This window comes from Streptomyces siamensis (assembly GCF_039543605.1).
In the GTDB taxonomy this organism is placed as follows: domain Bacteria; phylum Actinomycetota; class Actinomycetes; order Streptomycetales; family Streptomycetaceae; genus Streptomyces; species Streptomyces siamensis.
The window spans coordinates 1-110,366 of record NZ_BAABKB010000030.1 but is presented as its reverse complement, the minus strand read 5'-3'; the positions used below and the strand labels follow the sequence as shown (position 1 = coordinate 110,366).

At 70.0% G+C, this 110,366-nt stretch carries 116 protein-coding genes, 4 tRNA genes and 1 pseudogene (1 of these 121 running past the window's edge); 20 read left to right on the top strand and 101 right to left on the bottom strand.

Annotated features, from left to right (window positions below; all coding sequences use genetic code 11):
- From ABEB03_RS31360 to tsaB, 6 genes are all read right to left on the bottom strand, one after another.
- Positions 1–484 carry the 5' portion of an extracellular solute-binding protein gene (locus ABEB03_RS31360; RefSeq protein WP_345656451.1) on the bottom strand. Its footprint begins 812 nt before the window's first position, so only the first 484 of its 1,296 coding nucleotides appear in the window; its start codon is at positions 482–484; its stop codon lies off the left edge, out of view.
- Between the two features lie 228 nt (positions 485–712).
- The gene (locus ABEB03_RS31355) at positions 713–1,735 is read right to left on the bottom strand and encodes a LacI family DNA-binding transcriptional regulator (protein ID WP_345656224.1); all 1,023 of its coding nucleotides are present in this window, start codon (positions 1,733–1,735) and stop codon (positions 713–715) included.
- A gap of 166 nt (positions 1,736–1,901) precedes the next feature.
- A complete protein-coding gene (locus tag ABEB03_RS31350; protein ID WP_345656223.1) occupies positions 1,902–2,153 on the bottom strand; it encodes a hypothetical protein in 252 nt (83 codons plus the stop codon).
- On the bottom strand, positions 2,150–3,253 hold the full coding sequence (gene tsaD, locus ABEB03_RS31345; protein WP_345656222.1) for a tRNA (adenosine(37)-N6)-threonylcarbamoyltransferase complex transferase subunit TsaD: 1,104 nt from the start codon (positions 3,251–3,253) through the stop codon (positions 2,150–2,152). The genes ABEB03_RS31350 and tsaD overlap by 4 nt, the downstream gene beginning before the upstream one ends.
- Complete coding sequence (gene rimI / locus ABEB03_RS31340; protein ID WP_345656450.1) at positions 3,246–3,752, bottom strand: ribosomal protein S18-alanine N-acetyltransferase; 507 nt, start codon at positions 3,750–3,752, stop codon at positions 3,246–3,248. The genes tsaD and rimI overlap by 8 nt, the downstream gene beginning before the upstream one ends.
- 65 nt (positions 3,753–3,817) lie before the next feature.
- Entirely contained in the window at positions 3,818–4,465 is a 648-nt protein-coding gene (gene tsaB / locus ABEB03_RS31335) for a tRNA (adenosine(37)-N6)-threonylcarbamoyltransferase complex dimerization subunit type 1 TsaB (RefSeq protein ID WP_345656221.1), read from the bottom strand.
- A gap of 110 nt (positions 4,466–4,575) precedes the next feature.
- Here tsaB and ABEB03_RS31330 point away from each other — a divergent pair, with 110 nt between their 5' ends.
- Complete coding sequence (locus ABEB03_RS31330) at positions 4,576–5,130, top strand: hypothetical protein (protein WP_345656220.1); 555 nt, start codon at positions 4,576–4,578, stop codon at positions 5,128–5,130.
- A gap of 304 nt (positions 5,131–5,434) precedes the next feature.
- Here ABEB03_RS31330 and ABEB03_RS31325 read toward each other — a convergent pair whose 3' ends face one another.
- From ABEB03_RS31325 to glmS, 8 genes are all read right to left on the bottom strand, one after another.
- Positions 5,435–5,605 carry a hypothetical protein gene (locus tag ABEB03_RS31325; protein ID WP_345656219.1) on the bottom strand — a complete coding sequence of 57 codons (171 nt, stop codon included), beginning with the start codon at positions 5,603–5,605 and terminating at the stop codon, positions 5,435–5,437.
- A gap of 174 nt (positions 5,606–5,779) precedes the next feature.
- The gene (gene tsaE, locus ABEB03_RS31320; RefSeq protein WP_345656218.1) at positions 5,780–6,313 is read right to left on the bottom strand and encodes a tRNA (adenosine(37)-N6)-threonylcarbamoyltransferase complex ATPase subunit type 1 TsaE; all 534 of its coding nucleotides are present in this window, start codon (positions 6,311–6,313) and stop codon (positions 5,780–5,782) included.
- Positions 6,279–7,511 (bottom strand): alpha/beta fold hydrolase, encoded by a 1,233-nt coding sequence (locus ABEB03_RS31315; RefSeq protein WP_345656217.1) that lies wholly within the window; start codon positions 7,509–7,511, stop codon positions 6,279–6,281. Before ABEB03_RS31315 ends, tsaE begins: the two co-directional genes overlap by 35 nt.
- 154 nt (positions 7,512–7,665) lie before the next feature.
- On the bottom strand, positions 7,666–8,823 hold the full coding sequence (alr, locus tag ABEB03_RS31310) for an alanine racemase (protein ID WP_345656216.1): 1,158 nt from the start codon (positions 8,821–8,823) through the stop codon (positions 7,666–7,668).
- 76 nt (positions 8,824–8,899) lie between these two features.
- Positions 8,900–9,628, bottom strand: a complete 729-nt coding sequence (locus ABEB03_RS31305; RefSeq protein ID WP_345656215.1) for a L,D-transpeptidase family protein — start codon at positions 9,626–9,628, stop codon at positions 8,900–8,902.
- Positions 9,629–10,097: 469 nt separating this feature from the next.
- A complete protein-coding gene (locus ABEB03_RS31300) occupies positions 10,098–11,558 on the bottom strand; it encodes an NAD(P)H-hydrate dehydratase (protein WP_345656214.1) in 1,461 nt (486 codons plus the stop codon).
- A 75-nt stretch (positions 11,559–11,633) separates the two neighbouring features.
- The gene (locus tag ABEB03_RS31295) at positions 11,634–12,005 is read right to left on the bottom strand and encodes a holo-ACP synthase (RefSeq protein WP_345656213.1); all 372 of its coding nucleotides are present in this window, start codon (positions 12,003–12,005) and stop codon (positions 11,634–11,636) included.
- 40 nt (positions 12,006–12,045) lie between these two features.
- Positions 12,046–13,893, bottom strand: coding sequence for a glutamine--fructose-6-phosphate transaminase (isomerizing) (glmS, locus tag ABEB03_RS31290; protein WP_345656212.1), 1,848 nt, complete (start codon positions 13,891–13,893; stop codon positions 12,046–12,048).
- 167 nt (positions 13,894–14,060) lie between these two features.
- Here glmS and coaA point away from each other — a divergent pair, with 167 nt between their 5' ends.
- Positions 14,061–15,050 (top strand): type I pantothenate kinase, encoded by a 990-nt coding sequence (gene coaA, locus ABEB03_RS31285; RefSeq protein WP_345656211.1) that lies wholly within the window; start codon positions 14,061–14,063, stop codon positions 15,048–15,050.
- 16 nt (positions 15,051–15,066) lie between these two features.
- Positions 15,067–16,017 (top strand): DUF389 domain-containing protein, encoded by a 951-nt coding sequence (locus tag ABEB03_RS31280; RefSeq protein WP_345656210.1) that lies wholly within the window; start codon positions 15,067–15,069, stop codon positions 16,015–16,017.
- Here ABEB03_RS31280 and glmM read toward each other — a convergent pair.
- The 4 genes from glmM to ABEB03_RS31260 form a co-directional block, all read right to left on the bottom strand.
- Positions 16,014–17,372 carry a phosphoglucosamine mutase gene (gene glmM, locus ABEB03_RS31275; protein ID WP_345656209.1) on the bottom strand — a complete coding sequence of 453 codons (1,359 nt, stop codon included), beginning with the start codon at positions 17,370–17,372 and terminating at the stop codon, positions 16,014–16,016. The genes ABEB03_RS31280 and glmM overlap by 4 nt on opposite strands.
- Before the next feature lie 178 nt (positions 17,373–17,550).
- Positions 17,551–18,072, bottom strand: coding sequence for a 30S ribosomal protein S9 (rpsI, locus tag ABEB03_RS31270; RefSeq protein WP_028805612.1), 522 nt, complete (start codon positions 18,070–18,072; stop codon positions 17,551–17,553).
- 42 nt (positions 18,073–18,114) lie between these two features.
- Entirely contained in the window at positions 18,115–18,558 is a 444-nt protein-coding gene (gene rplM, locus ABEB03_RS31265; protein ID WP_345656208.1) for a 50S ribosomal protein L13, read from the bottom strand.
- Positions 18,559–18,744: 186 nt separating this feature from the next.
- The gene (locus ABEB03_RS31260; protein ID WP_345656207.1) at positions 18,745–19,956 is read right to left on the bottom strand and encodes a glycosyltransferase family 87 protein; all 1,212 of its coding nucleotides are present in this window, start codon (positions 19,954–19,956) and stop codon (positions 18,745–18,747) included.
- 74 nt (positions 19,957–20,030) lie between these two features.
- On the opposite strand from ABEB03_RS31260, the gene ABEB03_RS31255 reads away from it, so the two are divergent.
- Positions 20,031–20,918 carry a hypothetical protein gene (locus ABEB03_RS31255; protein WP_345656206.1) on the top strand — a complete coding sequence of 296 codons (888 nt, stop codon included), beginning with the start codon at positions 20,031–20,033 and terminating at the stop codon, positions 20,916–20,918.
- A 188-nt stretch (positions 20,919–21,106) separates the two neighbouring features.
- Here the strand turns inward: ABEB03_RS31255 and ABEB03_RS31250 are convergent, their stop codons facing one another.
- The 38 genes from ABEB03_RS31250 to ABEB03_RS31065 form a co-directional block, all read right to left on the bottom strand.
- Positions 21,107–22,639, bottom strand: a complete 1,533-nt coding sequence (locus ABEB03_RS31250) for a glycosyltransferase family 39 protein (RefSeq protein ID WP_345656205.1) — start codon at positions 22,637–22,639, stop codon at positions 21,107–21,109.
- Positions 22,636–24,288: a glycosyltransferase family 39 protein gene (locus ABEB03_RS31245; protein ID WP_345656204.1), complete on the bottom strand. Its 1,653-nt coding sequence runs from the start codon at positions 24,286–24,288 to the stop codon at positions 22,636–22,638. The genes ABEB03_RS31250 and ABEB03_RS31245 overlap by 4 nt, the downstream gene beginning before the upstream one ends.
- Positions 24,285–25,268 (bottom strand): glycoside hydrolase family 26 protein, encoded by a 984-nt coding sequence (locus ABEB03_RS31240; RefSeq protein ID WP_345656203.1) that lies wholly within the window; start codon positions 25,266–25,268, stop codon positions 24,285–24,287. The genes ABEB03_RS31245 and ABEB03_RS31240 overlap by 4 nt, the downstream gene beginning before the upstream one ends.
- Positions 25,268–26,875, bottom strand: a complete 1,608-nt coding sequence (locus ABEB03_RS31235) for a glycosyltransferase family 2 protein (protein ID WP_425589326.1) — start codon at positions 26,873–26,875, stop codon at positions 25,268–25,270. The genes ABEB03_RS31240 and ABEB03_RS31235 overlap by 1 nt, the downstream gene beginning before the upstream one ends.
- Positions 26,876–27,192: 317 nt before the next feature.
- Positions 27,193–28,059, bottom strand: a complete 867-nt coding sequence (gene truA, locus ABEB03_RS31230) for a tRNA pseudouridine(38-40) synthase TruA (protein ID WP_345656202.1) — start codon at positions 28,057–28,059, stop codon at positions 27,193–27,195.
- A gap of 92 nt (positions 28,060–28,151) precedes the next feature.
- The gene (rplQ, locus tag ABEB03_RS31225) at positions 28,152–28,655 is read right to left on the bottom strand and encodes a 50S ribosomal protein L17 (protein WP_028805609.1); all 504 of its coding nucleotides are present in this window, start codon (positions 28,653–28,655) and stop codon (positions 28,152–28,154) included.
- A 213-nt stretch (positions 28,656–28,868) separates the two neighbouring features.
- Positions 28,869–29,891: a DNA-directed RNA polymerase subunit alpha gene (locus tag ABEB03_RS31220; protein WP_003966937.1), complete on the bottom strand. Its 1,023-nt coding sequence runs from the start codon at positions 29,889–29,891 to the stop codon at positions 28,869–28,871.
- Positions 29,892–30,033: 142 nt separating this feature from the next.
- A complete protein-coding gene (gene rpsK / locus ABEB03_RS31215; RefSeq protein WP_003956432.1) occupies positions 30,034–30,438 on the bottom strand; it encodes a 30S ribosomal protein S11 in 405 nt (134 codons plus the stop codon).
- 64 nt (positions 30,439–30,502) lie between these two features.
- Positions 30,503–30,883, bottom strand: coding sequence for a 30S ribosomal protein S13 (gene rpsM, locus ABEB03_RS31210; RefSeq protein WP_028805755.1), 381 nt, complete (start codon positions 30,881–30,883; stop codon positions 30,503–30,505).
- 212 nt (positions 30,884–31,095) lie between these two features.
- A complete protein-coding gene (gene rpmJ / locus ABEB03_RS31205; protein ID WP_003974245.1) occupies positions 31,096–31,209 on the bottom strand; it encodes a 50S ribosomal protein L36 in 114 nt (37 codons plus the stop codon).
- A gap of 69 nt (positions 31,210–31,278) precedes the next feature.
- Positions 31,279–31,500, bottom strand: a complete 222-nt coding sequence (infA, locus tag ABEB03_RS31200) for a translation initiation factor IF-1 (protein ID WP_003948620.1) — start codon at positions 31,498–31,500, stop codon at positions 31,279–31,281.
- A gap of 211 nt (positions 31,501–31,711) precedes the next feature.
- Entirely contained in the window at positions 31,712–32,548 is an 837-nt protein-coding gene (map, locus tag ABEB03_RS31195; RefSeq protein WP_345656201.1) for a type I methionyl aminopeptidase, read from the bottom strand.
- 275 nt (positions 32,549–32,823) lie between these two features.
- Positions 32,824–33,480 carry an adenylate kinase gene (locus tag ABEB03_RS31190; RefSeq protein WP_028805753.1) on the bottom strand — a complete coding sequence of 219 codons (657 nt, stop codon included), beginning with the start codon at positions 33,478–33,480 and terminating at the stop codon, positions 32,824–32,826.
- The gene (secY, locus tag ABEB03_RS31185; protein WP_345656200.1) at positions 33,480–34,793 is read right to left on the bottom strand and encodes a preprotein translocase subunit SecY; all 1,314 of its coding nucleotides are present in this window, start codon (positions 34,791–34,793) and stop codon (positions 33,480–33,482) included. Before secY ends, ABEB03_RS31190 begins: the two co-directional genes overlap by 1 nt.
- A 245-nt stretch (positions 34,794–35,038) precedes the next feature.
- Entirely contained in the window at positions 35,039–35,494 is a 456-nt protein-coding gene (gene rplO, locus ABEB03_RS31180) for a 50S ribosomal protein L15 (protein ID WP_003974249.1), read from the bottom strand.
- A 2-nt stretch (positions 35,495–35,496) separates the two neighbouring features.
- Complete coding sequence (rpmD, locus tag ABEB03_RS31175) at positions 35,497–35,679, bottom strand: 50S ribosomal protein L30 (protein ID WP_003974250.1); 183 nt, start codon at positions 35,677–35,679, stop codon at positions 35,497–35,499.
- Positions 35,679–36,284 (bottom strand): 30S ribosomal protein S5, encoded by a 606-nt coding sequence (gene rpsE / locus ABEB03_RS31170; protein WP_005313527.1) that lies wholly within the window; start codon positions 36,282–36,284, stop codon positions 35,679–35,681. Before rpsE ends, rpmD begins: the two co-directional genes overlap by 1 nt.
- A gap of 38 nt (positions 36,285–36,322) precedes the next feature.
- Positions 36,323–36,706 (bottom strand): 50S ribosomal protein L18, encoded by a 384-nt coding sequence (gene rplR, locus ABEB03_RS31165; protein ID WP_095936049.1) that lies wholly within the window; start codon positions 36,704–36,706, stop codon positions 36,323–36,325.
- 3 nt (positions 36,707–36,709) lie between these two features.
- Positions 36,710–37,249, bottom strand: a complete 540-nt coding sequence (rplF, locus tag ABEB03_RS31160) for a 50S ribosomal protein L6 (RefSeq protein ID WP_345656199.1) — start codon at positions 37,247–37,249, stop codon at positions 36,710–36,712.
- Positions 37,250–37,273: 24 nt separating this feature from the next.
- Complete coding sequence (rpsH, locus tag ABEB03_RS31155; protein ID WP_014674378.1) at positions 37,274–37,672, bottom strand: 30S ribosomal protein S8; 399 nt, start codon at positions 37,670–37,672, stop codon at positions 37,274–37,276.
- A 210-nt stretch (positions 37,673–37,882) separates the two neighbouring features.
- The gene (locus ABEB03_RS31150; protein WP_003948630.1) at positions 37,883–38,068 is read right to left on the bottom strand and encodes a type Z 30S ribosomal protein S14; all 186 of its coding nucleotides are present in this window, start codon (positions 38,066–38,068) and stop codon (positions 37,883–37,885) included.
- Positions 38,069–38,073: 5 nt separating this feature from the next.
- Positions 38,074–38,631: a 50S ribosomal protein L5 gene (gene rplE / locus ABEB03_RS31145; protein ID WP_005481216.1), complete on the bottom strand. Its 558-nt coding sequence runs from the start codon at positions 38,629–38,631 to the stop codon at positions 38,074–38,076.
- Positions 38,631–38,954: a 50S ribosomal protein L24 gene (rplX, locus tag ABEB03_RS31140; RefSeq protein ID WP_053674523.1), complete on the bottom strand. Its 324-nt coding sequence runs from the start codon at positions 38,952–38,954 to the stop codon at positions 38,631–38,633. The genes rplE and rplX overlap by 1 nt, the downstream gene beginning before the upstream one ends.
- Before the next feature lie 2 nt (positions 38,955–38,956).
- Positions 38,957–39,325, bottom strand: a complete 369-nt coding sequence (gene rplN / locus ABEB03_RS31135; protein ID WP_003998823.1) for a 50S ribosomal protein L14 — start codon at positions 39,323–39,325, stop codon at positions 38,957–38,959.
- 103 nt (positions 39,326–39,428) lie between these two features.
- Positions 39,429–39,713 carry a 30S ribosomal protein S17 gene (rpsQ, locus tag ABEB03_RS31130; protein ID WP_095936046.1) on the bottom strand — a complete coding sequence of 95 codons (285 nt, stop codon included), beginning with the start codon at positions 39,711–39,713 and terminating at the stop codon, positions 39,429–39,431.
- Positions 39,713–39,937, bottom strand: coding sequence for a 50S ribosomal protein L29 (gene rpmC, locus ABEB03_RS31125; protein WP_003998824.1), 225 nt, complete (start codon positions 39,935–39,937; stop codon positions 39,713–39,715). The genes rpsQ and rpmC overlap by 1 nt, the downstream gene beginning before the upstream one ends.
- Positions 39,937–40,356, bottom strand: coding sequence for a 50S ribosomal protein L16 (rplP, locus tag ABEB03_RS31120; protein WP_028805743.1), 420 nt, complete (start codon positions 40,354–40,356; stop codon positions 39,937–39,939). Before rplP ends, rpmC begins: the two co-directional genes overlap by 1 nt.
- Positions 40,357–40,361: 5 nt before the next feature.
- Complete coding sequence (rpsC, locus tag ABEB03_RS31115; protein WP_028805742.1) at positions 40,362–41,195, bottom strand: 30S ribosomal protein S3; 834 nt, start codon at positions 41,193–41,195, stop codon at positions 40,362–40,364.
- Positions 41,195–41,542, bottom strand: coding sequence for a 50S ribosomal protein L22 (rplV, locus tag ABEB03_RS31110; protein ID WP_003974262.1), 348 nt, complete (start codon positions 41,540–41,542; stop codon positions 41,195–41,197). The genes rpsC and rplV overlap by 1 nt, the downstream gene beginning before the upstream one ends.
- 42 nt (positions 41,543–41,584) lie before the next feature.
- Complete coding sequence (rpsS, locus tag ABEB03_RS31105) at positions 41,585–41,866, bottom strand: 30S ribosomal protein S19 (RefSeq protein WP_005481224.1); 282 nt, start codon at positions 41,864–41,866, stop codon at positions 41,585–41,587.
- A 12-nt stretch (positions 41,867–41,878) separates the two neighbouring features.
- Complete coding sequence (rplB, locus tag ABEB03_RS31100) at positions 41,879–42,715, bottom strand: 50S ribosomal protein L2 (RefSeq protein ID WP_028805741.1); 837 nt, start codon at positions 42,713–42,715, stop codon at positions 41,879–41,881.
- A gap of 39 nt (positions 42,716–42,754) precedes the next feature.
- The gene (rplW, locus tag ABEB03_RS31095) at positions 42,755–43,171 is read right to left on the bottom strand and encodes a 50S ribosomal protein L23 (RefSeq protein WP_095936045.1); all 417 of its coding nucleotides are present in this window, start codon (positions 43,169–43,171) and stop codon (positions 42,755–42,757) included.
- Positions 43,171–43,824 (bottom strand): 50S ribosomal protein L4, encoded by a 654-nt coding sequence (gene rplD, locus ABEB03_RS31090; RefSeq protein WP_345656198.1) that lies wholly within the window; start codon positions 43,822–43,824, stop codon positions 43,171–43,173. Before rplD ends, rplW begins: the two co-directional genes overlap by 1 nt.
- Before the next feature lie 5 nt (positions 43,825–43,829).
- Positions 43,830–44,474 (bottom strand): 50S ribosomal protein L3, encoded by a 645-nt coding sequence (rplC, locus tag ABEB03_RS31085; RefSeq protein ID WP_095936043.1) that lies wholly within the window; start codon positions 44,472–44,474, stop codon positions 43,830–43,832.
- Positions 44,475–44,491: 17 nt separating this feature from the next.
- A complete protein-coding gene (rpsJ, locus tag ABEB03_RS31080) occupies positions 44,492–44,800 on the bottom strand; it encodes a 30S ribosomal protein S10 (RefSeq protein WP_003948644.1) in 309 nt (102 codons plus the stop codon).
- A 446-nt stretch (positions 44,801–45,246) separates the two neighbouring features.
- On the bottom strand, positions 45,247–45,492 hold the full coding sequence (locus ABEB03_RS31075; protein ID WP_345656197.1) for an SUKH-3 domain-containing protein: 246 nt from the start codon (positions 45,490–45,492) through the stop codon (positions 45,247–45,249).
- Positions 45,483–46,136, bottom strand: a complete 654-nt coding sequence (locus tag ABEB03_RS31070; RefSeq protein ID WP_345656196.1) for a hypothetical protein — start codon at positions 46,134–46,136, stop codon at positions 45,483–45,485. The genes ABEB03_RS31075 and ABEB03_RS31070 overlap by 10 nt, the downstream gene beginning before the upstream one ends.
- Positions 46,137–46,498: 362 nt before the next feature.
- Complete coding sequence (locus ABEB03_RS31065; protein WP_345656195.1) at positions 46,499–47,119, bottom strand: hypothetical protein; 621 nt, start codon at positions 47,117–47,119, stop codon at positions 46,499–46,501.
- A 251-nt stretch (positions 47,120–47,370) separates the two neighbouring features.
- On the opposite strand from ABEB03_RS31065, the gene ABEB03_RS31060 reads away from it, so the two are divergent.
- Both ABEB03_RS31060 and ABEB03_RS31055 read left to right on the top strand, forming a co-directional pair.
- Complete coding sequence (locus tag ABEB03_RS31060; protein ID WP_345656194.1) at positions 47,371–48,414, top strand: hypothetical protein; 1,044 nt, start codon at positions 47,371–47,373, stop codon at positions 48,412–48,414.
- A 124-nt stretch (positions 48,415–48,538) separates the two neighbouring features.
- On the top strand, positions 48,539–49,777 hold the full coding sequence (locus ABEB03_RS31055; RefSeq protein WP_345656193.1) for a cytochrome P450: 1,239 nt from the start codon (positions 48,539–48,541) through the stop codon (positions 49,775–49,777).
- A gap of 115 nt (positions 49,778–49,892) precedes the next feature.
- Here the strand turns inward: ABEB03_RS31055 and tuf are convergent, their stop codons facing one another.
- The 4 genes from tuf to rpsL form a co-directional block, all read right to left on the bottom strand.
- Positions 49,893–51,086 (bottom strand): elongation factor Tu, encoded by a 1,194-nt coding sequence (tuf, locus tag ABEB03_RS31050; protein WP_093905285.1) that lies wholly within the window; start codon positions 51,084–51,086, stop codon positions 49,893–49,895.
- Between the two features lie 144 nt (positions 51,087–51,230).
- Positions 51,231–53,357 (bottom strand): elongation factor G, encoded by a 2,127-nt coding sequence (gene fusA, locus ABEB03_RS31045; RefSeq protein ID WP_028805103.1) that lies wholly within the window; start codon positions 53,355–53,357, stop codon positions 51,231–51,233.
- Positions 53,358–53,396: 39 nt separating this feature from the next.
- A complete protein-coding gene (gene rpsG, locus ABEB03_RS31040) occupies positions 53,397–53,867 on the bottom strand; it encodes a 30S ribosomal protein S7 (RefSeq protein WP_003998848.1) in 471 nt (156 codons plus the stop codon).
- 2 nt (positions 53,868–53,869) lie between these two features.
- A complete protein-coding gene (gene rpsL, locus ABEB03_RS31035; RefSeq protein WP_003948652.1) occupies positions 53,870–54,241 on the bottom strand; it encodes a 30S ribosomal protein S12 in 372 nt (123 codons plus the stop codon).
- 454 nt (positions 54,242–54,695) lie between these two features.
- On the opposite strand from rpsL, the gene ABEB03_RS31030 reads away from it, so the two are divergent.
- The gene (locus ABEB03_RS31030; protein WP_345656192.1) at positions 54,696–55,067 is read left to right on the top strand and encodes a hypothetical protein; all 372 of its coding nucleotides are present in this window, start codon (positions 54,696–54,698) and stop codon (positions 55,065–55,067) included.
- 303 nt (positions 55,068–55,370) lie between these two features.
- Here the strand turns inward: ABEB03_RS31030 and ABEB03_RS31025 are convergent, their stop codons facing one another.
- The 11 genes from ABEB03_RS31025 to ABEB03_RS30975 all read right to left on the bottom strand — a co-directional run bounded on the left by ABEB03_RS31025 (position 55,371) and on the right by ABEB03_RS30975 (position 69,933).
- Positions 55,371–59,270 carry a DNA-directed RNA polymerase subunit beta' gene (locus tag ABEB03_RS31025; RefSeq protein WP_345656191.1) on the bottom strand — a complete coding sequence of 1,300 codons (3,900 nt, stop codon included), beginning with the start codon at positions 59,268–59,270 and terminating at the stop codon, positions 55,371–55,373.
- A 94-nt stretch (positions 59,271–59,364) separates the two neighbouring features.
- Positions 59,365–62,850: a DNA-directed RNA polymerase subunit beta gene (rpoB, locus tag ABEB03_RS31020; protein ID WP_345656190.1), complete on the bottom strand. Its 3,486-nt coding sequence runs from the start codon at positions 62,848–62,850 to the stop codon at positions 59,365–59,367.
- 662 nt (positions 62,851–63,512) lie between these two features.
- Positions 63,513–63,896: a 50S ribosomal protein L7/L12 gene (gene rplL / locus ABEB03_RS31015; protein WP_095936033.1), complete on the bottom strand. Its 384-nt coding sequence runs from the start codon at positions 63,894–63,896 to the stop codon at positions 63,513–63,515.
- Between the two features lie 113 nt (positions 63,897–64,009).
- A complete protein-coding gene (rplJ, locus tag ABEB03_RS31010; protein WP_028805112.1) occupies positions 64,010–64,540 on the bottom strand; it encodes a 50S ribosomal protein L10 in 531 nt (176 codons plus the stop codon).
- A gap of 394 nt (positions 64,541–64,934) precedes the next feature.
- The gene (locus tag ABEB03_RS31005; RefSeq protein ID WP_345656189.1) at positions 64,935–65,798 is read right to left on the bottom strand and encodes a LolA-like protein; all 864 of its coding nucleotides are present in this window, start codon (positions 65,796–65,798) and stop codon (positions 64,935–64,937) included.
- 203 nt (positions 65,799–66,001) lie between these two features.
- Positions 66,002–66,916, bottom strand: coding sequence for a hypothetical protein (locus ABEB03_RS31000; protein WP_345656188.1), 915 nt, complete (start codon positions 66,914–66,916; stop codon positions 66,002–66,004).
- Positions 66,917–67,083: 167 nt separating this feature from the next.
- On the bottom strand, positions 67,084–67,809 hold the full coding sequence (gene rplA / locus ABEB03_RS30995; RefSeq protein WP_028805115.1) for a 50S ribosomal protein L1: 726 nt from the start codon (positions 67,807–67,809) through the stop codon (positions 67,084–67,086).
- Between the two features lie 76 nt (positions 67,810–67,885).
- Complete coding sequence (gene rplK / locus ABEB03_RS30990; RefSeq protein ID WP_028805116.1) at positions 67,886–68,320, bottom strand: 50S ribosomal protein L11; 435 nt, start codon at positions 68,318–68,320, stop codon at positions 67,886–67,888.
- A gap of 192 nt (positions 68,321–68,512) precedes the next feature.
- The gene (nusG, locus tag ABEB03_RS30985; RefSeq protein WP_345656187.1) at positions 68,513–69,394 is read right to left on the bottom strand and encodes a transcription termination/antitermination protein NusG; all 882 of its coding nucleotides are present in this window, start codon (positions 69,392–69,394) and stop codon (positions 68,513–68,515) included.
- A gap of 77 nt (positions 69,395–69,471) precedes the next feature.
- A complete protein-coding gene (gene secE, locus ABEB03_RS30980) occupies positions 69,472–69,753 on the bottom strand; it encodes a preprotein translocase subunit SecE (protein WP_028805118.1) in 282 nt (93 codons plus the stop codon).
- A 107-nt stretch (positions 69,754–69,860) separates the two neighbouring features.
- Positions 69,861–69,933: transfer RNA gene (locus tag ABEB03_RS30975), tRNA-Trp, on the bottom strand.
- Between the two features lie 248 nt (positions 69,934–70,181).
- Here ABEB03_RS30975 and ABEB03_RS30970 point away from each other — a divergent pair.
- Together ABEB03_RS30970 and ABEB03_RS30965 are read left to right on the top strand one after the other, a co-directional pair.
- Positions 70,182–71,408, top strand: a complete 1,227-nt coding sequence (locus tag ABEB03_RS30970) for a pyridoxal phosphate-dependent aminotransferase (RefSeq protein WP_179332533.1) — start codon at positions 70,182–70,184, stop codon at positions 71,406–71,408.
- 225 nt (positions 71,409–71,633) lie between these two features.
- On the top strand, positions 71,634–72,665 hold the full coding sequence (locus ABEB03_RS30965) for an adenosine deaminase (RefSeq protein WP_345656186.1): 1,032 nt from the start codon (positions 71,634–71,636) through the stop codon (positions 72,663–72,665).
- A 131-nt stretch (positions 72,666–72,796) separates the two neighbouring features.
- Here the strand turns inward: ABEB03_RS30965 and ABEB03_RS30960 are convergent, their stop codons facing one another.
- The 9 genes from ABEB03_RS30960 to ABEB03_RS30920 form a co-directional block, all read right to left on the bottom strand.
- Entirely contained in the window at positions 72,797–73,852 is a 1,056-nt protein-coding gene (locus tag ABEB03_RS30960; protein WP_345656185.1) for a UDP-N-acetylmuramate dehydrogenase, read from the bottom strand.
- Positions 73,853–73,989: 137 nt separating this feature from the next.
- Positions 73,990–74,370, bottom strand: coding sequence for a DUF3291 domain-containing protein (locus ABEB03_RS30955; RefSeq protein WP_345656184.1), 381 nt, complete (start codon positions 74,368–74,370; stop codon positions 73,990–73,992).
- 20 nt (positions 74,371–74,390) lie between these two features.
- Entirely contained in the window at positions 74,391–75,866 is a 1,476-nt protein-coding gene (locus ABEB03_RS30950; RefSeq protein ID WP_345656183.1) for a DHA2 family efflux MFS transporter permease subunit, read from the bottom strand.
- A 217-nt stretch (positions 75,867–76,083) separates the two neighbouring features.
- Positions 76,084–76,653 carry a TetR/AcrR family transcriptional regulator gene (locus tag ABEB03_RS30945; protein WP_345656182.1) on the bottom strand — a complete coding sequence of 190 codons (570 nt, stop codon included), beginning with the start codon at positions 76,651–76,653 and terminating at the stop codon, positions 76,084–76,086.
- A 371-nt stretch (positions 76,654–77,024) separates the two neighbouring features.
- Complete coding sequence (locus ABEB03_RS30940) at positions 77,025–77,453, bottom strand: MaoC family dehydratase (protein WP_345656181.1); 429 nt, start codon at positions 77,451–77,453, stop codon at positions 77,025–77,027.
- A gap of 1 nt (position 77,454) precedes the next feature.
- On the bottom strand, positions 77,455–77,907 hold the full coding sequence (locus ABEB03_RS30935; RefSeq protein ID WP_028805125.1) for a MaoC family dehydratase N-terminal domain-containing protein: 453 nt from the start codon (positions 77,905–77,907) through the stop codon (positions 77,455–77,457).
- A gap of 273 nt (positions 77,908–78,180) precedes the next feature.
- On the bottom strand, positions 78,181–78,345 hold the full coding sequence (gene rpmG, locus ABEB03_RS30930; protein ID WP_003948671.1) for a 50S ribosomal protein L33: 165 nt from the start codon (positions 78,343–78,345) through the stop codon (positions 78,181–78,183).
- An 88-nt stretch (positions 78,346–78,433) separates the two neighbouring features.
- Positions 78,434–78,506 (bottom strand) — tRNA-Met (locus tag ABEB03_RS30925).
- Positions 78,507–78,552: 46 nt separating this feature from the next.
- A tRNA-Thr gene (locus tag ABEB03_RS30920) sits at positions 78,553–78,625 on the bottom strand.
- 304 nt (positions 78,626–78,929) lie between these two features.
- On the opposite strand from ABEB03_RS30920, the gene ABEB03_RS30915 reads away from it, so the two are divergent.
- A complete protein-coding gene (locus ABEB03_RS30915; RefSeq protein ID WP_345656180.1) occupies positions 78,930–80,180 on the top strand; it encodes an amidohydrolase family protein in 1,251 nt (416 codons plus the stop codon).
- Between the two features lie 453 nt (positions 80,181–80,633).
- Here the strand turns inward: ABEB03_RS30915 and ABEB03_RS30910 are convergent, their stop codons facing one another.
- Positions 80,634–81,746: a hypothetical protein gene (locus ABEB03_RS30910; RefSeq protein WP_345656179.1), complete on the bottom strand. Its 1,113-nt coding sequence runs from the start codon at positions 81,744–81,746 to the stop codon at positions 80,634–80,636.
- Positions 81,747–81,815: 69 nt separating this feature from the next.
- On the opposite strand from ABEB03_RS30910, the gene ABEB03_RS30905 reads away from it, so the two are divergent.
- Positions 81,816–82,472, top strand: coding sequence for an SDR family oxidoreductase (locus ABEB03_RS30905; RefSeq protein WP_345656178.1), 657 nt, complete (start codon positions 81,816–81,818; stop codon positions 82,470–82,472).
- 89 nt (positions 82,473–82,561) lie between these two features.
- On the opposite strand, the gene ABEB03_RS30900 is transcribed toward ABEB03_RS30905, so the two are convergent.
- The 4 genes from ABEB03_RS30900 to ABEB03_RS30885 form a co-directional block, all read right to left on the bottom strand.
- On the bottom strand, positions 82,562–82,774 hold the full coding sequence (locus ABEB03_RS30900) for a hypothetical protein (protein WP_345656177.1): 213 nt from the start codon (positions 82,772–82,774) through the stop codon (positions 82,562–82,564).
- A 134-nt stretch (positions 82,775–82,908) separates the two neighbouring features.
- Positions 82,909–84,114, bottom strand: coding sequence for a cytochrome P450 (locus ABEB03_RS30895; RefSeq protein WP_345656176.1), 1,206 nt, complete (start codon positions 84,112–84,114; stop codon positions 82,909–82,911).
- The gene (locus tag ABEB03_RS30890; RefSeq protein ID WP_345656175.1) at positions 84,114–85,109 is read right to left on the bottom strand and encodes a DUF1259 domain-containing protein; all 996 of its coding nucleotides are present in this window, start codon (positions 85,107–85,109) and stop codon (positions 84,114–84,116) included. The genes ABEB03_RS30895 and ABEB03_RS30890 overlap by 1 nt, the downstream gene beginning before the upstream one ends.
- 442 nt (positions 85,110–85,551) lie before the next feature.
- Positions 85,552–86,163 carry a TetR/AcrR family transcriptional regulator gene (locus ABEB03_RS30885; RefSeq protein ID WP_345656174.1) on the bottom strand — a complete coding sequence of 204 codons (612 nt, stop codon included), beginning with the start codon at positions 86,161–86,163 and terminating at the stop codon, positions 85,552–85,554.
- 129 nt (positions 86,164–86,292) lie between these two features.
- Here ABEB03_RS30885 and ABEB03_RS30880 point away from each other — a divergent pair, with 129 nt between their 5' ends.
- The 3 genes and pseudogenes from ABEB03_RS30880 to ABEB03_RS45455 all read left to right on the top strand — a co-directional run.
- Positions 86,293–87,039 (top strand): SDR family NAD(P)-dependent oxidoreductase, encoded by a 747-nt coding sequence (locus ABEB03_RS30880; protein WP_345656173.1) that lies wholly within the window; start codon positions 86,293–86,295, stop codon positions 87,037–87,039.
- A gap of 102 nt (positions 87,040–87,141) precedes the next feature.
- Entirely contained in the window at positions 87,142–87,495 is a 354-nt protein-coding gene (locus tag ABEB03_RS30875) for a nuclear transport factor 2 family protein (protein WP_345656172.1), read from the top strand.
- A gap of 34 nt (positions 87,496–87,529) precedes the next feature.
- Positions 87,530–87,825 (top strand): annotated as a pseudogene (locus ABEB03_RS45455) (site-specific integrase); the annotation flags it as partial.
- A gap of 199 nt (positions 87,826–88,024) precedes the next feature.
- On the opposite strand, the gene ABEB03_RS30870 reads toward ABEB03_RS45455, so the two are convergent.
- Positions 88,025–88,106 (bottom strand) — tRNA-Tyr (locus tag ABEB03_RS30870).
- Positions 88,107–88,308: 202 nt separating this feature from the next.
- Between ABEB03_RS30870 and ABEB03_RS30865 the strand changes: the two genes are divergently transcribed.
- The gene (locus ABEB03_RS30865; protein ID WP_028805132.1) at positions 88,309–88,797 is read left to right on the top strand and encodes a YajQ family cyclic di-GMP-binding protein; all 489 of its coding nucleotides are present in this window, start codon (positions 88,309–88,311) and stop codon (positions 88,795–88,797) included.
- A 166-nt stretch (positions 88,798–88,963) separates the two neighbouring features.
- Here ABEB03_RS30865 and ABEB03_RS30860 read toward each other — a convergent pair whose 3' ends face one another.
- Positions 88,964–89,230, bottom strand: a complete 267-nt coding sequence (locus ABEB03_RS30860) for a GlsB/YeaQ/YmgE family stress response membrane protein (protein WP_345656171.1) — start codon at positions 89,228–89,230, stop codon at positions 88,964–88,966.
- Positions 89,231–89,435: 205 nt separating this feature from the next.
- Here ABEB03_RS30860 and ABEB03_RS30855 point away from each other — a divergent pair, with 205 nt between their 5' ends.
- Entirely contained in the window at positions 89,436–90,686 is a 1,251-nt protein-coding gene (locus ABEB03_RS30855; RefSeq protein ID WP_345656170.1) for an APC family permease, read from the top strand.
- A gap of 121 nt (positions 90,687–90,807) precedes the next feature.
- On the opposite strand, the gene ABEB03_RS30850 is transcribed toward ABEB03_RS30855, so the two are convergent.
- The 14 genes from ABEB03_RS30850 to ABEB03_RS30785 form a co-directional block, all read right to left on the bottom strand.
- Positions 90,808–91,374 (bottom strand): SMI1/KNR4 family protein, encoded by a 567-nt coding sequence (locus ABEB03_RS30850; protein ID WP_345656169.1) that lies wholly within the window; start codon positions 91,372–91,374, stop codon positions 90,808–90,810.
- A gap of 51 nt (positions 91,375–91,425) precedes the next feature.
- Positions 91,426–92,319 carry a barstar family protein gene (locus tag ABEB03_RS30845; RefSeq protein WP_345656168.1) on the bottom strand — a complete coding sequence of 298 codons (894 nt, stop codon included), beginning with the start codon at positions 92,317–92,319 and terminating at the stop codon, positions 91,426–91,428.
- Between the two features lie 3 nt (positions 92,320–92,322).
- Positions 92,323–92,715 carry a YccF domain-containing protein gene (locus tag ABEB03_RS30840; RefSeq protein ID WP_028805136.1) on the bottom strand — a complete coding sequence of 131 codons (393 nt, stop codon included), beginning with the start codon at positions 92,713–92,715 and terminating at the stop codon, positions 92,323–92,325.
- Positions 92,712–93,575 (bottom strand): zinc metalloprotease HtpX, encoded by an 864-nt coding sequence (gene htpX, locus ABEB03_RS30835; RefSeq protein ID WP_028805137.1) that lies wholly within the window; start codon positions 93,573–93,575, stop codon positions 92,712–92,714. The genes ABEB03_RS30840 and htpX overlap by 4 nt, the downstream gene beginning before the upstream one ends.
- Before the next feature lie 219 nt (positions 93,576–93,794).
- Complete coding sequence (locus ABEB03_RS30830; protein WP_345656167.1) at positions 93,795–95,294, bottom strand: NADH-quinone oxidoreductase subunit N; 1,500 nt, start codon at positions 95,292–95,294, stop codon at positions 93,795–93,797.
- Positions 95,291–96,868: an NADH-quinone oxidoreductase subunit M gene (locus ABEB03_RS30825; RefSeq protein ID WP_345656166.1), complete on the bottom strand. Its 1,578-nt coding sequence runs from the start codon at positions 96,866–96,868 to the stop codon at positions 95,291–95,293. Before ABEB03_RS30825 ends, ABEB03_RS30830 begins: the two co-directional genes overlap by 4 nt.
- A gap of 6 nt (positions 96,869–96,874) precedes the next feature.
- Positions 96,875–98,866 (bottom strand): NADH-quinone oxidoreductase subunit 5 family protein, encoded by a 1,992-nt coding sequence (locus ABEB03_RS30820; protein ID WP_345656165.1) that lies wholly within the window; start codon positions 98,864–98,866, stop codon positions 96,875–96,877.
- Positions 98,863–99,237, bottom strand: a complete 375-nt coding sequence (nuoK, locus tag ABEB03_RS30815; RefSeq protein ID WP_095936011.1) for an NADH-quinone oxidoreductase subunit NuoK — start codon at positions 99,235–99,237, stop codon at positions 98,863–98,865. The genes ABEB03_RS30820 and nuoK overlap by 4 nt, the downstream gene beginning before the upstream one ends.
- On the bottom strand, positions 99,237–99,899 hold the full coding sequence (locus ABEB03_RS30810; protein ID WP_345656164.1) for an NADH-quinone oxidoreductase subunit J family protein: 663 nt from the start codon (positions 99,897–99,899) through the stop codon (positions 99,237–99,239). The genes nuoK and ABEB03_RS30810 overlap by 1 nt, the downstream gene beginning before the upstream one ends.
- On the bottom strand, positions 99,896–100,522 hold the full coding sequence (locus ABEB03_RS30805) for a NuoI/complex I 23 kDa subunit family protein (RefSeq protein WP_345656163.1): 627 nt from the start codon (positions 100,520–100,522) through the stop codon (positions 99,896–99,898). The genes ABEB03_RS30810 and ABEB03_RS30805 overlap by 4 nt, the downstream gene beginning before the upstream one ends.
- Before the next feature lie 2 nt (positions 100,523–100,524).
- On the bottom strand, positions 100,525–101,493 hold the full coding sequence (locus ABEB03_RS30800; RefSeq protein ID WP_345656162.1) for a complex I subunit 1/NuoH family protein: 969 nt from the start codon (positions 101,491–101,493) through the stop codon (positions 100,525–100,527).
- Entirely contained in the window at positions 101,490–103,118 is a 1,629-nt protein-coding gene (locus ABEB03_RS30795) for an NADH-quinone oxidoreductase subunit C (protein WP_345656161.1), read from the bottom strand. Before ABEB03_RS30795 ends, ABEB03_RS30800 begins: the two co-directional genes overlap by 4 nt.
- Positions 103,115–103,726, bottom strand: coding sequence for an NADH-quinone oxidoreductase subunit B (locus ABEB03_RS30790; protein WP_345656160.1), 612 nt, complete (start codon positions 103,724–103,726; stop codon positions 103,115–103,117). The genes ABEB03_RS30795 and ABEB03_RS30790 overlap by 4 nt, the downstream gene beginning before the upstream one ends.
- Positions 103,717–104,130 carry an NADH-quinone oxidoreductase subunit A gene (locus ABEB03_RS30785; RefSeq protein ID WP_028805147.1) on the bottom strand — a complete coding sequence of 138 codons (414 nt, stop codon included), beginning with the start codon at positions 104,128–104,130 and terminating at the stop codon, positions 103,717–103,719. Before ABEB03_RS30785 ends, ABEB03_RS30790 begins: the two co-directional genes overlap by 10 nt.
- Before the next feature lie 562 nt (positions 104,131–104,692).
- On the opposite strand from ABEB03_RS30785, the gene ABEB03_RS30780 reads away from it, so the two are divergent.
- The 4 genes from ABEB03_RS30780 to ABEB03_RS30765 form a co-directional block, all read left to right on the top strand.
- Complete coding sequence (locus tag ABEB03_RS30780) at positions 104,693–105,955, top strand: sensor histidine kinase (RefSeq protein ID WP_345656159.1); 1,263 nt, start codon at positions 104,693–104,695, stop codon at positions 105,953–105,955.
- Between the two features lie 319 nt (positions 105,956–106,274).
- On the top strand, positions 106,275–107,639 hold the full coding sequence (locus tag ABEB03_RS30775) for a sensor histidine kinase (RefSeq protein WP_345656448.1): 1,365 nt from the start codon (positions 106,275–106,277) through the stop codon (positions 107,637–107,639).
- A 652-nt stretch (positions 107,640–108,291) separates the two neighbouring features.
- Positions 108,292–108,951 carry a response regulator transcription factor gene (locus tag ABEB03_RS30770; RefSeq protein ID WP_306453571.1) on the top strand — a complete coding sequence of 220 codons (660 nt, stop codon included), beginning with the start codon at positions 108,292–108,294 and terminating at the stop codon, positions 108,949–108,951.
- 287 nt (positions 108,952–109,238) lie between these two features.
- The coding region (locus tag ABEB03_RS30765) for a 2-oxoacid:acceptor oxidoreductase family protein (RefSeq protein ID WP_345656158.1) at positions 109,239–110,366 on the top strand (1,128 nt) is incomplete at its 3' end.

The window sequence follows — 110,366 nt, the reverse complement described above, 5'->3', positions numbered from 1 at the left end:
CCTTGTTGTACCAGAAGCCGACCATGCCGATGTCGAACGGGACGGCGTACGTCTTGTCGTCGAAGCGGTAGGCCGCCAGGGCGGCCGGCACGTACTGCTTCGTCCAGGGGGCCACCTTGTCCGTCAGGTCCTCGACCAGGCCGGCGTCGATCTGCTGCTGGAGGACGCCGCCGCCCCAGGTGTGGAAGATGTCCGGCAGCTTCCCCGAGGTGGTCAGCGCGGTCATCTTCGACTTGTACGCCTCGTTCTCCAGCGTGACGACCTTGACCTTCACGTCGGGGTGCGCCGCCTCGAACTCCCTGGCGCGCTGGGCCCACAGCTTCTTCGCGGGCTGGGTGGTGGTGATGTTCCACCACTCGATGGTGGTCTTGCCCGAGCTGTTCCCGCTGTCGGAGGAGCCGCACGCGCTCAGCGCGGCCGCACCCAGTCCGGTCGCCGCTGAGGCCGCCATGAACCCGCGGCGGGAGAGAGAGGTGTTGCCCAACGCTCGCATCGCACACCTTCCGGAAGAGAGCCGAAAATTATCGGTCGAGTGCGCACGGAAGTTACGGGCGCGCGACAGGTATGTCAACGCTCCTGACAAATATGGGAGTCGGCGGGCCACGGACCCCTCGCCGACCTCGGGGAACGGCCCGCCGGCGCGGGACGGCACGCGGCGGCGGAGACCAGGGCGGGCGGGCGCGAACCGTCCGAACGGCGACGGGCGACCGCCTCAGACGGCCGGCGCCGCCGTGCTCGCCCGCACGACCAGCTCGGTCGCGAGCTCCACCCGGGGCGACGCCGGCTCCTCGCCGAGCGCGAGCCGCAGCACCGTGCGCGTGGCCAGCTTGCCCATGTCGGCCAGCGGCTGGCGCACGGTCGTCAGCGGCGGCGCCGACCAGCGGACCTCGGGCAGGTCGTCGAACCCGACGACGCTCATGTCCTCGGGCACCCGCAGCCCGCGGCGGCGCAGCGCCTCGATCGCGCCGAGCGCCATCTGGTCGCTGGCGGCGAACAGCGCGGTCGGCGGTTCGGCCAGGTCGAGCAGGGTGTTGCAGCCGTCGAAACCGGCCTGGTGGTAGAAGTCGCCCGGCACGATCAGGGCGTCGTCGACCTCGACGCCCGCGCCCTCCAGCGCGGCCCGGTAGCCGTCGAGGCGGGCCCGTGAGCAGAGCAGCCGCGGGGGCCCGGCGACGAAGCCGATCCTGCGGTGGCCGAGGCCGAGCAGATGCTCCGTGGCGGCCATGCCGCCGGCCCAGTTGGTGGCGCCGACGGTGGGCGCGTCCAGGGACGGCGACCCCGCGGGGTCGATGACGACGAGCGGCACACCGAGGCGCCGCAGCTCCTCGTGCAGCCGCGGTTCGAGGACGGAGGTCACCAGGATCACGCCGTCCGAGGCTCGGGCGCGCAGATTGGTCATCCACTGCCGGGCGGAGCCCGAGGCTCCGTGGATCGCGGAGACCACCGTGCCCACGCCCGCGGCATGCGCGACGTCCTCGACCCCTCGGATGATCTCCACCGCCCAGGGGCTGTCGAGGTCGTTGAAGACGAGGTCGATGAGGGCGGCCCGGTCCCCCGGCGCGGACGGCTTGCGCCGGTAGCCGTGGTGTCGCAGCAGGTCCTCGATCCGGGCCCGGGTCTCCGGGGACACGTCCGAGCGGCCGTTGACGACACGCGACACGGTGGGCACCGAGACCCCGGCCTGCCGGGCGATCTCGGTGATCGTCACCTTGTTCCTGATGCTCTCCCGGGCCACTGCGCCCACCTCCGTCGACGTGTCAGGTCGCCCCCTACGGTTCCATACGCGCAGGCGAAACTTTGCAGGAGTCTTCCGGAAAACAGCGGTCCACGGGAAGCCCGGACCGGCCGACCCCGCGGCACTCGTGCCGGACACCGTCCGGGGCTCCCCCCGCGGGACGCGCTCAGGACACCGCCTCGAACCTCCACCTGTGCACCGCCCGGGTCACCAACTCGCCGTCCGGCTCGGGCAGTTCCGGCAGCTCCGCGTCGTACGCGGCGTCCCACCAGGTGATGACGAGCACCCGGTCCTGGGGAGCCCGCAGGGTCTCCCGGCGCAGCGGCGCGCCGGACAGTTCCTGCGCCCGCACCCAGGCGAGCAGGTCCTCCCCGCGCCCCGCCACGGCCCGCGCCTCCCACATCAGGGCGACGGTCACGAGTACAGGTTCTCCTTGCTGACCTCGTGCACGTGGTCGTGGGAGTGGGAGTGGCCCTGGCCGGGCACGTGCGGGTCCGTCACCGGGAGGGACGAGTCGGCGGACAAGTCCCAGTCGGAGGCGGCCCGGTTGCGTGCCACCATCTCCGCGCCGAGGGCGGCCACCATGGCGCCGTTGTCCGTGCACAGCTTGGGCCGCGGCACCCGCAGCCGGATCCCGGCCGCCTCGCAGCGCTCCGCGGCGAGCGCGCGCAGCCGGGAGTTGGCGGCCACACCGCCGCCGATCATGAGGTGGTCGACGCCTTCGTCCTTGCAGGCCCGTACGGCCTTGCGGGTGAGCACGTCCACGACCGCCTCCTGGAAGGACGCCGCCACGTCACGCACCGGCACCTCCTCCCCCGCCGCCCGCCGCGCCTCGATCCAGCGCGCCACGGCGGTCTTCAGACCGGAGAACGAGAAGTCGTACGCGGGATCGCGCGGCCCGGTGAGCCCGCGCGGGAACGTGATCGCCTGGGGGTCGCCCTCCTTGGCGTACCGGTCGATGACCGGGCCGCCCGGGAAGCCGAGGTTCAGCACGCGCGCGATCTTGTCGAACGCCTCCCCCGCAGCGTCGTCGATGGTCGCGCCCATCGGCCGCACGTCGGACGTGATGTCCGAGGACAGCAGCAGCGAGGAGTGCCCGCCCGAGACGAGGAGCGCCATGGTCGGCTCCGGCAGCGCACCGTGCTCCAGCTGGTCCACGCAGATGTGGGAGGCGAGGTGGTTGACGCCGTACAGCGGCTTGCCGAGCGCGTACGCGTACGCCTTCGCCGCGGAGACGCCGACGAGCAGCGCACCGGCGAGGCCGGGGCCCGCGGTCACCGCGATGCCGTCGAGGTCACGGGCGCTGACGCCCGCCTCCTTCAGGGCGCGGTCGATGGTCGGCACCATCGCCTCCAGGTGGGCCCGGGAGGCGACCTCGGGCACGACCCCGCCGAACCGGGCGTGCTCGTCGACGCTGGACGCGATCGCGTCCGCGAGCAGGGTCGTGCCGCGGACGATGCCGACGCCGGTCTCGTCGCAGGAGGTCTCGATACCGAGGACGAGTGGTTCGTCAGCCATTGCTCTCTGTTCCTTGTCCGCCGTTTGCTGAGGGGGAGCCTGCTCCCGGGCCGCTGTCCGCAGCCGTGTTGAGGCGCATGACCAGGGCGTCGACGTTCCCCGGCTGGTAGTAGCCGCGCCGGACGCCGATGGCTTCGAAGCCGAAGCGCTCGTAGAGCTTCTGCGCGCGGACGTTGTCCACGCGGCATTCGAGCATCACCTGGGCGCACTCGAACGCGGTCGCGGCACGCAGCAGCTCGGTGAGCAGCCGGGCGCCGAGCCCGGTGCCCCACTGGTCGCGGGCGACGGCGATGGTCTGCACGTCGCCCAAGTCGCCCGCGGCGGCGAGTCCGGCGTACCCGACGAGCCGCTCCCCGTCGAGGGCCACGACGTACCGACGCGTCGCCTCGGGCCCGCGCGCGTGGGCCAGCTCGGACCAGAACATGCCCCGGGACCAGGCGTCCTCGGGGAACAGGTCCTTCTCCAGTTCCAGTACGGGATCGATGTCCCACCAGCGCATCTCGCGCACGTCGGCCCCGCCGGGCGGCGGCGTGGTCGGAAGGCTTCCAGGAGACGGGTGGTCGGTCACTTGGGGGTGACCACCTTGTAGTTCTTCGGCACCTGGGCGTCCGGCCGACGCAGGTAGAGCGGCCGGGGCGCCTCCAGTTCGACGCCCGCGGCGAGCCGTTCCGCGGCCAGCGAGGCCATCGCCGCCGCCGAGACGTGCTCGGGCGCGTGCGCGTCCGGGAAGGTGTCGGGATAGAGCAGCGCGCCCGCTCCGACGGCGGGCAGCCCGCCGACGTCCAGGTCGCCGGGGCGGTCCACGGCGGGGTCGGTGAGGCGCGTGCGCCGGTCGGCGTAGCGCGCCCAGTAGACCTCCTTGCGGCGGGCGTCCGTCGCCGCGACGAAGGGGCCGTCGATGTCGGCCGCGTACGCGAGCGCGTCGAGGGTGCACACGCCGTGCACGGGCACGCCGAGGGCGAGTCCGAAGGTGTCGGCGGTCATGAGACCGACGCGCAGGCCGGTGTAAGGGCCGGGGCCCACGCCGACGACGATGCCGGTGACGGCGTCGAGCCGGTGGCCCGCCTCGGCGAGCACGCGGTCCACGGCCGGGAGGAGCAGCTCCCCGTGGCGGCGCGCGTCGACCTGGCTCGACGAGGCGATGACGGACGTGCCGTCGTGCAGCGCGACGGTCACGGCGGGGGTGGCGGTATCCAGAGCGAGCAAGAGCACGCAAACAGCCTACGGCGCCCGAGCCGGACGTACGGCCGCCCCGGTCTCCCGCTTCCCTGCTGCTACCGTCACAGCAAGGACGTACGAAGTACGAGAGGTGGGCACACAAGGTGGCTAGGAGCAGCTCGGGATTCGTGGCCGGGCTCACCGTGGCGGCGGTCGCCGCAGTCGGCTTCCTCGCCTACCAGGCGTCCGCCAGCGTGCCGGACACCCTGGGCAGGCCGCAGGCCGACGCCTCCCCCAAGTCCGCCACCTCGAAGGCTCCCCGCGACAAGAAGAACCCGGCGGCCCTGCCCGCGCAGTCCGGCCGGGGCGAGCGGGTCGTGTACTCGACCGACGACGACCGGGTGTGGCTGGTCGGCGCCGACAACAAGGTCCGGCGCACCTTCAAGGTGACGCCCGGGACGCTGGACCCGGCCGCGGGCACCTACGCCGTCACCTCACGGGCGCGGGCGGTCTCCGGATCGGACGGCGCGCAGATCGAGCACGTCGTGCGGTTCCACCTGGTCGACGGCATCGCCATCGGCTTCAGCGCGGCGGTGAACGGCTCGACGGAAGCCCCGGACCCCACCAAGAAGCTCGGCGGCATCCGCGAGACCCGCGCGGACGGTGACGCCATGTGGTCGTTCGCGACGATCGGCGTGAAGGTCGTCGTCATCCGCTGACCCGGGAGGCGGACCGCCGCCGGACCGGTTCGCGGACCACCTGCCCGGCCACCGCCTGCCGTCCACGGGCCCGGTCGCGGGCCCGGTCGCGGGCCGCTCAACGGTCCACGAACACCGTCGCGGGCCACTCGACCGTCCACGGAGACAGCCGCCCGCCACCCGACCGTCCACCGGCCCGGTCACTCGCTGCCCGCGCCACCGGCCCACCCGAGGGCCGTCACGGTCGCGCCTCGCCGCCCGCCGTGGGGCGTCGGCGCGCCCCCCGGCGAAGGGCGCCCGCGCAGAACAACCCTTTCGTGGGACGTCAAGCGGCCTTGCGGGGCTGTCCGGTCACCGGAACCTCGGGGACCGGCTCCGGATCCCTCGGCGGACGGGACACCGCCTCGGCCGCGGCGCACGACGCCAGCAGGTCCCGCATCGACACCCCGGCCACCACGCGCGGCTGAGCCGGCACGTCACGTTCTGAAGCCGACATGGACGCCTCCTGGGGCTTCGGCGGCAAGCGTGGTTAGGTAGCCCTAACTACGGTCTTGCTCCATGTCACCATGCCCGGGACACCGAACGCAATATTGCCGACGTCTTGTCGGAACGTTCACCGGGACCGATGCCGTCGAGGGGCGGACCGGGCACAGCCGCAGGGGCGCAACCGTCAGGACGCGAGCACGCTCAGGTCCACCGGCGCCCAGCGGTCGCCCAGGCCCGTCACCGTCACGTGCCGGACCTCGTCGGTGGTGTCGCCGACGGCGCGGTGGATGACGACGTGCAGACGGTCGTCCGTCAGCTCCTCGACCTTGCCCTCGCCCCACTCCACGACGATCACCGAGTCGGACAGCGAGACGTCGAGGTCCAGGTCCTCCATCTCGTCGAGCCCGCCGCCGAGGCGGTACGCGTCCACATGCACGAGCGGGGGTCCGTCGCCCAGCGACGGGTGGACGCGGGCGATGACGAAGGTCGGGGAGGTGACCGCGCCCCGGACGCCGAGCCCCTCGCCGAGCCCGCGGGTCAGCGTGGTCTTGCCCGCGCCGAGTTCGCCGTTGAGCATCACGAGGTCACCCGGGCGCAGCAGCTTGGCGAGCCGGCGGCCCAGCTCCTGCATCTGTTCGGGGGAGCTGACGGTGATCTGCACGCTGACTCCGTGCTGCGCGGGCTCAGCCGGGTTGTGCGGTGCTGCTGGTGCTTCCATAGCCACCCACGGTAGCCCCTGCCGGGACGGCACCCGCGCGCATCAGCAGGTCGGCAAGGCGGTCTATGACGACCTCGGGGTGCTCCAGCATCACCAGGTGCCCCGCGTCGGGCACGAGGACCAGCTCGGCGTCCGGCAGCAGATCGGCGATGGCCTCGCTGTGCTCGCTCGGCGTCACCAGGTCCTTGACCCCGGCGAGGACGAGGACGGGCAGGTCGGCGAAGCGGGCGAGCGCCTCGGTCTTGTCGTGGTCGGTGAACGCCGGGTAGAACTCGGCGACCACGTCGATCGGGGTGCCCTCGATCATCCGCTCCGCGAAGCGCTCCACGGCGGGATCGACGTCCCGGCCCGCGAACGAGTACCGCTTGATGACCCCGGCGAACAGGTCGGCCGTCGCCCGCCGCCCCCGCTCCACCAGCGCGGCCTGCTGCCCGAGCGCGCGCAGCACACCCGGCAGCACCCGCCGTACGGCGTTGACGCCGGCGAGCGGCAGCCCGAAGTTGACCTCTCCGAGCCGTCCCGAAGACGTGCCCACCAGGGCCACCGCGACGACCCGGTCACGGACCAGCTCGGGGTACTGGTCGGCGAGGGCCATGACGGTCATGCCGCCCATGGAGTGCCCGACGAGCACGATCGGGCCCTCGGGGACGGCCGCGTCGATGACGGCCTTCAGGTCGCGGCCGAGCTGGTCGATGGTGACCGGGGTGCGCTCCTCCAGCTGGGCGGTACCCCGCCCGGACCGTCCGTGGCTGCGCTGGTCCCAGTGCACGGTCCGTACGACACCTCGCAGGGCGGCGCGCTGGAAGTGCCAGGAGTCCTGGTTGAGGCAGTAGCCGTGGCTGAAGACGACGGTGACGGGCGCCGGGGCCTTGCGGCCGAAGAGCCTGCGGCGGCGCGGGGCGAGCGGGGCCTCCGGCTCGGGGTCGTCGACCTCGTAGTAGAGCTCGGTGCCGTCGTCGGCGTACGCCTTGCCCGGGGTGCCGCGCAGCGCGCCGTACGGACCCGCCGAGTCGAGCGCGAGGCGGGCCTTCCTGCGCATGTTGCGGCCGACCGTGAGCCGCTCTATGGCGACTCCGGCGGCTGCGCCCGCGGCCACGACACCTATCGCGGCACCGGCGACACCGGCCTTGCGCCAGTTCCCGGCGGAGGCGGCGGCCGAGGCCGCACTCGCGACGGCCCCCGCGCTGCTCTCGCTCACGTCCAGCTCCTCTTCGCTCTGGGCTCTCGGCCTTGTGCCACGTGCTGTTCGCTCAGGGCTCCCGGGCCTGCGCTCCCGGCCGTCCGCCCGCCGCCGCGCCGCTCATGGCCGCCGGGGTCCGGCGCGTGTCCGGCCGCCCGTGTCACCCGTCCTGCTACCCGTCTCGTTCCTCGTTCACATTCACGTAGACGCGGGGAACGCGGGTTCCGATCCGGGTGACGATTTCGTAGCCGATCGTGCCCGCCGCGCGGGCCCAGTCCTCGGCGGTCGGCTCGCCGCGGTCGCCGGGGCCGAACAGGACCGCCTCCGCGCCGGGCTCGGGCTCGTCCCCGCCGAGGTCGACGACGAACTGGTCCATGGCGACCCGGCCCGCCACCGTGCGCCACTTGCCGCCGACCAGGACCGGTCCGGTGCCGGAGGCGTGCCGCGGGATGCCGTCCGCGTAACCCACGGGCACCAGGCCGAGGGTGGTGTCGCCCGGTGTCGTGTAGTGGTGTCCGTAGCTCACGCCGTGCCCCGCCGGGACGTGCTTGACCAGCGCGAGCGACGCGCTCAGCGTCATCACCGGGCGCAGCCCGAAGTCGGCCGGTGTGCCGAGTTCCGGGCTCGGCGAGACGCCGTACACCGCGATCCCGGTGCGGACCAGGTCGAAGTGGCTGTCGGGAATCGTCAGCGTGGCGGGCGAGTTGGCGATGTGCCGCACCTCGGGGCGGGCGCCCCGCTGCTCGGCGTACGCCACCATCTCGCGGAACAGGGTGAGTTGGGCCTCGATGGACGGGTGACCCGGCTCGTCCGCGCAGGCGAAGTGCGACCAGAGGCCGGTGACCTCGACGAGTCCCCGGGCCTGCGCGTCCAGGGCGTGGGCGACCAGCTCCGGCCAGTCGGCGGGCTGGCAGCCGTTGCGCCCGAGGCCGGTGTCGGCCTTGAGCTGGACGCGGGCCGGTCTGCCGACGCGTCCGGCCGCCTCCACGACCTCCCGCAGGGCCCACATGCCGCTGACGGAGACGTCGAGGTCGGCCTCCACGGCGCGCTCCCAGGGGCCGCCCGGTGTCCAGAGCCAGCACATGATGCGCCCGGGCAGTCCGGCCTCCCGCAGGGCGAGAGCCTCCTCGGGCGTGGCGGTGCCCAGCCAGGTGGCGCCCGCCTCGCGCGCCGCGCGGGCACAGGGCACCGCCCCGTGGCCGTACGCGTCGGACTTGACCACGGCCATCAGGGCCGCGGACGGCGCGTGGGCACGCAGGGTCCGTACGTTGGCACGCAGGGCGGCCAGGTCGATCTCGGCACGGGCGCGCAGGGGTGCTGTCTCGTTCATCGCGCCCCCAGTGTCTCAGAGGGGTCGGACAGCACTTCGGCGCCGGTACCGCCGGCGCCCGTCCGGCCGCTCCTCATCAGGTCCCCGGCCTGCGGCCCCACACGTACACACGGTCGCCCTTCTTCAGGACGTCCCACAGCTTGCGGGCGTCCGCGAGCCGGAGATTGACGCAGCCCCACGAACCGTCCGGGTTGTGGACGCTGCCCCGGATGGCGTGGAATGCCTGTCCCCCGCTGAAGAACTGGCTGTACGGCATGGGGGTGTTGTACAGCGTCGACCAGTGCTTCTCGTGCTTCCAGTAGACCGTGAACCAGCCGGTGCGGGTCCGGTGGCCGGCCCGCCCGCTGCGCATCGGCGCCGGGCCCCACAGCACCTTCGTCCCCTTCTGCACCCAGGAGAGCTGGCGGGTCAGGTCCACGCAGGCGACGCGGTACGTGCGCACCGGGCACTTGCCCGCCGCGTTCGGGTTCTTCATGCCCGCGAGTTGTTGGATCCGGGTCCAGGTGACGGGTCCCGCGAAGCCGACGTCCGGTTCGATCGCGTACCGCTTCTGGAACGCGCGGATGGCCCGGCAGTCGGCGGGCGACTGCCTTCCGTCCGCCTTCAGGCCGAGCCCGCGCTCCACCTGCCGCTGGTAGGGGCCCGTCTGCTTGGTGCACGCCGCGGCGGAACCCGCGACAGTGTGGTCGGACCTCGGGTCGGGGACCACGGGTCCCGGCTCCGCCGCCGCCCGGCCCGCGGGCAGGGCGACCAGTGCGGCCAGCAGCACCGCGGCGCCGCGGCGCGTCATTCGTCCGCTCATCATGCGATCAGCGAACGCAACGGGTCCGCGCGGGCGGGCGCGCCGCGCGGACCGGGTCCCCCGATCCGGTCAACACCGCTCCACGAACGCCGGAAGGCCCGTGCCGGCCCGCGGCACTCCCGGCCGCGGACACCGAGGACCGGAAAGGCCCCCCACGGGCCACGCGGACGCGACCTGCTCCCAGCACCGGACACCGAAGCCGCAGAGACCCCCACAGGCCTCGCGGACGCGGCCTGCTCCCGGCTCCGGACGCCGAAGCCGGAGAGACCCCGCACGGGCCACGCGGGCGCGCCGCCCTCGTGGCCCCGGAGAAGGGAGGAGGAAGCGCACACGGAACCTCGGCCGCGACGCCCTCTCGGCGCGGGCCCGAAGACCGGAAGGACCCCGCACGGGACCCCGGAGCGCGGCGCGTTCCCAGCACGGACCCCGAGGACCGGAGAGCCCCCGCAAGGGCCCCGGCCGCGACGCCCTCTCAGACGCGGACGTCGCGCCACGCCTCCGGGAGGGCCTCGGCCACGTCGTGGGCGCCGGCGGGCGCGCCGTCCGCGGCGAAGCGTCCCGCGAGCCCGTGGAGGTAGGCGGCGACACTGCCCGCGTCCAGCGGGGATAGCCCGGCCGCGAGCAGCGACCCGGCCAGGCCCGACAGCACGTCACCGCTCCCCGCGGTGGCGAGCCACGCCGTCCCGGTCGGGTTCACCCGCACCGGCCCGCCGTCCGCGTCGGCGACCAGCGTGGTCGCCCCCTTGAGCAGCACCGTCGCCCCGTACCGCCGGGCGAGCTCCCGCGCGGAGGACAGCCGGGAGGCCTCGACCGTCTCGCGCGGGACACCGAGCAGCGCGGCGGCCTCCCCGGCGTGCGGGGTCATCAGGGTGGGCGCGGTGCGGGCGCGGACGGCGGCCCGGTCGGCGAGCCGCAGTCCGTCCGCGTCCACCAGTACCGGCACGTCCGCGGCGAGCACCTCGGCGACCGCCGACGCGTCGTCCCCCGCCCCGGGCCCCACGACCCACGCCTGGACCCGCCCGGCCCGCGCGGGGCCTCCGTCGGACACGAGCGTCTCGGGGAAGCGGGCGATGACGGCGTCCCCGGCGGGCCCGACGTACCGCACGGCGCCCGCTCCGCCGCGCAGCGCGCCGGAGACGGCGAGGACGGCCGCTCCGGGGTAGCGCGCGGACCCGGCGGCGATTCCGACGACACCGCGCCGGTACTTGTCGCTCGCCGCCCCCGGCAGCGGCAGCCGCGCCGCGACGTCGGCGTGCTGGAGCGCCTCCAGTCCGGCCTCGGCGGGCAGCGTGAGCCCGATGTCGACGAGGCGTACGGAACCGGCGTACTCGCGTGCCGGATCGATGAGCAGCCCCGGCTTGTGCGTCCCGAAGGTCACCGTGAGATCGGCGCGGACGGCCTCGCCGAGGACCTCTCCGGTGTCGGCCTCGACACCGCTCGGCAGGTCGACGGCGACGACGACCGCACGGGAGTCGCGCAGGAGTGCGGCCAGCGGTGCGGCGTCGGGACGCAGTCCGCCCTTGCCGCCGATGCCCACGATGCCGTCGACGACGAGGTCGGCCCGGCCGATCAGCTCCTCGACGGCCCGCGGCGCGGCCCCGGCGCCGTCGGCCGGGACGCCCGATGTCACGGCACCGCCGGCGCGGCGCAGCGCGGCCAGTCCCCCGGGGTGCGTCCGGTCGGGGGCGAGCAGCACCGCCGTGACGCCCGCTCCGCGGCGGGCGAGGCGCGCTCCCGCGTACAGGGCGTCGCCGCCGTTGTCGCCGCTGCCGATCAGCAGCACCACCCGGCTGCCGTACACCCGCCCCAGCAACTCCGCGCACGTCGCGGCCAGTCCGGCGGCGGCGCGTTGCATCAACGCTCCCTCGGGCAGCCGTGCCATCAGCTCCCGCTCGGCGGTTCTCACGGTCTCCACGCTGTACGCAGTACGCATACGCCGAGTCTCCCGCACCGGCGCCCGCCGCGCGGCCCGCGCGTGACCCGCGCCCGCCCCGCGCGCCGGGCCGGGCTACCCCTCGGCCACCACCACCGCCGAGGCCACCCCGGCGTCGTGGCTCAGCGACACGTGCCACGAGCTCACGCCGAGTTCGGCCGCCCGGGCGGCCACCGTGCCCTTCACCCGCAGACGCGGCCGGCCGCTGGACTCGACATAGACCTCGGCGTCGGTCCAGTGCAGTCCGGCCGGGGCGCCCAGCGCCTTGGCGAGCGCCTCCTTGGCGGCGAAGCGGGCGGCCAGCGAGGCGATGCCCCTGCGTTCGCCGCTCGACAGGTACAACTCCTCTTCCACGAAGACCCGTTCGGCCAGTCCGGGCGTGCGTTCCAGCGCCGCCCGGAACCGGTCGATCTCGGCCACGTCGATACCGACCCCGATGATGCTCATGCTCCGCACCCTAAAGGGGCGGGCCGTGCCACGGGTCCGCTCACTCCACCGTCACCGACTTGGCGAGGTTCCGCGGCTGGTCCACCTCGTTCCCGCGGGCCGTCGCCAGCTCGCAGGCGAACATCTGGAGGGGAACCGTGGACACCAGCGGCTGGAGCAGGGTCGGGGTGGCCGGGATGCGGATCAGATGGTCGGCGTACGGGACCACCGCCTCGTCGCCCTCCTCCGCGATGACGATGGTGCGGGCGCCGCGGGCCCGGATCTCCTGGATGTTGGACACGATCTTGTCGTGCAGGACCGAGCGCCCGCGCGGGGACGGCACCACGACCACGACCGGCATGTCCTCCTCGATGAGCGCGATCGGCCCGTGCTTGAGCTCGCCCGCCGCGAAGCCCTCGGCGTGCATGTACGCCAGTTCCTTCAGCTTGAGGGCGCCTTCGAGGGCGACGGGGTAGCCCACGTGGCGGCCCAGGAAGAGGACGGTGTCCTTGTCGGCCAGGGAGCGCGCGAGTTCCCGTACCGGCTCCATGGTCTCCAGGACCCGCTCGACCTCGCGGGAGATCCGGGACAGCTCGCGGATGACGGCCTGGATCTCGTCGCCCCACTTGGTGCCCCGCACCTGGCCCAGGTACAGCGCCACCAGGTAGCAGGCGACGAGCTGCGTCAGGAACGCCTTGGTGGACGCGACGGCGACCTCGGGGCCGGCGTGCGTGTACAGCACGGCGTCCGACTCGCGGGGGATCGTCGAGCCGTTGGTGTTGCAGATCGCCAGCACCTTGGAGCCCTGCTCGCGGGCGTGCCGCAGCGCCATCAGGGTGTCCATGGTCTCGCCGGACTGCGAGATGGCGATGACGAGGGTGCGCGGGGCGAGGATCGGGTCGCGGTAGCGGAACTCGCTGGCCAGCTCGACCTCGCAGGGGATGCGCGTCCAGTGCTCGATGGCGTACTTCGCGATCATCCCGGCGTGGAAGGCGGTGCCGCACGCGACGATGACGACCTTGTCGACCTCGCGCAGCACCCCCGCGGGAATGCGCACCTCGTCCAGGGTCAGCGAACCGGCCGTGTCGATGCGCCCGAGCAGGGTGTCGGCGACCGCCTTGGGCTGTTCGGCGATCTCCTTGAGCATGAAGTAGTCGTAGCCGCCCTTCTCGGCGGCCGAGGCGTCCCAGTCCACGTGGTACGAGCGCACTTCGGCGGGCCGGCCGTCGAAGCCGGTGACGGTGACGCCGTCGCGGCGCAGCTCCACGACCTGGTCCTGGCCGAGTTCGACGGCGGAGCGGGTGTGGGCGATGAACGCGGCGACGTCCGAGGCGAGGAAGGCCTCGCCCTCGCCCACACCGACGACGAGGGGCGAGTTCCGGCGCGCCCCGACGACCACGTCCGGCTCGTCGGCGTGCACCGCGACGAGGGTGAACGCGCCCTCCAGGCGCAGGCACACCAGCCGCATGGCCTCCGCGAGGTCGGCGCAGGAGGAGAACTCCTCGGCGAGCAGGTGGGCGACGACCTCCGTGTCGGTCTCGGAGGCCAGTTCGTGCCCGCGCTCGGCAAGTTCGGCGCGCAGCGCGGCGAAGTTCTCGATGATGCCGTTGTGGACGACGGCGACGCGGCCCGCGTTGTCGAGGTGCGGGTGCGCGTTGGCGTCGGTGGGACCGCCGTGCGTGGCCCAGCGGGTGTGCCCGATGCCCGTCGTGCCGGTCGGCAGCGGTCGGTCGACCAGCTCCTTCTCCAGGTTGACGAGCTTGCCCGCCTTCTTCGCGGCGGCGAGCCCGCCGTCCGACGTCACGGCGACGCCCGCCGAGTCGTATCCCCGGTACTCCAGCCGCTTCAGTCCGGCCATCACCACGTCAAGCGCCGACTGCGACCCCACGTATCCCACGATTCCGCACATGGCGGCAGCGTACGGGTCCACGCCCGCGCGTTCGCGGCATCCCGTGCCCGATATCGGAAATTGCGGCGGCCTTTCGCACGACCGCAGGGCGCCGTTCCGGGCGGCCGGGTCACCCCGCGTGACGGACCCCACCCTCCATCGCGTCCATACTCCCGTAACAATGGACTGTGATCTCTCCGGTCTCCTCGTCGCCGCGGAGCGCCCACCGGTCCAAGCCGGAGGCGACTCCCTACGTCGACCTCACCCGTGCCGAGTGGAGCGCGCTGCGCGACAAGACGCCGCTCCCGCTGACCGCCGAGGAGGTCGAGAAGCTGCGCGGCCTGGGCGATGTCATCGACCTCGACGAAGTGCGGGACATCTATCTGCCGCTGTCCAGACTGCTCAATCTGTACGTCGGCGCCACGGACGGGCTCAGAGGCGCCCTGAACACGTTCCTCGGCGAGACGGGCTCCCAGGCGGGCACCCCGTTCGTCATAGGCGTCGCCGGTTCGGTCGCCGTCGGCAAGTCCACCGTCGCCCGTCTGCTCCAGGCCCTGCTCTCCCGCTGGCCCGAGCACCCGCGCGTCGAACTGGTCACCACGGACGGCTTCCTGCTCCCCACCAAGGAGCTGGAGGCCCGCGGGCTGATGTCGCGGAAAGGTTTCCCCGAGTCCTACGACCGCCGGGCCCTGACCCGGTTCGTCGCGGACATCAAGGCGGGCAAGGACGAGGTGACGGCGCCCGTCTACTCGCACCTGATCTACGACATCGTGCCCGGCCGCAAACTCACGGTCCGGCGCCCCGACATCCTCATCGTCGAGGGCCTGAACGTGCTCCAGCCCGCGCTGCCCGGCAAGGACGGCCGCACCCGCGTCGGCCTCGCCGACTACTTCGACTTCAGCGTGTACGTCGACGCCCGCACCGAGGACATCGAGCACTGGTACCTCAGCCGCTTCAAGAAGCTGCGCGCCACCGCCTTCCAGAACCCGTCGTCGTACTTCCGCAAGTACACGCAGGTCTCCGAGGAGGAGGCGCTGGACTACGCCCGCACGACCTGGCGGACCATCAACAAGCCCAACCTGGTGGAGAACGTGGCCCCCACCCGCGGCCGGGCGACCCTCGTCGTGCGCAAGGGCGCGGACCACAAGGTGCAGCGGCTCAGCCTGCGCAAGCTGTGACCACTACGCTGCGGCCATGCTGCATCTGCGTCTGATCACTCCCGCCGACCGCACCGACGACGTGGTGCGCCTGATCGAGGGCACGGTCGGCACCGCCCATGTCGTGGTGCTGCCGGGCGCCGCCCGCAACCCGGCGGGCGACGTGGTGATGTGCGACGTCGCGCGCGAGGCGGGCGACGCGCTCATCGGCGGCCTGCGGGGACTGGGGCTCGACAGCACCGGCTCGATCGCGGTCGAGGACATCGACCTGTCCCTGTCGAGGCGCGCCGACAAGGCGGAGGAGGAGGCACCCGGCGAGGGCGCCGACGCGGTGCTGTGGGAGCACCTCGAGGACGCCACGCACGAGGAGTCGACGCTGTCGGTGACGTACGTCGCCTTCATCACGATCGCCACGATGATCGCGGCCTGCGGTGTGGTCCTCGACAACGCGGTCCTGATCGTGGGCGCGATGGCGGTGGGCCCGGAGTTCGGGCCGCTGGCAGGTTTCTGCACCGCGCTCGTGCAGCGGCACGCGCGGCTCGCCCTGCGGTCGCTGACGGCGCTGCTCGCCGGCTTCGCGATGGCCATGGCGGCGACGGTGCTGTTCAGCCTGTTCATGGACGCGGTGGACCTGTTCAGCGAGGCGCAGCTGGAGGCGGACCGGCCCAACACGGGCTTCATCTACGCACCCGACTGGTTCTCGTTCGTCGTCGCGGTGCTCGCGGGCGCCGCCGGCATGCTGTCGCTGACGTCCGCGAAATCCGGGGCCCTGGTCGGCGTCGCGATCTCCGTGACCACGGTGCCGGCCGCCGCGAACGCCGCCGTGGCCCTGAGCTACGGGGACATGGGCCAGACCTGGGGATCGGCCAAGCAGCTCCTGCTGAACCTGCTGGGCATCGTGCTGGCCGGTGCCCTCACCCTGCTCGCCCAGAAGTGGTTCTGGGCGAGGCAGCGCGAGGGCCGGGAGTCCCCGGTGGCGGCTTCCTAGCCGAGCGCTGACTTCACCGCGTCGGCGAGCCGGCCGGCCACCGACCGGGCGTGGTCGATGTCGGCGGCCTCGACCATGACCCGCACCAGCGGCTCGGTGCCGGAGGGGCGCAGCAGCACCCGCCCGGTGGAGCCGAGTTCGCGTTCGGCGTCGGCGACCGCGGCGGACAGCTCGGCCGAGGTCTTCACCCGCGACTTGTCGACGTCGGGCACGTTGATGAGCACCTGCGGCAGCCGCTCCATGACGGAGGCGAGGTCCTGGAGCGTGCGGCCCGTCTGGGCGACCCGGGCCGCGAGGAGCAGGCCGGTCAGCGTGCCGTCGCCGGTGGTGGCGTGGTCGAGGATGATGACGTGCCCGGACTGCTCGCCGCCGAGGGCGTATCCGTGCCGCTTCATCTCCTCCAGGACGTAGCGGTCGCCGACCGCGGTCTGCAGGAGGGTGAGGCCCTCGCGCTCCATGGCGAGCTTGAAGCCCAGGTTGGACATGACCGTGGCGACGACGGTGTCCGAGCGCAGCGCGGACCGCTCGCGCATCGCCAGCGCGAGGACGGCGAGGATCTGGTCGCCGTCGATCTCGGCGCCGGTGTGGTCCACGGCGAGGCAGCGGTCGGCGTCGCCGTCGTGCGCGATGCCGAGGTCGGCGCCGTGCTCGACGACGGCGGCCTGGAGCTTGCCCAGGTGGGTGGAGCCGCAGCCGTCGTTGATGTTCAGGCCGTCCGGCTCCGCGCCGATGGTGACGATCTCGGCGCCCGCGCGGGCGAAGGCCTCGGGCGACACCCGGGCGGCGGCGCCGTGGGCCTCGTCGAGGACGACCTTCAGGCCGTCGAGACGGTTCGGGAGGACGCCGATCAGGTGGGCGACGTACTGGTCGAAGCCCTGGTCGTAGGAGTTCACCCGGCCGACGCCGGCACCGGTGGGCCGGTCCCAGGGGGCGCCGGTGCGGTGCTCCTCGTAGACGGTCTCGATCTTGTCCTCCAGCTCGTCGGCGAGCTTGTGGCCGCCGCGGGCGAAGAACTTGATCCCGTTGTCGGGCATGGCGTTGTGGCTGGCGGAGAGCATGACGCCGAGGTCGGCGCCGAGCACTCCGGTGAGGTACGCCACCGCGGGGGTGGGCAGCACTCCTACACGCAGGACGTCCACGCCGGCGCTGGCCAGGCCCGCGACCACGGCGGCCTCCAGGAACTCCCCGGACGCGCGCGGGTCCCGCCCGACCACCGCCACCGGCCGGTGGCCCTCAAAGGTGCCCGCCTCGGCCAGTACGTGCGCCGCAGCCACGGAGAGCCCGAGCGCGAGCTCGGCCGTCAGATCCGCGTTGGCGACACCGCGCACGCCGTCCGTGCCGAAGAGTCGTCCCACTTGTCCTCCTGAGGAAGCTTCAGAATTCGGAAGTCATCCGATCACATGAGCCTTTGAGCGCCTTGTGCCGTTATACGCCCAAGGCCGGTGATAAACGAACGCCCCGGCGGCACTGTGGCGTGCCGCCGGGGCGTTCGGACGTACTACGCGTACTACGAGTACGAGCAGGCAGCGAAGATTAGCGCTTGCTGTACTGCGGGGCCTTGCGGGCCTTCTTGAGACCGGCCTTCTTGCGCTCGACCGCACGGTCGTCGCGCTTGAGGAAGCCGGCCTTCTTCAGGGCGCCGCGGTTGTTGTCGACGTCGGCCTCGTTCAGCGCACGGGCGACACCGAGGCGCAGGGCGCCGGCCTGGCCGGAGACGCCGCCGCCGGAGATGCGGGCGATGACGTCGTAACGGCCCTCGAGCTCGAGCACCTTGAAGGGCTCGTTGACTTCCTGCTGGTGCACCTTGTTGGGGAAGTAGTCCTCAAGGGTGCGGCCGTTGATCTTCCACTTGCCGGTGCCCGGGACGATCCGGACGCGGGCGATGGCGTTCTTGCGACGGCCCAGGCCGGCGGCCGGCTGCGGGTCGCCGAAGCGGGAGGCCAGGGACTCCGAGGTGTACTCGCCCTCGACGGGAACCTCGGACTCGGTGGTGTACTGGTCGATGTCGACGAGCTCAGTCTCTTCGACCGGCTGCTCAACGGTGGTCTCGGCCACGATTCTCCTCAGATTTCTTTTCGTCTTAGGGGGTGGCCGGAACTACTGCGCGACCTGGGTGATCTCGAACGGCACCGGCTGCTGGGCAGCGTGCGGGTGCTGGTCGCCCGAGTAGACCTTCAGCTTCGAGAGCATCTGACGGCCCAGGGAGTTCTTGGGGAGCATGCCCTTGACGGCCTTCTCGATGGCCTTCTCGGGGTTCTTGTCCAGCAGCTCGTCGTAGCGGACGGAGCGCAGACCACCCGGGTAGCCGGAGTGGCGGTACGCCATCTTCTGGGTCCGCTTGTTGCCGGACAGGTGCACCTTGTCGGCGTTGATGACGATGACGAAGTCACCGGCGTCGACGTGCGGGGCAAAGATCGGCTTGTGCTTGCCCCGCAGGAGGCTGGCGGCAGTGGTCGCCAGACGGCCGAGGACGACGTCCTGGGCGTCGATGACGTGCCACTGGCGAGTGATGTCGCCGGGCTTGGGGCTGTACGTACGCACGGTTCGTAGCCTTCGCTTCTTCAGTGAGTGGGTCCTGACAAGGCCACCACGGACGATCACGACAGCCCTGACCGCACTGCGGTGACGCATACCGCGTGCTGGTCGCTGGTCATCGGCCCCGGTGGACCGGTGTAAGGGCCCCTCACGTGAGAATGAGAAAGCCAATACACATAACGAACCGCAAGCCTACCCGCGACGGCCCGGACGGGTCAAAACGCGCGTGGGCAGGTTCGTCCCCGGCCGCGGCACCGGCGGAGATCCGCCCGGCGCGGGACGCCGGGCCGTCGCCACGGCGGCAGCCAGTACACAAAGAGTAAGGCAGTCCCGGAAGGCCCGCCGCGTCACCGGCTCCAGCCAGGGCCAGGCGAGACCGGGCACCTGCGGCACCAGGGCCAGCCAGAACCAGGGGCCGCGGGCCGCCGAGCCGGGCAGCGGCAGCCCCGCGAGCAGCAGCGGCAGCACGACCAGCAGGTAGTGGTCGTACGACGGGCGGGACACCAGGAACGCGGACAGCATCAGCAGGGCCGCGGTCTCGACGAGCCGCAGCGGCCCCGGATCGCCGCGCCGCCAGCGCCGGTGGGCGCACCAGCACCCCGCGAGCGCCGCCGCCGCGGCCAGCGCGACGGCCACCGGCCGGGGCACCCCGGCCCGCGGCAGCACCGCCGCCGGCGACGCCTCGTACAGGCGTACGAACGCATCGTGTCCCCGCAGCAGGAAGGGCAGCGTCCGCGTGACGAAGCCCGCGGGGTCGGGCATCAGCAGGGCCGCCGCGCCGGAGACCGCGCCCGGCAGCACCACGAGAGCGGCCAGCCCCCGCCACTGCCGGGCGAAGAGGAACAGGAGCGCGACCGGCGCGAGAAGCGGCTTCAGGGCGATCGCGATCCCGATCACCACCCCGGCCGCCACCCAGCGCCCCCGCACCGCGCACAGCAGCCCCAGCGGAAGGGCGGCCGCCGCCGTCACGGTCCAGTTGCCGAGCGCCACCAGGTGCCCGAAAGGCGCGAAGCCCAGCGCGAGCGCGGTGAGGCCGAGCGCGGCGAAGCGGCTGCGCGGCGACGTCCCGTGGATGCGCAGCGCGCAGACCCAGCCCGCCACCAGCAGACAGGTCACCGTCAGCGGGACCAGCACACGCAGCGCGGCCTGCGGCAGGAGTGCCTGCGGTGCCGCGGCGACGACGGCGCCGGGCAGATAGAGGAAGTGCGGGTCGGCGTAGGGCGAACCGCCGTGCAGCCAACTCCGGGCCGCCCGCACGACGATCGCGTTGTCCATCCCGCCGTCCGAGCTCGCCCGCGCGACATTTACGACGGGGACGCACAGCGCGAACGCCAGCACTGTCCACATATGCCAGGTCGCGGGCCGCACCAACCACCCGCAGATGTCACTTTTGCCCGTATTCATGCAGGTCACGCTAGGGGCTCAAGTGCGCCGTGACGCGGAACGGCACCCCCCGGCGCACGTCTAAGATGCGGCGCATGAGTTATGGGCAGGGTGGGCAGGGACAGGCCCCGTGGGATCCCTGGAAGCCGGGTTCTCAGCAGCCTCAGTGGAGCGGTCAGAACGCGGGCGGGACTCCTGACTGGGCGGCACTCGCCGAGGCGTCGGAAACGCGGAACAAGCGCCGCAGGCTGCTCTTCATCGCCGGTGGAGCGCTCGCGACCGTCGCGGTCGGCGCGGCCGTCGCCGTGGCCGTCGTCTCCGCGAACGGCAACGACCAGGCCTCCAACCAGCCTTCCAACCTGCCGGCCACCGCGGACATCCCCAACTCCACTACCGCGCCCGCCCCGTCCTTCGAGCCGACCTCGGCCCCGCCGCCGCTGAACCCGAAGGACTTCATATCCAGCGCGAAGAAGGACACGGCGCCGCTCAGCCCGGACATCCTCTTCCCGGGCACGCAGCTCACGATGGGCGACCGCGTCTACCGCAAGGGTCCGACGGCGGATACCAAGAAGTGCGCCTCGGCCGCGAAGGTCACCCTCCCGGCGGTCCTCACCAAGAACGACTGCACCCGCATGCTGCGCGTCACCTACGTCAAGGACGGCGTCGCGGTGACGGTCGGCGTGGCCGTGTTCAACACCGAGGCGGAGGCGACCAAGGCCCGGCACGAGGCGGACAAGAAGAGCATCGTCGCCTCGCTGTCCGGAAACGGCGTCAAGTCCTTCTGCGACTCCGCCGTCTGCCGCTCGACCACCAACTTCTACGGCCGCTACGTCTACTTCACGCTCGCCGGGTTCACCGACGGCAAGAACGTGACGGCCAAGGACACCAAGGTCTTCACGGCCGGTGACGACCTCGGCGAGTTCGCCTTCCGGCAGATCCGCCGTCGCGGCGAGGCCCAGGCCTCCGCCGCGGCCAACGAGTGAGGCACGCCGGCCCGCCGCACGAGCGACGCACCGAAGACTGACCGAGGGCCCGCGCGGCGTCGACGCGGCACCCGGACGGCGTCCCAGGGCCAGCCCGCTCCCGTGCGGCGCCCCGGCACGCCCCGCGCCCGACTCCGACAGCCGGCCGCGAGGCGGCACGGCGAGCGGCGCAGCGGGCCGCTGCCGCGTCAGCGACGGCGTTCCAGCAGCTGCACCGTGACATGGCGCAGCCGCTCGGTGCGCACCACCCTGTACCGCTCGTCCAGCACCGCGGCCGTGCTCGCCCGCAAGGGGGTGCGGGTGGCGCCCAGCCCCGTCGACACCAGCCACAGCCGTCGGCGGCCCGACAGGCAGTCGGCGGGCACGTCGCACTCGACGGCCGCGTACGAACCGGTCTGCCGGGCCGTCCGCCGCGCCAGGACGTCGTCGGGCCCGGTGCCCCCGCGCAGCTCGTACGCCATGGCCTTGCGCTCCCCGAACACCCCGCTGTAGAGGATGCCGTCGCCCGGACGCTGGGCGGCCCGCACCACGCGCCCGGCGCCCGCGAAGTCCGGCTCGCCCGGCAGGTCCTGACGTGCCGCCAGCACCGCGGGCCACACCTGGACGGCGAACCCCGCGACGGCCCCGGTCAGCAGCAGCGCGCCCGTCACCCGCCCCCGGCGGCCCGTCCGTGCCGCGCCGGTCACCACGTCCGCGCACCGGACGGCACCGGCCGCGGCGAGCAGCAGCCAGGCAGGGACGGTGAACAGCAGGTAGCGGGGCAGGAACAGATGCAGCCGGTCGGAGGTGACGAAGGTCAGGACGGGCGGCAGCAGTGCCCACACGCCGGGCACGGCTCCCCGGCGGCCGGCGGTCAGCAGCCCCACGGCGCCGAGGCCCAGCACCGCGACGGCGGCGGACCACGAGCCGAGGAGCTCCACCGGGTACTCGGCCAGATCGCTCAGGACCGGATTGTTCCAGGCGATCTGGCCGACCTGGCCGGCTCCCTCGGTCGCCATCGGAACCACCGCGGACGTCCCTAGCACCGTCGCGCACCCGAACGCCCAGTGCGCGATCGGATCGCCGGCGCGCCTGGCCCGTACGACCGCGACGGCGTGGGCGGGCAGCACGCTCAGCGCGACCAGGTGGCTGAAACCGGTCAGGGCGACCGCCAGGGCGTAGAGCGTCCACCGCCCGAGACTCGGCCGGTCCAGAGCACGCAGCAGGACCAGGGTGGCGAGCAGGGCGAAGAGCACCGCGAAGGCGTAGGGGCGCGCTTCCTGCCCGTACCGCGTCACCGTCGGCAGCACGGCGAACAGCAGGCCGGCCACCAGCCCCGTGCGCGCGTCGGACAACTGCCGCCCGAGCAGCGCGAGCAGTCCGGCGGACACGGCCATGGCCAGTGCCCCGGGCAACCGCAGGGCGGCGGGCGAGGTGCCGGCGAGAGCGGTCCACAGGTGCATGACGACGTAGAACGGCGTGAGGACGACGTCGATGTGCCCGGTCAGCCGGCCGAGGTCGGGGTAGCTGAGCGTCGACGCCCACCAGGTCGCGTGTTCGTCGCGCCACAACTGGCGGTGGCCGATGCCGGGCAGGACGACGGCCAGCGCGAGCACGGTGGGCGGGCCGGACACCAGCAGGGGAACCCGCCGGTCCCCCCGCACGGCGCCGCGGGTCGCGCCGGCGGTGCCGGCCGCGGCGTCCCGGGGCAGGCCGCCGAGTGCGACGCTCGGGGAGGTCATCGCTTCACCCAGATCCGGTAGTGCCCCCGGCCCTCGCCGGACGGCGCGGTGCGCGAGGGGCGGTACGCCGCGGAGTGGTCCCCGCCGCGGAAGGGCACGTGGGCGAGCAGCCGGTAGTGCGGATTCCCGCGCACCGCGTCCGTGACGACAGCGTCCACCCTCGGGTTCGTGGATCCGTCGAGCACGATCAGGTCGAACTCGCCGTCGCGCAGCGCCGCCCGGTAGGCGTCGTCGCCGGTGTGCCGGGTGTGGTTCCGGTCCGTGTACTCCATGCCGAACACGCTCTGCCACTGCCGCCGCGTGGTCCTGTCGCGCAGGTAGTAGGCGGGCACCTCCGGCGTCGAACAGAGGTAGTGGCCCGTGCCGTTCACGTCGGCGGAGATGGTCCGGATCATCAGGGAGGAGTCGGGCCAGTTGCCGAAGCGCCAGTCCGCCTGCGAGATGCCCAGGCACAGCGTCGCCGTCCACAGTGCGATGCCGAGATGCGGGTGCCGCACGTGCGCGCCCATCAGCCGGGTGAGGCCGACGCCGGCCATCGGAGCCGCGAAGAGCAGACCGAAGCCGATGTGCTTGAACAGCGACACCACGGTTCCCAGGTGCATCTGGTAGGCGGGGGCGAGCAGCGCCGTGACGCACAGCAGCAGCCCCAGCATCGCCCGCCGTCGACGGCTCGGCCCACCGAGGCGCAGCGCGAGCGGCGACTCGTGCATGCGGCCTCGCCGGGCGTACGCGATCGCGCCGCCGACGGCGGTGAGGAACAGCAGGCCGCCCCACTCGGCCGACCGCCGCAGCAGATACCCGGCGCCGTCCGTGCCGTGCGCGCGGGCGGTGGTGGTGTGTCGGACGCCGGCCAGCACGTCGCTGCCGTACGCGCCGGCCGCGAGCAGGACACCGGTGCCGAGCAGCAGGAGCAGCGGCCGCACGAGCGCCTTGCGGCCCCGGTGCGGGTGTGCGGTGAGCAGTGCCAGACCGAGAAGAGTCGGCAGGTACAGGCCGGCCGCGTACTTCACGCCGACCGCGAGCGCCGCGACGGGCGCGGCGAGCAGCACGGCGTGGGCGGGCGCCCGGTCGGTGCGCACCACGATCCAGGTGGCCAGTGCGAGAAGGAACAGCGCGGGCGCGTCGTAGGTGGCGAAGTACCCCATGACGACGGTCGACTGGAGCACCGCGAACAGCGCGGCGGCGGCCAGCGCGGCCCGCTCGTTGAACAGCCGCCGGGTGAAGGAGTGCAGCAGCCCGGTGGTGCCCAGCATGAGGAGCAGGCTCAGCGTCCGCGCGCCGGGCAGTCCGAACCACCCGTCCACGACGGCGGCCGGCACCGGGTACAACTGCGGCGATCCGGAGAAGTAGGCGGCGTAGTCCATCGGCAGCGGGGTGCCGTGCAGCAGATGCCGCAGTTCGGCGTGACCGGCCGTCAGGTACAGGGCCTCGTCCTGGAACGCCGTGTTCTCCAGTCGCAGCGACAGCGCCGCCTGGAGCGCCAGGACGCACAGCAGGACCGCCCGGCCGACCCAGGTGCGCCGTGCGCCGCCCGCCATGCTCCAGGCCGTCTCCGGCACCTTCGGGAGGTGGTAGCCCGACGGCTGTTGCTCGCCGGGCTGGGCCGGGACCGGGGAGACGACACGCGGCCCGCGCTCCGTCGACGTCATCTCGCCTTCCGCACGTCGAAGCCGTAGAGGTCGTTCGCGGCGAGGCGCCGGAACTCGGCGACGCCCTCCGGGTCCGTGGCGAGCCGCCAGTCGGCACGCGCCTTGTGGTCGAACCAGGCGAACCCGATGATGTCGCGGGAGGCGCTGACGCCGTCGAAGAGGGCCCGTACGTGCTCCTTGCGGTGCTGCCCGGGCATGGCGCCGGTCTCCAGCAGGAGCCGCGGCTTCTGGCTGAACCGGTCGATCTCGGCCAGGGTCGATCCGAACAGGCCGTCGAAGGAGTGCGGGTCCCAGTCGGTGAAGTATCCGACCAGGCCGACCCAGTCGACGTAGTTGTCGCCCGGGTAGTAGGGGCTCAGGTCCTTGTGGGTGCCCGGTTCGACGATGTTCGGCGACCAGGTCCAGATCACATTGGTGGCGCCGGCGTCCTCGAAGACGTCGTGGAGGTGCCGCCAGGCCCTGACGTACTCCCGGGGCGTGGTCTCGGTGGACCCCCACTCCTCCCAGTCGCCGTTCATCTCGTCCGCGAAGCTGATCGCGACCGGGATGTTCAGGATGCGGACCGCCTTGGCGTACTCCTTGACGTAGTCGTCGGAGACCCCGTCGGCGATCCGCGTGAGGGAGATGTCCTTCGGCTCCCAGGACACGACGGTGAGCGCGCCGGAGTTCCAGGCGTTGCGCACGCCCGTCGCGTCGAACCCGTCGTCCCAGGCGGCGTAGTACGCGATGAGGTTCGGCTGCTTGCCGACCATCCGCGTCCAGTCGTGCACCGGATCCATGGAGGTCGGTGCCTTGGGCCGGGACACCCCGATGTACTTCTTCGGGGGCTGGAGCAGCGGGCGTACGTCGTAGGGCAGCCCCTCGGGGGCCGCGGCGGCACCGGCACGGTGGGCGGTCGAGCCCGGGGCGCAGGCGGTCACCGCGAGCACGAGGGCGGCGAGCGGCACGAGCAGGGCGGCGGTGGCGCGCGAGACGCGCATCAGGTGGCTCCCATCGCACGGGGCGGCAGCAGGACCCTTCCGACGATCAGCGCGTAGAAGAGTCCGGAGGACAAGAGGAGGGCGAAGTCGGCGGGGTCGAGGGTGAGCGTGCGCCACGCGGCGGCACCGACCCAGAGCAGCGCGGTGCCGCCGCCCCACAGCCGGACACCGGCCCTGCGCCGTCCGGTCCCGGTCCGCTTCGCCGCGGCGGAGCCGGTCGCCTGCCAGCCCATGCGCCGGCCGCGCAGGATGTCCCAGATCGCGAAGGCGTGCGCCCAGCCGTACATCATGCGGACCGCCCAGGCCTCCAAGCGGTAGGGAACGCGGTGCCAGAGCGGGAACACGACCGTGGTGTAGAGGACGCCGGGCAGGACCAGCCAGAGGTTCGCGACGACGGGTTTGTCCGGGAACGCCAGCAGCAGCAGGATCGGCACGACGGGCGCCACGAAGGTGAACAGGGCCGTGTGGATGTAGTAGAAGAAGCCCGACAGGTAGCAGAGCCGGCTGACGGTCCGCAGCCTGGCCTGCCAGAACTTCGCGCTGCCGAGCAGGCTCATCGAGCCGGCGCACCAGCGGTACTGCTGGTTGAGGAAGGCCTCGGGGTCGTCGGGGCAGACGCCCGACGACAGCGCGACCGGCACATAGCGCAGGTCCCAGCCCAGCCGCCGCAGGTCGAATCCGGTGTGCACGTCCTCGGAGTGCTCGATGAGGGTGGTGCCGCCGTTCTCCTCCAGTGCGGCGCGCCGGTAGACGGCGCAGCTGCCGACGCAGATCGCCCCGTCCCGGCTCTGCCGGGAGACCTGGACGGCCCGGTAGAACAGCTCCTGGACGGCCCCCGCCCCGCGCTCGATCCAGTTCTGCGCGTCGAGGACGCGGAAGTACTGCGGGGACTGGACGATGGCGAGCCGTTCGTCCGCCGCCAGGTACGGGAGCAGTTCGTCGAGCAGGTCGGCGCGGGGGGCGAAGTCGGCGTCGAGAACGAGGATGTACGTGCCCTCGGTGCGTTCGAAGCCGAAGTGCAGGTTGCCGGCCTTCTTGAACCAGCCGCGGTTGCTGCGGGTTGCGTAGCGAAAGCCGAAATCAGCGGCCATCGCACGCAGTTCGGGACTGGCCGAGTCGTCGAGGACGAACGGCTCGCAGACGCCCGGGTAGTGGTCGGCGAGCGCGCGCACGTGGGTCCAGGTGTTGTGCAGCACCTCGATGGGCTCGCCGCACACCGGCAGGAAGACATCGACCGTGGGAGGGGTGTCGGGGCGCCAGCCGCCCACGAGTCTTCGGTGCCGTGCGAGGTCGAAGTCGCGGCTGAACAGGTTCACCCGCAGCGAGATCAGGTAGGAGAGCAGAGTGAACGCCAGGAACGGAGCGAACAGCCACAACAACGGTGTGGAGGACGCCAGTCGGTACTGGCTCACCACCAGGCAGCAGACGCTGATCAGCGAGGTGCCGGTCAGCACCCACAGGCGGCGCCCGGCGTAGGCGTACTTCTCGGTGTCCGACGGCGGGACCGGCAGCAGGCCGGAGGCCGCCGGTGCGCCCGGCCGATCCCTGAGGGTCTGCCGGCTTCGCTCGCCCGGCCGCACCACACGGGCGGCCTCCACTGAACTCATACGGGTCTCCCGGACCGCCCGCCCCGTACGGATCGAGGCGATGTGCCGGGAAATCTAGGACGGGCCCCCCGGAGCTCCGGGGCGACGCGATCGAACACGCCCGCACTTGACCCGAAATAATGGAACGCTTACCCGAAACGCCCCAAAGTGCTGCTCATATGACAAGTCGGGCTTACCGTGGCGGGCGGGAGCGACGGCCCGTCACATCGGCCAACCACCGCTCCCGCACGTCCACTTGGGATCCGCCCGCGCTCCGCCCCTGCGGATGCCGCAGGACCGTCACCCGCAGGGAGCACTCCGCGTGACGGCGCAGACGGTCAGCAGGCTTCGCACTCCGGGGCCCCGGACAGTGTGCGCCTGTTCCGGGCCTCCTTGTTCCGCGCGGCCAGCAACGCGTCGGCGGGGTAGCCCACTTCTTCGAGTGTCAGTCCGTGCGGCCGTACGACGTGCACGGCCGAGTCCCGTACGCCCGCGGCGAGCACCTTGCCGGGCCAGTCGGCACCGCGGTGCCCGTCCCCCACGAACAGCAGCGCCCCGATCAGCGACCGCACCATGTTGTGGCAGAAGGCGTCGGCGCGGACGGTGGCCGTGATGATCCCGTCGTGACCGCGGACCAGGCTCAGTTCCTGGAGCGTGCGGATCGTCGTGGCGCCCTCGCGCTTCTTGCAGTAGGCGGCGAAGTCGTGCTCGCCGAGGAGCCGCCCGGCCGCCTCGTTCATGGCGTCGACGTCCAACGGCCAGTCGTGCCAGAGGACATGGTTGCGCAGCAGCGGGTCCACACCGCCGGGATTGTCGGTGACCCGGTAGGCGTAGCGCCGCCAGATCGCGGAGAAGCGGGCGTTGAACCCGGCGGGCGCCTCCGCCAGCCGCCAGATGCGCACATCCTTGGGCAGCCGTCCGGCCAGCCGCTTCAGCAGCTTCTCCTGGTGCTCGGCCCACAGCGCCTCGGGCAGATCGACGTGGGCCACCTGGCCGCGGGCGTGCACCCCCGCGTCCGTGCGCCCGGCCACGGTCAGCTCGTACGTGGTGTCCTTCGACCGGGTCACCGTCCGCAGGGCGTCCTCGATCTCCGCCTGCACGGTCCTGCGGCCCCCGGCCTGCTTGGCCCAGCCGGAGAACTCGGTGCCGTCGTACGACAGATCCATCCGCACCCGCACGAACCCGGGCGCCGCCTCATCACTCACAAACAGATCCTCTCAAGGCTCGGTCCCCTGCCGGGGAACGCGAAAGCGGGCCCGCCCCGCAGGGGCGGACCCGCTCAACGCAAGGCGATGCCTCAGGCGTCCTTGGACTCCTCGGCGGCCTCCTCGGCCGGCTTGGCGTCCTCGACGACCTCGGCCGGAGCCTCGGCCTTGACCTCGGCGTCCTTGGCGGCACGCTTGGTGGCCGCCTCGGCCTCACCGGTGGCCTGCTGGGCCACGGTCAGGGCCTCCACCAGCTCGATGACAGCCATGGGCGCGTTGTCGCCACGGCGGTTACCGATCTTGGTGATACGGGTGTAACCACCCGGGCGGTTCTCGTAGCGCGGGCCGATCTCGGTGAAGAGCGTGTGCACGACGCTCTTGTCCGTGATCACCGAGAGCACCTGGCGGCGGTTGTGAAGGTCACCCTTCTTCGCCTTGGTGACCAGACGCTCGGCGTACGGGCGCAGGCGGCGGGCCTTCGCCTCGGTGGTGGTGATGCGGCCGTGCTCGAAGAGCGACTTCGCGAGGTTCGCGAGGAGCAGCTTCTCGTGCGCGGCGCTGCCGCCCAGACGGGCACCCTTGGTGGGCTTCGGCATTGTTCTTCTCCTGTGTGTCTGCCCCGGCCGTATCAGGTACCGAGGTCAGTGTCCGAGCGGGCGATTGCCCGTCGAAGATCCGGCACTTTTCAGTACCGGAGGGACCGGCCCCCTTGGGGGCCGGTCAACTGCGCGACCAGCCACGGCCGGCCGGCAGCCGAGATCGAACCCGGCGGGACCACCGCCCGAAGACGGCTGCCCCGCCGGAGGCGATCAGTACTGCTCGGTCTCCACGAAGCCCGCGTCCGCGTCGTCGTCGGCACCGAAGGCGTCGGCGGCGGCGGTCGGGTCGAATCCGGGCGGGCTGTCCTTCAGGGCCAGGCCCATGCCGGCCAGCTTCGCCTTGACCTCGTCGATGGACTTCGCACCGAAGTTGCGGATGTCCAGGAGGTCGGCCTCGGAGCGGGCGACGAGCTCACCCACGGAGTGGATGCCCTCACGCTTGAGGCAGTTGTAGGAGCGGACCGTGAGCTCCAGCTCCTCGATCGGCAGCGCGAGGTCGGCGGCAAGGGCGGCGTCCGTGGGGGACGGGCCCATGTCGATGCCCTCGGCGTCGATGTTGAGCTCGCGGGCCAGACCGAACAGCTCGACCAGGGTCTTACCAGCCGACGCCATGGCGTCACGGGGACGCATGGCCTGCTTGGTCTCGACGTCGACGATCAGCTTGTCGAAGTCGGTGCGCTGCTCGACACGGGTCGCCTCGACCTTGTACGTGACCTTCAGCACGGGGCTGTAGATGGAGTCGACCGGGATACGGCCGATCTCCTGGCCCACCTGCTTGTTCTGCACGGCGGAGACGTAGCCGCGACCGCGCTCGACGGTCAGCTCCATCTCCAGCTTGCCCTTGCCGTTGAGCGTGGCGAGGACCAGGTCGGGGTTGTGCACCTCGACACCGGCCGGGGGCGCGATGTCGGCGGCGGTGACGAGACCCGGGCCCTGCTTGCGCAGGTACATCACGACGGGCTCGTCGTGCTCCGAGGAGACGACCAGCTGCTTGATGTTGAGGATCAGGTCGGTGACGTCCTCCTTGACGCCCGGCACGGTGGTGAACTCGTGCAGAACGCCGTCGATGCGGATGGACGTGACCGCCGCACCCGGGATCGAGGAGAGGAGCGTACGACGCAGGGAGTTGCCGAGGGTGTAACCGAAGCCCGGCTCCAGCGGCTCGATCACGAACCGGGAGCGGAACTCGTCGACGACCTCTTCGGTCAACGAGGGACGCTGAGCGATCAGCATGTGTGGATCAGATCCTTCTTTCGTGGACGCCCGCTATTTGACGCCCGACGGAACCGCACGTTTCACAGTGCGGGTATTGCAAGGGTACGGGCGGTACCGCTCCGAAGAGCCGTACCGCCCGAAACCTCAAGACAACCGAGCCTCAGACGCGGCGGCGCTTGGGCGGACGGCAGCCGTTGTGCGGGGTGGGGGTGACGTCCTGGATGGAGCCGACCTCGAGGCCCGTGGCCTGGAGGGAGCGGATCGCGGTCTCGCGACCGGAGCCCGGGCCCTTCACGAAGACGTCGACCTTGCGCATGCCGTGCTCCTGCGCGCGGCGGGCGGCCGACTCGGCGGCCATCTGCGCGGCGAAGGGGGTGGACTTGCGCGAGCCCTTGAAGCCGACGTGGCCGGCGGAGGCCCAGGAGATCACGTTGCCCGAGGGGTCCGTGATCGAGACGATCGTGTTGTTGAACGTGCTCTTGATGTGCGCGTGGCCGTGAGCGACGTTCTTCTTTTCCTTGCGGCGCACCTTCTTGGCAGCGCCCTGACGACCCTTGGGGGGCATCTATTACTCCTACGGGAGGTGGTCGGTCCTACAGCGAAGACCGCTGATGAGCGTCCGCTGAGGACTACTTCTTGCCCGGCTTCTTCTTACCGGCGATGGCGCGACGCGGGCCCTTGCGGGTACGAGCGTTCGTGCTGGTGCGCTGACCGTGGACGGGCAGGCCACGGCGGTGGCGCAGACCCTGGTAACAGCCGATCTCGACCTTGCGGCGGATGTCGGCCTGAATCTCACGACGGAGGTCACCCTCGGTCTTCAGATTGGCGTCCACGTACTCGCGGATCTTGACCAGCTCCTCCTCGGAGAGGTCACGAACGCGGGTGTTCGGGTTCACGCCGGTCTCGGCCAGCGTCTGCTGGGAAAGGGTCCGGCCGATGCCGAACACGTAGGTGAGGGCGACCTCCACACGCTTGTCGCGCGGGATGTCAACACCGGAAACGCGTGCCATTCAATGGCTCCAGTTGTCGTTCGGAGGTCTTCCGCAGAACCGGCTCCCAGCCGCCGTACCAGGTACGAACTGGGTCCCCGGCCTCCGCCCGGGGGTGTCGGAACCGAAATGGACTGATCTGCGATCTGAACGTTCGGGACCGGGTTCTGCGTATGAACATGTACTGCTATGCGTCGCGCGAGATCTGCGGGTGCAGAAGGTGCGGTCGTGCGTCAGCCCTGGCGCTGCTTGTGGCGCGGGTTGTCGCAGATGACCATGACCCGGCCGTGACGGCGGATCACCCTGCACTTGTCGCAGATCTTCTTGACGCTCGGCTTGACCTTCATTGGGTGAGGTTCTCCGGGTCAGTGCCACCACCCGTGCCCCGGAACGGGAGCACGGAGTAAAGGCAAGATCTACTTGTACCGGTAGACGATCCGGCCACGCGTCAGGTCGTACGGAGACAGCTCCACCACGACCCGGTCGTCAGGGAGGATGCGGATGTAGTGCATACGCATCTTGCCGCTGATGTGTGCCAGGACCTGGTGGCCGTTCTGGAGCTCGACCTTGAACATGGCGTTCGGAAGAGACTCGACGACAGTGCCCTCGATCTCGATGGCACCTTGCTTCTTGGCCACGCTTCGCCCTTCGAATCGACTACCTTGATCGGCTCCCCACGGGTGCATGCAGGCATGCGGGTGCACGGGAGCCGACGAGTCAGTCTACGTCAGTGGTCTCGGAAAGACGAATCGAGAAAGAATGCCCAGCTGGGGAGATCTTTAAGCCAGCGGGTGAAAGCGACGGCGCGACCGGCGGGGCCGCGCGCCGTCGGAACGGGTCCCGCGCCGATCAGGCGAGCGGGTCCGGGGCGGCGGTGACGCCGTACTCGGCCAGCTTGGCCTTGCCGCAGTCCGGGGCGGTGAGGACCAGCGGCCCCTGCTCCGTCAGCGCGACGGAGTGCTCCCAGTGCGAGGACCAGGTGCCGTCCGTCGTGATGACGGTCCATTCGTCCTCGAGGACCTCGGTCTTCGGCGTGCCGAGCGACACCATCGGCTCGATGGCGAGGCAGAGACCGGGGATCAGCTTGGGACCCTTGCCGCGCCTGCGCTCGACGTAGTTCAGCAGGTGCGGGTCCATGTGCATCTCGGTGCCGATGCCGTGGCCGCCGTAGTCCTCGATGATCCCGTAGCGGCCGCCGCCGGGCTTGGGCTGACGACGGATGTACGTCTCGATGGCGCGGGAGACGTCCACGAGGCGGTTGCCCTGCTTCATCGCCGCGATGCCCGCCCACATCGACTCCTCGGTCACCCGGGAGAGCTCGACCAGCTCCGGAGCGTGACCGCTGCCGACGAACGCCGTGAACGCGGCGTCGCCGTGCCAGCCGTCCACGATCGCGCCGGCGTCGATGGAGATGATGTCGCCGTCCTTCAGGACGGTCTTCTCGTCCGGGATGCCGTGGACGACGACCTCGTTGGCCGAGGTGCAGATCGTCGCCGGGAAGCCGCCGTACCCGAGGAAGTTCGACTTCGCCCCGTGCTCGGCGAGCACCTTGCGGGCCACCTCGTCGAGGTCCCTGGTGGTGGCGCCGGGCACGGCCGCCTCGCGGGTGGCCGCATGAATGGCGGCGACGACCAGCCCCGCCTCGCGCATCTTGGCGATCTGCTCGGGGGTCTTGATCTGCACCATGGCGGCTGCGGCCTTTCTGACCGGAGAGTACGGACGCTTCAGCTTCAACGATACGGGGGGTTGCGGCGCGGCCGGCGCCGGAGGGCCGGGACCGTCCGCCGACGCGGGAGTGTCTGCGCCGACGCGGAACTCGGGCTTCCGCCCGGTCGGGGCCGGTCCGCCGGCACGGGACTCCCGCCGACGCGGGGGCCGCTTCCACGCCTCGGCCGCGACACCCTCTCAGGATGCCGCGGCCGAAGTGACGTGCCGGCTGTGCGTTCCCGCGTTCCGCGGGACTACGCGGCCTCGCGGGCCAGGGCCTCCATCGCGCGGCCCGTGACCTCTTCCACCTTGCCGAGCGCGGAGATCGTGACGACCAGGCCCTGGGCCTTGTAGTAGTCGATGATCGGCTCGGTCTGCGTGTGGTAGACCTCGAGGCGCTTGCGGACGGTCTCCTCGGAGTCGTCGTCCCGCTGGTACAGCTCGCCGCCGCAGACGTCGCAGACGCCTTCCTTCTTCGGCTGCTTGTACGTGACGTGGAAGACGTGCGCCGAGTCGTTGCGGCAGATGCGGCGGCCGGCGATGCGCTTGACCACCTCGTCCTCGGGGACCTCCAGGTCCAGAACCGCGTCCAGCTTCATGCCCTCGGACTGCAGCATCTCGTCCAGCGCCTCGGCCTGCGAGACGTTGCGCGGGAAGCCGTCCAGGAGGAAGCCGTTCTCCGCGTCGGGCTGCTCCATGCGGTCCTTGGCCATCGCGATGGTGACCTCGTCGGGTACCAGCTCGCCCTTGTCCATGTAGGACTTCGCCAGTTTGCCCAGTTCCGTCTGCCTGCTGATGTTGGCGCGGAACAGGTCGCCCGTGGAGATGTGCGGGATCGACAGGTTCTTGGCGAGGAACGCGGCCTGCGTTCCCTTGCCGGCACCGGGCGGCCCGACGAGGACGATTCGCATCAGCGGAGGAACCCTTCGTAATTGCGCTGCTGAAGCTGGCTCTCGATCTGCTTCACCGTCTCGAGGCCGACACCCACGATGATCAGGATGCTGGTACCACCGAACGGGAAGTTCTGGCTTGCCCCGAAGCCAACCAACGCCATCGTCGGTACGAGAGCGATCAGACCCAGATACAGCGAACCCGGCCAGGTGATCCGGTTGAGCACGTAGCTGAGGTACTCAGCGGTCGGTCGGCCAGCCCGGATGCCCGGGATGAAGCCACCATACTTCTTCATGTTGTCCGCGACTTCCTCGGGGTTGAACGAGATCGCCACGTAGAAGAACGCGAAGAAAACGATCAGAAGGAAGTACATACTGATGTAAATCGGGTGGTCACCCTTGGTCAGATTCTGGGTTACCCAGGTCTTCCAGCCGGAATTGCCCTTCGAGAACTGGGCGACCAGTGCCGGAATATAGAGCAGCGACGAGGCGAAGATGACAGGAATCACACCCGCCTGATTCACCTTCAACGGGATGTAGGTGGACGTACCACCGTAGGACCGGCGGCCGATCATGCGCTTCGCGTACTGGACCGGAATGCGGCGCTGAGCCTGCTCGACGAAGACGACCAGGCCGACCATGACGAGACCGACCAGGATCACGGTGCCGAACTCGATCCAGCCGTCGGCCAGCGAGCCCTGCTCCTTGATGGCCCACAGCGCGGACGGGAACGTCGCGGCGATCGAGATGAACATCAGGATCGACATGCCGTTGCCGATACCGCGGTCGGTGACGAGCTCACCGAGCCACATGACGACGGCCGTACCGGCGGTCATGGTGACGACCATGGTGATGGTCGTGAAGATCGACTGGTCCGGCACGATCTGGTTGGCCACCGGGCAGCCACTGAACAGGGCGCCGCTGCGCGCGGTCGCGACCAGGCCGGTGCCCTGGAGGATGGCGAGGGCCACCGTCAGGTAACGGGTGTACTGCGTGATCTTCGCAGTGCCGGCCTGACCCTCCTTCTTGAGGGCTTCGAGGCGGGGGATCACCACCGTCAGCAGCTGCAGAATGATGCTCGCCGTGATGTACGGCATGATGCCGAGCGCGAAGATCGTGATCTGCAGCAGCGCGCCACCACTGAACATGTTGACCAGGCCGAACAGACCCTGGTTGCCCTTGGCCACGTCGATACAGGTCTGGACGTTCTTGTAGTCGACGCCCGGGATCGGGATGTGGGTACCGACGCGGTAGACCACGATGATGCCGAGCGTGAAGAGCAGCTTCTTGCGCAGGTCGGGCGTCCTGAACGCCCGGGCGAACGCGGTGAGCACGGTGCCTCCTGCGACCCCCGCGCTACTGCGTCAGAGGTGACGGTCTTGAGGTTCGACGGATTACTGACAGCTAACCAACAGTCAAAGGCCGTCCGGAGTTCCCCAAGGGCCACGCCGGACGAAAATCAACAGTGCAGGCCACCTTACCGGCGACACTGCCCCCCTTGGAACGACCAACCGGGGATGCCCCTTTTGTGGGGCATCCCCGGTCGGGATCGCTCAAGTCATCGAGACGCCTGATGAATTCAGACGAGCTCGGTGACGGTACCGCCGGCGGCGGTGATCTTCTCCTTGGCGGAGCCGGAGACGGCGTCGACCGTCACCTGCAGCGCCACGGAGATCTCGCCCTGGCCGAGGACCTTGACGAGGCTGTTCTTGCGAACGGCACCCTTGGCGACGAGACCCTCGACGGTGACCTCGCCACCCTCCGGGTACAGCGCGGCCAGCTTGTCGAGGTTCACGACCTGGAACTCGGTCTTGAACGGGTTCTTGAAGCCCTTCAGCTTCGGGAGGCGCATGTGGAGGGGCATCTGCCCACCCTCGAAGCGCTCCGGAACCTGGTAGCGGGCCTTCGTGCCCTTGGTACCACGACCGGCCGTCTTACCCTTCGACGCCTCACCACGACCGACACGGGTCTTGGCGGTCTTGGCGCCGGGGGCGGGACGGAGGTTGTGGATCTTGAGCGGGTTGTTCTCCGCCATGATCAGTCGACCTCCTCGACCGTCACGAGGTGGCGGACGGTGTGCACCATGCCGCGGAACTCGGGGCGGTCCTCCTTGACGACCTGCGTGTTGATGCCCTTGAGACCAAGGGAGCGCAGGGTGTCACGGTGGTTCTGCTTGCTGCCGATGTACGACTTCACCTGCGTGATCTTGAGCTGCGCCATTACGCACCAGCCCCGGCACGCGCACGGAGAAGAGCCGCGGGGGCGACGTCCTCGAGGGGCAGACCACGGCGAGCCGCGATCTCCTCGGGACGCTGCAGGCCCTTGAGGGCCGCCACGGTCGCGTGCACGATGTTGATCGCGTTGTCGGAGCCCAGGGACTTCGACAGGATGTCGTGAACGCCGGCGCACTCGAGCACGGCACGCACCGGGCCACCGGCGATAACACCGGTACCGGGGGAAGCCGGCTTGAGCAGGACGACGCCCGCGGCCTTCTCACCCTGGATGGGGTGAGGGATGGTGCCCTGGATACGGGGGACCTTGAAGAAGTGCTTCTTGGCCTCTTCAACACCCTTGGCGATCGCGGCCGGCACCTCCTTGGCCTTGCCGTAACCGACACCGACGGTGCCGTCACCATCGCCCACCACGACCAGCGCGGTGAAGCTGAAGCGACGACCACCCTTCACAACCTTGGCGACGCGGTTGATCGCGACAACGCGCTCAACGTACGCGGTCTTCTCGGCGGCAGCAGCGCCGCCGTCACGGCCCTTCCGGTCCCGCCGCTCGCCGCCACCGGCACCGCTTCCACGGCGCTGGGGTCCAGCCATTGGATTACCTCTCTCTTTCCGCTAGCTACGGAAGCGGCTCAGAACTTGAGCCCGGCTTCGCGGGCGGCGTCCGCCAGGGCGGCGATGCGCCCGGCGTACTGGTTTCCACCACGGTCGAATACGACAGTCTCGACACCGGCGGCCTTGGCACGCTCGGCGACCAGGGCGCCGACCGACTTGGCCTGCGCCGACTTGTCGCCCTCGCCACCGCGGATCGTGGTGTCCAGGGTCGACGCCGACGCGAGGGTGTGACCCTGCACGTCGTCGATGACCTGGGCCACGATGTGGCGGTTGGAGCGCGTCACGACGAGGCGCGGACGCTCAGCCGTACCCGAGATGTGCTTACGGATCCGGATGTGACGACGCTTGATGGCAGCACGCTTGTAAGCGTCGCCCTTAGCAATCTTGACACCGTATGCCATGGCTTACTTACCCGCCTTTCCGACCTTGCGGCGGATGACTTCGCCTTCGTACTTGACGCCCTTGGCCTTGTACGGGTCGGGCTTGCGCAGCTTGCGGATGTTGGCCGCAACCTCGCCGACCTTCTGCTTGTCGATGCCCTCGACCGAGAAACGGGTGGGGGCCTCCACCTTGAAGGTGATGCCCTCAGGGGCCTCGACGGTGATCGGGTGGCTGTAGCCCAGCGAGAACTCCAGGTTGGAGCCCTTGGCGACAACGCGGTAACCGACACCGCTGATCTCGAGCTTCTTCACGTAACCCTGGGTCACGCCGGTGATCATGTTCGCCACCAGCGTGCGGGACAGGCCGTGGAGGGCCTTGTTCTGACGCTCGTCGTTCGGGCGGGTGACGTTCAGAACGCCGTCCTCACCCTTAGCGATCTCGATCGGCGACGCGACGGTGTGGGTGAGCGAGCCCTTGGGGCCCTTCACCGAGACCGTGCGGCCGTCGACGGTGACGTCCACGCCGGCGGGAACCGTGATGGGGAGCTTGCCAATACGCGACATAGCTGTTTCCTCCGTTCCCTTCCGCTACCAGACGTAGGCGAGGACTTCCCCACCCACGCCCTTCTTGCCGGCCTGCTTGTCGGTGAGGAGCCCGTGGGACGTGGAGATGATCGCCACGCCGAGGCCGCCGAGCACCTTCGGCAGGTTGGTGGACTTCGCGTAAACCCGGAGACCGGGCTTGGAGATCCGCTTGATGCCCGCGATGGAGCGCTCACGGTTGGGGCCGAACTTCAGCTCCAGGACGAGGTTCTTGCCGACCTCGGCGTCCTCGACCTTCCAGCCCGTGATGAAGCCCTCCTGCTGGAGGATCTCCGCGATGTGCGACTTGATCTTGCTGTGCGGCATCGACACGGAGTCGTGGTATGCCGAGTTCGCGTTACGCAGACGCGTAAGCATGTCTGCGATCGGATCAGTCATGGTCATGAATTGGCCTTCGGCCTCTCTCGCCGGGGTTTCCTGTATGCGCCATCCCTCTCCCCACTCATGGGCGGGACGGGTGCGGCGCGGGGACCTACGGCGTAGTAAGTCGTACGGGCGTCAGGCGCCCAACCCTCCTAGCCTAAGCCATGGAGGGGTGGGCCCCTGACAGTGCCCTTTGCTTACCGAGAGCCTCTGGAATCCCGAATTGCGGGATTACCAGGAGCTCTTGGTCACGCCCGGCAGCTCGCCACGGTGAGCCATCTCACGAAGGCACACGCGGCACAGGCCGAACTTGCGGTACACGGAGTGCGGGCGGCCGCAGCGCTGGCAGCGGGTGTAGCCACGCACACCGAACTTGGGCTTACGAGCAGCCTTGGCAATCAGAGCCTTCTTCGCCATCTCGCTTACGCCTCCTTGAAGGGGAAGCCGAGGTGACGGAGAAGGGCACGGCCCTCAGCGTCGTTGGTCGCCGTGGTCACCACGGTGATGTCCATGCCCCGGGTACGGTCGATCTTGTCCTGGTCGATCTCGTGGAACATGACCTGCTCCGTGAGACCGAAGGTGTAGTTGCCGCGGCCGTCGAACTGCTTGGGGGACAGACCACGGAAGTCGCGGATGCGCGGGAGCGCGAGCGACAGGGTGCGGTCCAGGAACTCCCACATGCGGTCGCCACGGAGCGTGACGTGGGCACCGATCGGCTGACCCTCACGCAGCTTGAACTGCGCGATGGACTTGCGGGCCTTGGTGACGGCCGGCTTCTGACCGGTGATCGTGGTGAGGTCGCGGATGGCGCCCTCGATCAGCTTCGAGTCGCGGGCGGCGTCGCCCACACCCATGTTGACCACGATCTTGACGAGGCCCGGGGTCTGCATGACGTTCTCGTAGGAGAACTCTTCCTGCAGCTTGCCCGCGATCTCCTCGCGGTACTTCGTCTTGAGACGCGGAGTGGTGGTGGTAGCCATCAGATGTCCTCACCCGTCCGCTTGGCAACGCGGATCTTGTTGCCCTCGTCGTCGAAGCGGTAACCGACGCGCGTGACGACCTTGTTGCCGTCCTTCTCCACGACCAGCTGAACGTTGGACACGTGGATGGGGGCCTCGGTGGTCACGATGCCGCCGGCCTGCGAACCGCGAGCGGTGGGGCCGGCCTTGGTGTGCTTCTTGACCCGGTTGACACCCTCGACCAGGACGCGCTCGTCGCGCGGGTAAGCGGCAATGACCTTGCCCTGCTTGCCCTTGTCCTTGCCGGTGATGACCTGGACCAGGTCGCCCTTCTTGATCTTCATGCTTACAGCACCTCCGGCGCGAGCGAGATGATCTTCATGAACTTCTTCTCGCGCAGCTCACGGCCGACCGGGCCGAAGATGCGGGTGCCGCGAGGGTCGCCGTCGTTCTTCAGAATGACAGCGGCGTTCTCGTCGAAGCGGATGTACGAGCCGTCCGGACGGCGGCGCTCCTTGACGGTGCGAACGATGACCGCCTTGACGACGTCACCCTTCTTCACGTTGCCACCGGGGATCGCGTCCTTGACGGTGGCGACGATGACGTCACCGATGCCCGCGTAGCGGCGACCGGAGCCACCGAGCACACGGATGCAAAGGATCTCCTTCGCACCAGTGTTGTCGGCGACACGCAGTCGCGACTCCTGCTGGATCACGTCTATCTCCTGATTGTCTGCCGGTTCCCGGCAGGGGCCGCCGCATGGACGGGCCCCTGCCGAGCCTGGCGGAACTGTTCCTAGGGGGTCCCCCTAGGAGGGATTACTTGGCCTTCTCGAGAATCTCGACGACGCGCCAGCGCTTCGTCGCGGACAGCGGCCGGGTCTCCATGAGGAGGACGCGGTCGCCGACGCCCGCAGCGTTCTGCTCGTCGTGGGCCTTGAGCTTGTTCGTACGGCGGATGACCTTGCCGTACAGCGCGTGCTTGACGCGGTCCTCGACGGCGACGACGACGGTCTTGTCCATCTTGTCGCTGACGACCAGACCCTCACGGGTCTTGCGGAAACCGCGCTCGGTCTTCTGCTCAGTCACGTTGCTCTCGCTCATCAGGCGCTCTCCACCGTCTCGATGCCCAGCTCGCGCTCACGCATCAGGGTGTAGATCCGCGCGATGTCCTTACGGACGGCCTTCAGCCGACCGTGGTTCTCGAGCTGACCGGTCGCCGCCTGGAAGCGGAGGTTGAACAGCTCTTCCTTGGCTTCGCGAAGCTTCGCAAGAAGCTCCTCGTCACCCAGTTCGCGCAGCTCGGACGCCTTGGTACCGGCCGACATCACGCTTCACCTGCCTCGCGCTTGACGATCCGGCACTTCATCGGCAGCTTGTGGGCTGCGCGAGTCAGGGCCTCACGGGCGATCTTCTCGTTGGGGTAGGACAGCTCGAACATGACCCGGCCCGGGTGCACGTTCGCGACCCACCACTCGGGGGAACCCTTACCGGAACCCATGCGGGTCTCGGCGGGCTTCTTCGTCAGCGGGCGGTCCGGGTAGATGTTGATCCAGACCTTGCCGCCACGCTTGATGTGGCGGGTCATCGCGATACGAGCCGCCTCGATCTGGCGGTTCGTCACGTACGCCGGCGTGAGGGCCTGAATGCCGTACTCGCCGAACGCGACCTGCGTACCGCCCTTGGCCTGACCACGGCGCTTCGGGTGGTGCTGCTTGCGGTGCTTGACCCTACGGGGGATCAGCATGTCGGTCAGGCCTCCGTTCCGGTGCTCTCAGCCGGAGCAGCGGCGGTCGCCTCGGCCTTGGGGGCCTCGGCGGCGGGAGCCTGCTGCTGCGGCTTGCGGCCGCGACCGCCACGCTCGCCACCACGGCCACCACGGCCGGCCGGGCGGTCGTTGCCACCACGGGCCGGGCGGTTGCCGGCGCGGGCAGCGGCGTTCTCGGCGCGGACCTCGGCGATGTTCTTGACGTCGCCCTTGTAGATCCAGACCTTCACGCCGATGCGGCCGAAGGTCGTCTTGGCCTCGAAGAAGCCGTAGTCGACGTTCGCGCGGAGCGTGTGCAGGGGCACGCGGCCCTCGCGGTAGAACTCCGAGCGGGACATCTCGGCGCCACCGAGGCGGCCACCGCACTGGATCTTGATGCCCTTGGCGCCCGCCTTCATCGCCGACTGCATGCTCTTACGCATGGCGCGGCGGAAGGAGACGCGGGAGGAGAGCTGCTCGGCAACGGCCTGGGCAACCAGCTGCGCATCGGTCTCGGGGTTCTTGACCTCGAGGATGTTCAGCTGGACCTGCTTGCCCGTGAGCTTCTCGAGGTCGCCGCGGATGCGGTCGGCCTCGGCGCCACGGCGGCCGATGACGATGCCCGGACGAGCGGTGTGGATGTCCACACGCACGCGGTCACGGGTGCGCTCGATCTCAACCTTCGAGATACCGGCGCGCTCCATGCCGGACGTCATCATCCGACGGATGGCGACGTCTTCCTTGACGTAGTCCTTGTACAGCTTGTCGGCGTACCAACGCGACTTGAAGTCGGTCGTGACACCGAGCCGGAACCCATGCGGGTTAACCTTCTGGCCCATTACCGGGTTCCTTCCTTGCTGCTGACGACCACGGTGATGTGGCTGGTCCGCTTGCGGATCCGGTAGGCGCGGCCCTGGGCGCGCGGACGGAACCGCTTCAGGGTCGGGCCCTCGTCGACGTACGCCTCGGAGATGAAGAGGCTGTCGGCGTCGGTGTGGTCGTAGTTGTGCGCGGCGTTGGCGATGGCGCTGTCAAGCACCTTGCCGACCGGCACGCTCGCGGCCTGCGGGGCGAAACGCAGGACCGCCTGAGCCTCCGTGGCATCCATGCCACGGATAAGGTCCACCACGCGGCGGGCCTTCATGGGCGTGACGCGGATGTACCGCGCCTGGGCCCTGGCTTCCATGGTTGTCCTTCCAGTGTCTGTCATGGTCATTCCACCCCGCTGTTAGCGGCGCTTCGACTTCCGGTCGTCCTTGACGTGACCCCGGAAGGTGCGCGTCGGCGAGAACTCGCCGAGCTTGTGGCCGACCATCGACTCGGTGACAAACACCGGAATGTGGGTCTTGCCGTTGTGCACCGCGATCGTGTGGCCGAGCATGGCCGGGATGATCATCGAGCGACGGGACCAGGTCTTGATGACGTTCTTGGTGCCGGCTTCGTTCTGTACGTCCACCTTCTTGATCAGGTGGTCGTCGACGAAGGGCCCCTTCTTGAGACTGCGCGGCATCTAAACCCGCTCCTAGCGCTTCTTGTTCGTCTTGCGGCGGCGGACGATGTACTTGTTCGAAGCCTTCTTCGGCGAACGAGTACGACCCTCCTTCTGACCCCACGGGGAGACCGGGTGGCGACCACCGGAGGTCTTGCCCTCACCACCACCGTGCGGGTGGTCAACCGGGTTCATCGCCACACCGCGGACGGTCGGGCGAACGCCCAGCCAGCGCTTGCGGCCGGCCTTACCCCAGTTGATGTTGCTCTGCTCGGCGTTGCCGACCTCGCCGACGGTGGCGCGGCAGCGCACGTCGACCAGGCGGATCTCACCGGAGGGCATGCGGAGGTGAGCCATCTGGCCCTCCTTCGCGAGCAGCTGCACGGAGGCACCGGCCGAGCGGGCGAACTTGGCACCGCCACCGGGACGGAGCTCGATCGCGTGGATCGTGGTACCGACCGGGATGTTGCGGAGAGCCAGGTTGTTGCCCGGCTTGATGTCGGCCCCGGGACCGTTCTCGACGCGGTCACCCTGCGACAGGTTGCGGGGGGCGAGGATGTAGCGCTTCTCGCCGTCCGCGTAGTGAAGCAGCGCGATGCGCGCGGTGCGGTTGGGGTCGTACTCGATGTGCGCGACCTTCGCCGGCACGCCGTCCTTGTCGTGACGACGGAAGTCGATCACGCGGTAGGCGCGCTTGTGTCCGCCACCCTGGTGGCGAACGGTCACACGACCGGCGTTGTTACGGCCGCCCTTGCTGTGCAGCGGGCGGACCAGCGACTTCTCCGGCGTGGACCGCGTGACCTCGACGAAGTCGGCGACGCTGGAGCCACGACGGCCCGGCGTAGTCGGCTTGTACTTGCGGATTCCCATTTCTCAGTCCTCGTCCGATATTCGGACCAGGGCGCTCCGTTAGGAGGCCTGGCCGAAGATGTCGATACGGTCGCCCTCAGCGAGGGTCACGATCGCGCGCTTGCTGTCCGCACGCTTGCCGAAGCCGGTGCGGGTGCGCTTGCGCTTGCCCTGACGGTTGATCGTGTTGACCCCGGTGACCTTGACCGAGAAGACCGCCTGGACGGCCTCCTTGATCTGGGTCTTGTTGGCCCGCGGGTCGACGATGAAGGTGTACTTGCCCTCGTCGAGCAGCGCGTAGCTCTTCTCCGAGACGACCGGCTTGAGGAGCACGTCACGGGGGTCCGTGAAGGACTTGCTCAGCGGGGTCTCGACGGTGTTCTTGCCCTCGGTGGCGTGGCGCTTCGCCTTGGCGACGCGCGCAGCCTTCGCGGCCTTGGCGGCCTTCGAGGCGATGCTCGGGTGACGCGTAGCCATCAGGCTTCGCTCCCTTCGGTGTCAGCGGCCTGGGGGCCAGACACGAAGGACTCGAAAGCGGCCTGGGTGAAGACCACGTCGTCCGAGACGAGAACGTCGTACGTGTTCAGCTGGCCCGGCTCCAGGATGTGGACCTGGGGCAGGTTGCGCGCGGAAAGCAGCGCGGCCTCGTCGGAGCGCTCGATGACCAGGAGCACGTTCTTGCGCTCCGAGATCTTGCCGAGCAGGCCCTTCGCGGCCTTGGTGGAGATCTCGCCGTCGACCACGCCGGTGACGACGTGGATGCGGTTGTTGCGGGCCCGGTCGGTGAGGGCGTGGCGCAGGGCCGCGGCCTTCATCTTCTTCGGGGTCCGCTGCGAGTAGTCACGCGGCACGGGACCGTGCACGACACCACCGCCGGCGAACTGCGGCGCACGAGTCGAACCCTGACGGGCGCGGCCGGTGCCCTTCTGGCGGTAAGGCTTCTTGCCACCACCGCGGACCTCGCCACGACGCTTGACCTTGTGCGTGCCCTGACGGGCAGCGGCCAGCTGCGCAACGACGACCTGGTGAAGCAGCGGGATGCTGATCTTCTCTACGTCGAAGATCTCGGCCGGGAGCTCAACGGTCCCGGCGGTGTCGCCGGAGGGCGACAGAATGTCAATGGTGCTCATAGTCCTCAGGCCCCCTTGGCCGCGGTGCGGACCAGGACGAGGCCGCCGTTCGGACCAGGAACCGCGCCCTTGATAAGGAGCAGGCCCTTCTCCGCGTCAACGGCGTGAACGGTCAGGTTCTGGGTGGTGACCCGCTCGTTGCCCATGCGACCCGCCATGCGGAGGCCCTTGAACACACGGCCCGGGGTGGCACAGCCACCGATGGAACCGGGAGAGCGGTGCTTGCGCTGGGTGCCGTGACCGGCGCCGAGGCCCTTGAAGTTGTGACGCTTCATGACACCGGCGAAGCCCTTGCCCTTGCTCTTGCCGGTCACGTCCACCTTGACGCCGGCCTCGAAGACCTCAGCGGAGATCTCCTGACCCAGCGTGTACTCGGAGGCGTCCGCGGTGCGGATCTCGACGAGGTGGCGGCGGGGGGTGACGTCGGCCTTGGCGAAGTGGCCCTTGAGGGGCTTGTTCACCTTGCGCGGGTCGATCTCGCCGAAGGCGATCTGGACCGACTCGTAGCCGTCGGTGTCGTTCGTACGGACCTGGGTGACGACGTTGGGGCCGGCCTTGACGACGGTGACCGGAACAACGCGGTTGTTCTCGTCCCACACCTGCGTCATGCCGAGCTTCTCGCCCAGGATGCCCTTGATCTGCTTAGCCATTCTCAGATCACCGATCCCTAGAGCTTGATCTCGATGTCGACACCGGCCGGGAGGTCGAGTCGCATCAGAGAGTCAACGGTCTTGGGCGTCGGGTCGAGGATGTCGATCAGGCGCTTGTGCGTGCGCATCTCGAAGTGCTCGCGCGAGTCCTTGTACTTGTGCGGCGACTTGATGACGCAGTACACGTTCTTCTCAGTGGGCAGCGGCACCGGGCCCGCGACCGACGCACCAGTGCGGGTCACCGTCTCGACGATCTTCTTCGCCGAGGAGTCGATGACCTCGTGGTCGTAGGCCTTGAGCCGGATGCGGATCTTCTGTCCCGCCATGGCTACTCAGTAGTCCTTTGTCTCGTAAAACGCTCCGGAACCCGGGGGTTCGCGTCCTGACCTCCGACCCACGCGGTCGGGCGTGTCGCGCTCCCACTGACAGAGATATCCACAAGGGATTTCCCTGCTCGGGACGCGGCTCAGCCCTGAAGGCAACCGCTGGACCGGGGGCTGAACACCCACCGGGCGCCTGGTCGGCACCCCGCTGACACTTCCCGGAAGATTCCCGTACGTCCGCCCCAGCGCTGCCTTCCGACAGTTGGAGCGACGAGTACTGTGGGACTCGCTTCCAGTCCTCCCGGCGGGAGGCGCGCAGCATCGGCACTCGACCGAGCAACCCCGCTAGTCTGCCATACACGACAGCGGGCTGGCCAATCGAGCCGGAGAGAATACCCCGAGCGTGACGTAGGTCAAACCCGGGGCCCGAGCTCCCGCCCCGCCCGTGATCAGCGGCCGGCTTCCGGACGAATCGGCGTGGTGAGCTTTTCCAGGGCCTCGTCGGGTGTCGCGGCCCACAGCGAGACCGTATCCATGCCCATGTAGACCGCGCCGTCGTCCGCCATCGCCAGGTACCGGTTCCGCCGGTCGGCCATGCCGAGGGGAGAGAGATCGGCTCCGGCCTGCCGTCCGTCCTCCCGTCGCGGCCGAGCCGGCGCCCGGGCCCTCCGGGCGGGCCTGCGCCTCAGACCCACGGAGCGAGCAGGCGCTCCAGCCGTTCGTCGTACGCCCGGTAGCCCGCCTTGCCCCACTCGGGTGCGCCGGACCCGAGGCGGAGGGTGGCGGGCAGGCGGGCCACCCGCCACATACGGAACACCGTCTCGGCGGAGCTGCGGCCCGTGGCGTCCGCCAGGTCGCAGGCGGTGCGGAGGAGGTCGGCGATGCGCTCCGCTCCCTCCCCGGGCTCCACCCGTGCCGTGATGGCGGCCGCTGTCAGTGCCTCCAGGAAGCAGGTCGACTGAAGGTCCGCGCCCATACGGCACATGCGCCGCACGACCTCCGGTTCCTCAAGCCGTCCGAGGGGCTGCGGGACCCCGGTCACGGCCCCGGACCACAGCAGGAGGGACGCCGAGGTCACCGGGTGTTCCCGCAGGTAGCCGAGCTCGTCCGCGATCGCCATCGCCGGTGCGCCGAACCGCCCCACCGCCCGGATGCCGTCCAGCAGGCGTGCCATCTCGCCGCTCCTGGCCGCCAGGAAGCCTCCCACCGAGACGTCGGCGAGTCTCCACGTGCCCGTCGCGTTCACCGCGGCGATCTCCACGATGCCGCCGAGCGAGGCGAAGACGGTGCGCGCGAGCAGTGACTCCGGGACGGGGGTGGCCTGCCCTGACACGGTCACGCCTCCCAGGGGGTGCGCGCGGTCCCGCGCGTCCACCGGGCGCCTGGCTCGGCGCCCGGCTCCACCGTCCCCGGACGCGTCCGGGGACGCAGCGGGTCCGGGGCGCCGGCTGGGCGAAAGCGTGCGTCCGGCCGGGCCGGCGCACCCGCCTGAACCGGCGGCGTCGGCATCGGCCGTGCCGCACAGAACACGTCACGCGGCGCCCTCATACCGCCTCGCCGTGCCCTCCGGTGCCGCACTTCGCCCGTCAACTCGCCCCCTCCTCAAGCTGTTTCAAGCCTCGCGGCCACCCCATCGGTCGGTCATGCCCTTCCCCTCGCCTCCGCGGACGCGCGGCCCACTCCGGTTCGCCGTCGGCGTGATCACGGATACGGGTCGATCAGATCCTCCAGCACGTGGGCGTAGGCGCGGAGACCGGCCTTGACGCTCTTCTCCGCGGGTGAATCGGGACGCAGTACGTCCGGCAGGAAGCTGACGCGCCACATCCGGAAGGTGTCGGACGCGACTCGCTCGAGGTCGGCGTCCAGCAGGGATCCCGCCGTCCGCACGGTGTCGACCACCAGCGGCGCGACGGCCTCAGGGCCGGAGTCCCTCACCGAGGCCGCTCCGACAAGGGCGTTCAGGAGGGTGGTCAACTGAAGATCCCCGCCCATGTGAACCATGCGTCGCAGCACGACAGGGTCGTCGGTGTCGGGGGGATACCCCTCGATGCATCCGGAGTACATCGACAAGTACGCGGCCGTCACCTCACGCCTTTCCTTCCACCCTCCCTGCGTCTCGAAGATCGCCATCGTCTCGGGACGGAATTCACCGATGACCCTGATCAGCTCCAGCAGACGGTCGATCTCACGCCGGCGACCCGCCACGAAGTCGGCGAGCGAGACATCCCGCAGAGGGCGTGTCCCCGATTGCCTTACCGCACCGATCTCCAGAATCGCCCACAGTGGAGCGAATACGTCGTAGCCCAGTCCGGTCTCGGACATCGGAGCGCGCCTTCCCGTCATACCGAAGAACCTCGCCTCCATCAGAAAAGTCCCCTGCCGCCCGGGCCCTCGGTGCCAGTAGTCGCGTACAGCTCAGGGGGCAGGATCCCCTGGAGCCGCACCTCTGTGCCGACATCATGATCGCGTGCCCCGTCGAGCGCCACGGCCTTTCGACGCTCCCCCTCGACGGCACCCGGCCGGGCGCAACCACCTGTACAGGCAACGGAGTTCGCGGCACGTAGCCTCCTCCCATGTCTCGCACCACTCCGCCCCGTCCGCTCGACGTCACCGCGCTCTTCCCGGAGGTCGCGCCGCTGGCCCGGAGTGCCGTCCGGCTGCATCCGCGTGCGGGTGCCCCGACGGTCGCGGACAGTTCGATCGGCGGGCCCCTGCTGTGGCCCGCCGAGGAGCCGTGGCCGACCTGCTCGGACCACGTCGGGGGCCGGCTGCGCGGGATCGCCCCCGACGACGTACGGCTGCGGCGTCGCACGCTCGCCGAGGCGTGGAGTCGGCCGCGTGCCGAGGGTGCCGAGCTGCTCACCCCGCAGGAGCGTGCCCTCGTCGACCGGGGCTCGGCCGAGGTGCGGATACCTCAGGCCGGACCGGTCCCCCTGATCCCGGTGGCGCAGCTGTACGCCTCCGACGTCCCGTCGCTGCCCCGCCCGCCCGGCACGGACCTGCTGCAGGTGCTGTGGTGCCCCTTCGACCACGAGGACTACGTCCCCGCCGCTCGGCTGCGCTGGCGGGCCTCCGCCGATGTCACCGACCCGCTCACAGCCGCCCCGCTGCCGGAGCTGATCGGCAACGGCGACTATCTGCCCGAGCCCTGCCTCCTGCACCCCGAGACGGTCACCGAGTACCCGGCGCCGCACGAGCTGCCCGAGGACCTGGCGGAGCGGATCGCGCTCTGGGAGGAGAGTCAGTACCCGGACGAGGACGACAAGGACGGGGAGGACGGGGAGGACGGGGACTCCGGCACCGTCGACTACCAGTACGACCTCAGCGTCGCCCCCGGCTGCAAGCTCGGCGGCCACGCCCCCTGGAGCTTCAGCGACCCCTTCCCGATGGCCTGCCCCGAATGCGGTGCGGACGTGCGGCCCCTGCTGACCCTCGACGGCGCCGAATGGGACGGCGGCAGCGGCAGCTGGCGGCCGGTCGAGGACGCCGGCTACACGGGCCTGCACTCCCTCGGCCCGGCCTGCTCCACCCAGCTCACCATCGGCCGGAGCTACAACCTGCAGATCTATGTGTGCACGGCCTCGTACGACCATCCGCACGTGCAGAACATGCAGTGACCGATGCGGGCGCCGGTGCCACCGGCGCCCGCGTCCACGCAGCCGCACCGGGCCGTCTCTCCCCGGCCCCCACCTGGAGCACTCCCCCGCGACAGCGCGCCGCAGGGCCCTCGATCGTGGACCCATGGCAGAAGACACCACCACCCTGGCCGGACCGCCCGACGAGAGGCCGCTTCCTCCCGTGCGGGACTGGCCGGACGTCGGGACGAACGCGACCGACTTCGACCCGGTGCTCGCGGAGCTGATGCGGGAGGGGCCGCTGACCCGGATCCGGCTGCCGCACGGGGAGGAGGACTGGGCGTGGCTGGCGACGCGCTACGAGGACGTCAAGATGATCACGAACGACGCGCGGTTCAGCCGCGCCGAGGCGTCCGTACGGCAGTTCACGCGGCTGGCGCCGCACTTCGCGCCCCGGCCCGGCGCGCTGGCCTGGGCCGACCAGCCGGACCACAACCGGCTCCGGCGCGCCGCCTCGACCGCGTACACGGTGAGCGCGGTACGGCGGCTGCGTCCCCGCGCCCAGGAGATGCTCGACGAGCTGGTCGACGCGATGGTGCAGGACGGGCCGCCCGCCGACCTGGTCGAGCGGGTTCTCGAACCCTTCCCGATCTCCGTGGTGTGCGAGGTCATGGGCGTCCCCGCCGACGAACGCCGGAAGGTGCACGACTGGACGCGGGAGATCATCTCCACCGCGGGCGGCGCCGAGGCCTCGGAGCGCGCCAAGAAGGGCCTGTTCGGCTGGATCGCGCAGGCCGTCCGCGACCGCGGCGACAGCGGCGGCCAGGACGTGCTGTCGCTGCTCGGCGCGGCGGTGAAGAGCGGTGAGCTGCGGCACGAGGAAGCGGTCAGCGTCGCCGGCCCGCTGCAGATCGGCGGTGAGGCGCTCACCAACAACAGCGGCCAGATGTTCTTCCTGCTGCTGACCCGTCCCGATCTGCTGGAGCGGGTGCGCGAGGACCCCGCGTCGCGCCCGGCCGTCGTCGAGGAACTGCTGCGCTACATCCCGCACCGCACCGCGGTGGGCCTCCCCCGCATCGCCCTGGAGGACGTCGAGATCGGGGGCGTCCGCGTCGGCAAGGGTGACCCGGTCTACGTGTCCTACCTGGCCGCCAACCGCGATCCGTCGGTCTTCCCGGATCCGGACCTCATCGACGTCGACCGGGACGCCGGCGCGCACATGGCGTTCGGCAACGGCCCGCACTACTGCACGGGTGCCGTCTTCTCCCGCATGCAGATCGAGCTGCTGCTCGACACCTTGCTGGAGCGTCTGCCCGGACTGCGGCTCGCCGTGCCCCCGGGCGAGGTCCCGTTCCGGCAGCGCACGATGATCCGCGGTCCGCAAGCGCTGCCGATCGCCTGGTAGGCGAAGCCGGGAAGCCCGGTGGGCAGAGCGGGGGAAAACAGCGGAAGGGCCCGTACGACCGAAGTCGTACGGGCCCTTCCAGGAGCTCTGTCAGGAGCTACCAGGTCGGATCAACTTACTTGTTGATCTTGGTGACCTGGCCGGCGCCGACGGTCCGGCCACCCTCACGGATGGCGAACTTGAGGCCCTCCTCCATGGCGACGGGCTGGATGAGCTCGACCTTCATCTCAGTGTTGTCGCCCGGCATGACCATCTCCGTGCCCTCGGGGAGGGTCACAACACCGGTCACGTCAGTCGTACGGAAGTAGAACTGCGGACGGTAGTTGTTGAAGAACGGCGTGTGGCGGCCACCCTCGTCCTTGGACAGGATGTAGGCCTGGGCCTCGAACTCGGTGTGCGGGGTGACCGAGCCCGGCTTGATGATGACCTGGCCGCGCTCGACGTCCTCGCGCTTGATGCCGCGGAGCAGCAGACCGACGTTCTCACCGGCCTGGCCCTCGTCGAGCAGCTTGCGGAACATCTCGATGCCGGTGACCGTGGTGGTGGTCTTCTCCTGCTTGATGCCCACGATGTCGACGGTCTCGTTGACCTTGAGGACACCACGCTCGATACGGCCGGTGACGACCGTACCGCGACCGGTGATCGTGAAGACGTCCTCGATCGGCATCAGGAACGGCTTGTCGACGTCACGCTCGGGCTGCGGGATGTTCTCGTCGACGGCCTTCATCAGGTCGAGGACGGACTGGCCCCACTCCTTGTCGCCCTCAAGGGCCTTGAGCGCCGAGACCTTGACGACCGGCAGGTCGTCGCCCGGGAACTCGTACTCGGAGAGAAGCTCACGGACCTCGAGCTCGACGAGCTCCAGGATCTCCTCGTCGTCCACCATGTCGGCCTTGTTCAGGGCGACGACGATGTACGGAACGCCGACCTGGCGGGCCAGGAGCACGTGCTCCTTGGTCTGCGGCATCGGGCCGTCGGTGGCGGCGACCACGAGGATGGCGCCGTCCATCTGCGCCGCACCCGTGATCATGTTCTTGATGTAGTCCGCGTGACCGGGGCAGTCGACGTGGGCGTAGTGACGCGTCTCGGTCTGGTACTCGACGTGCGCGATGGAGATGGTGATACCGCGCTGGCGCTCCTCAGGAGCCTTGTCGATCTGGTCGAAGGCCGAGGCCTCGTTCAGGTCCGGGTACGCGTCGTGCAGCACCTTGGTAATGGCGGCCGTGAGGGTCGTCTTACCGTGGTCAATGTGACCGATGGTGCCGATGTTGACGTGCGGCTTAGTCCGCTCGAACTTCGCCTTCGCCACTGGGGTCCTCCTGTGGAGTGGTTCTGTACGCCTTACTCATCGGCGCCAGGGTGATCTTTGCTGGGGTGCCGCCCGCCGGGGTTCTTCCCTGGGGTCGGAACCCCGGCGTTCGGTGTCAAGCCTAAAGCGTGTAAACGGGGTGCGTTACTCGCCCTTGGCCTTCGCGATGATCTCCTCGGCGACGTTCCGCGGAACCTCGGCGTAGGAGTCGAACTGCATCGAGTAGCTTGCGCGACCCGACGTCTTGCTGCGGAGGTCTCCGACGTAGCCGAACATCTCCGAGAGGGGCACGAGGCCCTTCACGACGCGGGCACCGGCCCGCTCCTCCATGGCCTGGATCTGGCCACGGCGGGAGTTGATGTCGCCGATGACCTCACCCATGTAGTCCTCGGGCGTGGTGACCTCGACGGCCATCATCGGCTCAAGGAGCACGGGGGACGCCTTGCGCGCGGCCTCCTTGAAGGCCTGCGAGCCGGCAATCTTGAACGCGAGCTCGGAGGAGTCGACCTCGTGGTAGGCACCGTCGAGAAGCGTGACGCGGACGCCCGTCATCTCGTAACCGGCGAGGATGCCGAACTGCATGGCCTCCTGCGCACCGGCGTCGACCGAAGGGATGTACTCCTTCGGGATGCGACCACCGGTCACCTTGTTCACGAACTCGTACGAGGCGTCGCCGCCCTCGATGGGCTCGATCGCGATCTGCACCTTGGCGAACTGACCGGTACCACCGGTCTGCTTCTTGTGGGTGTAGTCCACGCGCTCGACGGCCTTGCGGATCGTCTCGCGGTACGCGACCTGCGGCTTGCCGACGTTGGCCTCGACCTTGAACTCACGGCGCATGCGGTCGACCAGCACCTCGAGGTGCAGCTCGCCCATACCGCCGATGATGGTCTGGCCGGTCTCCTCGTCCGAGTGAACCTGGAAGGAGGGGTCCTCCTCCGCGAGACGCTGGATGGCGACACCCAGCTTCTCCTGGTCACCCTTGGACTTGGGCTCGATGGCGACCTGGATGACCGGCGCCGGGAAGTCCATGGACTCCAGGATCACCGGGCTCTTGTCGTCGGACAGCGTCTCACCGGTGGTGGTCTGCTTCAGGCCCATGACGGCGACGATGTCGCCGGCGCCCACCGACTCGATCTCCTCACGCTTGTTCGCGTGCATGCGGTAGATCTTGCCGATGCGCTCCTTCTTGCCCTTGACGGAGTTCAGCACGGCAGTGCCGGACTCCAGGCGGCCCGAGTAGACCCGGACGAAGGTGAGCTTGCCCAGGTGCGGGTCGCTCATGATCTTGAACGCGAGGGCGGAGAGCGGCTCGTCGTCGGACGGCTTGCGCTTGACGACCAGCTCCGGGTCCTTCACGTCGTGGCCCTCGATGGCCTCGACGTCAAGCGGAGTCGGCAGGTAGCGCACGACCGCGTCGAGCAGGGGCTGAACGCCCTTGTTCTTGAACGCGGTGCCACAGAACACCGGGGTGACCGTGGTGTCGTTGGACTTGCCGGACGCGATGGTGATGCGACGGATCGCGGCGTACAGCTGCTCCTCGGTGGGCTCCTGGCCCTCGAGGAAGAGCTCCATGATCTCTTCGTCGTTCTCCGCGACGGCCTCGACCAGCTTGCCGCGCCACTCCTCGGCGGCCTCGGTGTGCGTGGCCGGGATGTCGACGACGTCGTACATCTCGCCCTTCGCCGCCTCGGCGGACCACACGAGCGCCTTCATGCGGACCAGGTCCACGACGCCCTTGAAGTCGGCCTCGGCGCCGATCGGAAGCTGCATGACGAGCGGCTGGGCGCCCAGGCGGTCCGAGATCATGTCCACGCAGCGGTGGAACTCGGCGCCGGTACGGTCCAGCTTGTTCACGAAGCAGATGCGCGGCACGCCGTAACGGTCGGCCTGACGCCACACCGTCTCGGACTGCGGCTCGACACCGGCGACACCGTCGAACACCGTGACGGCACCGTCGAGGACGCGCAGCGAGCGCTCCACCTCGACCGTGAAGTCGACGTGGCCCGGGGTGTCGATGATGTTGATCGTGTAGTCGTTGTCCTCAAGCGGCCAGTGACAGGTGGTGGCAGCAGAGGTGATCGTGATGCCACGCTCCTGCTCCTGCTCCATCCAGTCCATGGTGGCAGCGCCGTCGTGGACTTCACCGATCTTGTAGCTGACGCCGGTGTAGAAGAGGATCCGCTCGGTGGTGGTCGTCTTGCCCGCGTCGATGTGGGCCATGATCCCGATGTTTCGGACCCTGGCCAGGTCAAGTGAAGTGGTAGCCATAAGGCTTCAGTCTTCTCTCGGTCTCGATGTGGGTAGCGACTACCAGCGGTAGTGCGCGAAGGCCTTGTTGGACTCGGCCATCTTGTGGGTGTCCTCGCGCTTCTTCACGGCCGCACCGAGGCCGTTCGAGGCGTCGAGAAGCTCGTTGAGCAGACGCTCGGTCATGGTCTTCTCGCGACGGGCGCGGGAGTAGCCGACCAGCCAGCGCAGCGCCAGGGTGTTGGCGCGGCCGGGCTTGACCTCGACCGGCACCTGGTAGGTGGCGCCACCGACACGGCGGGACTTGACCTCGAGGGTCGGCTTGATGTTCTCAAGAGCGCGCTTCAGCGTGATGACCGGGTCGTTGCCGGTCTTCTCGCGCAGGCCCTCCATGGCGCCGTAGACGATGCGCTCGGCGGTGGAGCGCTTGCCGTTCAGCAGCACCTTGTTGATCAGGGAGGTGACAAGAGGAGAACCGTAGACCGGGTCGATGATGACCGGGCGCTTCGGGGCGGGGCCCTTACGAGGCATTCTTACTTCTCCTTCTTGGCGCCGTAGCGGCTGCGGGCCTGCTTGCGGTTCTTGACACCCTGGGTGTCGAGCGAACCACGGATGATCTTGTAGCGAACACCCGGCAGGTCCTTCACACGGCCGCCGCGCACGAGCACGATGGAGTGCTCCTGCAGGTTGTGTCCCTCACCCGGAATGTAAGCGGTGACCTCGATCCCGCTGGTCAGACGCACACGCGCGACCTTACGCAGGGCCGAGTTCGGCTTCTTCGGGGTGGTCGTGAACACACGCGTGCAGACGCCACGACGCTGAGGGGAACCCTCGAGTGCGGGCGTCTTGTTCTTCTCGACCTTGTCCTGCCGGCCCTTACGGACCAGCTGCTGGATCGTAGGCACTACTTCTCCGGTTTCTGTGTGCCGAATGGTGAAGCTAACCTGGAACGTCGCCGACCCACGCGGTCGGGTGTGTCGAAGCTGCTGACTTCCGCCGCGAGGCGAAAAGGGCGCAGATTACGGTGGCCGCGCACGGCACCCCTTGCGGTTGAAGGCACGCACGGGGGCCAGGGCACACCCCAGGCACAAGGTCTGAGCGTACCTACCTCATTCGCTGCGGTCAAAACAAATGGAGTCCGGAGGCCCCAGGCTGCGGTCGATGTCAAGCCGCTGTACGCTACGTGATCTTCGAATTGGCGATCGGCGCATGTCCGTGCGACCGGTGTGCGGGGCGCGGTCGGCCCGGCGGAGGGTCCCCGCGTGCGGGCCCGACAGCGCGCCAACAGACCTCGCCGGGCCGGGGCATGACACTCATCGCCGTACGGCGATCATCCTGTTGCTTGCCGTCGGTACGGCCATGGTGCTCCTGGGTCTTCCGACCTTGTTCTCGTACCTGCCGGTTCTTTTCCCGGCGGGCCGGCCGCGCGTCTTCGTACCGGCCCTGATGGTGGCCGTGGGGTCCACGCCGGCCGTCTGTGCCGTCCATCTTGCGCCTCACCCACTCCGCGAAGGGCATCGAGTTCCGCGACCACGACAGCGCGAACGGGCCTACCGGTACGAGTACGGGGGCTTCCGTCTCCTCGCGAAGTCACCGGCCCGCTTCTACCTGGTCTCCTACACCTCGCGCTGGAAGGACCGCCGCGTGGTGGTACCGCCCGACGACCGCGCCGCCTGGCTGGAGATCCGCGGCGCCGAGAAGACCGCCGTGCTACGTCTGTGGGGCCGGTGACTCGTCTTCGGCAGGCGTCGTCGGCGGATCGGTGCGGGAGGCGTCGCCCCTCCCCCACAGGCCGCCGTTGCCGCCGGCGCCACCAACGCCGCCGCCACGGCCAGGCATCGGGCAATCGCTGACGTCATGGCGTCGGCACCTCCGCGTCCACTGGGCCGGGTCCGGCACAAGCTCGCACACCGACCTCCGGGTGGACACGGACTGTGGTCGCCGACACGGAGCGATCACTCGAACGACAGACCCGAACAACGCCGAAGGGCGGTCACCCCACAGGGTGACCGCCCTTCGGTTCAAACTGCCCGCTTACTGGTTGTACGGACCGTAGTCGTAGTCCTCCAGCGGAACGGCCTGGCCGGAGCCCGTGCCGAACGGCGAGTAGTCGATGTCGTCGTAGCCGACGGCCGAGTACATCGCGGCCTTGGCCTCCTCGGTCGGCTCGACCCGGATGTTGCGGTAGCGGGACAGACCCGTACCGGCCGGGATGAGCTTACCGATGATGACGTTCTCCTTGAGGCCGATGAGGCTGTCGGACTTGGCGTTGATCGCCGCGTCCGTCAGAACTCGGGTCGTCTCCTGGAAGGAGGCGGCCGACAGCCAGGACTCCGTCGCCAGCGAGGCCTTGGTGATACCCATGAGCTGCGGACGACCCGAAGCCGGGTGACCACCCTCCTGGACCACACGACGGTTCTCGGTCTCGAACTTCGAGCGCTCGACCAGCTCGCCGGGCAGCAGCTCCGCGTCGCCCGACTCGATGATCGTCACACGGCGCAGCATCTGCCGGATGATGATCTCGATGTGCTTGTCGTGGATCGACACACCCTGCGAGTTGTAGACCTTCTGGACCTCGCCGACCAGGTGGACCTGGACGGCACGCTGACCCAGGATGCGCAGCACGTCGTGCGGGTTGGTGGCACCCACGGTGAGCTTCTGGCCCACCTCGACGTGCTCGCCCTCGCTGACCAGGAGTCGGGCACGCTTCGAGATCGGGAACGCCGTCTCGTCGCTGCCGTCGTCCGGGGTGACGACGATCTTCTTGGTCTTCTCGGTCTCCTCGATCCGCACGCGGCCGGAGGCCTCGGAGATCGGGGCGACACCCTTCGGGGTACGGGCCTCGAAGAGCTCGACGACACGGGGCAGACCCTGGGTGATGTCGTCACCGGCCACACCACCGGTGTGGAAGGTACGCATCGTCAGCTGGGTACCGGGCTCACCGATGGACTGGGCGGCGATGATGCCGACCGCCTCACCGATGTCGACCAGCTTGCCGGTGGCCAGCGAACGGCCGTAGCACATGGCGCAGGTGCCGACGGCGGACTCGCAGGTCAGGACCGAGCGGGTCTTGACCTCCTCGATGCCGTGCTTGACCAGCTCGTCGATGAGGACGTCGCCCAGGTCGGTGTTGGCCGGGGCCAGCACCACGCCGTCGACGACGATGTCCTCGGCCAGCGCACGTGCGTACACGCTGGTCTCGACGTTGTCCGCCTTGCGCAGGACGCCGTCCGCGCCGCGCTCCGCGATGTGCAGCTTGAGGCCACGGTCGGTGCCGCAGTCCTCCTCGCGGATGATGACGTCCTGGGAGACGTCGACCAGACGACGGGTGAGGTAACCCGAGTCGGCGGTACGCAGAGCGGTGTCCGCCAGACCCTTACGGGCACCGTGCGTGGAGATGAAGTACTCCAGCACGGACAGGCCCTCACGGAAGGACGCCTTGATCGGACGCGGGATCGTCTCGTTCTTCGCGTTCGACACCAGACCACGCATACCGGCGATCTGACGCATCTGCATCATGTTTCCTCGGGCACCCGAGTCAACCATCATGAAGATGGGGTTCGTCTTCGGGAAGTTCGCGTTCATCGCCTCGGCAACCTCGTTGGTCGCCTTGGTCCAGATCGCGATGAGCTCCTGCGTGCGCTCGTCCTTGGTGATCAGACCGCGCTCGTACTGCTTCTGGACCTTCTCGTCCTGCGCCTCGTAGCCCTTGACGATCTCCTTCTTCGCCTCGGGAACGACGATGTCGGAGATGGCCACGGTGACGCCGGAGCGGGTCGCCCAGTAGAAGCCCGCCGCCTTCAGGTTGTCGAGCGTCGCCGCCACGATGACCTTGGGGTAGCGCTCGGCGAGGTCGTTGACGATCTCGGAGAGCTGCTTCTTGCCGACCTCGTAGTCGACGAACGGGTAGTCCTCGGGCAGCAGCTCGTTGAAGAGCGCGCGGCCCAGGGTCGTCCGCAGACGGAAGGTGTCGCCGGGCTGCCACTCGGGCTCGCCCTCCTCCTGCACCGGCGGGGTCCAGCCGCGCGGCGGGATGGTGCCCACCGGGAAGCGGATGTCCACGCGCGACTGCAGCGAGAGCTCGCCGGCGTCGAACGCCATGATCGCCTCGGCCGCGGAGCCGAAGGACCGGTCCTCGCCCTTGACGTTACGCAGCGCGCCGTCGGTGGTCAGGAAGAACAGACCGAGGACCATGTCCTGGGTCGGCATCGTGACCGGGCGGCCGTCGGCCGGCTTGAGGATGTTGTTCGAGGACAGCATCAGGATGCGGGCCTCGGCCTGCGCCTCCGCGGACAGCGGAAGGTGCACGGCCATCTGGTCGCCGTCGAAGTCCGCGTTGAACGCGGTGCAGACGAGCGGGTGGATCTGGATGGCCTTGCCCTCGACCAGCTGGGGCTCGAAGGCCTGGATGCCGAGGCGGTGCAGCGTGGGCGCACGGTTCAGCAGAACCGGGTGCTCGGCGATGACCTCTTCGAGGACGTCGTACACGACCGTGCGGCCGCGCTCGACCATCCGCTTGGCGCTCTTGATGTTCTGCGCGTGGTTCAGGTCGACCAGGCGCTTCATCACGAACGGCTTGAAGAGCTCCAGCGCCATGGCCTTCGGCAGACCACACTGGTGCAGCTTCAGCTGCGGACCGACGACGATCACGGAACGCGCGGAGTAGTCCACACGCTTGCCGAGCAGGTTCTGACGGAATCGACCCTGCTTGCCCTTCAGCATGTCGCTGAGGGACTTCAGCGGACGGTTGCCGGGGCCCGTCACCGGGCGACCACGACGGCCGTTGTCGAAGAGGGCGTCGACCGCCTCCTGGAGCATGCGCTTCTCGTTGTTCACGATGATCTCGGGCGCGCCGAGGTCGAGAAGCCGCTTCAGGCGGTTGTTGCGGTTGATGACACGGCGGTACAGGTCGTTCAGGTCGGAGGTCGCGAAGCGGCCACCGTCCAGCTGCACCATCGGACGCAGGTCCGGCGGGATGACCGGCACGCAGTCGAGCACCATGCCCTTGGGGCTGTTGCTGGTCTGCAGGAACGCGGAGACGACCTTGAGGCGCTTGAGCGCACGGGTCTTCTTCTGGCCCTTGCCGGTACGGATGATCTCGCGGAGGCGCTCGGCCTCCTCCTCCAGGTCGAAGGACTCCAGGCGCTTCTGCAGCGCCGCGGCGCCCATCGAACCGTCGAAGTACGTGCCGAAGCGGTCACGCAGCTCGCGGTAGAGGAGCTCGTCGCCCTCCAGGTCCTGGACCTTGAGGTTCTTGAAGCGGGTCCACACCTCGTCGAGACGGTCGATCTCGCGCTGCGCGCGGTCGCGCAGCTGCTTCATCTCACGCTCGGCGCCCTCGCGCACCTTGCGGCGCACGTCGGCCTTGGCACCCTCGGCCTCGAGCTCGGCCAGGTCGGTCTCGAGCTTCTTGGCGCGGGCCTCGAGGTCGGCGTCGCGGCGGTTCTCGATCTGCTGACGCTCGACGGAGACGTGGGCCTCCAGCGAGGGCAGGTCGCGGGTGCGGCGCTCCTCGTCGACGTACGTGATCATGTACGCCGCGAAGTAGATGACCTTCTCCAGGTCCTTCGGGGCGAGGTCGAGCAGGTAGCCGAGGCGCGACGGAACGCCCTTGAAGTACCAGATGTGGGTGACGGGAGCGGCCAGCTCGATGTGGCCCATCCGCTCACGGCGCACCTTGGCGCGCGTGACCTCGACGCCACAGCGCTCGCAGATGATGCCCTTGAAGCGGACACGCTTGTACTTACCGCAGTAGCACTCCCAGTCCCGGGTCGGACCGAAGATCTTCTCGCAGAAGAGTCCGTCCTTTTCGGGCTTGAGGGTGCGGTAGTTGATGGTCTCGGGCTTCTTGACCTCGCCGTGGCTCCACTGACGGATGTCGTCAGCGGTGGCCAGGCCGATCCGGAGCTCGTCGAAGAAGTTGACGTCGAGCACTATGCGTCAATCCCTCTCAGGGTCGTAAGTCTTGGGGTCTGATACGGGGGTCCTGGGGCCGGCCGGGTTCTTGTCGAACCCGGCCGGACTCCCGTCAGACCTCTTCGACGCTGCTCGGCTCGCGCCGGGACAGGTCGATGCCGAGCTCCTCCGCCGCGCGGAAGACGTCCTCGTCGGTGTCACGCATTTCGATGGACATACCGTCGCTGGACAGCACCTCCACGTTCAGGCAGAGAGACTGCATCTCCTTGATGAGCACCTTGAAGGACTCGGGGATGCCGGGCTCGGGGATGTTCTCGCCCTTGACGATGGCCTCGTAGACCTTCACGCGGCCGGTGACGTCGTCGGACTTGATGGTCAGCAGCTCCTGGAGGGCGTACGCGGCGCCGTAAGCCTCGAGCGCCCACACCTCCATCTCACCGAAGCGCTGGCCACCGAACTGGGCCTTACCACCCAGCGGCTGCTGGGTGATCATCGAGTACGGACCGGTCGAACGGGCGTGCAGCTTGTCGTCGACCAGGTGGTGCAGCTTGAGGATGTACATGTACCCGACGGAGATCGGGTCCGGGAACGGCTCGCCGGAGCGGCCGTCGAACAGCCTCGCCTTACCGGTCGGGAGCACCATGCGCTCGCCGTCGCGGTTCGGGATGGTGTGCTGCAGCAGGCCCGCGAGCTCGTCCTCACGCGCACCGTCGAAGACCGGGGTGGCGACGTTGGTGCGCGGGGCGACCTGGTCGGCACCGATGACCTGCAGGCGCTGCGCCCACTCGTCGGCCAGGCCGGAGACGTCCCAGCCGCGGCTGGCGAGCCAGCCGAGGTGGATCTCCAGGACCTGTCCCGGGTTCATTCGGGACGGCACACCGAGGGGGTTGAGGATGATGTCGACCGGGGTGCCGTCCTCGAGGAACGGCATGTCCTCGATCGGCAGGATCTTGGAGATGACACCCTTGTTGCCGTGACGGCCGGCGAGCTTGTCACCGTCCGTGATCTTGCGCTTCTGCGCCACGTAGACACGAACCAGCTGGTTCACGCCCGGCGGCAGCTCGTCGCCCTCCTCACGGTCGAAGACGCGGACGCCGATGACCTTGCCGGTCTCGCCGTGCGGCACCTTCAGGGAGGTGTCGCGGACCTCGCGGGCCTTCTCACCGAAGATCGCGCGCAGCAGGCGCTCCTCGGGGGTCAGCTCGGTCTCGCCCTTGGGGGTCACCTTGCCGACGAGGATGTCGCCGGCGATGACCTCGGCACCGATGCGGATGATGCCGCGCTCGTCGAGGTCGGCGAGGACCTCCTCGGAGACGTTCGGGATGTCCCGGGTGATCTCCTCGGGGCCGAGCTTGGTGTCACGGGCGTCGACCTCGTGCTCCTCGATGTGGATCGAGGAGAGGACGTCGTCCTGCACGAGGCGCTGCGACAGGATGATCGCGTCCTCGTAGTTGTGACCCTCCCACGGCATGAACGCCACGAGCAGGTTCTTGCCGAGCGCCATCTCGCCGTTCTCGGTCGCCGGACCGTCGGCCAGGACCTGGCCGGCGATGACCCGGGCGCCCTCGTCCACGACAACCTTCTGGTTGACGGAGGTGCCCTGGTTGGAGCGGGAGAACTTCGCGAGGCGGTACGTGGTGTACGTGCCGTCGTCGTTGGCGGTGGTGATGTAGTCCGCGGAGACCTCCTGGACCACACCGTCCTTCTCCGACTTGAGCACGTCGCCGGCGTCGACGGCGCAGCGGTACTCCATGCCGGTGCCGACGAGCGGCGCCTCGGACTTAATCAGCGGCACGGCCTGACGCATCATGTTCGCGCCCATGAGGGCACGGTTGGCGTCGTCGTGCTCGAGGAACGGGATCATGGCCGTCGCGACCGACACCATCTGGCGCGGCGAGACGTCCATGTAGTCGACGTCGTCACCGGGGACGTAGTCGACCTCGCCGCCACGACGGCGGACCAGGACGCGGGACTCCTCGAAGCGGAGCTCGTCCGTCAGCGGCGCGTTGGCCTGCGCGATGACGAAGCGGTCCTCCTCGTCGGCGGTCAGGTAGTCGACCTCGTCGGTGACGACACCCTCGACGACCTTGCGGTACGGCGTCTCGACGAAACCGAACGCGTTGACGCGGCCGTAGGAGGCGAGCGAGCCGATCAGACCGATGTTCGGGCCTTCGGGCGTCTCGATCGGGCACATGCGGCCGTAGTGCGAGGGGTGCACGTCACGGACCTCGAAGCCGGCCCGCTCACGGGACAGACCACCCGGGCCGAGCGCGGACAGACGACGCTTGTGCGTCAGCCCGGACAGCGGGTTGTTCTGGTCCATGAACTGCGACAGCTGGCTGGTGCCGAAGAACTCCTTGATGGAGGCGACGACCGGCCGGATGTTGATCAGGGTCTGCGGCGTGATCGCCTCGACGTCCTGGGTCGTCATGCGCTCGCGGACGACGCGCTCCATACGAGCCAGACCCGTGCGGACCTGGTTCTGGATGAGCTCGCCGACGTTGCGCAGACGACGGTTGCCGAAGTGGTCGATGTCGTCGGTCTCGACGACGATCGACGTGCCGTTGTCACCGACGGTCTCGGTCTCACCGGCGTGCAGCTTCACCAGGTACTTGATCGTCGAGATGATGTCCTCGACGGTCAGGATGCCGGCGTCGAGCGGGGCGTCGCCGCCCAGCTTCTTGTTGACCTTGTAGCGGCCGACCTTCGCGAGGTCGTAGCGCTTCGGGTTGAAGTAGAGGTTCTCGAGCAGCGTCTGCGCGGCCTCACGCGTGGGGGGCTCGCCCGGACGCAGCTTGCGGTAGATGTCGAGCAGCGCGTCGTCCTGGCCCTGGGTGTGGTCCTTCTCCAGGGTGGCGCGCATGGACTCGTACTCGCCGAACTCCTCGAGGATCTGCTCGGTCGTCCAACCGAGAGCCTTGAGCAGGACGGTCACGGACTGCTTGCGCTTGCGGTCGATGCGCACACCGACCATGTCGCGCTTGTCGATCTCCATCTCCAGCCAGGCACCCCGGGACGGGATGACCTTGGCCGAGAAGATGTCCTTGTCGGACGTCTTGTCGATGGAGGAGTCGAAGTAGACGCCCGGCGAGCGGACGAGCTGCGACACCACGACACGCTCGGTGCCGTTGATGACGAAGGTGCCCTTGTTGGTCATGAGCGGGAAGTCGCCCATGAAGACCGTCTGGGACTTGATCTCGCCGGTCTCGTTGTTGGTGAACTCGGCGGTGACGAAGAGCGGGGCCGCGTACGTGAAGTCGCGCTCCTTGCACTCGTCGATGGAGTTCTTCGGGGGCTCGAAGCGGTGGTCGCGGAACGTCAGCGACATCGACCCGGAGAAGTCCTCGATCGGGGAGATCTCCTCGAAGATCTCCTCCAGACCGGACTTCGTGGGGACGTCCTGTCCGTTGTCCAGAGCCGCCTCGACACGAGCCTTCCACGCGTCGTTGCCGAGCAGCCAGTCGAAGCTCTCGGTTTGCAACGCAAGAAGGTTCGGAACCTCAAGGGGCTCCTTGATCTTTGCAAAGGAGATGCGCAGCGGGGCGGTGCTGGCGCCGTTGTTCGTATTCGCGGTCGAGGCAGTGCGCGAGGCGGCCAAGAGGGGGTCCTTCCGAGGGCTCGGACTCACTACGCGCGTACCGGTCCCATGCTGGACACAGAGAGAGGCCGTTCCCGAATCAGCCGAATAAGGCCAGGTCAGGGACGATTCAATCGTCGGTGCTCATACACGGGCATGCCCCTGGTGACGGGCAGGAGGCAGCTAACAGGCAGCGCAAAGGGTCAGTGTAGCCACTCGGCCCACTGATGTCCAGTCCCGGTTTTTTGAGACCCTCGTTGTTCTCAACACCTGCGGCAAGCCACGCCCTCAATGCACATCGATACTGCCCTCTTCGTCGTCGATCCATGCCTCGGATTCGGATCGTTGTGACGACGCGTCCTGAGAATTGCGCGCTGCGTGCGGTTCGTCAAGGCCCCCCATGCCCCAAGCAAGTGCCGCGATCGTCACGTGCGGCACCTCTTGCAACCCGTCTCGCGCCCCGTCACAGGGCGGGCGGAGGCACAACGAAGATCACCATACTCGTCGCCACCGACAGCGCAAGGCAGCCGCCGCGGCGACCCCCTGGAACGCCGAAGAGCGACCACCCAGTTGGGTGATCGCTCTTCAGTGCGTCAGCGTTACAGCGCCGCCGGAACGCCTCGTGGCGCCGCCGGAGGGAGCTGCTTCAGCTCGCGGGTACGGTCCGCGGGGACCGTGAGGTCTTACTTGACCTCGACGGCCGCACCGGCGCCCTTGAGGGCCTCGGCAGCCTTGTCCGCGGCCTCCTTGTTGACCTTCTCCAGGACCGGCTTCGGGGTGCCGTCGACGAGGTCCTTGGCCTCCTTCAGACCCAGGGAGGTCAGCTCGCGCACGACCTTGATGACCTGGATCTTCTTGTCGCCGGCGCCCGTGAGGATGACGTCGAACTCGTCCTTCTCCTCAGCGGCCTCGGCCGGGGCACCGGGGGCGCCCGGGGCGGCAACGGCGACGGCCGCGGCGGCGGTGACGTCGAACTTCTCCTCGAAGGCCTTCACGAACTCGGAGAGCTCGATGAGGGTCATCTCCTCGAACTGAGCGAGCAGGTCTTCCTGGCTGAGCTTCGCCATGATGGGCGATCCTTCCACTAATTCGGCTGGTGCCGGATGTACATGTCGGCGGGCGTACTTTCGGCCCGCTTCGACCGTCGCCTCAGGCGGCGTCGGTCAACGTGCGAGCCGAATTACTCGGCACCGCCCTGCTCGTCCTGCTTGGCACGAAGAGCGTCCACGGTGCGGACGAGCTTCGAGGGAAGCGCCTGGAAGAGCTGCGCAGTCTGCGTCTGCTTGCCCTTGAAGGCACCCGCCAGCTTGGCGAGCAGAACCTCGCGGGACTCGAGGTCCGCAAGCTTCTTGATCTCGTCGGCGGACAGCGCCTTGCCGTCAAGGACACCGCCCTTGATGACGAGGTTCGGGTTGTCCTTGGCGAAGTCACGAAGACCCTTCGCCGACACCACCGGGTCACCGGTGATGAAAGCGACCGCCGTCGGACCGTTGAACAGGTCGTCGAGCGTGGAGATCCCGGCCTCGTTGGCCGCAATCTTGGTCAGCGTGTTCTTCACCACGGCGTACTGGGCGTCGTCACCGAGCGAACGACGCAGCGTCTTGAGCTGCGCCACGGTGAGACCCCGGTACTCGGTCAGCACAGCGGCGTTCGAGCTGCGGAACTGGTCCGCGAGCTCGGCTACCGCGGCAGCCTTGTCGGGCCTTGCCATAGAGCGTGGCCTCCTTCCGGGTGATGAGGACCGCTCGGAAGGGGCTGGGCAAAACGAAACGCCCCGGCGCAGGCGCTCGGGGCGTAGCTCGACCGGTACGTTCGCATGCTGGGCAAGCGGACTCCGGGAGCACATCCACAGTCACCTGCGCGGGTCGTCCGCAGTTCAGCGGATCCTTCGGCCGCCATGTCCTCTTACGAGCACACGGCAACGACCAGCGGTCTTTGGCTTCTGGAGAACAGTACGTGAAGGGGGCGCCGCCGAGCAAATCCGTCAAGGGGCGCTCCCCCGGGGCCCACGGGCCGGCACTCACCGGCCCTGGAGCGGGACGGGCCGGGGCCTGGGTGGACGGGCCGGGGCCGGGACCGGACGGGTCCGGCCGGCCCGCGGCGGGTCAGCCCTGTGCGCCCTTCAGCATCTCGGCGAGGTCGACGGTGTCACCGGCGGCCGGGGCCTTGATCGACACCGGCTTGTTGAAGTCGAGGAAGGTGATGGTCACGTCGAACGGGCCCTTGTCCGCGTCGGCGCGCGTGCGGAACTGCTTGGTGTGGTCGTCGCCGTCGATCCACATGTCCATCGCGAGCTTGTCGATGCCCAGGTCCTCGTACTGCTTGAGGCTCTTCTCGCGGCGCTCGCGGGTCGCCTTCTTCTCGTCCTTGAAGCTCGCGCGCAGGGCGTCGAGGGTGATCGTGCCCTTGTAGTGGGTGGTCTCGACGCCGTCGACCTTCTCGGCGCCGACCTTCTTCACGTCCTTGGAGCCGGACAGGAAGGTGGACTCCTGGGCGGGGTTCTGGTCGGCCTGGTCGGAGAGCTTGCTCGCGTCGAACCCCGGGGAGCCGTCCCCGCGCTCGGCCATCCCGGACATGTCGAACTTCATCCAGTGCTTGCCGTCGAGTTCCTTGGCGGCGTCCTCGCCCCCGCCCAGGTACATGGCCTTGTCGACGATCCGCAGTTCCGTCGTGCCGCCGTCCTGGCCGGAGGCCGTGATCTTCATGCTCATGGCCAGCGGCTTCATGTTCATCGCCGCGGTGGCCTTGACCCGGCCCGACTCCGGGACCGTGCCGCTCATCCGGTAGCGCAGGGACGTGATGTCCTCGCTGTTCTTGGCCGCTCTGGCGACGGCCGCGGCGGGCGCCATCTTCGGCTCGTCCTCGGCCTTCGACTTGGAGCAGCCGACGGCGCCGCCGCCCAGGACCAGCGCGGCCAGCGCCGCTCCGGTCGCGCCGCGTCGCACGGTTGCGCGAACAGAAATCCCCATGCTTCCCCCCAGGAAACACTTGAGTGATACACAGACTGGCCGTGAGCGTATCCCAAGGGGTGCGGGTGGTCCTCTTGAATTCCTGTGGGGCGGACGGGGCGGGCGGGAGCCGGCTCAGGCGGACGCGGGGCAGAGCGAGGCCCCGCGCGCCCGGGGCCGGGCGGGGGTGCGGCACCGCACGCCGCACCCGCCGACGCCGGTTCTCAGGAGCTGGTGCCGCCGGTCGCGCCCTGCTGCTGCATGAGGTCCTTGAAGTCGGCGGTGTCGCCGGCCGGCGGCTCCTCGGCCGAGACCTTCACGCCGTAGTCGCTGTAGTAGGCCGTGGAGGACATGGTGCCGGTGGACAGCTCGCCCTTCTCGACCTTCTTGACCAGCAGGTCGTCGCCGTTGACCCAGATGTCGATCTGTTCCGTGCTGACGCCGGCCTGGGTGAGCTGCTTCTTCAGGTCGGCCAGCTGGCCGGCGCTGAGGTTGGAGTTCTTGCTGGCGAGGTCCGCGACGTCCACGGTGCCGGAGTAGTGCGTGGCCTGCTCGCCGCGCACCGTCTCCTCGCCGACCTTGCGGACGTCGCCGGAGGCCAGCAGGAGCTTCACGGACTGGTTCGGCGTGGTGTTCTGCATCTGGTCCTTCAGATACGCACCGGAGCCGCCGCCGAGCTTGGCGAGGTCGTCGTACCCGTACCGGATCCAGTGCTTGCCGCCGGCCTGCTGGGCGAACTTGTCGCTCATCCGCGCGTAGTAGGCGTCGGGCAGATAGCGGGCCTGCATCGACGTGCTGCCCGTCTGACGCATCGTGTCGGCCATGGTGCCGCCGGTGTACGTGATGGTCAGGTTGCCGGTGAGGCCGTCGGCCCAGCCCATGACCCCGTCGGCCTTCATGGACATCAGCGTGCCCATGGTCGTCGTCGACTCGACCTTGGCGGAGTCGGCGGAGTCGGTGGACTTCTCCGCGGAGCGCAGGGCGGCCACGGGACTGACGTGCGTGGTGCCCTTGTGCACCGCCTTGTCGTCCTTGCCGGAGCCCCCCGAGGAGTCCGAGGAATTGCAGGCGGCCACCCCTGTCAGCGCGCTGACCAGCGCGATCGAGAGGGTCACGCGACGCACGGTCGTGCTCTTCATTCGTCCCACCCCTATGCGAAATCTGTGTCCTGCACGCTAGCGCAGCCCACTGACACACGTATCCGGATTCTTCGTCCGCAGACAGGGACGGGCCCCGCACCTCGAAAGGTTGCGGGGCCCGTGTCAAGAACGCGTGCGCGACGCGGTCACCGGGGTGAGCTCAGGGCTCAGACGGCGGCCGGGTCCTCCTCGACGAGGAGGTTGCGGGTGCGGTTCGGGTCGACCGGAACGCCGGGGCCGATCGTGGTGCTGATCGCGGCCTTCTTGATGTAGCGACCCTTGGCGGCCGACGGCTTCAGACGAAGGATCTCTTCGAGCGCGGCGCCGTAGTTCTCCACCAGCTTGGTGTCGTCGAAGGACACCTTGCCGATGATGAAGTGCAGGTTCGAGTGCTTGTCGACGCGGAACTCGATCTTGCCACCCTTGATCTCGGTGACAGCCTTCGCGACGTCCGGGGTCACGGTGCCGGTCTTGGGGTTCGGCATGAGACCACGGGGACCGAGGACACGGCCGAGGCGACCGACCTTGCCCATGAGGTCCGGGGTGGCGACGACGGCGTCGAAGTCCAGACGGCCCTTCGCCACCTCGTCGATCAGCTCGTCGGAGCCGACGATGTCGGCGCCCGCGGCAGTCGCGGCCTCGGCACGCTCACCGGTCGCGAAGACCAGGACCCGGGCGGTCTTGCCGGTGCCGTGCGGGAGGTTCACGGTGCCACGGACCATCTGGTCGGCCTTGCGCGGGTCGACACCCAGACGGAAGGCGACCTCGACGGTGCCGTCGAACTTGGTCGTGGAGGTCTCCTTGGCGAGACGGACGGCCTCGAGCGGGGCGTAGAGCTTGTCCCGGTCGACCTTGGCGTCCGCAGCGCGGAGAGACTTGCTGCGCTTGCTCACTACTGCTCCTGATGTGTTCTGAGGAGTCGTGGTGCGGGCCGAGCAGGCCCTTCCACGGATGTCCTGAAGGTGGGTGTCAGCCCTCGACCGTGATGCCCATGGAACGGGCGGTGCCGGCGATGATCTTCGCGGCGGCGTCCAGGTCGTTGGCGTTGAGGTCGGGCATCTTGGTGGTGGCGATCTCGCGGACCTGCGCCTCGGTGATCTTGGCGACCTTGGTCTTGTGCGGCTCGCCGGAGCCCTTCTCGACACCCGCGGCCTTGAGGATCATCTTGGCGGCCGGCGGCGTCTTGGTGATGAAGGTGAAGGAACGGTCCTCGTAGACCGTGATCTCCACCGGGATGACCCAACCGCGCTGCGACTCGGTCGCGGCGTTGTAGGCCTTGCAGAACTCCATGATGTTGACGCCGTGCTGACCCAGCGCCGGGCCGACCGGCGGAGCCGGGTTGGCGGCGCCGGCCTGGATCTGGAGCTTGATGAGCCCCGTGACCTTCTTCTTCTTGGGAGGCATGTGCTCTCTCCGGGTCCTAGTGAGAGTTTTCAGCTTCCGTCCGGTTCATCCGGATGGAGGCATACCGCACAACGATAACGGGTATCCTCGCGCGGCCAAAAACCGAGCAGGTCAGACGGTCTCCCGCAAGCGGGAGGTGCCCCCATTGAGAGCCCGTCTGACCTGTTCGGAAGCAGTGGATCCGAAAGAACGTCAGTTCTTCTGGATCTGGTCGAAGGAGAGCTCGACCGGGGTCTCGCGGCCGAAGATCTCGACGAGGCCCTTGACCTTCTTCGAGTCGGCGTTGATCTCGTTGATGGTCGCCTGCAGCGTGGCGAAGGGGCCGTCGGTGACGGTGACCGAGTCGCCGACCTCGAAGTCCAGCACCTGGACCTCGACCTTGCGCTGCGGGGCGGGCTTGCCCTCGGCCTCGGCCGCCTCGCGGGCGGCCTTCTCCTCGGCCTCGGGAGCGAGCATCTTGACGATCTCGTCCAGGGTCAGCGGGTACGGGTCGTAGGCGTTGCCCACGAAGCCGGTGACGCCGGGAGTGTTGCGGACGACGCCCCAGGACTCGTTCGTCAGGTCCATGCGGACCAGGACGTAGCCCGGGAGCTTGTTCTGCTTGATCGTCTTGCGCTCGCCGTTCTTGATCTGCGCGACCTCTTCCTGCGGCACCTCGGCCTGGAAGATGAAGTCCTCGACGTTCAGCGAGACGGCACGCTGTTCGAGGTTGGTCTTCACGCGGTTCTCGTAACCGGCGTAGGTGTGGATGACGTACCACTCGCCGGGGAGGGTGCGCAGTTCCTCGCGCAGCGCGGTGACGGGGTCGACGGGCTCGGCCTCTTCCTCGGCCTCTTCCTCGTCGAGGGCTTCCTCGGAGACCTCTTCGGCCTCCTCGGAGACCTCTTCGTCCTCGACGTCCTCACCGGACTCGTCCTCGGCGTGGAGGGCGGCCTCTTCGGCGGGCTCGCCGGCTTCGGCGTCGGCAGCGTCGACCTCGTCCGGGTCCTCGGTGTCCGCGCCCTCCACGATGTCGAGCTCGTCCTCGACGGACTCGACCGACTCGGAGGCGTCGTTCAGGTTCGGGTCAGACACGGTGGCTGCTTCTTCCTGGATGCATGGGGGTGGAACACGCGAAAGGGGCGCCGGTGACGGCGCCCTTCGCTCTCGGCTCAGCCGAAGACGTACTTGGCGGCGTGGTTGAGCCCATAGTCAATCACGGTCACCAAGGCGATCATGATGACAACGAAGACAATCACCACTGTGGTGTACGTCGTCAGCTGGTTGCGAGTCGGCCAGACGACCTTGCGGAGCTCCGCGATGATCTGGCGGTAGAAGGTGGCAAGGCGCTTCAGCGGGCCCTGCTTGGCACGCTTACCGCCCTTGCGGGGCTTCTTCTTGGACTCGGGCGCCTCGGCATCAGGCATGTCGATGGAGCCCACGGCGTCCGTCACTCGTCCTCACCTGATTCCGGGTCGTGGCCGTGCCGCGCCCGGTTGAGCCGCACGGCGGTGCATTGCAGTACGTACATGCGCACACATCCTGGCGAAGGAGTGTGTAGCAGGGCCGGAGGGACTTGAACCCCCAACCGCTGGTTTTGGAGACCAGTGCTCTACCAATTGAGCTACGACCCTTTGATTTCCCCCAACGTACCGCATTCGCCCGGATGCTCGTTGTGCACCGGGTGAGTGCGGCCGGTGAAGGCCAACGAGGTGAGAGTGTACGTGCTCCTGAGCCGGGCGTCGAACAGAAAGTGTCCGCACGGGCCTCCCATGACGAAGATCCACTGGTGAGCCGTCCGGATCCGGACGGATGTTCTGTGGATGTTCAGTCCGTGAAACCCGCGTGCCGGGGGCGTTTCGGGTCTGAAACGATGGGTGCCATGAGCGCTGCAACCCCTCCCACCGAGCGCCGGGTCTCCGCCCGAGTCGGCGCGATCTCCGAGTCCGCCACCCTCGCCGTGGACGCCAAGGCCAAGGCCCTCAAGGCCGCCGGGCGTCCGGTGATCGGCTTCGGCGCCGGTGAGCCCGACTTCCCGACCCCGGGCTACATCGTCGAGGCCGCCATCGAGGCGTGCAAGAACCCGAAGTACCACCGCTACACGCCGGCCGGCGGTCTGCCCGAGCTGAAGTCCGCCATCGCGGCGAAGACGCTGCGCGACTCCGGCTACGAGGTGGAGGCCGCCCAGGTCCTGGTCACCAACGGCGGCAAGCAGGCCATCTACGAGGCCTTCGCCGCGATCCTCGACCCGGGCGACGAGGTCATCGTCCCGGCGCCGTACTGGACGACCTACCCGGAGTCGATCCGTCTCGCCGGCGGTGTGCCCGTGGAGGTCGTCGCCGACGAGACCACCGGCTACCGCGTCTCGGTCGAGCAGCTGGAGGCGGCCCGCACCGAGAACACCAAGGTGCTGCTGTTCGTCTCCCCGTCGAACCCGACCGGCGCGGTCTACACCCGTGAGCAGATCGAGGAGATCGGCCGCTGGGCCGCCGAGAAGGGCCTGTGGGTCCTGACCGACGAGATCTACGAGCACCTGGTCTACGGGGACGCCGAGTTCCACTCCCTGCCGGTGGTCGTGCCCGAGCTGCGCGACAAGTGCATCGTGGTCAACGGCGTCGCCAAGACGTACGCGATGACCGGCTGGCGCGTGGGCTGGGTCATCGGCCCGAAGGACGTCGTCAAGGCCGCGACGAACCTCCAGTCGCACGCCACGTCCAACGTCTCCAACGTGGCGCAGGTCGCCGCGCTCGCCGCCGTCTCGGGCGGCCTGGAGGCCGTCGCCGAGATGCGCGAGGCCTTCGACCGCCGCCGCAAGACCATCGTGCGCATGCTGAACGAGATCGACGGCGTGCTCTGCCCCGAGCCCGAGGGCGCCTTCTACGCGTACCCGTCGGTCAAGGGCCTGCTCGGCAAGGAGATCCGCGGCAAGCGCCCGCAGGACACCGTCGAGCTGGCCGCGCTGATCCTGGAGGAGGCCGAGGTCGCGGTCGTCCCGGGCGAGGCCTTCGGCACGCCGGGCTACCTGCGTCTGTCGTACGCCCTCGGGGACGAGGACCTCGTCGAGGGTGTCTCGCGGATCCAGAAGCTGCTGGCCGAGGCACGGGACTGACGTTCTCGTACGCCCTTGGGGGCGTAGCTCTCGATGTCGCGCTGCACGCGCGTGTGCGGGCCGTCTCCCTTCGGGGAGGCGGCCCGTCCGCTTGGGCCGCCCCGGCCGGCCCGTCCGGTCGGGTGCCGGCCGGCCGCGGGGAGCCGGCCCGTTCGTCCGTGCGATCAAGGCCACTAAAGAGGAAACGGCTACCGGGAGGGCGGGGAGTTACGGCAGGATCCTGGGATGGAGCGTGTACGTGATGTCTCTGAGCTGCCAAAAGCCCATCTGCACCTGCACTTCACCGGTTCGATGCGGTCGACCACCCTGCTGGAGCTGGCCGACAAATACGGTGTCCGGCTGCCGGAGGCGCTGACCGACGCGCTGACCAGCGGGGAGCCGCCGAGACTGCGGGCGACCGACGAGCGCGGCTGGTTCCGCTTCCAGCGCCTGTACGACGCGGCCCGCTCGTGTCTGAGGGAGCCCGAGGACATCCAGCGGCTGGTCCGCGAGGCAGCCGAGGAGGACCTGCGGGACGGCTCGGGCTGGCTGGAGATCCAGGTCGACCCGACGTCGTACGCCCCGCGTCTTGGCGGGCTCATCCCGGCGCTGGAGGTGATCCTGGACGCGGTGGACTCGGCGGTGCGGGACACCGGTCTCGGGATGCGCGTCCTGGTGGCGGCGAACCGGATGAAGCACCCGCTGGACGCCCGCACGCTGGCCCGCCTCGCGGTGCGCTACGCGGACCGCGGCATCGTCGGTTTCGGGCTCTCCAACGACGAACGGCGCGGCATGGCGCGGGACTTCGACCGGGCCTTCGCCATCGCGCGCGACGGCGGGCTGCTGTCCGCCCCGCACGGCGGGGAGCTGACCGGCCCGGCCTCGGTGCGTGACTGCCTGGACGACCTGCACGCCTCCCGGATCGGCCACGGGGTGCGGGCCGCGGAGGACCCGCGGCTGCTGAAGCGCCTCGCGGACCGCCAGGTCACCTGTGAGGTGTGTCCGGCCTCGAACGTCGCCCTGGGCGTCTACGAGAAGCCCGAGGACGTCCCCCTGCGCACTTTGTTCGAGGCGGGTGTCCCGATGGCGCTCGGCGCCGACGATCCGCTGCTCTTCGGTTCCCGCCTGGCCGCCCAGTACGACATCGCCCGCCGCCACCACGCCTTCACGGACGCGGAGCTGGCCGAGCTGGCGCGCCAGTCCATCCGCGGGTCGGCGGCCCCGGAGGACGTGCGCGCGAAGCTGCTGGCGGGGGTCGACGACTGGCTGACGTCCTAGGAGCCGCACGCGGCCGTCCCGGGGGCGGGCGCGGGCGGCAGCCTGCGGGACGTGAGGCTGTGCCGCGTGCGCCGTGCGGGGCGGTGCCGGGGTGAGTGCGTCCGAGTCCCGGCGGACGGTACCCGGGCTCTCTAGAGGCGTACGCCGACCGTGACGGGCTCGTTGACCAGGGTGATCCCGAAGGCCTCGTGGACGCCGGCGACGACCTCGCGGGCCAGCGCGAGGAGATCCTCGGTGGTGGCCTCGCCCCGGTTGGTGAGGGCGAGCGTGTGCTTGGTGGAGATCCGGGCCGGCCCGCTGCCGTAGCCCTTGGTGAAGCCGGACTTGTCGATCAGCCAGGCCGCGGAGGTCTTGGTGTGGCCGTCGCCCGCCGGGTACGCGGGCGGTGCGGTCCCGGCGCCGAGCCGGTCCTCCACGCGCGCGTGGAACGCGGCGAACTCCTCTTCGTTGAGGATCGGGTTCGTGAAGAACGACCCGGCGGACCAGGTGTCGTGGTCCTCGGGGTCCAGGACCATGCCCTTGCCGGAGCGCAGCCCCAGCACCGTCTCGCGGGCGGCCGTCAGCGGCACCCGGTCGCCGGGTTCCACGCCGAGGGCGCGGGCCGTCTCCGCGTACCTGATCGGCGCCGACAGCCCTTCCGCGTCCTCCAGCCGGAAGCGGACGCGGAGCACGACAAAACGGTCGGGGTCGGCCTTGAAGCGGCTGTGCCGGTACGAGAAGGCGCACTCCGCGTTCGTCAGCGTGACCGTCTCGCGTGCCGTGCGGTCGTAGGCGACCACTTCGGTGATCGTCGAGGACACTTCCTGGCCGTACGCGCCCACGTTCTGGATCGGGGTGGCGCCGGCGGAGCCGGGGATGCCGGCGAGGCACTCGATGCCGGCGAGTCCGGCCTCGACGGTGCGGGCGACCGCGTCGGTCCACACCTCGCCGGCCGCCAGCTCCAGCCGCGTGCCGTCGAGCGCGAAGCCGGTCGTGGCGATGCGCAGGGCCGTGCCGTCGAAGCCCTTGTCGCCGATGACCAGGTTCGATCCGCCGCCGATGAGCAGCAGCGGCGTACCGGTGTCGTCGGCCTCGCGCACGGCGGCGACGACCTCGGCGTCGGTCGTGGCGGTGATCAGCCGGGTGGCCGGGCCCCCGAGCCGGAAGGTGGTCAGCGGGGCGAGCGGGGCGTCGTGGAGTTCCTGCACGCGCCCAAGACTACGAGAAGGGCCGGGTGCGTCCGGCCACCGGTGGCGGCGGGCGCGACGGCGCACGTCCTCCGCGGCGGCGCGGACACGGCTGTGGCCCCGCCGTCGAGGCGGGGCCACAGCCGTGTCACGTGCGGTCAGTCGAAGCGCCGCAGCACCTGCGCCCAGTCGAGGGGCAGCTCGTCGGCGGACGTCTTCCAGGTGAGGAACTTCGCGTCCTTCATCTGGTGCCGCAGGCCTCCCGCGGCCGGGGCGTGCGGGCCGGAGCGGGCGAACTCCTTGAGGGCGGCGGGCGACTCCCAGGCGGACACGGTCCAGAAGGTGCGCCGCAGGGGCGCCGCCTTCAGCGAGGCGCCGTACGCGCCGGGTGCCTTTCCGACCTGCCGCCACACGCCCGGCGTCCGCGCGAAGAACCGGAGCGCTCCCCACAGGGTGCGGGTCTCGAACCGGGAGGCCATCACGTGCACCTCGGTGTGCTGCGGGGGCGTGTTCGGCACGGTCCAGGGAAGAGTGGGCATGTCCGGGCTCCTTCCGGGCTTCAGTGGGTGGCGGTCTCGAGTGCGGGGGCCGGCGCGGAGGACACGACGGGCGTCCGTGCGGCGCGGCGTGCCGTCGGGATGACCAGGGCCGCGATGCCCGCCAGGGCGACGACCGAGGAACCGACCACGAGGGCGGGCCGCAGGCCGTCGACGAAGCTCTGCGCGGACTCGTAGCCGCCCTGCGCGGAGAAGATCGAGGACATCACCGCGATGCCGAGCGCCCCGCCCACCTCGCGCAGCGCGTTGTTGGCTCCGGAGGCGATGCCCTGCTCGGTGGCGCGGACGCTGGACATGACCAGGTTGGAGGCGGGTGCGAAGTACAGGGACATCCCGACGCCGCTGATGATCAGCGCGGGCAGCTGGGAGAGGTACGAGGCGTCGGCGGCGATCACGGTGGCGTAGTACGCGAGGCCCGCGGCCTGGAGGAAGAGGCCGGTGGCGACCACCGGGCGCCCGCCGACGCGGTCGGAGAGGTACCCGGCGATCGGCGCGACGAGCATGGGCATGCCGGTCCAGGGCAGCATCCGCAGTCCCGCCTCGGTCGGCGAGTAGCCCAGGACGCCCTGCATGTACTGGCTGAGCAGGAAGATCGAGCCGAACATCCCGAGGAACATCAGCAGGCTCGCGGCGTTGATCCCGGCGAAGGCGCGGGAGCGGAAGAGCCGCATCGGCAGCATCGGGTTCTTGGCGCGGCTGCCGTGCAGGACGAATCCGGCGAGCAGTGCGGTGCCCGCGAACAGGCCGGTCAGCACGAGCGGGCTGGTCCAGCCGTCGGCGGGTCCGCGGACCAGGCTGTAGACGATGCCGAAGAGGCCGCCGCTGGCGAGCAGGGTGCCGGGGACGTCGAGCCGCGCGCCGGCGCCGTGCGACTCGGAGAGGCGCAGCCGGGCGAGCGGCAGCAGGGCCAGGCCGAGCGGCACGTTCAGCCAGAAGATCCAGTGCCAGGACACGTGTTCGGTGAGGCTGCCGCCGATGAGCGGGCCGGAGGCGACCGCGAGTCCGTTGACGGCACCCCAGATCCCGTACGCCATCCCGCGCCTGGCGGGCGGAACCGCCGCGGTCAGCAGGGTCAGGGTCAGCGGCATCATGATCGCCGCGCCCACGCCCTGGACCGCCCGGGCGGCGATCAGGGAGTCGATGCCCGGCGCCATGGCCGCGGCGGCGGAGGCGCCGGTGAAGACGCTCAGCCCGACGAGGAAGAGCCGTCGGCGTCCGAAGCGGTCACCGAGTGCCGCGCCGAACATCAGCAGGACGGCGAAGGTGAGCGTGTAGGCGCTCACGGTCCATTCCAGGTCGTCGAGCGCTCCCCCGAGGTCCTTGCGGATCGAGGGCAGGGCGGTGGTGACGACGAGGTTGTCGAGGGCCGCCATGAATCCGGCGACGCTGGTGATGACGAGGGCCCAGACCGCTCCCCCGCGACGTGCTGCCGGTTCCGTGCGTCCCGCCGGTGCGGACTGTGCGGTTCCCTGTGACATCGCTCCCCCAGAGCCTGATGGCAATCAATGGTTAGTTATTGCTGACTAACTTTCGCGGACATGGAGAGGGCGGGAATCCCCCGACTCCGGTCACGCGGTCTGCGTCCATCTCAGGCCTCAGCTTGCGTATCCCAAGCCTCAGCCTGCGTATCCCGAGCCTCAGCCCGTCGAACCCGTCAGGCCGGAGGGCCCGTGGGGCCCGCCGCACCCGTCGCGCCTACTTCTCCAGCCGGCCCGTGATCCTCGCCGACGGATAGAGCCCTTCCCAGACCCGGTGCTCGGGCGGGAAGCCCATGGACACCAGGCAGTTGACGAGCATTCCGTACGCCATGAAGGTCGCGGTCTCGTCCACGTCCGCACCCAGCGGCACGTGGACCACGTCCCAGAGCCGCATCCAGCCGGCCCGTACCGCCTCGCCGAGTTCATGGTCACCGGCCTCCTCGGCGGCCGCCACGGCGACGTACATCTGCATCTGCATGAGCAGCCGCTCCGGCTGCTCGGCGATGACCTTGACGTACGCGTTCGCCATGGCATGCAGGGCCTCTTCGCCCTGCAGCCCCTCGGAGGCCTCCTCGAAGGTGCGCCGAGTGAGCTCCATGCAGTACTCGGCCGCCGCGAGGAAGATCGCCTTCTTGCCCGGGAAGAGGCGGAAGAGGTACGGCTGCGAGACGCCGACACGCTTGGCGATCGCCTCGGTGGACGTGCCGTAGTAGCCGCCGCGGGCGAACTCGCTCATCGCCGCACGGATGACGCTCTCACGCCTCTCTTCTGCGCTCATCCTGACCATGCGAGTAAGTTAGTACTCAATCACTAACTACGTCAAGGGGGTGCCGTGGAGGGCCGCAAGCCCAGGAGGCGCGGGCGCCCGGGAGGGCGTCGGGCGTAGGGGCAGCGGCGGGAACGGGACAGGGAAGGGGAAGGGGAAGAGGAAGGGAAAGGGGAAGACGACGGAACGCCCTGCCCTCGTGGCGCGTTGGGGCCGGTAGGGGTCCACACGCACGTAAGGGGCGCCCCGCAATGGAGAACGCCCCTTACTTCCGTGCAACGCTCGCGGCACTTCCGCCGCAGGCTCGCGGCACTTCGGCCCGCGCCCTCGCAGCCCGCTCAGGCCGCTCAGCCCGCTCAGGCCCCTCAGGCCGCTCAGGCCGCTCAGGCCGCTCAGGCCAGCCGTACGACCGCTCGTGACATGCCCAGGACCTTCTGGCCCGCGCTGGTCGCGGTGAGGTCGACGCGGACGGTGTTGTCGTCGAGCTTGGCGCCGATCTTGGCGCTGACCTCGATCGTGGCGCCCTTGTCGTCGTTCGGGACGACGACGGGCTTGGTGAAGCGGACGCCGTACTCGACGACCGCGCCCGGGTCGCCGACCCAGTCGGTGACGACGCGGATCGCCTCGGCCATGGTGAACATGCCGTGCGCGATGACGTCGGGGAGACCGACCCCGACCGCGAACTTCTCGTTCCAGTGGATCGGGTTGAAGTCCCCGGAGGCGCCCGCGTACTGGACCAGGGTGGCCCGGGTGACGGGGAAGGTCTGGGCCGGCAGCTCGGTGCCGACCTCGACGTCCGCGTAAGTGATCTTCGCCGTCATGTCAGCCCTCCTCCGCCGCGCGCGAGACCAGCTTGGTGACGGCCGTCACGACGTGCTCGCCCGACTCGTCGTGGACCTCGCCACGGATGTCCAGGATGTCGTTGCCCGCGAGGGACTTGATCGACTCGATCGTCGAGGTGACCGTGAGCCGGTCGCCCGCGCGCACCGGGCGGGTGTAGGCGAACTTCTGGTCGCCGTGCACCACTCGGCTGTAGTCGAGGCCCAGTTGCGGGTCCTGGACGACCTGGCCGGCGGCCTTGAATGTGATCGCGAACACGAAGGTCGGCGGGGCGATCACGTCGGCGTGCCCGAGCGCCTTGGCGGCCTCCGGGTCCGTGTACGCGGGGTTGAGGTCCCCGACGGCCTCCGCGAACTCGCGGATCTTCTCCCGGCCGACCTCGTAGGGGTCGGTGGGCGGGTAGGACCGCCCCACGAAGGACTGGTCGAGCGCCATGGGCTCGGCACCTCCTGGTTGTCTTCGCTGGACTCGGCGTCCCGGCCGGCGGAATGTCGTCCCGTCCGGACCGGAACGGATTGCCTTCCCGCCCTGGCCGGGACGGGTCGTCGCTCCTGTCATAGCCGGGCGGGCTGTCTTCGCTCTACAACGACGCGGCGCCCTGCGGCGACGCGGCACTCGTCCGGACCCGCCGCGCCCTGGGGCGCCGCGGGTCCACAACGACGCGAGGCCGCCCCCCGCGAAGGGGACGGCCTCGTGTACGAGCCTGATTTATCGCGTTTCGCGGTGCGCGGTGTGCGCGTTGCAACGCGGGCAGTGCTTCTTCATCTCCAGTCGGTCCGGGTTGTTACGCCGGTTCTTCTTGGTGATGTAGTTCCGCTCCTTGCACTCCACGCAGGCCAGCGTGATCTTCGGGCGGACGTCGGTGGCAGCCACAGGAGTGCTCCTTGACGAACGGATGGGACGATTAACGCATAGAAGAGTAGCCGATCGAAGGACCGACCCCGCAATCGGCTACTGTCAGTAGCGGTGACCGGACTTGAACCGGTGACACAGCGATTATGAGCCGCTTGCTCTACCGACTGAGCTACACCGCTGTGATGCGATCGGGCCCCGTCTTGCGACGGGAACCTCTCACACCAGAGCCCCAATACGGAATCGAACCGTAGACCTTCTCCTTACCATGGAGACGCTCTGCCGACTGAGCTATTGGGGCGAGCGATGAAGACATTACACGGTAGGCCGCCGATCGCCCAAATCCGTTTCGCGGCACCCGCCCCGGCCTGTTCCCCTCCGCTTCCGCGAGCGTCCCCACGGGCCTTCCGGAGCCCCTTGCGCCCCTCTGATCACCAGCAATCGGCCGGAGGCCGCACGCTCCGGAACCAGCAGGCCACACCGGTACGACTATTGCGCTCCTCCCCGACGCGGGCGGGTTGCCACCCTAGGCTCGACTCACGCTGAGTGATCTTGAGTCCCGCTCCTCGCGGGCGCCCGTCCCGCACCCGAGCCCCAGGAGCGCGATGCCCGACAGCCAGCCGCAGCCGCCCCACTCCTCGTCGGGCCAGGCCGACACGGCCACCCTGCTGCTGTGCGGGGCGCGGCTCACCGACGGCCGGACCGTGGACGTACGGCTGGGCGGCGGGCGCATCGAGGCGGTCGGCACCGCGGGGAGCCTGGCGACCGGGGTCGCCGGCGCCCTCGCCGCGAAGGTGGACCTCGACGGCTACCTGCTCCTGCCCGCCCCGGCCGAGCCGCACGCCCACGTCGACACCGCGCTGACGGCCGACGGCGAGGGGCCGCTCGCGTACAACTCCCCAGAGGTCCAGCGCCGGGCCACCGAGGCGGCACTGCTGCAACTCGGGCACGGCGCCACGGCGCTGCGCTCCCACGTGCGCGTCGGCGACGTACAGGGGTTGGACGCGCTGGCGGCGGTGCTCCAGGCCCGGCGGTCGCTGCGCGGGCTCGCCGAGCTGACGGCGGTGGCGATGCCGCGGGTGCTGACCGGGGTCGCCGGGGCGGACGGTCTGGCGATGCTGCGGGACGCCGTGAAGATGGGCGCCACCGTGGTGGGAGGCTGCCCGGACACCGATCCCGATCCGACGGGATACGTGGAGGCGGTCCTGGAAATGGCCGAGGAGCTCGGCTGCCCGGTCGACCTGCACACGGACGGCGCCGACCCGGCCCGGCTCGCCCGGCTCACGGCGATGGCGGGCGGGCTGCGGGCCGGGGTCACGCTCGGCCCGTGCGCCGGTCTCGGCCGGCTGCCCGCCGAGGCGGCCTCCCGCGCGGCCGACCAGCTCGCCGCGGCGGGGATCACGGTGGTGTGCCTGCCGCAGGGCGGCTGCGGGTCGGTGGACCGCCGGGGAGTCGCGCCGGTACGGATGCTGCGCGCGGCGGGCGTACGCGTGGCGGCGGGCAGCGGTGCCCTGCGCGACCTGTCGAACCCTGTCGGGCGGGGGGACCCGTTGGAGGCCGCGTACCTGCTGGCCTCGCGGTGGGGGCTGCGCCCGGAGGAGGCCTACGACGCCGTGGCGGGTGCGGCCCGGGCCGCGCTGGGACTGCCCGAGGTGCGGGTGGAGGCGGGTTTCCCGGCCGAGTTGCTCGCGGTACGGGGCGAAGGGCTCGCGGGGGCGCTGTCGTTGGCGTACAGCCGGATCGTGGTGCATCGCGGACGGGTGGTGGCGCGGACCAGCGCGGTGCGGGAGTACTGCAACTCGGTGACCGTGGCCGGAATGGACCTGCCACGGCAGGGGCGGGCCGAATCGTCGTGAGGCACGCCGGGCCGCGCTCCGGGCGCCGCACGGGGCCGCCGTGCGGTACGCCTGGGAGCCGCTCCTATGGCGCGGGACAAGCCTCGTAGCCGCCTGTACGGAGCGGGGCTCGGCTCGGAGCGCGCCCTGCTCAGAGCGGGGCGCGCCTCGAAGCCGCTCGCACGGGGCAGGACGCCTGCCTGGGAGTCGTCCGCATGGAGCAGGGCACGTCCGGGAGCCCTCCGCCTGGAACAGGGCACGCCTGGCGGCCCTCCGCATGGAGCAGGGCACGCCTGGGAGTCCTCCGCATGGAGCAGGGATCTCCCTCGGGCCCGCGCGCGTGGAGTGTTCTCGTGCTGCCCTCCACGCGCGCGCCCTCGAAGGCCGGGGCCCGCGGCCCCGTCCACTCCCGCCCCGGAGCCCGGAACCGCCCCGGGGCGGGAGTCCTGAACCTGTCGAGCGGGTCGCCGCCCTCTAGAGTTCGCCGCCGCCGAACAGCCCGCCGGCGAGAGGGCTGCCGCCCGGGACCTTGTCCACGGGGATCTCCGTGGCCCCCGCCGGCGCCTTGACGTCGCCCGCCTCGGAGAACTTCAGGACCAGCGGCAGCTTCGCGGGCTTCGGGGCGTCGGCGAGGACGCCGAGGTCGATCTTGACCTGGGTGAGGTCGCCGTTCTTCAGCGTGAAGTCGACCGCGACCTTCTTGTTCGGGGCGTCCTTGAGCTCCTTGTCCGTGGGGAGCTCCGTGCCGGGCGGAAGGTCGCCCTCCAGCGGGCGGAGCTTGTCGAAGACCCCGCGGATCAGCTCGCGGAAGTTGCCCTTGGCCACGACGTGTTCGGTTCCGTCGCCGCCGCTCTTGGTGCTGAAGGTGACGTCACGGGCGATGACACCGCGGACGGCCTTGAGGATCTTCCGCTGGGTCTTGGCGTCGACGTCGCCGGCGCCGGCCGGTCCCTTCGCGCCGCCCTTGTGCGACTTCTGGGTCTTGGCCAGCTCGCGGGTGTCGACCTTCACCCAGTCGCCCTCGAGGATCTTCTTGAACTCCTTCTCGGAGTCCGGGATCTGATCGGTCGTCGGCATGGGGACACCCATGGCCTTGCCGATGGCCTTCATGTCGGAGCGGTAGTACGTGAAGTCGCCGACGACCCGGTACTCGGCGAGGACGCCGTCGGCCCCCGAGATCTTGAGGCTCGTACCGATCAGGTCCTTCTCGCCCGAATCCTGGAGCGGCTTACGGGACTTGACGGCGACATCCACGCGCAGGCCGCTGACGAACTTCCCGAACTCCGGCGGCATCGCCTCGTCGGCGTCGCCGGACACGTTCGCCAGCGAGGTGATCGCTTCGGGGGTGGCGTCGAGGTCCAACTGGAAGGCGAGGGACTTCTTTTCGCCGAGCTGGTCGACGGCGTGGTCGACCTTCTGTCCGGCGGTGAGGTTCTTGACCGTGCCGCAGGCGGCCGCGGTGGCGAGGAGGACGGCGGCACAGCCGGCCGCGGTGACGGTCTTGCGTATGGCGGTGATGATGCTCTCCTCTGTGACGCCGTGCGCGTCCGCGCGACGTCCCCTCGAATCCTCGTTCTCAGTGATCACACATGTGACACATGAGCCGCCCACAAGGTTGTGCGGCGAACGCGTCCGTCCGGGCGTACGGTCGGAAACATGCGCATTGTCATCGCTGGAGGTCATGGTCAGATCGCGCTGCGGCTGGAGCGGCTGCTCTCCGCGCGCGGCGACGAGGTCGCGGGTATCATCCGGCGCCCCGAGCAGGGCGACGATCTGCGGGAAGCCGGCGCCGAGCCGGTTCTGTGCGATCTGGAGTCGGCTTCGGTGGAGGAGGTGGCCGCGCACCTGCAGGGCGCCGACGCCGCCGTCTTCGCGGCGGGCGCGGGTCCGGGCAGCGGGGCGGCCCGCAAGGAGACGGTCGACAAGGGGGCAGCGATCCTGTTCGCGGACGCGGCGGAGCGCGCGGGCGTACGCCGTCATGTGGTCGTGTCGTCGATGGGCGCGGACCCCGCGCACGAGGGGGACGACGTGTTCGACGCGTATCTGCGCGCCAAGGGCGAGGCCGACGCGTACGTACGCAGTCGTCCGGGCCTGGACTGGACGATCCTGCGCCCCGGGGGCCTGATCGACGACGCCGGCACCGGTCTCGTACGTCTGGAGGCGCACACCGGCCGCGGCATGATCCCGCGCGACGACGTCGCCGCGGTCCTCGCGGAGCTGGTGGACACCTCGGCGACGGCCGGGCTGACCCTGGAACTGATCAGCGGCTCGACGCCGGTCTCGGTGGGGGTCAAGTCGGTGGCGGGGAACTAGACGGCGGCGTATCCGCGTGCTCGTCGGGCGGGCCGCGGATGCTCGTCCGGCTGGGTCCGGGTGTACGTCCGGCTGGGTCCGGGTGTACGTCAGAACAGCGGGAGCTGTCCGGGGAAGTCGGGGACCGTGTACCCGTCCAGTGTCGGCTGGGCCATGCCCGTCTGTGCCTGCCGGCGTGAGCCGGGGCACGAGACCAGCGCTCCGCTCCCCCGCGGGCCCGGCGGATCGTGCCGCGCGAACCGGCCCGCGACGACGGCGATCTCCCGGCGGCACTCGGGGCAGTTCCTGCGACGCGACGACATGGGTCCAGTCTGCCCCGGCCGGGCGGCACGCGGGCACGGCCCGCCTTGCACGGGGGCACGAAGAACCCCCGCCGGACCGCGTTCTCGCGATCCGGCGGGGGTTTTCCCGAGCGAAGGGCCGACGGCGTCGGGCACTACCAGGTGACCGGCAGCTCCAGCGGGAAGCGCCGGATCGTCTGCTGGTCCCACCGCACCTCGTCCGGCGGCACCGCGAGCTTCAGCCCCGGGAAGCGCTGCATGAGGCGGCCCACGGCCACTTCGAGCTCCGCCATGGCCAGCGGGACGGCGATGCAGCGGTGCCCGCCCCAGCCGAACGTCATGTGCGGACGGTTCGGGCGGTCGACGTCGATGACGTCCGGCTTCGGGTAGCGCTCCGGGTCGCGGTTGGCCGCCAGGTACGAGACGTGGACGAAGTCGCCCGCCCGGATCTGTGCGCCGTCCAGCTCCACGTCCTCCAGAGCCATCCGGGGAATGCCGACGCCCTTGCGGAACGGGATGTAGCGGAGCATCTCGTGCAGGACGTCGGTGAGCGTCTCGGGCCGGCGCCTGAGGTGGTCCTCCAGCTCCGGGTGAGTGAGGAGCAGGTACACGATGTTGCTGATCTCGCAGGTCGCGGTGTCCTGGCCGCTGAGCGCCAGGGTCAGTGCCATGACCGCCAGTTCGTTGTCGTCGAGGTGGTCCTCGCCGTCCCGCGCCTCGGCCATCAGGCTGATGAGGTCGTCGCCGGGTGAATGACGGCGCTGCTCGACGAGTTCGGCGAAGTAGGCCGTCAGATCGGCCTTGGCCTTCGCGGCCGCGTCCTTGTTGTGCGCGTCGACGACCAGCAGCCGGAGCACGGCCTCCTGCATCCGGGGCCAGTCCTCCCGTTCGACACCGAGGAGGTCGAGGACGGTGTGCTGGGGAAGCGTGGTGGAGAGGTACTTGACCAGGTCCGCCGGCGGGCCCTTCTCCTCCATCTCGTCGAGCAGGAGGTCCGCGAGCCGGACGATCCGGTGCCGCATGCCGTCCACCCGCTGCTGGGTGAAGGCCTGCGACGCCAGCTGGCGTACGCGGCTGCTGTGCGGCGGATCCATCACGTTGATGGACTCGGGCGAGACGATGGGCTCGGCCGTGAGCCGGGGGTAGTCGTGGCCGATGATGGCCGCCCGGCTCAGACGCTGGTCGGTGGTCACGTGCTTGACGGCGTCGAAGCCGGTGACCAGCCAGGCGTCGGCCTCGCCGTAGGGCAGCCGGATGCGGGCCGGGGCGTCACGGCGCATCAGATTCGCGAGCACCGGGTCGAAGTCGAGTGCTTCGCTGTAGTCGAACGGGCAGGTGGGCGACTCTTTGTCACCGGTCATCAGCCGGCTCCTCCGGGCATAGGTACGACGTTGGTGGTGTCCACTGCGTGACGAAGGCCGGTGGCGAGCTTCACGGCGTCACCGACGGCCCAGAAGTGGACGAAGAACAGGCGTGGTTCGTCGGTCAGGTTGTGGTGGTGCACCTCGACGAGCTCGACGCCGTTGCGCCGCAGGGCGACGAGTGCGGGCTGGACCTCCTCGGCGGTCATCACCAGGTCACCGCTGATCGCCGCCCGTCCGCCGCCCAGTGCCTGGAAGTTGACGGACGTGGTGGCGCCCAGTCCCGGGGGAAGGACCAGGTGGCCGTCGGCGATGGTCTCGCGGCGGGCGAAGACGCTCTTGTAGATCTCGTCGTCCGCGTAGCCCTTGACTCCCAGCGCGGCGTCGATCGCGGCGGTGTCCAGGGCAATGGGCGGCGAGGTGACGGTGGGTTCGGCGGGCGGGGTGCCGGTGCAGGCGAACGCGGCGCGCAGGCCGCGGGCGACGGCGGCCGGATCGTCGCCGTGGGCGTGCAGATGGACCCACCAGATGTCCGGCTCGTGGGCGAGCAGGTGCTTGTGGATGGCGGTCTGCATGATCCCGTGGTCCTGCAGCACGTCGATGAAGTGCTGCAGTTCGCGCTCGGTGACCACGGCGTCGCCCATGAGGAGCGTGCTGTGGTCGGTGTACCGGACGAAGGACACGTGCGTGCCCAGGGCGAGGGTGGGGTTGATCCGGACTCCACGGGTGAAGACCGTGAGGTCCTTGCGCGGCATGCCCGTGTGGTACATGAACCGCTTCATGTCGCCTGGCCGGCCGAGGGCCTTGCCCACGTCCGCCCAGTCGGCCAGTTTTGTCAGCACCGGCTCGGCCATTGCCCGCCCGTTTCGGGTGGACAGGGCGTGGGCTTCGCTCGGGGCCCCGGTCAGCACGGGTGCGAGGGCCGCCACGGCCAACACACGACGCCGCGACGTGGTGGGCCGGGAGTGGGTGTCCTGCCGTCGATCGTCAGCCATGTCATATGCCTCCTGGCTGTGATGGAAACACGCACGACGGCGCGGATCCGTGATCCGCGCGGCCATGTGCGGCCAGGTGGACCAACGGAGTCTCCTGACGGCGTGGGCGGCTCCGCCACCCGCGTCGCGACGTGTCGCGGGGCCGCCGCACGGTCGCGGTGGCCGTCGGCGGAGCGGGGGCTGCTCACGCCTCACCGGTGACGGAGGCCACGTGGCATCGAGGGCCCGCACCCGGCTGCCGCCGGTGTCGACGGTGGTGGCCACTGCGTCCGCCCGGGTGCCCGCGGGGTGAGCGGTGGCGAGGGATCGGCTGTCGCGTCACGGCGCCCGTCCGCCCGTCCGCTCGGCGCCTGCGGTGGCACCGCGCGTACGAGGGCGTGCATGCCCGCCGTGTTCCCCTGCCGGCACAGGTGAATCCCTGGACCTGACCGCCCGTCCCGGCTCAGTCGGCGTCTTCCGCGCCGGAGGCCGGGACGGCGCGCAGTGCAATGTCGACCGCGGCGTGCAGGGCGCGGCGGTCCGCGCCTGCGGCCGCGTGGACGGCATTGCCTTCGCTGACGACCATGACGTAGCGGGCCAGGGCGACGGGGTCGGTGTCCGCCGGCAGGTCGCCCGACGCCACCGCTTCGGCGAGGCGTACGGCCAGTGCCTGCTCGCCGGCGAGACGGCTGTCGGCGAGGAACTTGGCGATGTGGCCGTTCTCGCCGCCCTCGGCGAGGCCGCCCTGCACCGACAGGCATCCCGGCGGGCGGTCGGCGCGGGTGATCGCGTCGGCGTTGGCCCGGAGGAAGGTCTCGATGACGGCGTACGCGGTGGGCTGCGTGAGCGCCTCGCGCGCATAGGCCATGTCCGCCAGCGCATAGCGGGCGACGGCACGGCGGAACAGCTCCTCCTTGTTACCGAACGCCGCATACATGCTGGTCCGGTTGATCCCCATGGCGTCGGTGAGATCGCTCAGCGAGGCACCTTCGTATCCCTGACGCCAGAAGACCTCGATCGCGCGGTCGAGCGCCGCGTCGGCGTCGAAGCCACGAGGTCTGCCTCGTCCCGCCATCCTCACACCCCCGTCACCAGACGCCGTCAATCTTAACCGGCCGGTACGGAAATAGTCCGGGAGGGAGCGCTGTTCTTCAGTACCGAACGGTACAGAAAAAGCCCGCGATTCCTTCAAGGAGACCTGATCATGGGACAGCTCGACGGCAAGACCGCTCTCGTCACCGGTGCCACCTCCGGCATCGGCCTCGCCGCCGCACGGCGGCTCGCGGCCGAGGGCGCGCACGTCTTCCTCACCGGCCGCCGGCAGCAGGCCCTGGACGAGGCCGTCGCCTCGATCGGCGACCACGCCACCGGAGTACGCGCCGACGTCGCGAACCTCGACGACCTCGACCGGCTGTTCACGGCCATCGGCGGACGGGGAGAGCTCGACATCGTGTTCGCCAACGCCGGCGGCGGCGAGTTCGCGGCACTGCCCGACATCACCTGGAAGCACTACGCCGACACCTTCAACACCAACGTCGGCGGCACCCTGTTCACCGTGCAGAAGGCGCTGCCCCTGCTGAAGCAGGGCTCCTCCGTCATCCTGACCAGTTCCAACATCGACACCAAGGGCGCCGCGTCGTTCAGCGTCTACGCCGCAACCAAGGCCGCGCTGCGCTCGCTGACGCGCAGTTGGGCCGCCGAGCTGGTCGGCCGCGGCATCAGGGTGAACAGCATCGCGCCGGGTCCGATCGAGACGCCGGGCCTGAGCGGTCTGGCGGGCGACGCCGAAGCCGCCGAGCAGTTGCTCAAGGGCCTGGCCTCCGGGGTGCCGATGAACCGGCTCGGACGCCCCGACGAGATCGCCGAGACCGTGCTTTTCCTGGCGTCGGATGCCAGCAGCTACATGACCGGCGCCGAGATCTACGTCGACGGCGGCGCCAGCCAGATCTGACCCTCATGATCCACTGACCCCGCCACCGCGCACCGCCGCCGGGGCGCATGCCGTGACCGACCGGCTTGGCGCGCGCCCCGGCGACCACACTGTAGGAGCATCATGCACACCGTGACCGACCTGCTGGCCGCCAATCTGCACGAGGTGTTCGGCAACCGCGACCCCCACTCCCGACGCGCCGCGATCGAGCGGATCTACACCGAGAACGTCGTGTTCACCGATCCGGAGGGCGCCGTCACAGGCTGGGACGCGCTCGAGGAAAAGGCGCGCGCCCTGCTCGACAGCGTGCCGTCGTCCTTCCGCTTCACCGAGGACGGCGAGCGCTACGCCGGACCTGGCGACGGGGCTCTCGCCTGGGCGTTCGGCCCCGAAGGGGAACCCGCGGCGCGTGGCATCGACGTCATCACCGTGCGCGAGGGCAGGATCGCCACACTGCTGACACTCTTCGCCGCCTGACAGGGCGTCGTAGGGAACCGGCCGGGACCCTGTCCGTCGGGTCCGGGCGCTACTGGCAGGGGTACGTGAACAGGGCCCGCGTGGGCGGCACCTGAAAGCGTTCTTCGGGTGCCTGTACTGCGCGGCAATGCGTCCCGCAGAGGCCGCCGGACTGCGCGTGAGCCAATGCCACCCCGGAAACGGGGGGATGCTCACCCTGTGGCAAGGAGTTGTCCGGCCGGACGGAGCTGGACCGACGACGGAACGGCGCATGAGACGCGCCACCTTGAAGCCCGTGCCAAGAAGGACTCCCGCCCGGTGCCGATCCCGCCGCACTTCGTCCGTCTCCTGTGACAGTGGCACGAAGTGGAGTGATCATGCTCCCCCCTGGGGGACACCTGGGGGGACACGCATTGATCGACGGTGGGATGCGGGCGGTATGAGGTGAGACACGTCCACGCCCCGTCCACAATGGTTCGAACAGGGAGAGCAAACGCGAAACCCCCTCTGAGCAGGTAAGTAACCTGTTCAGAGGGGGTTTCTCTCAGCGTGGCGGCGCCAGGATTCGAACCTGGGAAGGCTGAGCCGGCAGATTTACAGTCTGCTCCCTTTGGCCGCTCGGGCACACCGCCGGGTTTGCTGCTGTGAGCTCCGCTTTTCGGCGGTGCTCCCTGGCAACGACGTAAACGATACCTGATGCTCGGGGATGCTTCGCCACCCAATTGATCGACGCCCGGGGGGAGGGGGGTGGCTAGGCTTATGCGGATGCGGCCGGGGACCGACTCCGGGCTCGACGGCCGCCCCTACGCACCCCGATACAAGGAGCCACAGGACATGGCCGACTCCAGTTTCGACATCGTCTCGAAGGTCGAGCGGCAGGAGGTCGACAACGCCCTCAACCAGGCCGCCAAGGAGATCTCGCAGCGCTACGACTTCAAGAACGTCGGCGCCTCCATCTCGTGGTCCGGCGAGAAGATCCTGATGGAGGCGAACTCCGAGGAGCGGGTGAAGGCCATCCTCGATGTGTTCGAGACCAAGCTGATCAAGCGGGGCATCTCGCTGAAGGCGCTGGACGCCGGTGAGCCGCAGCTCTCCGGCAAGGAGTACAAGATCTTCGCCTCCATCGAGGAGGGCATCTCCCAGGAGAACGCCAAGAAGGTGGCGAAGATCATTCGCGACGAGGGCCCCAAGGGCGTGAAGGCCCAGGTCCAGGGCGACGAGCTGCGAGTCAGCTCGAAGAGCCGTGACGACCTGCAGGCCGTTCAGGCCCTCCTCAAGGGCAAGGACTTCGACTTCGCGCTGCAGTTCGTGAACTACCGGTAGCAGTCGCCGGGCCGGCAGCGGTCGCTTGCGTCAACCGGTCTACTCGGCCGGTCCGTTGCGGCTACGGCTACGGCTACGGCTACGAGGAAGGGTGGGCACCAGGGGTGCCCACCCTTCTCGCCTGCTGGCCGCGGTCTCGGGGTGGGTACTCAGCGGGCGCGCGTCGTCAGCGTCGCGAGTCGCCGAACAGGATGCGGTAGAGGACCAGCAGGACGAGCGAGCCGCCGATCGCCGCCGCCCAGGTGGCTCCGTCGTAGAAGTGCTTGCTGATGGGGTGGTCGAGCCAGCGGGCCGAGATCCAGCCGCCGATGAACGCGCCGGCGATACCGATGACGGTCGTCCCGACGAAGCCGCCCGGGTCGCGACCCGGCAGCAGGAACTTGGCGATGGCGCCGGCCAGCAGCCCCAGAATGATCCATCCGATGATGCCCATGTCCTGAACCTGCCCTTCCGCGCTGTGTCCACGCTGTCCCGGACCTGTGAATCCGGTCGGTCCGGGGTGTGCCGTCGCTGTTCGTGTCCGGCGTGGGCTGCGCGTGTGTCGGTGCTGTCGTCCGGCGCCGTTCCTCGATGGCGCTTCGATGAACAAGACGTCACCGCGGCTCCGGTCGGTTGCGCTGATCAGTAAGGTGCGCCGCATGACTCCGTCCGATACCGAACTTCGGCGCACTCTCGGCGTCGGCGACGCCGTGGTCGTCGGGCTGGGCTCCATGGTCGGCGCGGGGATCTTCGCCGCGCTGGGACCCGCGGCGCGTGCGGCCGGGACCGGGCTCCTGCTCGGGCTCGCGGTCGCCGCCGTGGTGGCCTACTGCAACGCGATGTCCTCGGCGCGCCTCGCCGCCCTGTACCCCGCCTCGGGGGGCACGTACGTCTACGGGCGCGAACGCCTCGGCGCCTTCTGGGGGTATCTGGCGGGCTGGTCGTTCGTCGTCGGCAAGACGGCCTCCTGTGCGGCGATGGCGCTCACCGTGGGCGCGTACGTCTGGCCGGAGCAGGCGCACGCGGTGGCGGTCGCGGCCGTGGTGGCGCTGACCGCGGTGAACTACGGCGGCGTTCAGAAGTCGGCCTGTCTGACGCGGGTGATCGTGGCGGTGGTGCTGGCGGTCCTCGCTTGCGTGGTGGTCGTCTGTCTGGGCTCGGACGCCTCGGACGCCGGGCGGCTGGACGTCGGTGTCTCGACCGGAGCGGGCGGGGTGCTCCAGGCGGCCGGGCTGCTGTTCTTCGCGTTCGCCGGGTACGCGCGGATCGCGACCCTCGGCGAGGAGGTGCGGGATCCTGCGCGCACCATCCCGCGGGCCATTCCGCTGGCGCTGGGGATCGCGCTGGTGGTGTACGTGATGGTGGCGGTGGCCGTCCTTTCCGTGCTGGGGCCGGCCGGGCTCGGCCGTGCTTCGGCACCGCTCGCCGACGCGGTCCGCGCGGCCGGTGCGCCCGGGTTCGTGCCGGTGGTGCGGGTGGGGGCCGCCGTGGCGGCGCTGGGGTCGCTGCTCGCCCTGATCCTGGGGGTGTCGCGGACGACGCTGGCGATGGCCCGCGACCGCCATCTGCCGGGTGCTCTGGCCGCCGTGCATCCACGCTTCCAGGTGCCGCACCGGGCGGAACTGGCCGTGGGCGCGGTGGTGGCCGCGCTGGCCGCGACGGTGGACGTGCGGGGCGCGATCGGGTTCTCCTCCTTCGGTGTGCTGGCCTACTACGCGGTGGCCAATGCATCGGCCTGGACGCTGAGTTCAGGCCCCTTGCGGCGGGTCGTGCCGGTGGTGGGTGTGATCGGGTGTGCGACGCTCGCGTTCGCCCTGCCCGTGGTGTCGGTGGTGGTGGGCGCGGCCGTGGTGGGGGCGGGCGCGGTGGCGTACGGCGTGCGGCGGTGGGTGGCGTCGCGGTCGTCGTGACGGCGGCCCGCGGTCGGATGGCAGCGTGCGGTGTCCCGGTGGTCGTGACAGCGGCCCGCGATCGCACGTCGGCTCCGGGGGCTGATCCGGCGGCTCTGGGCCTCGGCCTCGGCCTCGCGGGCTAGGAGGCCTGGGCCGTCGCGGTGCGTATGCGGAAGTCCGGCCAAAGGGCCAGGTCCGCGCCGTCGTTGGCCTCCTCGTACCAGCCCGTGCCGTCGAGCCAGGTGCGCAGCCAGGTCGTGAGGTCGGGTGCGTCGACGAACCAGGCTTCCTCGGCCATGTCGCCGTTCGGCTCGAAGAGCAGGACCGGGCCCCTGGGGTCGTGGCAGTCCACGCACGCGTACATGCCGCAGCCCCAGTGGGATATCGGCAGGATGCCCTCCGGCCACGGCCAGTCGGGGTCCTTGCGGGCGCTCTTGCGGTTGGCGAGGTACTGCGGGACGGCTGCCGGCTCACCCGACGGAGGGCCGTCGAGCAGGGGCAGCAGGCCGTAGGACGGGCCGAATCCGCCGTCTCCTATCCGCAGATACAGCGCGGCGAGCAGGGGCGGCAGCGGGAAGCCCAGGGTGGCCTCGGCGCGGGCGACCGCGGCCCGGTCCACGGGCGCGGGGAGCGAAGGCCAGCCCCACGGCCGGGTGTTGCGGGCCTCGGAGGAGACCCGTGCCAGCAACTGCTCGATTTCGGTCATGGGTTCATGATGCAGCGCGCCACTGACAATCGGGCAGCCTGTGGAAAACCCTCAGACGGGCCGGACGTCGACGGCTCTTCCGGCGAGGTAGGTGAGGAGTTCTTCGAAGTCGGCCGGGCGTCGGCCAGAGGGTGGCATGGCGTCCCGGTGGCCGCGGGCGGCACCGAGACGGGCTCGGGCGACGTCCGCGTCGTGCCAGACGAGCGTGAACGGCCAGGCGGTGCCCCAGCCGCCGCGCAGGCATTCGTCGAGGGTGTCGAGGTCCCGCCCGAAGTAGCCGCCGGGGCCGTTCACGGCTTCGCCGAGCGCGCAGAAGAAGCCGTGCTCGTCGGTGACGTGGCGGCCGTCGAGGTGATGGGTGGTCCCGGCGGGTGTGTCCGGCTGCCCGGCGGTGCGGTTCACCGCGGCGGTGCGGAGCCAGAAGGCGCGGCCCTCGGGCCCGCAGCAGGCCCAGACGTTGGCTGTCGTCGGGCGGCCCTGCCACCACAGGTCCCAGACCTCGGACGCCGCGCTCGGCGGTCGCTCCGACCAGGGGTCGAGGGTGAGGTCCACGAGGCCGGGGCCGTGTGCGGAGGGCATCCATGCGGTGAGTTCGCCCTCGACGGCGGTCTGGACGGTGCGGCCGTGCACGTCGAGGCGCACCAGCTGCGCGTGGCCCAGGTCTTCCTCGCCCGCGTTCAGAGCCCTTTGGAGGGCTCCGTGAGGAGCGCAGCCGAGCAGCCGCAGAGGTGGCTCCGGCGGTTCGGGCTGCCGCCCGTACAGGAGTTCGTCGGGTGACGCGCGGTCGTGCGGTTCTCGCACATCGTGCGCGGGCGGGGCGTCGAACAGGCCCTCGCAGTCGGCGCACCGGGCCCAGGTCTCCTCATGGGAGTCCGTGCCGCCGAGTGCGGCCGCCGTGTCGTACGACAGCAGCAGGTACCTCGGCGGCCCCTCCCCCGCGCCCATGCGCTAGCGCGACGCGAACGGCTGGTCCGTGCGCACGATTTCGCGTCCCAGGGGGAGCAGCGAGACCGGGATGAGCTTGAAGTTGGCGATGCCGAACGGGATGCCGATGATCGTGATGCACAGCAGCACACCCGTGACGATGTGGGCCAGGGCGAGCCACCAGCCCGCCAGGACCAGCCACAGGACGTTGCCGATGCAGGAGGGGGCACCCGCGTCGCGGCGCTCCACCGTCGTATAGCCGAACGGCCACAGCGCGTAGATGCCGATGCGGAAGGCCGCTATGCCGAACGGGATGCCGATGATGGTGATGCACAGGATCACCCCCGCGGCCAGGTAGCCGAGGAACAGCCAGAAGCCGCTCAGGACGAGCCAAATGACGTTCAGAATTGTCTTCACTGCTGGCGACCTGCCATCTGCTCGAGACGGGCGATGCGCTCCGCCATCGGCGGGTGCGTGGAGAACATCTTCGACATTCCCTGGCCCGGACGGAAGGGATTGGCGATCATCATGTGGCTGGCGGTCTCGATCCGCGGCTCCGGGGGCAGCGGCAACTGCTTGGTCCCGGCGTCGAGCTTGCGCAGCGCGCTCGCGAGGGCGAGGGGGTCACCGGTGATGTGGGCGCCGGAGGCGTCGGCCTCGTACTCCCTGGAGCGGCTGATGGCGAGCTGGATGAGGGACGCCGCGAGCGGGCCGAGGATCATGATCAGCAGCAGGCCGAGGATGCCCGGGCCGTCGTCGTCGTTGGACCGGCCGATCGGGATGAGCCAGGCGAAGTTGACCAGGAACATGATCACGGACGCGAGGGCGCCGGCGACGGACGAGATCAGGATGTCGCGGTTGTAGACGTGGCTGAGTTCGTGGCCGATGACTCCGCGCAGCTCGCGCTCGTCCAGGATGCGCAGGATGCCTTCGGTGCAGCACACCGCGGCGTTGCGCGGGTTGCGGCCCGTCGCAAAGGCGTTCGGTGCCTCCGTCGGGGAGATGTACAGGCGCGGCATGGGCTGGCGGGCCTGGGTGGAGAGCTCGCGGACGATGCGGTACAGCGCCGGAGCCTCGAATTCGCTGACCGGACGGGCGCGCATCGCGCGTAGAGCCAGTTTGTCGCTGTTCCAGTACGCGTACGCGTTCGTGCCGATGGCGACGAACAGCGCGACGACGAGGCCGGTACGCCCGAAGAAACTGCCGATGACGATGATGAGTGCGGACAGTCCCCCGAGGAGTACGGCGGTCCTGAGCCCGTTGTGCCGGCGGTGCACGGTACGCCCTCCAAGTGGTGCGGCAGGGGAACCCTTTGCTTGCTGATGCTGCTTCCACTCTTCAGTGGACCCTCCCGTACTGGTCAACGCCAGACGGGGAGCACTAGTTCCCTTGTGCGCGCACCGTCGCGCGTGGGCCGTCCGGGTGATGGCGGACGGCGGCCACGCGTGCGCGTGTGCGGTGCCAGGTGCCCGTACCCGTGCCTGTGGCCGTGCCGGTCAGAAGAGCCCGGTCGCTGAGAACCTCAGGACCAGCTGGGGTGCACCGGACAGCGCGATGCCGAGTACGGCCGTCAGGGCGAGCGCGGCCGTGAGCGGGGCCGGCACACGGTGCTCGACCGGCTCGCCCTCGGGGGCACGGAAGAGCAGCGTCGTCCACTGGAGGTAGTAGAAGAGCGCGATCACGACGTTGACGGCCATGACCACGGCCAGCCAGCCGAGACCGGCGTCGACGGCCGCCGAGAACACGGTGACCTTGGCGAAGAGGCCGATGATGCCCGGGGGCAGTCCTGCGAGGCAGAGCAGGAAGAAGCCCAGGAGCAGGGCCGACAGGGGGCTCTGCGCGTACAGGCCCCGGTAGTCGCTGATGCGGTTCAGGCGGCTTCTGCGGCCGACGACGGCGGCCACGGCGAAGGCGCCCAGGTTCACGGCGGCGTACATGAGGGCGTAGGCGACGGTGGAGCCGATGGCCTTCTCGGCGTCCTTGGAGTAGGCGGCGGCCGCGATCGGCACCAGGAGGTAGCCGGCCTGGCCGACCGAGGACCAGGCGAGCAGGCGTACCGCGCTGTACGCGCGCGTGGCCTGCTGCCGCAGGGCTCCGACGTTGCCCACCGTCATGGTGAGGGCGGCGAGTGCGGCCAGGGCCGGGCCCCAGACGTCCGCGTAGGACGGGAAGGCGACGACGGTGACGAGGATCAGCCCGGAGAAGCCGACCGCCTTGCCGACGACCGAGAGGTAGGCGGCGATCGGCAGGGGCGCTCCCACGTAGGTGTCGGGCACCCAGAAGTGGAAGGGCACGGCCGCCGTCTTGAAGGCGAAGCCGACGAGGGTGAGGACGACGCCGGTCTGGGCGAGGGTGTCGAACTGCCCGTCGACCTTCTGGATCTTGTCGGCGATCCGGGTGAGGTAGAGGGTGCCGGTCGTCGCGTAGACGAAGCTGATGCCCATCAGGCTCACGGCGGTCGCGGTGACCGAGGACAGGAAGAACTTCAGGGCCGCTTCGGAGGACTTCCTGTCGCCGTACTTGATGCCGACGAGCGCGAAGGCGGGCAGCGAGGCGACCTCCAGGGCGACGATGAGGGTCGCGAGGTCGCGGGAGGCGGGCAGCAGGGCGGCACCGGCGGCCGAGGAGAGCAGCAGGAACCAGTACTCCCCCTCGGGGAGTTCCCGGTCGGCGTCCTTGATGGCCGTGACCGACAGCAGGGCCGCCAGGAGTGCGCCGCCGAGGACGAGGAACTGGATGACGAGGGTGAACCGGTCCGCCGTGTAGCTGCAGACGTTGGCGTCGCCGGTCAGGCAGAAGGTGGCGCGGTCGCCGTCCAGGAGGGGCAGCAGCATCAGCGCGGACGCGGCGAGGCCCGCCACCGACACCCAGCCGAGGACGGCTTTCCTGGCGTCGCCGATGAACAGGTCGGCGACGAGCACGACGAGTCCGACGACCGCGGCGAGGGTGGGCGGCGCGATGGCGAGCCAGTCGACGGACTGGACCAGGGAGCTCATCGGGTGCCTCCTGCGAGGAGCTGCTGGACGGCCGGGTCGGTGAGGCCGAGGAGGGCCCTGGGCCACAGGCCGGCGACGACGGTGAGGGCGACGAGCGGCGTCCAGGCGGCGAACTCGTAGCTCTGGACGTCGGCGAGCTTCGGGCTGCCCGGCTGCGGGGTGGCGCCCATGCAGACACGGCGTACGACGACCAGCATGTACGCGGCGGTGAGCAGGGTGCCGAACGCTGCGATCGCCATGAAGGTGAGATACGCGGGGCGGCTGAGGTCGTCGGCGGGATCGAACGCGCCGAACAGCGCCAGCATCTCGCCCCAGAACCCGGCGAGGCCCGGCAGTCCGAGCGAGGCGACGGCGGCGAAGGCGAGGAGTCCGCCGAGGCGGGGCGCCTTGCCGTACAGCGCGGCGCCGGTCTCCTCGGCGAGGGTGTCGAGGTCGGTGGTGCCCGTGCGGTCCTTCAGCGCCCCGACGAGGAAGAAGAGGAGGCCGGTGATGAGGCCGTGCGCGATGTTGGCGAACAGCGCGCCGTTCACCCCGGTCGGGGTCATGGTCGCGATGCCGAGCAGGACGAAGCCCATGTGGCCGACGGACGAGTACGCGATGAGCCGCTTGAGGTCGCCCTTCGCGCCCTGTTTGGCGAGGGCCAGGCAGGCCAGCGATCCGTAGATGATCCCGACCACGGCGAAGGCCGCGAGGTACGGCGCGAAGGTGTGCATGCCGTCCGGCGCGATCGGCAGCAGGATCCGGACGAATCCGTACGTACCCATCTTGAGCAGGACGCCGGCCAGCAGGACCGAGCCGACGGTCGGCGCGGCGGTGTGCGCGTCCGGCAGCCAGCTGTGCAGCGGCCACATCGGCGTCTTGACCGCGAGCCCGATCCCGATCGCCAGAACGGCGACGACCTGCACGGATGTGGTCAGCGACCGGCCGTTGTCAGTGGCGAGTGCCACCATGTCGAATGTGCCCGCCTTGATCCCGATCAGGAGCAGGCCCAGCAGCATGACGACCGAACCGAGCAGCGTATAGAGGATGAACTTCCAGGCCGCGGCCTGGCGCTCCGCACCGCCCCACCGGGCGATGAGGAAGTACATCGGGATGAGCACCGTCTCGAAGGCGAGGAAGAACAGCAGCAGGTCGAGGACGGCGAAGGTCGCGAGGGTGCCGGACTCGAGGACGAGCAGCAGCGCGACGAAGGCCTTCGGGGTCGGGCCCGCGGGCATCTTGAAGTAGCTGTACAGCGCGCACAGGAAGGTCAGCAGCGCGGTCAGGACCAGAAGGGGGAGGGAAATGCCGTCGACACCGAGGTGGATGCGCACGTCGAGTGCGGGGATCCAGCTGATGTCCGTCGTGGCCTGCATCTTCGACGGCTGGTCGTGGTCGAAGCCGAGCGCGAGGACGATCGCCGCGATGAGCACGGCGCCGGTGACGGTCACCCCGTGCCGCAGCACGGCCTGGCCGGGCGACTTCCCCTTCAGCCCGGGCGGGGCGGGCAGAAAAGCCGCCGCGGCCCCGATGAGCGGGCCGACGACGATGAACGCGAGAAGGATCTGCATCACGGATTCACTGATATCGATCACGCCTGCTCACGCTCCCGTGGCGACGAGGAGGGCGGCGACCACCAGGACGACGGTGCCGGCGAGCAGCGCGCTCACATAGGTCTGCACATTGCCGGTCTGGGCGCGGCGTACGGCCGCGCCCAGCCAGCGGGGTAGGGCCGCCGCACCGCGTACGTAGGTGTCGACGACCTCGCGGTCGAGGAAGCGGACGAGCGAGGCCCCGGCCCGGACCGGCCGGACGAAGAGCGCCGAGTACACGGCGTCGAGGTGGAAGCCGACGGCCGCGTGGCGGTGCAGCGGGCCGAGCAGCAGCCGGCCCGGGTCCGCCGGGTCGGGCGCGTAGGCCACGTCACCGAACGCGGACGCGTGCAGTGCGATGGCCTCGGCCTCAACCGTCCCCGCGTCGGCGTCCGGGTGGGCCACGACGGCACCGAGGGGCACACGCACCGCCATCGCGGTGGTGTGCCGCCAGGCGCCGTAGGTGACCAGTCCGCCGACGAGGGCGAGTCCTGTTCCGAGGACGGAGGTGGTGAGGACCGGTGTCAGATCGCGGCCGTCGAACCAGTCGGGCAGCGCGCCGTAGGCCAGACCGAAGACGAGCGACGGGACGGCGAGCACCCACAGCACGACGGTCATGCTGAGCGGCTGCCTGCCGTGGTCGGGGGCCTCGGCGCCCTGCCCGCGGAAGGCCAGCAGCCACAGTCGGGTGGCGTATGCGGCGGTGAGCACGGCGGTGATCAGCCCGGAGACGAGGACGATCCAGCCCGCGGCACCCGGGGCGTGCTCGGTGTGACCGGTGGCGACGTGCTCGGCGGCGCCGAGGACGGCCTCCTTGGAGAAGAAGCCGCTGAACGGCGGGATCGCGGCGAGCGCGAGCAGCGCCACGGTCATCGTCCAGTAGGCGTCCGGGACGCGGTGGCGCAGGTCCTTCATGCGGGACATGACGGCCAGCGAGTTGGTGCCGGAGGCGTGGATGATCACGCCGGCGGCGAGGAACAGCAGGGCCTTGAAGGCGCCGTGGGCCATGAGGTGGAACACGGCGGCGTCGCGGTCGCCGACGGCGAGGGCACCGGTCATGTAGCCGAGCTGGCCGATCGTCGAGTAGGCGAGGACGCGCTTGATGTCGTCCTGGGCGAGCGCGGCGAGCGCCGAACCGGCCATCGTGACGGCGGCCATGACGGCGAGGACGACCATCGCGGCCGCGGAGGCCTGGAAGACGGGAAGGAGCCGGGCGATGAAGTAGACACCGGCGGCGACCATCGTCGCGGCGTGGATGAGCGCGGAGACGGGCGTGGGGCCCGCCATCGCGTCGGGAAGCCAGGTGTGCAGCGGGAACTGCGCCGACTTGCCCGCCACACCGGCGAGGAGCAGCAGGGCGACCAGCGTCGGATGGTGCAGTCCGCCGCTCGCGACCGTGCCGAGGACCGTGGTGATGCGGAAGGACCCGGCGTCGGTGGCGAGGGCGAACAGGCCGATGAGGAAGGGGACGTCGCCGAGCTTGGTGACCAGGAAGGCCTTGATGGAGGCGGCTCGGGCCTCGGGGGTCTCCCAGTAGTGGCCGACCAGGAAGTAGGAGCAGATGCCCATGATCTCCCAGCCGACCAGCAGCACCATCAGGTCGCCGGAGTAGACGACGAGCAGCATCGCGGAGGTGAACAGGGAGACGAGAGCGGCGTACGAGGGGTAGCGCGGGTCGTCGCGCAGGTAGCCCGTCGAGTAGATCTGCACGCAGGAGGCGACGACGCCGACGAGTACGGCGACGAGGGCGGCGAAGCCGTCGATGTGCAGGGCGAGTTCGATGGGGACGGAGCCGGTCGGGGTGAGTTCGGTGTGCGAGTCGATGGCCGGACCGCCGCCTTGGCGTACGGCGACGAGGACGGCGAGGACGAGCGAGGTGAGGGACGGCAGCACTGCGAGGGGACGCACGAAGCCGGGGGCCGTGCGGCCGAGGAGCAGTCCGGCCGCGGCGCCCAGGAACGGAAGGAGGGGGACGAGGACGGCGAGGGTGGTCGTGGTCACGCGGTGGCCTCAGCCTTCTCGTCTGCCGTGACGGTGGCCTCGTCGGGGCCGTGCGGCTCGGCGCTGTCGCGGAGCTTGTCGATGTCCGAGGTGCCGCGGCCCCGGTACACGGCGAGGACGATCGCCAGACCGATGCCGATCTCGGCGGCCGCGATGGCGATGGTGAACAGGGTCAGGGCCTGGCCGGAGTGCAGGGTGTCCCGCGCGGCCCTGGAGAGCCAGACGTCGAAGGCGACGAGGTTCAGGTTGACGGCGTTGAGCATCAGCTCGACGGACATCAGGACCAGGATCGCGTTGCGGCGCGCGAGGACTCCGTACAGGCCCGTGCAGAACAGGAGGGCGGAGAGCACGGCGGGATAGGCGAGGTGCATCAGCGGGTCCCTTCCTTGTCGCTCCGGCCGTCCGGGACGTTCCGCGCGCCGGGGACGGTGCGGGCGCCCGGGGTGGGCGCCGCGTCCGCCTTCGCCTTGCGCGACAGGACGATCGCGCCGACCAGGGCGGCGAGCAGGAGCACGGAGAGCGCCTCGAAGGGAAGGACCCAGCTCTGGAAGAGGCTCGCGCCCGTCACCTCGGTGGATCCGGCGGGGGCACCGCCCAGGTCGACCCAGGTCGTGCGGAACGCGTCGACGACGACCCAGACCAGGGCTGCCGCCGCGGCGACGGCCACGGTCAGGGCGGCCCAGCGGTTGCCGGAGTCGGCGTCCGGGGAACGGCCGATGGGCGCCTTGGTGAGCATCAGTCCGAACAGGAGGAGGACGACGACGGAACCGACGTAGATGAGGACCTGCACCCAGGCGATGAACTCGGCGGTGAGCAGGAGGTACTCGACGGCGAGACCGCCGAGCGTCACCACGAGCCACAGCGCGGCGTGCACCAGCTGTTTGGTGGTGACGGTGACGAGTGCGGCGCCGAAGGTGACCAGGCCGACCAGGAGGAAGGCGATCTCGACGCCGGTCGGGGAGAGGAAGCCGTGGCTCTGGGCGGCTGCGGTGGTGGCCCGCGCCGTCGCGGCCGTGGCTGCTGCGAGGCTCACGACTCACCGTCCTGCTGCGCGGGGCGTTCGGGGGTGTCCGCGGACGGCGGCTCGGCCGGGGCGGGGGCCGCGGTCTCGGCCTGCGCGGCGGCCTCCTCGGCGGCGAGCTTGTCGGCGGCCTTGCGGGCGGCGGCGATCTCCTTCGGCTCCTCCGCGCTCGGATCGAGGGCGGGCGGGGCCGGGACGGTCCACATCCACTCGCGGAGCTTGTCGCGCTCGTGGGTGAGTTCGTGGATGTCGGTCTCCGCGTACTCGAACTCCGGGGACCAGAACAGCGCGTCGAAAGGACAGACCTCGATGCAGATGCCGCAGTACATGCACAGGGAGAAGTCGATGGCGAAGCGGTCGAGGACGTTGCGGCTGCGCTCACGGCCGCCGGGAGCCGCGGGCGGGACCGTCTCCTTGTGGGAGTCGATGTAGATGCACCAGTCGGGGCACTCGCGGGCGCACAGCATGCAGACCGTGCAGTTCTCCTCGAAGAGGCCGATGACGCCGCGGGTGCGGGGCGGGAGTTCGGGCTGGGCGTCCGGGTACTGCGCGGTGACGGTTTTCTTCGTCATCGTGCGGAGGGTGACGGCCAGGCCCTTGGCGAGGCCGGAGCCGGGGATCGACAGGCGGGACATGGTTAGGAGATCACCACCTTGACGATGCCGGTGAGGGCGATCTGGGCGAGGGAGAGGGGCACGAGGAGGGTCCAGGAGAACTTCTGCAGCTGGTCCTCGCGCATGCGGGGGTAGGTGACGCGCAGCCAGATCACGACGAAGGCGAGCAGCGCGGTCTTCAGCAGGGTCCAGACCCAGCCGAGACCGTCCGCGCCCCAGGGGCCGTGCCAGCCGCCCAGGAACAGGACGGTGGTCAGCCCGCACAGCACGACGATCCCGGCGTACTCGGCGAGGAGGAAGAGAGCGAAACGCAGACCCGTGTACTCGGTGTACGCGCCGAAGATGATCTCGGAGTCGGCGACGGGCATGTCGAAGGGCGGGCGCTGGAGTTCGGCGAGCCCGGCCACGAAGAACACGATCGCGCCGACGATCTGCCAGGGCAGCCACCACCACTCGAAGGCGTCGACGATGCCCGGCAGGGAGACGGTGCCGGCCGCCATCGCGACGGAGGCGGCGGTCAGCAGCATCGGGAGTTCGTAGGCGAGGAGCTGCGCGGCGGTGCGGAGGCCGCCGAGGAGGGAGAACTTGTTGGCCGAGGCCCAGCCCGCCATGAGTGAGCCGAGGACTCCGACGCCCATCACGGCGAGCACGAAGAAGATGCCCGCGTCGACGGCCTCGCCGACCGCGCCCTCGCCCGGGCCGATGGGGATGGCGAGCAGGACGAGGAGGTACGGGAGAAGGGCGACGGCAGGGGCGAGTTGGAAGATACGCCGGTCCGCTCCCGTCGGGACGACGTCCTCCTTCTGCGCGAACTTCACGCCGTCCGCCACCAGCTGGGCCCAGCCGTGGAAGCCGCCCGCGTACATCGGGCCGAGGCGGCCCTGCATGTGGGCCATCACCTTGTGCTCGGTCTGACCGACGATCAGAGGGAAGGTCAGGAACACGACGAAGACGACGAGGAGTCGGAGGGCGACGTCGAGAGCGTCGTTCACGGCGTGCCTCCGGAAGGGTCGTCGGGGTCGAGGTCGGGGTCTGTGCCGGTGTCAGTGCCGGTACCGGGTGCTGCGGCGGGTGCCGTGTCCGGTGCGGTCCGGGGTTCCGGGGCCGCGTCGGACTCGGGGGTCGTGTCGGGCTCCGGCGCGGGGTCCGGCTCAGGTGCCGCGTCAGGCGCCGCGTCGGGCTCGGGGGCAGCCTCGGGGGCCGGTTTCGCCTCGGGCTCGGGCTCGGGCCCGGCTGTCGGCGCGGGCCGGGGCGCCGCATCAGGCTCGGTGGCGTCGGCAGGGGTTGTCGTCGGCTCCGGCTCGGGGGCGTTCGCGAGGTCCGGGGCCGACTTCGCCTCGGGCTCCGGTTTCGGCTCGGACTCCGGCTTCGGTTTCCGTTCCGGTTCCTCGTCGAAGGCGGGGCGGGCGTGGTGCCAGGGTGCGTCCGAGCTGCGCGACGCGGTGGGCCTCGCCGCTGCGGCGGGAGTCGTGGGTGAGGCGGGCGGCGTCGGCGCCTCGGGGGTGGCCGGTTCGGAGGCCGGCGCTTCGGGGGTGGGCGGGGCGGCCGGAGCCGTCGCCTCGGCGGAGGGCGCCGGCCCGGTGGCATCCGGGGTTCCGGCGTCCCGGGTTCCGGCGTCCGGGGTTCCGGCGTCGCGGGTTCCGGCAGCGTCCCGGGTTCCGGCGTCGCGCTGCGAGGCGGAGCCCTGGCTCGCGCTGCGGGCCCGACGCGGCCCGGCAGGTGCGCCGGCCCGCTCAGAGGTACCCGGCGGCTCCGGAGCCGCCGGTCGATCCGGCGCGGACGCCTGGGCCGGTGCGGACGCCTGGTCCGAGGTGGGCGCGGGGGTTTCGGCGCGCTGTGAAGCGGAGCCCTGGCTCGCGCTGCGGGCGCGCCGGGGGGCAGCCGGCGTCTCCGCTGCAGCGGCAGCGGCAGCAGCAGCAGCGCCGGCCGTAGCCGTACCGGTTCCCGCGGCGGTCTGGCTCGCCGAGCCCTCCCCCGCGGTACGGGCCCTGCGTACGGGGCGGTCGCCGGCGGCGCGGGCTGCGCCCCGGGCCGGGCGGGCCGGGGCCGGCGGGAGCTGACCCTTGAGGGGGCCCCACTCGTTGGGGTCGGGGACGCCGGGCGGAAGCATCTGGCGGCGCTTCGGACCGCCGTGTTCCGATTCGCCGGGCTCCTTCGCGCCGGGCCAGGCCTTGGCGACGCGGGCGGCCAGGACGAAGTCCTTGCGCAGGGGATGGCCCTCGAAGCCCTCGGGCAGGAGGAGCGGGTCGAGGCCGGGGTGGCCCTCGAAGGTCACGCCGAACATCTCGTGAGTCTCGCGCTCGTGCCAGGCGGCACCCGCGTACACGGCGACGGCGGAGGGGAGGGTGGCGGCGGCGTGCGGCACGGTCGTACGGACCAGCAGGCGGCGCACCGGGGACAGCGCCACGACATGTGCCGAGACGCGGAAGCCGGTGCCGGGTTCGTCGACGGCGCTCAGCCAGTCGAAGAAGGTGCAGCCCAGCGTGGTCCGGGCGGTCTCGAGGGCGGCGAGCCATGCGGTGGGGGGCACGTCGACCGTCAGGACGTCGTACGACTCGTCGGCCGTGGCCTCCGGGCCGAAGAGGTCCTCGACGGGGGCGGTGAGCCAGCCGGTCACTTGTCGCCCTCCCCCGGGTTCGTGGCGGGCGGCTGCACCAGGCCGCTCTGGAGCGCGGCGGCGGAGGGACGGTCCGCCGCGGAGCCGTAGCGCTCGCCGAGCGATTCGCGGGCGATCTTCTCCTGGAGCTTGAGGATGCCCTGGAGGAGCGCCTCGGGACGCGGCGGGCAGCCGGGGACGTAGACGTCCACCGGGATGATCTGGTCGACGCCCTTGGTGACGGAGTACGAGTCCCAGTAGGGGCCGCCGCAGTTGGAGCAGGCGCCGAAGGAGATGACGTATTTGGGTTCGGGCATCTGCTCATACAGGCGCTTCACGGCCGGGGCCATCTTGTCCGTCACTGTGCCGGACACGACCATCAGGTCGGCCTGGCGCGGACCCGGCGCGAAGGGGATCACGCCGAGGCGGATGAAGTCGTGGCGGGCCATGGACGCGGCGATGAACTCGATCGCGCAGCAGGCGAGGCCGAAGTTGAAGACCCACAGCGAGTAGCGGCGGCCCCAGTTCAGGACGACCTTCATCGGCTCGGGCGCAAGGCGGGCGAGCGCGCCCAGCCGCTTGGGCTCGGGAAGCAGCACGGGCTCGGGGGTGGAGGGGGTCACGTCCATGCCAGGACGCCCTTCTTGTATGCGTACAGCAGGCCGACGGCGAGGAAGCCGAGGAAGATGAACATCTCGACGAGCGTCGCGGCGCCGTAGCCGGGCGCGGCGAAGACCGTCGCCCAGGGGAAGAGGAAGATCGAGTCGACGGCGAAGATGACGTAGAGGAACGCGTAGACGTAGTAGCGGACCTGGGTGTGGGCCCAGCCCTCGCCGACGGGGTCGACACCGCACTCGTAGGTCAGGAGTTTCTCCGGGGTGGGGACCACGGGCCGCAGCAGGCGGCCCGCCCCGAACGCGACGGCGACGAAGAGCACGCCCACGACGGCGAGCAGTCCGACCACCGAGTAGGACTGGAAGTAGTCCGCCGCGACGACGGCCCCGGTCGCCGTGACTACGGTCGGTTCCGGCACGTCAGCCCCTCGCTCCCTGACCTTGTTGCGCCCCGTCGTGCGCCCGTCGCGCACTCTGTGATGCGCCTTGTTCGACGATCTGTACGGACGGGAGTCTAGGGCCTGCTAAAGAGACCGTAAGCAGCCCGTCACGCGCGGACCACCCCGGACGGGCAGGACCGGGCCAGGAGACGGTCCCGTCCCGGTCACGGTCCCGGTCCCCGTCCCCCTCCCCGTCCCGGTCACGGTCACGGTCACGGTCACGGTCACGGTCCCAGTCTCGTCCTGGGACGCGGACCGTCCACGGACTGGCGGACAGCCCACGAACTGGAGGCGGGCCGGTCCCTTGACGCCGAGGCGGAGGCGGGCCGGTCCCTTGACGCCGAGGCGGAGACGGACCGGTCCCTTGACGCGGGGACGTCCAGGTCGGGGTCCGGGTCCGGATCCCGGAAAGAGCCCGAGGAGACAGGGGGGCGTACTCAGAGCTCGCGGGCCCCGGCATGACGGGGGTGGGGTTTTCCCCCGTGCATCGGGGCGGCCCACCTCATGGCGCCGCGGCTCGCCGCCGGGCACGCTTGCGGATATGACCGAACGCATCACGCTCACCGGCCCGCCGGGAAGAGCCTCCGGGGCTGTGCCGGGCGGCCCGCCGGGCACAGCGGACGACGGCCCGTCCGGCGGACGTCCCGACGGCGACGCCCTGCCTCCCGCACGCCTCGCCTACGACCCGCAGACGTGGCGGGAGATCGCGTATCTCCTGGTCAACCTGCCGGTCGCGCTCGTCGGTTTCGTCTACGTCGTGACGCTGATGTCCACGGGTGCGGGGCTCGCCGTGACGGTCGTCGGACTGCCCCTGCTCGCGGTCGGGCTGAGGGGTGCTCGTCAGCTGGGCAAGGCGGAGCGAGCGCGGGCCCGGGCGCTGCTCGGGCTGCGGATCGACGAGCCCAGCCCGCTGCCGGTGCGCCGGACCGGCTTCTTCGGCTGGCTGTGGTCGAGCCTGAAGGACCCGGTGGGCTGGCGGACGGTGCTGTACGACTTCATCCGGCTGCCGTGGGGCGTCGTCACCTTCACGGTGACGCTCACGGGGCTGTTCGTGCTGTGGCCGGTACTGCCGTTCGTCGCGCGGGCGCTGACGAACGTGGACCGGGCCCTGGTGCGCGGGCTGCTGTCGCCGTCCGACGAGCTGGAGCGGCGGATCGCCGAACTGGAGTCCGACCGGGGGGTCGTGGTCGACACCGCGGCGGCGGACCTGCGCCGCATCGAGCGCGACCTGCACGACGGGGCACAGGCGCGGCTGGTGAACCTGGCGATGGGGCTGGGCCTGGCCAAGGAGAAGCTGCTGGAGGACCCCGACGCGGCGGCGGCCATGGTCGACGAGGCGCACGGCGAGGTGAAGCTCGCGCTGCAGGAACTGCGCGACCTCGCCCGCGGCATCCACCCCGCGGTCCTCACCGACCGCGGCCTGGACGCGGCGCTGTCCGCGGTCGCCTCCCGCTGCACGGTGCCGGTGAAGGTGACGGCCGAGCTGGAGACACGGCCGGCGGCGGCCATCGAGGGCATCGCCTACTTCACGGTCTCCGAGCTGCTGCAGAACGTGAGCAAGCACAGCGGGGCGCGGTCCGCGTCGGTCGACGTGTGGCGGGCGGACGACCGGCTGCTCATACAGGTGTGGGACGACGGCCGCGGCGGGGCCAGTCTCGACGGCGGTACGGGGATGGCGGGCCTCGCGGACCGGCTCGGCGCGGTCGACGGGCTGTTCGTCATCGAGTCGCCGGTCGGCGGTCCTACCGTCGTCACGGCGGAACTGCCGTGGCGGGACCGGCGCGACGACGACGCCGTCCGCTGAGCCACCGAGCACCGGCGTCGCCCCCCACGTGTCCTGCCGTGCCACGGGGAACGCGTACGGCACGACGCCCCGCATGTCTGTGCGGGGCGTCGTGCCGTACGGGTGTGCGGGGCGTCCGTGCCGTACATGCGGGGCGTCCGCGCCGTACAGACGTGCGGGGCGTCCGTGCCGTACGGACGTGCGGGGCGTCGTACCGGGCGAGGTAGGGAAAACCCCCGTCCCAAGACGCCGACGCGCTCCATGGTCCGGGGAGGCCGTGAGCAGCAGAGTTGAGACACCAGCCGACGAGCGGGTCGAGACGAGCAGAACGGACGGGGCGATGGCCACGGAGTCCACGGAGTACGGACAGGGATACGGGTACCGCGGCGGGCCCGGTTCCCGGGGGACGGATGCCGGTGAGCGACGGCGTCGGCTCCCGACCGCGCTGCGGGCGCCGGTCGAGGCCCGCAGCTGGCGGGAGCTCGGCTACGTGATGCTGAGCCTGCCGCTCGGGATCATCATGTTCACGTTCGCCGTCACGATGGTCTCGCTCGGGGCCGGCCTGCTGGTCACCTTTCTGGGGATCCCGGTGCTCGCCGCCGGTCTCGCCGGCTGCCGCGGCTTCGGCGCGCTGGAGCGGGCGCGGGCGCGCGGGCTGCTCGGCGCCGAGGTGGCCGAGCCGGAGCCGCTGCGTATGAAGAAGCGGGGAGCGGGCGCGTGGATGGGCGCCATGCTCAAGAGCGGCACGTCGTGGCGGCACCTGCTGTACACGGTGATCCAGTTCCCGTGGTCGGTGTTCTCCTTCGTGGTGGCGGTCGCCTTCTGGTCGTACGGCTGGCTGATGCTGACCTATCCGCTGTGGTTCTGGCTCTTCCCGATGTACGGGGGGCAGGGCGGGCTCCAGCTGTACGGCGACGGCACGCACTCCGTCTACCTCGACAACCCGTTCGAGATAGCGGTGACCGCGGTCGTGGGGCTGCTCTTCACGATGGCCACGCCGTGGATCGTGCGGGCGCTGACGACGGTGGACCGGCTGATGGTGCACGGGCTGCTCGGTCCGTCACGGCTGGCGACGCGTGTGGTGGAGCTGGAGTCTGACCGCGGGGTGGTCGTGGACGCGGCGGCGGCGGACCTGCGCCGCATCGAGCGCGATCTGCACGACGGGGCGCAGGCCCGGCTGGTCGCTCTGGCGATGGACCTGGGCCTGGCCAAGGAGAAGCTGACGGAGGACCCGCAGGCCGCGGCGCGGATGGTGGACGAGGCGCACGGCGAGGTGAAGACCGCGTTGCAGGAGCTGCGTGACCTGGCCCGCGGCATCCACCCCGCGGTCCTCACCGACCGGGGTCTGGACGCGGCGCTGTCCGCGGTCGCCTCCCGCTGCACCGTTCCGGTGCAGGTCGAGGTCGATCTGCCGGCGCGGCCCGCCCCCGCGATCGAGGGGATCGCCTACTTCACCGTCTCCGAGCTGCTGCAGAACATCAGCAAGCACTCCCGGGCCACGCGCGCCACGGTGGACGTGTGGCGGGTGGAGAACCGGCTGATGCTCCAGGTCACCGACAACGGTATGGGCGGGGCCGACGTCTCCGCCGGGTCGGGGCTCGCGGGGCTCGCGGAGCGGCTCGACGCCGTGGACGGGATCCTGGTGGTGGACTCACCCGCGGCCGGGCCGACCCGGGTCACGGCGGAGCTGCCCTGGCGCGGCTGACCGGCCGTTTCTTTCCTGGGCCGCGTGACGCCTGTCCGGTGGGCGTCTCGCCGTCTGTCCGGTGGGTGGGTCGGGTCCGTGCCGGTGATCCGCCCGTTGCAGCCCTTGTGCGGAGCGGTACTGGTAGGACCTCGGTGAGTGCGTGGCGCCGTCCGCAACGGGCATTTGATTCACCGGCACGGCCCCTTCCGTGAGAGGGCGGGTGCGGGCAGTGGTGGGTTGCGGCGGCAGGCAAGGGGCCGGCCGGGTGCCCGGGGCCACCGCACGGACCCTTCCGTGAGAGGGCGGGTGCGGGCAGTGGTGGGTTGCGGCGGCAAGCGAGGGGCCCGCCGGGTGCCCGGGGGCCACCGCACGGCCCCTTCCCGTGCAGGGGCGGGTTGCCGTGAAGTGGTGGCCCGGGACGGGCCGGAAATCGGCGCTCCGGCGGGGCGCCCAGTGATCGTTATCGGTCGTGTGGCGGCCGAAACCCGAAGTCATGCCTCCCTAATCCCGTTGCCCGGGCGCAGGCCGGTCCGAATGCTGGAATGCTGGGGTCTGTCGTACGAGCGGGGACGAACCCGGCACGGGCCGGGAGCGGACCCCGGACGGTCCGGGACACCCTCGGTCCGGTCCGGGGACGGGCTCTGGGGGGCCGAGAATCGTGGAGGACAGGGTGCGGGTGGTCATCGCCGAGGATTCAGTGCTGCTCAGGGAGGGCCTGACCCGGTTGTTGACGGACCGCGGGCATGACGTCGTGGCCGGCGTCGGCGACGGCGAGGCGCTGATCAAGACCATCACCGAGTTCGCGGCGCAGGACGCGCTGCCGGACGTCGTCGTGGCCGATGTGCGGATGCCGCCGACGCACACCGACGAGGGGGTCAGGGCCGCGGTGCAGCTGCGCAAGGCGCATCCCGGCCTCGGTGTGCTCGTGCTGTCGCAGTACGTGGAGGAGCAGTACGCCACCGAACTGCTGGCCGGTTCCAGCCGTGGGGTCGGCTATCTGCTCAAGGACCGCGTGGCCGAGGTGCGGGAGTTCGTGGACGCCGTGGTGCGGGTGGCCCAGGGGGGCACCGCGCTCGATCCGGAGGTCGTGGCGCAGCTGCTCGGGCGCAGCCGCAAGCAGGACGTGCTGGCCGGGCTCACGCCCCGGGAACGGGAGGTCCTGGGGCTGATGGCCGAGGGGCGGACGAACTCGGCGATCGCACGGCAGCTGGTGGTCAGCGACGGAGCCGTCGAGAAGCACGTCAGCAACATCTTCCTGAAGCTGGGACTGTCGCCGAGTGACGGGGATCACCGGCGTGTTCTCGCGGTGCTCACCTACCTGAACTCATGACGGGCTGACACTGTGTCAGTTATGGGGCGAGGCTCGGCGCAGCACGGGCCCCGTCGCACGAAAAGCCCACAACAAGCCCAGAACCGACGGACGAGCCGGGAGCGTCATCCAGGAAAGAACCCGGGGGGCGGGTAAATCATGACAAGTCAGGGTGCCGGGCCGTCTCAGATTGATGTCCATCATGTGAATGGCCACGGGAAGGCGACCCTTACCGACGTAGGGTTGAAAAGGGGAAGGTCTGCGGGAAGGCCGCTCCCCGACAGCCGCCTCGAAGGAGGTCCAGTTCAGTGACGAGCCAGGTCAGTAGCCCAGCGGAGCATGCCGATGGAGCCGTCGTAGGGGAACAGCGCAAACCGGCCGGGACGAAGGACGTCCGCCGGCTGGACCGGGTGATCATCCGGTTCGCGGGGGACTCCGGTGACGGTATGCAGCTCACCGGCGACCGCTTCACCTCCGAGACCGCTTCCTTCGGCAACGACCTCTCGACCCTGCCGAACTTCCCCGCCGAGATCCGCGCGCCCGCAGGCACCCTGCCGGGCGTTTCGTCGTTCCAGCTGCATTTCGCGGACCACGACATCCTCACGCCGGGTGACGCGCCGAACGTGCTGGTCGCGATGAATCCGGCCGCCCTGAAGGCGAACATCGGGGACGTGCCGCGCGGCGCGGAGATCATCGTCAACACGGACGAGTTCACCAAGCGGGCGATGACGAAGGTCGGCTACGCGAACAGCCCGCTGGAGGACGGCTCCCTGGACGGCTTCAACGTCCACCCGGTGCCGCTGACCACGCTCACGGTCGAGGCGCTCAGGGAGTTCGAGCTCTCGCGCAAGGAGGCCGAGCGCTCGAAGAACATGTTCGCGCTGGGTCTGCTGTCGTGGATGTACCACCGGCCGACCGAGGGGACCGAGAAGTTCCTGCAGAGCAAGTTCGCGAAGAAGCCGGACATCGCCGCCGCGAACATCGCCGCCTTCCGAGCCGGCTGGAACTTCGGCGAGACCACCGAGGACTTCGCCGTCTCCTACGAGGTGGCACCGGCCGCGAAGACGTTCCCGACCGGCACCTACCGCAACATCTCGGGGAACCTGGCGCTCTCGTACGGCCTCGTCGCAGCCTCGCAGCAGGCCGACCTGCCGCTGTACCTCGGCTCGTACCCGATCACGCCTGCCTCCGACATCCTGCACGAGCTGAGCAAGCACAAGAACTTCGGCGTCCGCACCTTCCAGGCCGAGGACGAGATCGCGGGCATCGGCGCGGCCCTGGGCGCCGCGTTCGGCGGTTCGCTCGCCGTCACCACGACCTCGGGGCCGGGTGTGGCGCTGAAGTCGGAGACGATCGGTCTGGCGGTGTCGCTCGAACTGCCGCTGCTGGTCGTCGACATCCAGCGCGGCGGCCCCTCCACCGGCCTGCCCACCAAG

Excerpts from the sequence above, each read along its gene's own strand:
- ABEB03_RS30955 (WP_345656184.1), bottom strand. The coding sequence starts at position 74,370 with ATGCCCACTCTTCCCTGGACCGTGCCGAACACGCCCCCGCAGCACACC.
- ABEB03_RS31325 (WP_345656219.1), bottom strand. The coding sequence starts at position 5,605 with ATGTCGGCTTCAGAACGTGACGTGCCGGCTCAGCCGCGCGTGGTGGCC.
- ABEB03_RS30790 (WP_345656160.1), bottom strand. The coding sequence starts at position 103,726 with ATGGACGTGACCCCCTCCACCCCCGAGCCCGTGCTGCTTCCCGAGCCC.
- ABEB03_RS30830 (WP_345656167.1), bottom strand. The coding sequence starts at position 95,294 with ATGAGCTCCCTGGTCCAGTCCGTCGACTGGCTCGCCATCGCGCCGCCC.
- ABEB03_RS30775 (WP_345656448.1), top strand. The coding sequence starts at position 106,275 with ATGGCCACGGAGTCCACGGAGTACGGACAGGGATACGGGTACCGCGGC.
- rplC (WP_095936043.1), bottom strand. The coding sequence starts at position 44,474 with ATGGCTAAGCAGATCAAGGGCATCCTGGGCGAGAAGCTCGGCATGACG.
- ABEB03_RS30860 (WP_345656171.1), bottom strand. The coding sequence starts at position 89,230 with ATGGGCATCATCGGATGGATCATTCTGGGGCTGCTGGCCGGCGCCATC.
- ABEB03_RS30805 (WP_345656163.1), bottom strand. The coding sequence starts at position 100,522 with ATGTCCCGCCTGTCGATCCCCGGCTCCGGCCTCGCCAAGGGCCTGGCC.
- ABEB03_RS30915 (WP_345656180.1), top strand. The coding sequence starts at position 78,930 with ATGCCCGACAGCCAGCCGCAGCCGCCCCACTCCTCGTCGGGCCAGGCC.
- rplV (WP_003974262.1), bottom strand. The coding sequence starts at position 41,542 with ATGGAAGCCAGGGCCCAGGCGCGGTACATCCGCGTCACGCCCATGAAG.
- ABEB03_RS31280 (WP_345656210.1), top strand. The coding sequence starts at position 15,067 with ATGCTGCATCTGCGTCTGATCACTCCCGCCGACCGCACCGACGACGTG.
- ABEB03_RS31055 (WP_345656193.1), top strand. The coding sequence starts at position 48,539 with ATGGCAGAAGACACCACCACCCTGGCCGGACCGCCCGACGAGAGGCCG.
- ABEB03_RS30940 (WP_345656181.1), bottom strand. The coding sequence starts at position 77,453 with ATGACGGCGAAGATCACTTACGCGGACGTCGAGGTCGGCACCGAGCTG.
- ABEB03_RS31150 (WP_003948630.1), bottom strand. The coding sequence starts at position 38,068 with ATGGCGAAGAAGGCTCTGATTGCCAAGGCTGCTCGTAAGCCCAAGTTC.
- rplO (WP_003974249.1), bottom strand. The coding sequence starts at position 35,494 with ATGGCGGAGAACAACCCGCTCAAGATCCACAACCTCCGTCCCGCCCCC.
- rpsK (WP_003956432.1), bottom strand. The coding sequence starts at position 30,438 with ATGCCCCCCAAGGGTCGTCAGGGCGCTGCCAAGAAGGTGCGCCGCAAG.
- ABEB03_RS31250 (WP_345656205.1), bottom strand. The coding sequence starts at position 22,639 with ATGACCTCCCCGAGCGTCGCACTCGGCGGCCTGCCCCGGGACGCCGCG.
- ABEB03_RS30780 (WP_345656159.1), top strand. The coding sequence starts at position 104,693 with ATGACCGAACGCATCACGCTCACCGGCCCGCCGGGAAGAGCCTCCGGG.
- ABEB03_RS30935 (WP_028805125.1), bottom strand. The coding sequence starts at position 77,907 with ATGGCGCTCGACCAGTCCTTCGTGGGGCGGTCCTACCCGCCCACCGAC.
- ABEB03_RS31255 (WP_345656206.1), top strand. The coding sequence starts at position 20,031 with ATGAGTTATGGGCAGGGTGGGCAGGGACAGGCCCCGTGGGATCCCTGG.
- ABEB03_RS30885 (WP_345656174.1), bottom strand. The coding sequence starts at position 86,163 with ATGGCGGGACGAGGCAGACCTCGTGGCTTCGACGCCGACGCGGCGCTC.
- rplJ (WP_028805112.1), bottom strand. The coding sequence starts at position 64,540 with ATGGCAAGGCCCGACAAGGCTGCCGCGGTAGCCGAGCTCGCGGACCAG.
- rpmD (WP_003974250.1), bottom strand. The coding sequence starts at position 35,679 with ATGGCGCAGCTCAAGATCACGCAGGTGAAGTCGTACATCGGCAGCAAG.
- ABEB03_RS30950 (WP_345656183.1), bottom strand. The coding sequence starts at position 75,866 with ATGTCACAGGGAACCGCACAGTCCGCACCGGCGGGACGCACGGAACCG.
- ABEB03_RS31235 (WP_425589326.1), bottom strand. The coding sequence starts at position 26,875 with ATGAGTTCAGTGGAGGCCGCCCGTGTGGTGCGGCCGGGCGAGCGAAGC.
- nuoK (WP_095936011.1), bottom strand. The coding sequence starts at position 99,237 with ATGCACCTCGCCTATCCCGCCGTGCTCTCCGCCCTCCTGTTCTGCACG.
- rplX (WP_053674523.1), bottom strand. The coding sequence starts at position 38,954 with ATGAAGATCAAGAAGGGCGACCTGGTCCAGGTCATCACCGGCAAGGAC.
- ABEB03_RS30875 (WP_345656172.1), top strand. The coding sequence starts at position 87,142 with ATGCACACCGTGACCGACCTGCTGGCCGCCAATCTGCACGAGGTGTTC.
- ABEB03_RS31030 (WP_345656192.1), top strand. The coding sequence starts at position 54,696 with ATGGTGCTCCTGGGTCTTCCGACCTTGTTCTCGTACCTGCCGGTTCTT.
- rplF (WP_345656199.1), bottom strand. The coding sequence starts at position 37,249 with ATGTCGCGTATTGGCAAGCTCCCCATCACGGTTCCCGCCGGCGTGGAC.
- ABEB03_RS31005 (WP_345656189.1), bottom strand. The coding sequence starts at position 65,798 with ATGGGGATTTCTGTTCGCGCAACCGTGCGACGCGGCGCGACCGGAGCG.
- rplP (WP_028805743.1), bottom strand. The coding sequence starts at position 40,356 with ATGCTGATCCCCCGTAGGGTCAAGCACCGCAAGCAGCACCACCCGAAG.
- rplB (WP_028805741.1), bottom strand. The coding sequence starts at position 42,715 with ATGGGAATCCGCAAGTACAAGCCGACTACGCCGGGCCGTCGTGGCTCC.
- ABEB03_RS30905 (WP_345656178.1), top strand. The coding sequence starts at position 81,816 with ATGCGCATTGTCATCGCTGGAGGTCATGGTCAGATCGCGCTGCGGCTG.
- rimI (WP_345656450.1), bottom strand. The coding sequence starts at position 3,752 with ATGCGCTGGTGGGACATCGATCCCGTACTGGAACTGGAGAAGGACCTG.
- glmS (WP_345656212.1), bottom strand. The coding sequence starts at position 13,893 with ATGTGCGGAATCGTGGGATACGTGGGGTCGCAGTCGGCGCTTGACGTG.
- rplR (WP_095936049.1), bottom strand. The coding sequence starts at position 36,706 with ATGGCATACGGTGTCAAGATTGCTAAGGGCGACGCTTACAAGCGTGCT.
- map (WP_345656201.1), bottom strand. The coding sequence starts at position 32,548 with ATGGTGCAGATCAAGACCCCCGAGCAGATCGCCAAGATGCGCGAGGCG.
- rpmC (WP_003998824.1), bottom strand. The coding sequence starts at position 39,937 with ATGTCGGCCGGTACCAAGGCGTCCGAGCTGCGCGAACTGGGTGACGAG.
- rpsJ (WP_003948644.1), bottom strand. The coding sequence starts at position 44,800 with ATGGCGGGACAGAAGATCCGCATCCGGCTCAAGGCCTACGACCACGAG.
- rpmJ (WP_003974245.1), bottom strand. The coding sequence starts at position 31,209 with ATGAAGGTCAAGCCGAGCGTCAAGAAGATCTGCGACAAGTGCAGGGTG.
- ABEB03_RS31260 (WP_345656207.1), bottom strand. The coding sequence starts at position 19,956 with ATGAATACGGGCAAAAGTGACATCTGCGGGTGGTTGGTGCGGCCCGCG.
- tsaD (WP_345656222.1), bottom strand. The coding sequence starts at position 3,253 with ATGGCTGACGAACCACTCGTCCTCGGTATCGAGACCTCCTGCGACGAG.
- rplQ (WP_028805609.1), bottom strand. The coding sequence starts at position 28,655 with ATGCCGAAGCCCACCAAGGGTGCCCGTCTGGGCGGCAGCGCCGCGCAC.
- ABEB03_RS31190 (WP_028805753.1), bottom strand. The coding sequence starts at position 33,480 with ATGCGAATCGTCCTCGTCGGGCCGCCCGGTGCCGGCAAGGGAACGCAG.
- ABEB03_RS30890 (WP_345656175.1), bottom strand. The coding sequence starts at position 85,109 with ATGGCTGACGATCGACGGCAGGACACCCACTCCCGGCCCACCACGTCG.
- alr (WP_345656216.1), bottom strand. The coding sequence starts at position 8,823 with ATGAACGAGACAGCACCCCTGCGCGCCCGTGCCGAGATCGACCTGGCC.
- ABEB03_RS30970 (WP_179332533.1), top strand. The coding sequence starts at position 70,182 with ATGAGCGCTGCAACCCCTCCCACCGAGCGCCGGGTCTCCGCCCGAGTC.
- ABEB03_RS30880 (WP_345656173.1), top strand. The coding sequence starts at position 86,293 with ATGGGACAGCTCGACGGCAAGACCGCTCTCGTCACCGGTGCCACCTCC.
- rpsS (WP_005481224.1), bottom strand. The coding sequence starts at position 41,866 with ATGCCGCGCAGTCTCAAGAAGGGGCCCTTCGTCGACGACCACCTGATC.
- ABEB03_RS30855 (WP_345656170.1), top strand. The coding sequence starts at position 89,436 with ATGACTCCGTCCGATACCGAACTTCGGCGCACTCTCGGCGTCGGCGAC.
- rpsE (WP_005313527.1), bottom strand. The coding sequence starts at position 36,284 with ATGGCTGGACCCCAGCGCCGTGGAAGCGGTGCCGGTGGCGGCGAGCGG.
- ABEB03_RS30850 (WP_345656169.1), bottom strand. The coding sequence starts at position 91,374 with ATGACCGAAATCGAGCAGTTGCTGGCACGGGTCTCCTCCGAGGCCCGC.
- ABEB03_RS31065 (WP_345656195.1), bottom strand. The coding sequence starts at position 47,119 with ATGTCCGAGACCGGACTGGGCTACGACGTATTCGCTCCACTGTGGGCG.
- fusA (WP_028805103.1), bottom strand. The coding sequence starts at position 53,357 with ATGGCTACCACTTCACTTGACCTGGCCAGGGTCCGAAACATCGGGATC.
- rplE (WP_005481216.1), bottom strand. The coding sequence starts at position 38,631 with ATGGCTACCACCACCACTCCGCGTCTCAAGACGAAGTACCGCGAGGAG.
- ABEB03_RS30845 (WP_345656168.1), bottom strand. The coding sequence starts at position 92,319 with ATGGGCGCGGGGGAGGGGCCGCCGAGGTACCTGCTGCTGTCGTACGAC.
- rplL (WP_095936033.1), bottom strand. The coding sequence starts at position 63,896 with ATGGCGAAGCTCAGCCAGGAAGACCTGCTCGCTCAGTTCGAGGAGATG.
- ABEB03_RS30865 (WP_028805132.1), top strand. The coding sequence starts at position 88,309 with ATGGCCGACTCCAGTTTCGACATCGTCTCGAAGGTCGAGCGGCAGGAG.
- ABEB03_RS31295 (WP_345656213.1), bottom strand. The coding sequence starts at position 12,005 with ATGAGCATCATCGGGGTCGGTATCGACGTGGCCGAGATCGACCGGTTC.
- ABEB03_RS31300 (WP_345656214.1), bottom strand. The coding sequence starts at position 11,558 with ATGCGTACTGCGTACAGCGTGGAGACCGTGAGAACCGCCGAGCGGGAG.
- rplD (WP_345656198.1), bottom strand. The coding sequence starts at position 43,824 with ATGAGCACCATTGACATTCTGTCGCCCTCCGGCGACACCGCCGGGACC.
- ABEB03_RS31220 (WP_003966937.1), bottom strand. The coding sequence starts at position 29,891 with ATGCTGATCGCTCAGCGTCCCTCGTTGACCGAAGAGGTCGTCGACGAG.
- tsaE (WP_345656218.1), bottom strand. The coding sequence starts at position 6,313 with ATGGAAGCACCAGCAGCACCGCACAACCCGGCTGAGCCCGCGCAGCAC.
- ABEB03_RS31000 (WP_345656188.1), bottom strand. The coding sequence starts at position 66,916 with ATGAAGAGCACGACCGTGCGTCGCGTGACCCTCTCGATCGCGCTGGTC.
- ABEB03_RS30895 (WP_345656176.1), bottom strand. The coding sequence starts at position 84,114 with ATGACCGGTGACAAAGAGTCGCCCACCTGCCCGTTCGACTACAGCGAA.
- ABEB03_RS30965 (WP_345656186.1), top strand. The coding sequence starts at position 71,634 with ATGGAGCGTGTACGTGATGTCTCTGAGCTGCCAAAAGCCCATCTGCAC.
- rplW (WP_095936045.1), bottom strand. The coding sequence starts at position 43,171 with ATGGCTACGCGTCACCCGAGCATCGCCTCGAAGGCCGCCAAGGCCGCG.
- rplK (WP_028805116.1), bottom strand. The coding sequence starts at position 68,320 with ATGCCTCCCAAGAAGAAGAAGGTCACGGGGCTCATCAAGCTCCAGATC.
- rpsM (WP_028805755.1), bottom strand. The coding sequence starts at position 30,883 with ATGGCACGCGTTTCCGGTGTTGACATCCCGCGCGACAAGCGTGTGGAG.
- rpsG (WP_003998848.1), bottom strand. The coding sequence starts at position 53,867 with ATGCCTCGTAAGGGCCCCGCCCCGAAGCGCCCGGTCATCATCGACCCG.
- rpsH (WP_014674378.1), bottom strand. The coding sequence starts at position 37,672 with ATGACCATGACTGATCCGATCGCAGACATGCTTACGCGTCTGCGTAAC.
- rpsQ (WP_095936046.1), bottom strand. The coding sequence starts at position 39,713 with ATGAGCGAGAGCAACGTGACTGAGCAGAAGACCGAGCGCGGTTTCCGC.
- ABEB03_RS31240 (WP_345656203.1), bottom strand. The coding sequence starts at position 25,268 with ATGCGCGTCTCGCGCGCCACCGCCGCCCTGCTCGTGCCGCTCGCCGCC.
- ABEB03_RS31305 (WP_345656215.1), bottom strand. The coding sequence starts at position 9,628 with ATGATGAGCGGACGAATGACGCGCCGCGGCGCCGCGGTGCTGCTGGCC.
- rpsC (WP_028805742.1), bottom strand. The coding sequence starts at position 41,195 with ATGGGCCAGAAGGTTAACCCGCATGGGTTCCGGCTCGGTGTCACGACC.
- ABEB03_RS30900 (WP_345656177.1), bottom strand. The coding sequence starts at position 82,774 with ATGTCGTCGCGTCGCAGGAACTGCCCCGAGTGCCGCCGGGAGATCGCC.
- ABEB03_RS31060 (WP_345656194.1), top strand. The coding sequence starts at position 47,371 with ATGTCTCGCACCACTCCGCCCCGTCCGCTCGACGTCACCGCGCTCTTC.
- ABEB03_RS30945 (WP_345656182.1), bottom strand. The coding sequence starts at position 76,653 with ATGGTCAGGATGAGCGCAGAAGAGAGGCGTGAGAGCGTCATCCGTGCG.
- ABEB03_RS31245 (WP_345656204.1), bottom strand. The coding sequence starts at position 24,288 with ATGACGTCGACGGAGCGCGGGCCGCGTGTCGTCTCCCCGGTCCCGGCC.